Origin of the sequence: Streptomyces sp. NPDC016469 (assembly GCF_040632905.1) — a bacterium.
Lineage (GTDB): Bacteria > Actinomycetota > Actinomycetes > Streptomycetales > Streptomycetaceae > Streptomyces.
This window is the reverse complement of the sequence record NZ_JBEYCQ010000029.1, coordinates 1-91716: the sequence shown is the minus strand read 5'-3', so window position 1 is coordinate 91716 and position 91716 is coordinate 1. Positions and strand designations below refer to the sequence as shown.

Below are 91716 nucleotides of genomic sequence, written 5' to 3'. Positions count from 1 at the left end.
GGACACGTTCGTCACGTACGCGAGGGGCCTCGATCTTCCCACCCTGAGCGGGGTCTACACGGACCTGGGCCTCCCCGTATCCGTACGCCGTACGTCGGTCAGGACGTCTTCAGCGCCGCCGCCATCTCCGCCAGCCGCTCCGCCGGGGCCGAGCCGGTCACCACCGTCGTGGCGCCCTTCTCCTCGCGCACCAGCGCGTCGTACTTGGGGCCCTCCCAGCGCTGCCAGGTCTGCCCGGCCACGTCCTGGGTGCGCCCGGTGTCCCTGGCCTCCTGGCTCACCTGGGTGATGTACGACTTCGCCGGGGCCGTGGACTGCTCCACCGCGACGTACTTGCCGTCCGGGTCGAGGAAGCCCAGGTGCCAGCTGTTGCCCTTGTCCCGCTCGTACGTGACCGAGGTGGGCTTCCAGCCCGCGGGCAGGCCGCTGGGGGCCGCCACCGGGTACGGGGCGGCGCGCCGCGCGGTCAGGAGCTCGACGCGGTAGTCGACCGCCTTGACCGGATCGGACTTGTCGTCGTGCGGGATGAAGATGTAGACGACACCTGCCACGGCGGCGATCGCCAACAACGACAGGATCATGTCCCGGACGGTCTGCTTGCCTTGCTTGCTTGCCACGCCCCCATCGTCGCATCAGCCTCCATGCGTCCGAACCGGGGGCCGCCCCGCTCAAACGTGACCCGGTCTGCTCATTTTATCGGCCTGGCGATAGAGTCAGATCACCCTCATCCGGTCGTCGCCGTACAGAAAGGTGCGCTCCGATGTCCGAGCATCATCTGCCGTCCCAGCTGGAGGTCTCCCCGGAGGCCCCCGACCGCAACCTCGCCCTCGAGCTGGTCCGGGTCACCGAGGCCGCCGCCATGGCCGCCGGGCGCTGGGTCGGCCGCGGGGACAAGATCGGGGCCGACGGCGCCGCCGTGAACGCCATGCGGACCCTGGTCTCCACCGTGTCCATGAACGGCGTCGTCGTCATCGGTGAGGGCGAGAAGGACGAGGCGCCCATGCTGTTCAACGGCGAGCACGTCGGGGACGGCACCGGGCCCGAGGTGGACATCGCCGTCGACCCGATCGACGGCACGACCCTCAACGCCAAGGGCATGCCGAACGCGATCGCCGTCCTGGCCGCCGCGGACCGGGGCGCGATGTTCGACCCGTCCGCCGTCTTCTACATGGACAAGCTGGTCACCGGCCCGGAGGCGGCCGACTTCGTGGACATCAACGCCCCCGTCTCGGCGAACATCCGCCGCGTCGCCCGGGCGAAGAACTCCACGCCCGAGGACGTCACCGTCGTCGTCCTGGACCGCCCGCGCCACGACGGCATCGTCAAGGAGATCCGGGAGACCGGCGCCCGCATCAAGTTCATCTCCGACGGCGACGTGGCCGGTTCGATCATGGCCGCCCGCGAGGGCACCGGTGTGGACCTGCTGATGGGCATCGGCGGCACGCCCGAGGGGATCATCTCGGCCTGCGCCATAAAGTGCCTCGGCGGTGTCATCCAGGGCAAGCTCTGGCCGAAGGACGAGGCCGAGCGGCGGCGCGCCCTGGACGCCGGGCACGACCTGGACCGGGTGCTGTCCACGGACGACCTGGTCAGCGGGGACAACGTGTTCTTCGTGGCGACCGGGATCACGGACGGCGAGCTGATGCGCGGGGTGCGCTACCGCTCGGAGACGGCGACCACGGAGTCCATCGTCATGCGGTCCAAGTCCGGCACGATCCGGACGATCAGCTCCACCCACCGGCTGTCGAAGCTGCGGGCGTACAGCGCCATCGACTTCGACCGCGCGAAGTAGCACCGCGCGCCCGCCCGAAGAGGCGCCCCCGTGTGCGGTGGGGGCGCCTCTTCGTACGTACGGACGCGCGGTGCGTACGGATACGGGACCGGCGGTCCGGTCAGCCCGCCGCGGCCACCCGGCCGGAGGCGCCCGCGGCCTTCAGCTCCACGTCGCGCCGCCTGCGCCGGGCCAGCGCCACGCGGCGCTCGGCGGCCGTGAGACCGCCCCACACCCCGTAGGGCTCGGGCTGCATCAGGGCGTGCTCGCGGCACTCCACCATCACGGGACAGCGCGCGCAGACCCGCTTCGCGGACTCCTCGCGCGAGAGGCGGGCGGCAGTCGGCTCCTTCGACGGGGCGAAGAACAGCCCGGCCTCGTCCCGGCGGCACACCGCCTCCGAGTGCCAGGGGCCGGCCTGGTCCTCCCGAGCGGGGACACGCTGCGGGGGGACGGCGGCGACCTGCAGGGGCTGATGCGGCAGTTGCAGCACGGGTCCACTCCTGACGACGGCTTCGCGAGCGAGAGACGATGCAGCAGTCCCTACCCGCTGTGCGTGCGCCTATGCACTGAGTGGCACTCAGGTCCGTTCCACGCAATTGCGGTCGAGTCCCTTTTCGGCCGGATGAAAGCGACTCCGCGCGCCCGGGCGGAAGAGTGTCAGTGGCCGAGGTGCTTGCGCAGCCGGTCCTGGAGATCCGCGATGAACCTGCCGCGTTTCGGCTTCGCCTCGACGCCGCCGAACACCGCATACCCGTTGACCACGACCACGGGCGCCTCGGGGTCTGCGGATTCCAGGGTGCGGACTTCGAAACTGCCGAAAATGCCCGTACCGCTGCCGCGCAGCGAGATGTTCTCGGGGACCCTGATGTCCACGCTGCCGAAGACGGACGTCGCGTTGATGACGGTGAGACGCTGTCCGAAAAGCGCCTCCGTCAGGTCGATTTCCACACTGCCGAACAGCGAGAAGGCGTTCGTGCGGGCACCCACCCGCCAGCGGCCCTTGCGGGTCGAGCTGCTGAAGATCGCCACCAGGTTGTCGGCGGGACCGGACACCGGCTCGGGACTGTACGCGTAAGGCGTGCCTGCGGCGGCCCTGGGCGCTCCGCCCGGCGCGGGCAGGTCCCGTACGAGCGGTTCGAGCTCACCGACGGTCTTGGCGCGGTAGACGGAGTCGACCCGCTCCGCGTGCTCGTCGGCGGTCAGCCGGCCCTCGGCCAGCGCCTCCCGCAGGATGTCCGCGATCCGGTCGCGGTCCGCGTCGGAGGCACGAATGGCGTCGGTGTCCGCCGGTGCGGTGGGCTGCTGGGGCTGCTTCTCGAGGTCCACCGCCCCAGCGTACCGAAACGCGATAGATCGCGACAGGGGTGGTGAGCCCTACCTCACAGGCCCGCCGCTCCCGGCGCGTCCTACCCTGGTGGGTGCGCTGTCCAAGGGTGGCCAGCCGCTGTCTGCCGAGTGAGGAATGGCCGTAATGCCAGAGTTTGCGTACTCCGATCTGCTCCCTCTGGGAGAGGACACCACGCCGTACCGTCTGGTCACCGCCGAGGGTGTGTCCACCTTCGAGGCCGACGGGCGTACGTTCCTCAAGGTCGAGCCGGAGGCGCTGCGCACCCTGGCCGCCGAGGCCATGCACGACATCTCGCACTACCTGCGCCCCGCGCACCTGGCGCAGCTGCGGCGGATCGTGGACGATCCGGAAGCCTCGTCCAACGACAAGTTCGTCGCGCTCGACCTGCTGAAGAACGCGAACATCGCCGCCGCGGGCGTCCTGCCGATGTGCCAGGACACCGGCACCGCGATCGTCATGGGCAAGCGCGGGCAGAACGTGCTGACCGAGGGCGGTGACGAGGAGGCCCTGTCGCACGGCATCTTCGACGCGTACACCAAGCTCAACCTGCGCTACTCGCAGATGGCCCCGCTGAACATGTGGGAGGAGAAGAACACCGGCTCCAACCTTCCCGCGCAGATCGAGCTGTACGCCACCGACGGCGGCGCGTACAAGTTCCTCTTCATGGCCAAGGGCGGCGGCTCGGCCAACAAGTCGTTCCTCTTCCAGGAGACCAAGGCCGTCCTCAACGAGGCGTCCATGATGAAGTTCCTGGAGGAGAAGATCCGTTCGCTGGGCACCGCGGCCTGCCCGCCGTACCACCTGGCGATCGTCGTCGGCGGTACGTCCGCCGAGTTCGCGCTGAAGACCGCGAAGTACGCCTCCGCCCATTACCTGGACGAGCTGCCCGCCGAGGGCTCCCCCACCGGGCACGGCTTCCGCGACAAGGAGCTGGAGGAGAAGGTCTTCGAGCTGACGCAGAAGATCGGTATCGGGGCGCAGTTCGGCGGCAAGTACTTCTGCCACGACGTCCGCGTGGTGCGCCTGCCCCGGCACGGCGCCTCGCTGCCCGTCGCCATCGCCGTGTCCTGCTCGGCGGACCGCCAGGCGACCGCGAAGATCACCGCCGAGGGTGTCTTCCTGGAGCAGCTGGAGAAGGACCCGGCCCGTTTCCTGCCGGACACCACCGACGAGCACCTCGACACCGAGGGCGACGTCGTCCGGATCGACCTGAACCGGCCGATGGACGAGATCCTCGCGGAGCTGACCAAGTACCCGGTCAAGACCCGGCTCTCGCTGACCGGTCCGCTGGTCGTGGCGCGCGACATCGCGCACGCCAAGATCAAGGAACGGCTGGACGCGGGCGAGGAGATGCCGCAGTACCTGAAGGACCACCCGGTGTACTACGCCGGTCCGGCGAAGACCCCCGAGGGTTACGCCTCCGGTTCCTTCGGCCCGACGACGGCCGGCCGGATGGACAGCTACGTCGCGCAGTTCCAGGCGGCGGGCGGCTCCAAGGTGATGCTGGCGAAGGGCAACCGGTCCAGGCAGGTCACCGACGCGTGCGGCGAGCACGGCGGCTTCTACCTCGGCTCGATCGGCGGCCCGGCGGCCCGGCTCGCGCAGGACTGCATCAAGAAGGTCGAGGTCGTCGAGTACGAGGAGCTCGGCATGGAGGCGGTCTGGCGGATCGAGGTGGAGGACTTCCCCGCCTTCGTCGTCGTGGACGACAAGGGCAACGACTTCTTCACCGAGCCCGCTCCGGCGCCCACGTTCACCAGCATCCCGGTACGCGGCCCGGGCCTGGGCTGAGTCCCGGGCCGGATCACCGTCATGCGCGGGTGGGGAGGTGCGCGAGCGGCCGGCTCGCCGCGCGGTGAGCGTCCCTTCCGCTTTCTGGTGGCCGGGTGCGCGGTCTCTTCGTACGGCACCTTCCTCAACATGGTGGCGCTCAATCTCTTCGTCTACGAAACGACGGGGCGGGCGCTCGCGATGGGGCTGTTCATGGCCCTGCGGCTGGGTGCCGGATTTCTCGCCGGGCTGGTCGCCGGCGGGCTGCTCGCGCGCTTCACGGCGAAGAGCGTGATGCTCTGGACCAATATCGCGCAGGGCGCCGTGATGGTGCCGCTGATTCTGGCGCCGGACGGCTGGCGCACGCCGTCGCTGTTCGCCGTGTCCGTGGTCGTGGGGGCCTGCGGAACGCTGTTCATGGTGGCCCTGCGCAGCTCCGTGCCGGAGATGGTGGGCGAGGAGCGGCGGTCCTGGGCGAACTCGTTGTCGGTCACCGGGCGTTCGCTGGCCATGGTGGCGGGCTTCGCCTCGGCGGGTGTGGTCGTGTCGCTGGTGGGGTACACCGCCGCGTTCGTGGTGGACCTGTGCACCTTCGCCGTCTGCGCTCTGACCGTGGCGCTGCTGCCGGTCGCGGGCGGCGGGCGGGGCAGGGCGGTCACGGGAGAGCCTGAGGGGAAACGGCCCCGGCGGCGCAGGCCGGTCGCGTTCGCCGCGCTGGCCGCGGTGCCCGGTCTCGGGCTGATGGTGGGGCTGCGCGGGGTGGACGCGCTCGGCTCCTCGTCGCACAACGCGGCGCTGCCCGTGCACTCCGCCGCGCTGGACGACGCGCACCCCGCCCTGTTCGTCAGCGCGTTCTGGTGCCTGTGGGCGGTCGGCAACATCGTGGCGCAGCAGGTGATCCAGCGCTACGGACGCCGCACCGGCCGGTCCGTGGGCGCGGCCGGCTTCGGCTACGGCACCTGCGTGATGTCGGCGGCGTTCATCCTGGCGTTCGCCGGGTTCCCGGCGGCGGCCACGGCCGTGATCGCGCTGGTGGCGGGCGCGGCGGACGGCCTGACCGAGGTCTCGTACACCTCGCACCTCCAGACCCTCCCGGCCGGGCCCCGGGCGCACGCCTTCGGGCTGTCCGCGACGGTGGAGAACCTGGGCTTCGGGGCCGGGATGATCGCCGTGGCGGCGGCCCTGGAGCACGTCGGCCCGCTCACGGTCGTCGGCTGGTCGCACGGCGCGGCCCTCGCCGTCGCGGTGGTGTACCTGGTGCGCACGGCGGGAACGCGGCGGGCGGCGGCGCCGGCGCCGTAACGAAGCAGGGGGACGCGGGGCCGGGACATCCGGGCCCGGCGCCCCGGCTCGACGCCGGGCCCGCGCTCCCCCCGGCGCGACGCCGGGCCGCTACACGTACATCGGAAATCAGCCAATCTCGCGCGACCGCCGCGACGCCCGCGCGACGGCGCCCGCCGGACCCGCGCGGAGCCGGCACGGACCGGGGCGGGGCCCCGGGCGCCCGTCCGGCCGCCGCGGCGCCCCGCAGCGCACCGCCGCTTTCGCGCACCGGACCGTCCGCCGGACTTGCGGGGCACCACGCGAATGCGGTGGGTTGTCCGGCGTTGCCGGAGAACTCCGCACCGCCGGGCGGCCGGCCCGGTGCCACCGCCGGACGCGGGCCCGCCCCCAGGGGCCCGCCGCCGTCCTCGCCTCTGCCGACCCCCCCCCTGCCGCCCCTCGCCGCACGGCCGTCCGAACCCCGGGCGCCGCGCCACCCCCCACCGTCCCACTCCGGAAAGGCGGACACCGCATGACGCCGGTCCCCCACCGCAGCCATGCCGACGACCTGCTCACCTTCATCGCCGCCAGCCCCTCCCCGTACCACGCCGTGGCGAGCGCGGCCCAGCGGCTGGAGAAGGCGGGCTTCCGTGAACTGCGCGGAACCGACGACTGGACGGGCACCACGGGCGGCGCCTTCGTCGTCAACGGGGGCGCGCTGATCGCCTGGTACGTTCCCGAGTCACTGCCCGCCCACACCCCGTTCCGGATCGTCGGCACGCACACCGACTCGCCGAACCTGCGGGTCAAGCCGACACCCGACACGAGTTCGGCGGGCTGGCGGCAGGTCGCGGTGGAGATCTACGGCGGGGTGCCGCTCAACACCTGGCTCGACCGCGACCTGGGCATCTCCGGCCGGCTGGCGCTGCGCGCACCGGGCGGCGGGACCGAGTCCCGGCTCGTGCAGATCGACGAGCCGCTGCTGAGGGTGCCGCAGCTGGCGATCCACCTGGACCGCACCGTCAATGACGGGCTCGCCCTGGACCGCCAGCGCCACATCGCGCCCGTCTGGTCGCTCGGCGCGGCCGACGAGGGCGCGCTGCTGCGCCGGGTCGCGGCGGCGGCCGAGGCGGAGCCGGGCGACGTGCTGGGCTGGGACCTGATGCTGCACGACGTGCAGCCGCCCGGCTATCTGGGCGCGGAGCGGGAGTTCCTGGTGTCGTCGCGGCTGGACAACCTGGTGTCGGTGCACGCCGGGGTCACCGCGCTGACGGCCGCGGCGGCGGCCGCCGAGCCGCCGGCGTACGTCCCGGTGCTGGCGGCCTTCGACCACGAGGAGGTCGGCAGCGGCTCGGACACGGGGGCGCAGAGCCCGATGCTGGAGCGGGTGCTGAGCCGTTCCGTGTCGGCCCGGGGCGGCAGCGGGGAGGACTGGTCGCGGGCGCTGGCCGGCGCGTACTGCGTATCCGCCGACATGGCGCACGCGGTGCACCCCAACTACGCGGAGCGGCACGACCCGGGCCACCAGCCGCTGCCCAACGGCGGCCCGACGGTCAAGGTCAACGTCAACCAGCGGTACGCCACCGACTCGACCGGGATCGCCCTGTTCGCGTCGGCCTGCGAGCGGGCGGGCGCGCCGTGGCAGCCGTTCGTCTCCAACAACGCGATGCCGTGCGGCACGTCGATCGGCCCCCTCACGGCGGCCCGGCTGGGTGTGCCGACGGTCGACGTGGGGGTGCCGGGGCTCTCGATGCACTCGGCCCGTGAGCTGTGCGGGGCGCGGGACCCGGGTCATCTGGCGGCGATCCTGACGGCGTTCGTGACGCACGGATAGGAGGCACGGGAACGGGGAAGGGCCGCGGCCGGCGCTTCCCCGTTCCCGCGTCCGCGGCGGGTTACGCGAAGCGCTGCTTCGCGGTGCCGTCGCAGGGTTGCAGCCTCAGCGGGTCATGGGCGCCCGCCAGGGTCGCGCACAGGCCCGTGGACGCGGCCGGGCGCAGGGTGCTCGACTGGCGTACGAAGCGCTGGTTGGCGGCGCCGGAGCAGTTGTAGAGGATCAGCGCGGCGCCGGCCTCGTAGTCGGCGCCGGGGACGTCCAGGCAGCGGTCGTGGCTCAGTTCGGTGCGCAGGGTCTGCGTGCCGGAGTCGTACCACCAGCCCTGGTTGCGGCCGCCGTGGCACTCCCAGCCGGTGACCCCGGTGTCGTTGCGGGTGACGGAGGCGGGGGCGTCCAGGCAGGCGGCCGTCGCCTCGCCGCGCAGCGGCTTGAAGACGTCGTCCCAGGCGACCGGCCGGAGGACGGGCTTCCCGGTGCTCGCCGGGTCGGCGCAGCTCGCCTCGCGGAGGCCGGAGTCGTAGATCTGGGTGAGGCAGGAGGCGAAGGCGCCGTGCCCGGCCGCGTTCGGGTGGAAGGACTGGCGCACCGAGTTGGCGTCCGGCGGGAAGTGCGAGAGGTCGATGGAGAGGCCGCGCGCCCAGGTGGACTCGCTGCACACCTCGTGGCCGTGGAAGAGCCGCGAGTTGTCGAAGTAGACCGCGCCGGTGTCGGCCGCCGCCTCGCGCATACCACGCTCGAATGCGGGAACGGCGGTGTTGCGGCCCCAGGCGGCGTCGGAGTCGTACCCGGCGCAGCCGCCGGGAAGCTTGCCGGGGTACTTCGGGTTGTCGTAGAAGTCCGGGCCGATGGGGCTCGGGTAGCCCATGACGACGAGCTTGTAGTCGCTGTCCGCGTAACCGGCGCCGGTCATCACGGTGCGCAGGTCGCGCACGGTCTTCTCGACCTTGGGGACGAGCCCGTCCACGCGGGCCTGCCAGCCGCCCTCGTACTTCGACTGACACGGGCCCTGGATGAGGACCCAGCGCTCCACGCAGTCCGTCATGACCGGACCGAACTGGAGGTCGTCGTTGGCGCCCGCGACGAGCACGATCATCTTGATGCGGGTGTTGCGCGCCTTGATGGCCAGGCTGTCGCTCTGCACCAGCTCGTCGGCGTACTGCTTGGAGCCGCCGATGACGATGTTTCCGGTGTACGCGCCGGAGCACGAGACGTTGTACGTGACGTCGGCCGGGATGCCCGTGCGGTGGATGGCGGCGTCGGGCGAGCGGTGGCACCAGTTGTCGGGGCCGTTGGTGCCCGCCTCGTACGTGCCGACGCCCTCGCCCGAGATCTCGCTGTCGCCGAGCGAGATGAGGCCCGTCTTCCGCTCGGTGAGCGGGCGCTCGGCCGGGTCGCCGTACAGCCGGGTGGCCTCGGCGGCGCGGATGGCCTCCAGTTCGGGCGGCAGGGGCGTGGATGCGGTACTGGTGGTACGGGGCTGGGCGGCTGCCGGTCCGGCGGCCGCGGTCATGCCGCCGAACGCCGCCGCGATGGCCGCGGCGGCCGCGACCGTACAGCGGAGTCTGTGCCTGGTGCGCCTCATTGCGCCTCCCCGGGTTGTGGTTACCCCCGGTATTTACTGGTCGGTAGGCGGCTTGGGAATACATGGAACAAGACAACTGCTCATCTTTTTGGGCGGCTTCAAGGAGGTTGGACGATGACGGATCAGGGAACGGCCGAGGGCTACCGCGTCGAGCACGACTCGATGGGCGAGGTCAGGGTGCCCGCCGAAGCGAAGTGGCGGGCCCAGACGCAGCGGGCCGTGGAGAACTTCCCGGTCTCCGGCCAGCGCCTGGAGCGGGCCCACATCGAGGCCCTGGCCCGGATCAAGGCCGCCGCCGCCAAGGTCAACGCCGAGCTGGAGGTCCTCGATCCGGACATCGCCGAGGCCATCCAGGAGGCGGCCGGCGAGGTTGCGGAGGGGCGCTGGGACGCGCACTTCCCGGTCGACGTCTTCCAGACCGGCTCGGGCACCTCGTCGAACATGAACACCAACGAGGTTGTGGCCACCCTCGCCACCGAGCGCCTGGGCCGCGCGGTCCACCCCAACGACCACGTCAACGCCTCGCAGTCCTCCAACGACGTCTTCCCCTCCTCGATCCACATCGCCGCGACCGCCGCGGTGACCGCCGACCTGATCCCCGCCCTGGACCACCTGGCCGCCGCCCTGGAGCGCAAGGCCGAGGAGTTCGCGACGGTCGTGAAGTCCGGCCGCACGCACCTGATGGACGCCACGCCCGTCACCCTCGGCCAGGAGTTCGGGGGGTACGCCGCCCAGATCCGCTACGGCGTCGAGCGGCTGCGCGCCTCGCTCCCCCGGCTCGCCGAACTCCCCCTCGGCGGCACGGCCGTGGGCACCGGCATCAACACCCCGCCCGGCTTCTCCGCCGCCGTCATCGCCGAGGTGGCCCGCGTCACCGGGCTGCCGCTCACCGAGGCCCGCGACCACTTCGAGGCGCAGGGCGCGCGGGACGGCCTGGTGGAGACCTCGGGCCAGCTGCGCACCATCGGTGTCTCGCTCACCAAGATCTGCAACGACCTGCGCTGGATGGCGTCGGGACCGCGCACCGGTCTCGCCGAGATCTCCCTGCCCGACCTCCAGCCCGGCTCCTCGATCATGCCGGGCAAGGTCAACCCGGTCATCCCCGAGGCGGTCCTGATGGTCGCCGCGCAGGTGACGGGGAACGACGCCACGGTCGCCGCCGCGGGGGCCGCCGGGAACTTCGAGCTGAACGTCATGCTCCCGGTCATCGCGAAGAACCTGCTGGAATCCGTACGGCTGCTCACCAACGCCTCCCGGCTGCTCGCGGACCGTACGGTCGACGGGATCACCGCGCACGCCGAGCGGGCCAGGGAGTACGCCGAGTCCTCGCCGTCCGTCGTCACCCCGCTGAACAAGTACATCGGCTACGAGGAGGCGGCCAAGGTCGCCAAGAGGTCGCTCGCGGAACGCCGGACGATCCGTGAAGTCGTCCTCGAATCGGGCTACGTGGAGCGCGGAGACCTGACCGAGCAGCAGCTCGACGAGGCCCTGGACGTGCTGCGCATGACCCGTCCGTGACGGGCGCCGCCGTGCCGGGGCGGCGCGCTCCGTAGGATCTCTCCATGACGGGTACCGGAGAGACCGAGCGCTGGGCGCCGGGTGACCAGATCCTGTGGCGCTATCGGGGCAACGGCCCCAGGCGGCCGGATTCCGCCGCTCACGCGTTCCACATCTGCCGCCCGGTCACGGTCGTCCAGGACACCGAGGAGCTGCTCGCGGTGTGGGTGGCACCCGGCACGGAGTGCGTCAAGCCGGTCCTGGCGGACGGCACCGACGTGCACGCCGAGCCGCTCGCCACCCGGTACACCGCCCCGCGCACGACGGCCCGTTCGCTCTGGCTGGGCAACGGCGTGCTGAAGCTGGCCAGGCCCGGCGACCCCTGGTCCGTCTGGCTGTTCTGGGAACGCGGCTGGCAGTTCCGCAGCTGGTACGTGAACCTGGAGGAGCCGCGCACCAGGTGGGCCGGGGGCGTCGACTCCGAGGACCACTTCCTGGACATCTCCGTCTACCCGGACCGCAGCTGGCTCTGGCGCGACGAGGACGAGTTCGAGCAGGCGCAGCGGGTGGGCCTGATCACGCCGGACACGGCGCGCCGGGTGCGCGACGCGGGGCGGGCGGCGGTCGGGCTGATCCGCTCCTGGGGGGCGCCGTTCCGGGACGGCTGGGAGAACTGGCGGCCCGATCCGGCGTGGCCGGTGCCCGAACTCCCGGACGACTGGGACCGCAGGCCGGACGGCTCGGACCGTACGGCTTCCGCCATGCCGTCGTGAGACCCTTGATGCACCCCAGGGGGGCGAACGTAGGATCGTCCCGAGGAGCGCGGCCAGGGCCTGTCTTCGACCCCAACCGGCAGGCGGGGCGCAGGACCTGACCGCAAGTCAACGGCTCGTCGCGCGGACCGCGCCCGCAGGGGCCGCATCGGCGCCACGAGCCGTACGAGTTGCCCGCATCGCATGAGCCACTACGAGGGGGTGGAGACGTGTCCGCCGACCGCTGCCGCCCCCACGGAAACGTTGTCACCGGCATCCTGATCGGACATCGCGTTTCGGCCCCGTACGGCGGGGAAGGCGATGTCAGCCGTTGTTATTGCCGCTCCTGCCGGGGCACAGTAGCGCCCCACAAGGTGATTGCCTCTTACAACTGGCCCGGACGGACGGAATCCCACGCGTGACGGAGCACCCCACCTCACACGAAGGCCGGCAGCCTCTCGCCGCCCGGCCGCAGGAACGCACCCGGCCGCGGCAGCGGGACGCCGCCGTGGCGGCCGCCGCTGCCGCCACGGCGATCCCGGCACCCGCCAAGGGCCTCGCGGGCGCGGCCCCCGACCCACAGGCGGCGACGCGGCGCGAGGGCGACCGGCTGCGCTTCGTGGGGGCCGCGACCCGGCGGATCGCCCGGGGCATCGACCTGGACGAGATCGTGCTCGGGCTGTGCCGGGCCAGCGTGCCGACGTTCTCCGACGCCATACTCGTCTACCTCCGCGACCCGCTGCCCGTCGGCGACGAGCGGCCGGTCAACCCGTTCGTGCTGCGGCTGCGCCGCTCGGACCGGCTGCGGCTGACCGACGAGGAGACCGAGAGCCTGTCGGAGACGGAGCGGCTGCGGCTGCCCGCCGTCGACCTCCAGGCCGACCTGATGCCCGCCGCCGAGCTGTGCGAGGTGCAGGCCGGCAGCGCGCTCGCCGAGGTGCTGCGCGGGGTGCGGCCGGTCTTCGGCGACTCCGCGGCCGCCCGCGTCGCGCTGCCCGAGCTGCTGGGCGCCGACCGCGCGGTGCCGTCGGGCCACCGGGTGATCCTGGCCCCGCTGCGCGGCCGGCGGCGGGTGATCGGGGCGGCGGTCTTCCTGCGCGGCGCCGAGCGCCCGGCCTTCGAGGCCAACGACCTCCTGGTCGCCGCCCAGCTGGCCACGCACACCGCCCTCGGCATCGACAAGGCCGTGCTCTACGGGCGCGAGGCGTACATCGCGGACGAGCTCCAGCGCACGATGCTGCCCGACTCGCTCCCCCAGCCGACCGGCGTGAAACTCGCCTCGCGCTACCTCCCGGCCGCCGAGACCGCCCGGGTCGGCGGCGACTGGTACGACGCGATCCCGCTGCCCGGCAGCCGGGTCGCCCTGGTCGTCGGGGACGTCATGGGACACTCCATGACCTCCGCCGCGATCATGGGCCAGCTCCGGACCACCGCGCAGACCCTGGCCGGGCTCGACCTGCCCCCGCAGGAGGTCCTGCACCACCTGGACGAGCAGGCGCAGCGCCTCGGCAGCGACCGCATGGCCACCTGCCTGTACGCGGTGTACGACCCCGTCGCGCACCGCATCACCGTCGCCAACGCGGGCCACCCGCCGCCCGTCCTGCTCCACCTGGGCGGCCGCGCCGAGGTCCTGCGGGTGCCCCCGGGCGCCCCGATCGGCGTGGGCGGGGTGGACTTCGAGGCCGTCGAGCTGGACGCACCGGCCGGCGCGACGCTGCTGCTGTACACCGACGGGCTGGTCGAGTCGCGGCTGCGGGACGTGTGGACGGGGATCGAGCTGCTGCGGGAACGGCTCGCCGCGACCGCCCGGCTGACCGGCCCGGACCACTCGCCGCCGCTGGAGGCCCTGTGCGACGACGTGCTGGACATGCTGGGCCCCGGTGACCGCGACGACGACATCGCGCTGCTCGCCGCCCGCTTCGACGGGATCGCGCCGAGCGACGTCGCCTACTGGTTCCTGGACCCGGACGAGTCGGCCCCCGGCCGGGCCCGCAGGCTGGCGCGCAGGGCGCTCGGCCGGTGGGGCCTGGACGACCTGTCGGACTCGGTGGAGCTCCTGATCAGCGAGGTGGTGACCAACGCCGTGCGGTACGCGGAGCGCCCGGTCACCCTGCGGCTGCTGCGGACCGACACCCTGCGCTGCGAGGTCGGCGACGACTCCCCGCAGCTGCCCCGGCAGCGCCGGGCCAAGGACATGGACGAGAACGGGCGGGGTCTGTTCCTGGTCAACCGTCTGGCCCGCCGCTGGGGCGCGACGCGCCTGTCGACGGGCAAGGTGGTGTGGTTCGAGATGCCGGTGCGCGGGTAGCGCCCCGCCCCGGGAGACGCGAACGGGCGGTGTACGAGGCTCCTCCTCGTACACCGCCCGTTGCCGTGGTCAGGGGCGGTGGGTCAGCCGGTCACCTGTCGTCGTCGTTGTTGTTGTCCGGCCGCTTGTCGCCCGAGAGGTCCGGGAGCTCCACGGTGGACGAGGGGTCCGGGCCCGGCCGGTTCGAGGGGCTGGGCGGCGGTTCGCTGGTCGCGCCGTCCGTGGGCGAGGCGGGCGGGGAGCTCTGCGGGGACTCGGAGGACGGCGGCGGCTCGGAGGACGGCGACCTGGACGGCGAGTGGGAGGGCGAGGGGTCGTCGGAGGGCGAGGTGCTGGGGCTCGGCGAGTGGGTCACGGGCGGCGGGCTGACCCCGGCGCCCATGTCGGTGTCGAGGTCGAACTCGCGGGCCTTGCCGACGGAGTGGCCCATGTAGTCGGCCCAGATCTCGGCCGGGAAGCCGCCACCGTTGACGCGGCCTCCGCCGCCGGCCCCCTGGAGGGTCACCTGCGCGGTCTTCTTGATCTTCTTGCCGTCGTCGTCGGTGCGGTCGAAGGCCGCCTCGCCGAACAGCCCGACCGAGGTGACCAGGTTGGAGGTGTAGCCGGTGAACCAGGCCGACTTGTTGTCGTCGGAGGTGCCGGTCTTGCCGGCGATGTCCCTGTCGGAGAGCCCCTCCGCGTTGCGGACCGACCCGCGGGCCGTACCGTCGTCCACCACACCGGTCAGCACGGAGGTCACGGAGTCCGCCGCCTGGCGGGAGATCACCTGGTCACCGATGGCGTCGGGCAGGTCGACCGGGGCGTCGCCCTGGTGCACGGCCGACTTCACGATCTGCGGAGTGACCTGCTTGCCGTGGTTGTCGAGCGTGGCGTAGACCCCGGCCATCTCCAGCGGGCTCGCGCCCATGGAGCCGAGGGTCATCGCGGGAGCGGCTTCCAGCTCTTCCACGTCCATGCCGAGCTTGCCGGCGGTCTTCATGACCTTGTCCATGCCGACGTCCACGCCCATCTGCGCGAAGACGGAGTTGACGGACTGATTCATCGCGGTCTGGACGGTGATCTGCCCGTAGTTGTGGTCGTCCTCGTTCTCTGGGGCGAAGTACCGGTCGCTGCCGACGACCGGGCGCTTGCTGGTGCCGTCGTAGCGGGTGCCGGCAGTGATCTGCCGGCCGTCCTGCGTCTTCGACTTCTGGTCGAGGGCGGCGGCGAGGATGACCGGCTTGAAGGTGGACGCGGGCTGGTAGTCGGTGCGGGCGGCGTTGGATATCCAGTGCTCGTTCTGGCCGCGCCCGCCGTACAGCGCGAGCACCGCGCCGGTCTTCGGGTCGACCGAGGCCGCGCCCGCCTGGATGTCCTTGTCGAGCTTGCGCTTCTTGGTGTCCAGCTTGTCGAGCAGCTGGGTCTCGACCGACTTCTCCAGCTGCTGCTGCTTCTTCTTGTCGATGTTGACGGTGATCGTCCAGCCACCGCGGTTGAACTGGTTCTCGCTGATGCCCGTCTGCTTGATCACGGCCTGGCGGGCAGCCTCGACGATGTAGCCCTTCTGGCCGGCCGTCCCGTTGAGCGGCTTGGGGTCGTGCGGAACGGGGAACGTGAGCTTCTGGCGCTTGCCGGAGTCGAGCCAGCCCTCCTCGACCATGTTGTCCAGCGTGTACGCCCAGCGCGCCTTGACGAGCCGCTTGCCGTTCGGACCCGCGACCGCCCAGTCGTACTGGCTCGGCGCCTGGAGCAGCGCGGCGAGGTAGGCGCCCTGCGAGACGTTCAGGTCCTTGGCGTCCACGCCGTAGTACGCCTGCGCGGCGGCCTGGATGCCCCAGGCGCCGCGGCCGAAGTAGCTGGTGTTGATGTAACCGGCGAGGATTTCCTTCTTGGTCTTCTTCTGGTCCAGCTTCAGCGAGATGACCAGCTCTTTGAGCTTCCGGCTGACCGTCTGGTCCTGGTCCAGGTAGTAGTTCTTGACGTACTGCTGGGTGATGGTCGAGCCACCCTGCTTGCCCTTGCCGGAGAGGGTGTTGAGCAGGCCGCGCGCGGTGCCCTTGAAGTCGACGCCGTGGTCGTCGTAGAAGGACTTGTTCTCGGCGGCGACGAAGGTGTCCTGCACCTCCTTGGGCACCTCGGCGAGGCTCACGACCTCGCGGTTGACCTCGCCGGTCCTGGCCAGCAGGCTGCCGTCGGCGTACTTGTAGACGTTCGCCTGCAGCTCCATCTTGGGGTTGCCCTCGGGCACGTCCACGAGCATGTAGAGCACGGCGAAGCTGCCCATGCCCAGCAGGATCAGCCCGAAGGCCGTGCCCAGTAGTTTGCGCCAGGTGAAGAAGCGGCGTATGCCGCCCTTCTTCTCAGCCTGCCGCTGGGCTCGTCGCGCTTCCGCTCGACCCATCGCTTGGTCGCTCCCGTTTCTCTGCTGTGCTCTGCCGAATCAGCCCGGACCTGCCAGCTAACACTGTGGGCAAGGCCGAAAAGCCGACGATCCGAGGTTTTACGGACGTGAGAATCAGCACCCGCCCCCGATGGAACCGACTCCTGAGGGGTGCGCAAGGTTGCGAAAACCGTTAATGTGTAATCACATTGCTAGCGACCGGCTAGCTGACCATCACGGGGGCCACCATGACCGACCCGCACGACCCCAACACCACCGCCCAGCCGTCCGCCGACCTCGTCCCGGACGCGCCGGAGATGCCGGAACCGCAGGTCCGCGAGGTGAAGGCGCACAGCATCGCCGGCGGTCTCGGGCTGCTGCTGACCGTGCTCGGCGTGATCGCCGGCATCGCGCTCGCCATCGTCGGGGGCGTCATCGGCAGCGACGGGAACAACGCCGTGGGCATCCCGCTCTGCGTCCTGGGCGTCCTGCTCGCCATCGCCTCGTTCTTCTGCATGGGCGGTGTGAAGATGGTCGCACCGGGCGAGGCGCGGGTGATCCAGTTGTTCGGCCGGTACGTGGGCACCATCCGCACCGACGGGCTGCGCTGGGTGAACCCGCTGACCTCCAGCCGCAAGATCTCCACCCGGGTCCGCAACCACGAGACCGCCGTCCTCAAGGTCAACGACGCCTACGGCAACCCGATCGAGCTCGCCGCGATCGTCGTGTGGAAGGTCGAGGACACCGCCCAGGCGCTCTTCGAGGTGGATGACTTCCTGGAGTTCGTGGCCACGCAGACCGAGTCCGCCGTCCGGCACATCGCCCTCGAGTACCCGTACGACGCCCACGAGGAGGGCGGCCTGTCGCTGCGGGGCAACGCCGAGGAGATCACCGAGAAGCTGGCCGTCGAGCTGACCGCCCGGGTGCAGGCGGCGGGTGTGCGGATCATCGAATCGCGTTTCAGCCATCTCGCGTACGCCCCCGAGATCGCCTCCGCGATGCTCCAGCGCCAGCAGGCCGGTGCGGTCGTCGCGGCCCGGCAGCAGATCGTCGAGGGCGCGGTCGGCATGGTCGAGATGGCGCTGACCCGGATCGCCGAGCAGGACATCGTGGAGCTGGACTCGGAGCGGAAGGCGTCCATGGTGAGCAATCTGATGGTGGTCCTGTGCGGTGACCGCGCGGCCCAGCCGGTCCTCAATACGGGCACGCTCTACCAGTGACCGAGGAGAGCCCGGGGGAAGCGCGGGAAGCGCCCCGCGCCCGGCCGCGGCAGCGGCAGCGCAAGCAGATGCTGCTGCGGCTGGACCCCGCCGTGCACGACGCGCTGGCCCGCTGGGCGTCGGACGAACTGCGCAGCGCGAACGCGCAGATCGAGTTCCTGCTGCGCCGGGCGCTCGCCGAGGCGGGCCGGCTGCCGGGCGGGGCGGCGCCGATTCCGCGCCGGGGGCGTCCGCCCAGGGAAGCCCAGGAGCCACCGGGCGAGGAATGACACGTGAGGGGCCCGTCCCGTGAGGGGCGGGCCCCTCACGTGCGCCGTCCGGGTGTACCCCCCGCGTATACACGGCAGGTATACACACCGTGTAGAGTGCCGGTCATGTCTATCGGCCACACCCTGCTCGGGCTCCTGGAGTCCGGTCCACGCCACGGTTACGACCTCAAGCGGACGTTCGACGAGAAGTTCGGGCACGACCGCCCCCTGCACTACGGGCAGGTCTACTCGACCATGTCCCGGCTGCTGAAGAACGGCCTCGTCGAGGTCGACGGCGTGGAGAGCGGGGGTGGCCCCGAGCGCAAGCGGTACGCGATCACGGACGCCGGCATCACCGATGTCGCCACCTGGCTCGCGCAGCCCGAGAAGCCGGAGCCGTACCTCCAGTCGACCCTGTACACCAAGGTCGTCCTGGCCATGCTCACCGGCCGCGAGGCGGGCGACGTGCTGGACGCCCAGCGCTCCGAGCACCTGCGCCTGATGCGCATCCTCACCGACCGCAAGCGACGGGGCGACCTCGCCGACCAGCTGATCTGCGACCACGCCCTGTTCCATCTCGAAGCCGACCTGCGCTGGCTGGAACTGACCGCCGCCCGCCTCGGCCAGCTCCAGAAAGTGGTGGCCCCGTGACCCCCGCCGGCTCCCTGCTCTCCGCGCACAACCTGCACAAGACCTACGGGTCGACCCCCGCGCTCGACGGTGCCTCGTTCTCCGTCCACCCCGGCGAGGTCGTCGCCGTGATGGGCCCGTCCGGCTCCGGCAAGTCCACGCTGCTGCACTGCCTCGCCGGGATCATCACCCCGGACTCCGGCACCATCACCTACGACGGCCGCGAGCTGTCCGCGATGTCCGACGCGGAGCGCAGCGCCCTGCGCCGCAGCGACTTCGGGTTCGTCTTCCAGTTCGGCCAGCTCGTGCCCGAGCTCACCTGCGTCGAGAACGTCGCCCTGCCGCTCCGCCTCAACGGCACCCGCCGCAAGGACGCCGAGCGCACCGCCCGTTCCTGGATGGAGCGCCTGGAGGTCGAGGACATCGGCGCCAAGCGCCCCGGCGAGGTCTCCGGCGGCCAGGGCCAGCGCGTCGCCGTGGCCCGGGCGCTCGCCGCCTCCCCGAAGGTGATCTTCGCGGACGAGCCGACCGGCGCCCTGGACTCCCTCAACGGCGAGCGCGTCATGCAGCTGCTCACCGACGCCGCCCGCTCCGCCAACGTGGCGGTGGTCCTGGTGACCCACGAGGCCCGCGTCGCCGCCTACTCCGACCGCGACGTGACCGTGCGCGACGGCCGGGCCCGCGACCTGGAGCACGCCGTATGACGCTCCTGGACGAGAAGCGCACCCAGGCCCCCGCCCCGGCCCGCCCCTCCCGCACCGCGCCCTGGCTGCGCGACCTCGCGCTCGGCGTCCGGTTCGCCGCTGCCGGCGGGCGCGAGGGCTGGACCCGCACGATGCTCACCGCCGTCGGCGTCGGCCTCGGCGTCGCGCTGCTGTTCCTCGCCGCGTCCGTGCCGCACGCGCTCGACGCGCGCAACGACCGCGACACGGCCCGCAGCGAGACCAAGATCTCCGAGAACCCGGACGCGCAGGGGAAGAAGTCCGACACCTCGGTCCTGCGGGTCGGCGCCGACACCGAGTACCACGACCGCAGCATCACCGGCTATCTGATGCGCGCGGAGGGCAGCCACCCAGTGCTCCCGCCGGGCATCGACGCCCTGCCCGCGGGCGGCGAGATGGTCGTGTCCCCCGCCCTGAAGGACCTGCTGGACGACCCGGACAACGCCCTGCTCAAGGAGCGTCTCCCGTACAAGGTGACCGGCACCATCGCGGACGAGGGGCTGCGCTCGCCCAACGAGCTGTGGTTCTACGCCGGCAGCGACACCCTGACCCCGGCCGCGGGCGGCCACCGCGTCACCGGGTACGGCGACCCCGGCCCGACCCCGCCGCTCGCCCCGCTGCTCCTCGTGCTGGTGATCATGATCTGCGTGGTGCTGCTCGCGCCCGTCGCCATCTTCATCGCCACCGCCGTGCGCTTCGGCGGCGACCGCCGCGACCGCCGGCTGGCCGCACTGCGCCTGGTCGGTACGGACATCAGGTCGACCCGGCGGATCGCGGCGGGCGAAGCCCTGTTCGGCTCGGTCCTCGGGGTGCTCATCGGCCTCGTCCTCTTCCTGGTGGGCCGGCAGTTCGTCAGCCACATCGAGGTCTGGGACGTCAGCGCCTTCCCCGCGGACCTCGCCCCCGACCTGCGGCTGTGCCTGCTCATCGCGGTCGCCGTCCCGCTGACCGCCGTGCTGGTCACGCTCTCCGCGATGCGCGCGGTGGTCATCGAACCGCTCGGGGTCGTACGCGACAGCCGGGCCCGCAAGCGCCGTCTGTGGTGGCGGATGCTGCTCCCGCTCCTCGGGCTCGCCGTGCTCGTACTCACCCGTCCGTCCGGCGAGTACAAGGAGGTCAACCCCTACTCCATCACCACCGGCGCGGTCCTGGTCCTCGTCGGGCTGGCCCTGCTGCTGCCGTGGCTGGTCGAGGCGTGCGTGAACCGGCTGCGCGGCGGCCCGGTGCCCTGGCAGCTCGCCACCCGCAGGCTCCAGCTGAGCAGCGGGACCGCCTCCCGGGCCGTCAGCGGCGTCACGGTGGCGGTGGCCGGCGCGGTCGCCATCCAGATGCTGTTCGCCTCGATGAACGCCGACTTCAACAAGATCACCGGGCAGGACACCACCCGCGCCCAGTTCTACGCCGTGTCGCAGCAGGTCGGCGGCAACGCCGCCGTGGAGACCATCAAGCAGTTCCGCGCCACCAAGGGCGTCACCCAGGTCATCGGCATGGTCGAGGCGTACGTCACCAAGCCCGGGAAGTACTCCGAGGACGAGATCCAGCCCACCACGTCGTTGAACGTCGGTGACTGCGCCACCCTGCGCGAGGTCGCCCGCATCGATTCCTGCGAGGACGGCGACACCTTCGTCGTGCACCCGAGGAACGACAAGGAGATGGCCGACTGGGTGGACCAGACCGCCCGCAAGGGCAAGGAGGTCGAGTTCGAGTCGGAGAGCGGCAGGAAGCTGCGCTGGACGCTGCCCGCCGACGCGAAGACCGTGGTCAGCCGCAAGGACCCGGTCGGCGAGGACCGCTGGGGGATCATGGTCACCCCGGGGGCGATCGATGCCGCCCGTCTGCCGGGGGCGACGACCACCTCCCAGGTACGCATCGACGAGAGCGTCCCGGACGCCGCCGAGTACGTACGCAACACGGCGGCGCGCATCGACCCCGGCATGCGCCTGGTCACCATGACGAACGTCGCGCGCGACCGCCAGTACGCCAGCGTCCAGACCGGTCTCCAGGTCGGCGCCACCCTCACGCTGCTGCTGATCGCGGCCTCCATGCTGGTCTCCCAGCTGGAACAGCTGCGCGAGCGCAAGCGGCTGCTCTCGGTCCTGGTCGCCTTCGGCACCCGGCGGACCACCCTCGCCTGGTCGGTGCTCTGGCAGACCGCCCTCCCCGTGGTCATCGGGCTCGCGGTGGCGGTGGCCGGCGGCCTCTCGCTGGGCGCGGCGCTGTGCTGGATGGTCGACAAGGAGGTCGACGACTGGCTGGTGTTCCTGCCCCTGGCGGGAGCGGGCGGGGCGCTCATCCTGGTGGTCACGCTGCTGTCCCTGCCGCCGCTGTGGCGCATGATGCGCCCGGACGGGCTGCGCAGCGAGTGACACCGCGGAGGGCGGCCGGGCTTCAGGTCCGGTCGTCCTCCGCCACGCGTACGGGCAATACCCCCATCGCCTCGCGCAACGCCGCCGCCAGCTCCTCGAACTCCTCCTGCCGGGCCGCCCCGGTCCGCATCGCCAGCGCCACCCGCCGGGTGGGGGCCGGGTCCGTGAAGTACCCCGTGGTCAGCGCCTCGTTGCGGGCGGTCTCGACGGTGACCGCGGTGCGCGGCAGCAGCGTCACGCCCAGCCCCCCGGCCACCAGCTGGACGAGCGTGGAGAGCCCGGCCGCGGTCGTGGTGACCGGCGCGCCCTCCGTACGGCCGGCCTCCCGGCAGATGTCGAGCGCCTGGTCCCGCAGGCAGTGCCCCTCGTCCAGCAGCAGCAGCGGCAGCTTCCGCAGCGCGTCGCGGGGGATGTCGGTGCGCCCGCCGAGCGGGTGGCCGCGGTCCATGACCAGTACGAAGTCCTCGTCGAAGAGCGGGAGCTCGCTGACCCCGGGGACACCGAGGGGCACGGCGAGCAGCAGCAGGTCGAGCCGTCCGGCGCCCAGTCCCTCGATCAGCGAGGAGGTCTGCTCCTCGTGCACCTGGAGGTCGAGGGCCGGATAGCGCTCATGGACCAGCCGCAGCACGGCCGGCAGCAGATACGGGGCGACGGTCGGGATCACGCCCAGCCTGAGCACTCCGGTGAAGGGCGCGCGGACCGCCTCCGCCTCCTCCATCAGCTCGCCGACGGCGTCGAGCACCACGCGCGCCCGCACCGCGAGCCGTTCCCCGGCGGGCGAGAGCAGCACCTTGCGCGTCGTACGCTCGATGAGCTGGACACCCAGTGCCTCCTCCAGCGCGGACACGGCCCCGGAGAGCGCGGGCTGACTCATCCCGATTGCGGCCGCCGCGTCCCGGAAGTGCAGATATTCGGCGACGGCGGCGAAGGCGCGCAGCTGCGAGAGGCTGGGCTGTTTGGTCCGGTTGCCCGGATTGCTCTGCACCACTGATAGGTACCTCCGATCATCACGACCGAGTGTAGCTATTTCCGCGATCAATGCACTCTGTGCCATGGTGGAGATCGTCCAACCCCCAGGAACTCCCTCAAAAGGGGAGAACCTACGCTGCAAGGAGAGCGCGTGCTCACTGTCGGTGACAAGTTCCCCGAGTTCGACCTGACCGCCTGTGTGTCGCTGGAAAGCGGCAAGGAGTTCGAGCAGATCAACCACAAGACCTACGAGGGTCAGTGGAAGGTCGTCTTCGCGTGGCCGAAGGACTTCACCTTCGTGTGCCCCACCGAGATCGCCGCCTTCGGGAAGCTGAACGACGAGTTCGCCGACCGTGACGCCCAGATCCTCGGCTTCTCCGGCGACTCCGAGTTCGTGCACCACGCCTGGCGCAAGGACCACCCGGACCTGACCGACCTGCCCTTCCCGATGATGGCCGACTCGAAGCACGAGCTCATGCGTGACCTCGGCATCGAGGGCGAGGACGGCTTCGCGCAGCGCGCCGTCTTCATCGTGGACCAGAACAACGAGATCCAGTTCACGATGGTGACCGCCGGTTCCGTGGGCCGTAACCCCAAGGAGGTCCTGCGGGTCCTCGACGCCCTGCAGACCGACGAGCTGTGCCCCTGCAACTGGACCAAGGGCGAGAACACCCTGGACCCGGTCGCGCTCCTCTCGGGCGAGTGAGCTGATACCGATATGGCTCTCGACGAACTGAAGTCCGCCATACCGGACTTCGCCAAGGACCTGAAGCTGAACCTCGGTTCGGTCATCGGCAACAGCGAGCTCCCGCAGCAGCAGCTCTGGGGCACCGTCCTGGCCTGCGCGATCGCCTCGCGCTCGCCGAAGGTGCTGCGCGAGCTGGAGCCGGAGGCGAAGGCCAACCTCTCCGCGGAGGCGTACACCGCCGCGAAGTCGGCCGCCGCCATCATGGCGATGAACAACGTCTTCTACCGCACCCGCCACCTGCTCTCGGACCCCGAGTACGGGAACCTGCGTGCGGGTCTGCGGATGAACGTCATCGGCAAGCCGGGTGTGGAGAAGGTCGACTTCGAGCTGTGGTCGCTCGCCGTCTCCGCGATCAACGGCTGCGGCCAGTGCCTCGACTCGCACGAGCAGGTGCTCCGCAAGGCCGGCGTGGACCGCGAGACCATCCAGGAAGCCGTCAAGATCGCCTCGGTGATCCAGGCGGTGGGTGTGACCCTCGACGCCGAGGCCGTACTCGCCGAGTAGGCGCCGTACCCTGAATACGAGAAGGGCCCCGAGGACGACCGACCGTCCGAGGGGCCCTTCTTCCTGTGCGTACGCGCTACGAGGCGTCCGGCGACGGCTCCTCCCCGCCCTGCTCCGGCTTCTCCGGCGGGGCGCCGGAGGCGCCGGCGGGCGCCGCGTCCAGCGCGGTCGACCCGTGCGGGGGCGGCGAGTGGCGGCGCGACTCCTCCTGCCCGTAGCTGCGCAGATAGCCGACCACCGTGTTGGTCACCGCGACCAGCGGCACCGCCACCACCGCGCCGCCGATCCCGGCGATCATGCCGCCCGCCGCGACCGAGAGCACCACCGCCAGCGGGTGCACCCGCACCGCCCGGCCCAGGATGAACGGCTGGAGGACATGGCCCTCGATCTGCTGCACGGCGAGGACCACGGCCAGCACCATCAGCGCGGTGAAGACGCCCTCCGTGACCAGGGCGACCACCACCGCCAGCGCCCCGGAGACCACCGCGCCGACGAGCGGGATGAAGGCGAACAGGAAGATGAAGACGGCCAGCGGAACCGCCATCGGCACATTGAGGAAGTAGATCCCGAGCCCGATGAAGATCGCGTCGATCAGGGCCACGATGACCGTGCCGCGCACATAGGCGGTCAGCGTGCGCCAGGCGCGCGGACCGGCCCCGGCGACCCCGGGCCTCGCCTGCGCGGGCACCAGTTTGAGCACCCACTGCCAGATGCGCGCGCCGTCGTAGAGCAGGAAGAGCGTCGAGAACATCGCGAGCAGCGCGCCCGTCATGAACTCCACGACCACGGTGACGCCCTGGAGCCCGGCGGAGGTGATCGCCTCGGTGTTGGTGCCGACGGTGTCGCTCAGGTTCTTGGCGATGTCGTTGATCTGTTTGTCGGTCACATGGAACGGGCTGGCCAGGAGCCAGTTCTTGAGGTCGTCGATCCCCTTCGTCACCTTGTCGGACAGGGTGTCGATGTTGTCCATGACCTGCCACACCACGAACCAGCCGACCAGGCCCATGATGACGAAGCCGGAGATCGCGGTGACGGCCGTCGCCAGGCCCCTCGGCAGCCCGTGGCGCCGCAGCCGGGCCACGGTCGGCTGGAGCAGCGCGGTGACGAGCAGCGCGGCGACGAAGGCCAGCACGACCAGCTGCACGGCGCTGATGACCCGCATCAGCACCCACAGGGTCCCCGCCAGCACCAGCAGCCGCCAGCCCGCCTCGGCCGCGACCCGCATCCCCCACGGGATCGCCGCGACCGGATCGGGCCGCGCGGCCACGGTGGGCGCGTAGGTGGGCGGGGCGGGCACCTGGTCCACGTGAGCCGCTTCTTCCTTCCCGGCCTCCGCCGGGCCCGCGCCCCCGAGCAGGGGGTCGCCGTCCTCCGACTCGGCCCGCCGCTCATCGAGACGCTCGCTCAGCCTGCTCAGCTCAGCACCCAGTTGTCCGAGCCACCCCGGCAGTTTCGACATAGCTGTTCCTCTACCCCCGTCCGCTCTCCCCACCGCTCCCCCGGGAGCGTTCCGCACGACCGTACACGCGTGAAGCCCCCCACCGAAGGACGGCGAGGGGCTTCACGGGGTTGAGCTTGTGAACCCTGGTTCTAGTACCAGTGGTTGGCCTGCCAGAAGGACCAGGCGGCGCACGGGCTGCCGTAGCGCGAGCTGTTCATGTAGCTGAGGCCCCACTTGATCTGGGTGGCCGGGTTGGTCATCCAGTCGGCGCCGGCCGAAGCCATCTTGGAGCCGGGAAGGGCCTGTACGAGACCGTAGGCGCCGGAGGACGGATTGCTCGCCCGGTAGTTCCAGCTCGACTCGTGATTCACGATGTTGCTGAAGCACTGGAACTGGTCGGCGGGCATCATCTGGCGAGCCATCGCCTGGACTTGCGCCACGGTGTACGAGCCCTGCACGGCGAACGAGGTGGAGCGGACCTCGGAGCGGCTTGCGCGCTCCTGACGGTCCTTCTTCTCCTGGCGCTCGCGCTCCAGCCGGTCCTCGGCGGCCTGCTTCTTGGACTTCGCGTCCTTGGCGGCCTGGAGGCGGGCGGTCTCCTCCGCGGACTTCTTCGCGGCGGCGTCGGCGGCGGACGCCTGGGCGTCGGCCTGCTGCGTCAGCGAAGCGGTCTGCACCTGGGCCTGCTGGCCCGCGGGAATGTCTGCGAGCAGCGTGGTGTCGGCTGCGGTCGCCTCGAAGTTGTTGTCGTCGGCAGCAGGGGTGCTGCCCGATGCAACGCCTACGACGGCGCCTACGGTGGTGACCGCGGTGGCAGATGCCACGGCGAACCCCCGGACCGAAATCCGGCTCACACGGTGTCCTTCCAGCATCGCCCGCTTAGGTGACCTCGCGGGCGCAATCGTGCCCTTGACACTGGCCTCCCTACTGCTTGGGTCACGGGAGGCACGGGCCCGGTGGGCGACTCCCCGGAGGGAGCGCCGCGTGGTACTCGCGGGCGGCATACGGACGGCGGTTGTTGAGTTGTGTGGTGCGTGGCGCCTTTGGAGGTGCCGGTGTGCCGTATGCGGGGCCTGACGGAAGCAAGACTCTGCCGGAACGGGACCGGGGGAAGCAATTCTCCGTTGCGTGTGAAAGGTCACACCCCGTTTGGCGGCCCTGAATCACGGAAAAGGCGCCACAACACGCCGCCGCCCGGCTAGGCTGCTTGGCCCGCCGGGCGGCGTCAACGTCCCAACCTGTATCAGATCTGACCTTCCTCCAGCATTTCGGTCACCAGTGCGGCGATGCGGGAACGCTCCGAACGCGTGAGCGTCACATGGGCGAAGAGCGGGTGCCCCTTCAGCTTCTCGACCACGGCGACCACACCGTCGTAACGGCCGACCCTGAGGTTGTCCCGCTGGGCCACGTCATGCGTGAGGACGACCCGGGAATTCGTGCCGATCCTGGACAACACGGTCAGCAGGACGTTCCGTTCGAGCGACTGGGCCTCGTCGACGATCACGAAGGCGTCGTGCAGGGAGCGGCCCCGGATGTGGGTGAGCGGCAGGATCTCCAGCATCCCGCGCCCCAGCACCTCCTCGATCACCTCACGCCCGGAGACGGCCGAGAGGGTGTCGAAGACGGCCTGCGCCCAGGGGCTCATCTTCTCGGCCTCGCTGCCGGGGAGATAGCCGAGCTCCTGCCCGCCCACCGCGTACAGCGGGCGGAAGACCATCACCTTCTTGTGCTGCCCGCGCTCCAGCACCGCTTCGAGCCCCGCGCAGAGCGCCAGCGCCGACTTGCCGGTGCCGGCCCGGCCGCCCAGCGAGACGATGCCCACCTCCTGGTCGAGCAGCAGATCCAGGGCGATGCGCTGCTCGGCGCTGCGGCCGTGGATGCCGAACGCCTCCCGGTCGCCGCGGACGAGGCGCACCTGGCCCTCCGGCGTGACCCGGCCGAGCGCCTTGCCGCGCTCGGACTGGAGGACCAGGCCGGTGTGCACGGGCAGCTCGGCGGCCTCGGGGACGTACAGCGTCTCCTCGGTGAAGAGCAGGTCCACCTGGTCGGCGGCGAGGGACAGTTCGGACATGCCCGTCCAGCCGGAGTCGGTGATCGCCAGCTCCGCCCGGTACTCCTCGGCGAGGAGGCCGACCGATGACGCCTTGATGCGCAGCGGGAGGTCCTTGGAGACGACCGTGACGTCGTACCCCTCGGCCTGGAGGTTGCGCGCGACCGCGAGGATCCGTGAGTCGTTGTCCCCCAACCGGTAGCCGGCGGGCAGAACGCCGGGATCGGAGTGGTTGAGCTCGACGCGGAGCGTCCCGCCGAGGTCCCCGAGGGGGATCGGCGCATCCAGCCGGCCGTAGCGGACCCGGAAGTCGTCCAGCAGGCGCAGGGCCTGGCGGGCGAAGTAGCCGAGCTCCGGATGGTGCCGTTTGGCCTCCAGTTCCGTGACCACGACGACCGGGAGCACGACCTCGTGCTCGTCGAAACGGGCCATGGCGTTCGGATCGGCCAGCAGGACGCTGGTGTCGAGAACGTAGGTGCGCCTGTCGGGCAGGCGGCGCTTTGTGCTGGTCACCACGGAAGGACGTACCCCCTCGGAAGAGGTCGGGGTGCGACGGCGGGCGTCGCGTGGCATCCCACTTGTCATCGGCGCCCACCCGGCTGGTGACCGGGCGCCGGCCTGTCAGGGATATGCCCTCTTACCCGGCCGGCCATGCCGACCGGATCTCTTCCGGGGGACGGCGGGGCGAGCCCCGCCCGCCTCAGCCTCCGTAGCGCCGGTGGCGGGCGGCGTAGTCGCGCAGCGCCCGCAGGAAGTCGACCCGGCGGAAGGCCGGCCAGAAGACCTCGCAGAAGTAGTACTCGGAGTGCGCGCTCTGCCAGAGCATGAACCCCGAGAGGCGCTGTTCGCCGCTGGTGCGGATGACGAGGTCGGGGTCGGGCTGGCCGCGCGTGTAGAGGTGCTCGGAGATGAGGTCGGTGGAGACGATCTCGGCGAGGTCCTCGAAGGAGGTGCCCTTGGTGGAGTGCTCCAGGAGCAGGGAGCGCACGGCGTCGGCGATCTCCTGGCGGCCGCCGTAGCCCACGGCGACGTTGACGAGTATCCCGTCGACCCCGACCGTGGCCTGCTCGGCCTCCTTGAGGACGGTCTGGGTGTGGGCGGGCAGCAGATCGAGCGTGCCGACGTGGTGGACCCGCCAGCGGCCGTCCGCGGCCAGACCGCGCACCGTGTTCTCGATGATGCCGAGCAGGGGCGTCAGCTCGGACTCGGGCCGGTCGAAGTTGTCGGTGGACAGCAGCCAGAGCGTGACGACCTCGACGTCGGTCTCGCTGCACCAGCCCAGGAGCTCCTTGATCTTGTCGGCCCCGGCCTGGTGGCCCTCGGCCGCCGTGCCGCCGGACGCCTTGGCCCAGCGCCGGTTCCCGTCGAGGATGACGCCGATGTGCTTGGGCACCTGGGAGTGGTCGAGGCGGGCCTCCACCCGGCGCGCGTAGAGCCCGTACACCAGGTCGCGCAAGTTCACTGAGTCCACCTCTCGGTTCCGTGCGGGCCCGCCGGCCCCGCGTCAGGGGTCCGGGGTCGTCCCCTGGGGATCGGATCGCCGCACTGGAAGGGGGCGGATCGCCCCGCCGTGTCATGGCAGTCCCGTCAGGCCACATTACTGCGCGGGCCCCGCACCCACCCAACCCGGCCTGTCACAAGTCCGTGATAAGGAGAGAAACGTGACTGATTCCCCTTCCCCCTACCAGGCCGCCGCGACCCGCTACGACTCCATGGAGTACCGGCGCAGCGGACGCAGCGGTCTCAAGCTGCCGGCCGTCTCGCTCGGCCTCTGGCACAACTTCGGCGACGACCGGGCGCTCGGCTCTCAGCGGGCCATCCTGCGGCGCGCCTTCGACCTCGGTGTGACCCACTTCGACCTGGCCAACAACTACGGCCCGCCGGCCGGCTCGGCCGAGCTGAACTTCGGCAAGCTCTTCCGCCAGGACTTCGCCCCGTACCGGGACGAACTGCTGATCTCGACCAAGGCGGGGTACGAGATGCACCCCGGGCCGTACGGGGAGTGGGGGTCGCGCAAGTACCTGCTGTCGTCCCTGGACGCCTCGCTGCAGCGGATGGGCCTGGACTACGTCGACATCTTCTACTCGCACCGCTTCGACCCGGAGACTCCGCTGGAGGAGACGATGGGGGCGCTGGCCTCCGCCGTGCGTCAGGGCAAGGCGCTGTACGTGGGGGTGTCCTCGTACAACTCGGCGCAGACCGCCGAGGCGGCGCGGCTGCTGCGCGAGATGGGCGTGCCGGCCCTGATCCACCAGCCGTCCTACTCGATGATCAACCGCTGGACCGAGGAGGACGGGCTCCTGGACACGCTGGAGGCGGCCGGGATGGGCTGCATCTCCTTCGTACCGCTGGCCCAGGGGCTGCTGACCGGGAAGTACCTGAACGGCATCCCGGAGGGTTCGCGCGCCACGCAGGGCAAGTCGCTCGACCCGGACCTGCTGTCGCAGGAGGTGGTGCGCCGGCTGAACGGGCTGAACGACATCGCGCGCCGCCGGGGCCAGTCGCTCGCCCAGCTGGCCCTGAAGTGGGTGCTGCGCGACAGCCGGATGACGTCCGCCCTGATCGGCGCGTCGAGCGTGGGCCAACTGGAGGAGAACGTCGCGGCGCTGGCGGGTCCGGAGCTGTCGGCCGAGGAGCTGAAGGAGATCGACGTCTTCGCCGTCGACACCGAGGGCACCAACATCTGGGCCGCGCGGGGCTGAGTGCGTGCCGTGCCCGGCGCCGGGCACAAAAAACGGGCCGGTCCGTGGGGGGGGGTTACGGACCGGCCCGAGGGGGGGTTTCCACCATAACCCTTCGTAAGTGATGCTGGGTGCCGCGGCGCGAAATAATTACTCTCCGAGAGTGAGTGGCGTCGCTCCGGTCACCGGCCCGCCCTTCCCGTGCGTCTCTGACCTGCGAGAACACCGCCCGGCCCGGGAGGGGTACCGGAAACACGCCCGAGACGTCCACAGGATGTCCACATTCCGCGCGTCAGTGGCCTCCCCGCGGCTTCACACAGCCCGTTCCCTCCATGTAGCGGCCGTGCGCCTCGGCGTTGACGAGTCCGTTGACCACGCCGTCCAGCGACCCGTCCACGCACAGGGTCCCGAGGGACACGGTGAACGAGGTGCGGTGCGTTCCGAAGGTGCCCGTGGTGACCGATCCGTCCGGGTATCCGAGGGCGTGGAGTGCCTGGAAGACCGTGTCCTCGGTGGACTCGCGCCCCTCCGCGAGCGCGGCGAGCCCTTGCTTCACCCTCTCCACCTCCGCCTCGCCCCGGGCGCGGTCCGCCCCGGACAGGTCGGCGGTGGCCTGGAAGGCGTGGTTCTCGGCGTAGTGCGGGTTGGCGTCGCCGTCCTGCTCGTCGCGCGGACCCGACGCGGCGGCGGTCCGGGGCGCCGCCGCGTCACCGGGGGTGGCCAGGATGTGGCCGCAGCCGGTGAGGGCGGAGGCGGTCAGGAGGAGGGCTGCACCGGTGCGGAGCGGGGCCGCACGTCTCGCGGAGGTCATGGGTACGAGTATGGAACGGGAACCCGGCGTGCGGGGGCGGAAGTTGGCCCCCGACGCCATGACGTCACGTCGCGGCCGCCGCGCCCCGGTGGCCCCGGGTGAAGCGGACGCCCACGGTGTCCCCGCCGACGACCACGAAGCGGCCGCCCTCGCAACGGATCACGGCCTCGTGGACCTCGCCCCGCTCGTCCCGGCGCTCGTCCGTACTCAGCACCGTCCAGCCGCCCTCCGGGACCTCCGGCAGACCGGCCAGCACGGCGAACTCCCACTGCGCGGCGGGCACACACCAGTCGGGCAGCTGCGGCCAGGTGCCGGCGCCCACGTGCAGGGTGCCGTCGGAGGCGCAGGTCAGGCGGACCGACTGGCCGTCGTCCAGCACGAACGAGACGGCCTCCGGCTCGCCCATCCGGCCCTCGGGGCGGTAGAAGATCCCGAGGACGCCGACGATCCTGGCCCCCTTGAGCCACTCGGCGCCGCCCCGGCGCGGGCCGTGCGCGGCGTCCCCGTCGGTGCCGAGGTCCATGGCCAGCTCCTTCCGCGAGCGCTCGCGACCAGACTGCCATCCTTCGGGCCGTATGGGGGTGTTGGTCTCACGCGGGCTTGCGGGCCTCGATCAGGAAGCGGGTGGTGTGGGCGACGAACGGGCCCTCGGTCTCCAGCCGGTGGTGCAGCGCGGCGAGCTGGGGCCGGTACCGCTCGACGGTGAAGCCGGGCACCATCCAGATCACCTTGCGCAGGAAGTAGACGACGGCCCCGATGTCGAAGAACTCGGTGCGCAGCCGCTCCGACCGGAGGTCCACGACGTCGAGCCCGGCCGCCTCGGCGTCGGCCCGCGCCCGCTCCGGGTCACGCCCGCCGCGCACCTCCGGGGGCTGCGGCCCGAGGAAGTACTCGACCAGCTCGAAGACGCTGGCGGGGCCCACCTGTTGCGAGAAGTACGTGCCACCGGGCGCCAGCACCCGGGCGATCTCGTCCCACCACGTGGTCACCGGATGCCGGCTGACCACCAGGTCGAAGGCCCCGTCCCCGAACGGCAGCGGCGGCTCGTCCTCGTCCGCGACGACGGCCACCCCGCGCGGGTGCAGCAGCGCGGTCGCCCGCGCGATGTTCGGCGGCCAGGACTCGGTGGCGACGGCGAGCGGCGGCAGCTCCGGCACGGAGGCCAGCACCTCGCCCCCGCCCGTCTGGATGTCGAGCGCGGCCCGCGCCCGCCCCATCCGCTCCCCCATGGCCCGCGCGTACCCCCAGGAGGGCCGCTGCTCGGTGGCCCGCCCGTCGAGCCAGGAGAAGTCCCACCCCTCGACGGAGACGCTGTCCGCCTCCGCGACCAGGGCGTCGAACCGGGCGGCTTCACCGGGGGTGGGTACGGTGGCGTGAGGTGTTGCGGGCATGGGGCCATGATCCCAGCCGGACCCGGCCGGCCGCGACCGCATTACGGACGGGGCGGGCCCGGGTCAGGCCGCCAGCGCACCGAACAGCAGCCCCAGGAACGCCCCCGCGATCATGAACGGGCCGAACGGGATGCCCGTCTTGGGGCCCGCGCGGCGCAGCGCGACGAGCGCCGCCCCGTACACCGCGCCGAACAGGAAGCCCGCGAAGCCGCCCGCGAAGACGACGGCCCAGCCGTACCAGCCGAGGACCGTGCCCAGGGAGAGGGCCAGTTTGACGTCGCCGAAGCCCATGCCGCGCGGGTTGATGAGGAAGAGCAGGAAGTAGAACGCGCCCAGGACGAGCCCGCCCAGGACGGCGGAGAGCCAGGAGCCCGCGTGTTCCGGCAGCAGTGCGGCCAGACCCAGGAGTACGGCGGCGGCTCCGGCGGCCGGCAGGGTCAGCCCGTCCGGCAGCCGGTGCACGCGGTGGTCGATGCTCGCGAGGAGCACCGCGACCGGGGCGAGCAGCAGCCAGGCCGCCAGCTCGGGCCGCGTCCCGGTGGCCCAGGCGAGGGCGGCGCAGGCGAGCGCGGTGACGACGGGAGCGAGGCGGTGGGGGGCGTAACGGGGGGTGGGCGCGTCCTCGGCCGGTACGGCGCCGGGGGCCCCCGTACGCACCTCGGCGACCGCCCCCTCCGCGCACCCGCCGCAGCGTGCCGCGCCCAGCCAGGCGCGGGCGGGGCCGGTGAGGGGGTGGCCGGCCGGGCAGGCGTCCCGCCACGGTTCGCCGGGCGGAACGGAGAACCGGTAGGCGGCGCGCGGGACCAGGAGCCCGGTCGCGGCGCCCCAGAGTGCGGCGGCCCCTATCAGCATGGCGTACACCTGAGCGATCCTAATCGGCCTGCCACGGGCGGGGGTTGTGCCTGTGGATTCGGGCCCGGCGGCGGACCGGCGCCGCTACCGTCGGGCCATGGCTCGATGGCGCGATGGCACGGGGACGCTGACGATCACGGACCGGGACGGGGTGACCGAGACCCGGGTGCCGCTGCGGATCGCGGCGTCCTACCGGCACCGGGCGCGCGGGCTGCTCGGCCGGGACGGGGTCGACGGGGCGCTGATGATCACGCCGTGCGGGAGCGTGCACTCCTTCCGGATGCGGTTCACGATCGATGTGGCGTACCTGGACCGGAAGTTCAACGTGCTGGCCGTCCACACGATGAAGCCGGGCCGGCTGGGGCTGCCCCGGCCGCGCGGCCGGCATGTGATCGAGGCGGAGGCCGGGGCGATGGCGGCGTGGGGACTGCGGCCGGGAGTGCAGGTCCGGGTCGAGCAGTCCCCGTAGGGCGCCGCCCCGGGCGGTCTATCTCCGGGGCACGTCGCTGCCGTACACGACCCACGGCGACTGCTGGAAGGAGTTCACGCCCGACAGCTGCGGCTGGGCGGCGGCCACTTCGGGCAGCACCGCGAGCGTGTCCGGCCAGCAGTCGAAGTACACCGACCCCTTGACGATGAAGCCGGCCCAGTCGGTGGCCTCCGACGCGCCCTCGCGGTCGAGCACGAAGCCGACGCAGAGCAGCGAGGCCCGTCCGATCGCCTCGCGCACCGCGCGGACCACCCGTTCCTGCGCGTCGCGGTCCAGCGGGCCGAGGCCGAAGCGCAGCTCCACCGTGCCGTCGTCGCCCCGGCTGATCCTGGCCCGTATCTCCTCGCCGCCGGACAGCCACAGCAGGAAGTCGACCCGGTCCAGGCGTTGCAGCCCGGTCAGCAGCACGAGTTGGTCCCGGCTCACCCAGGACTGCGTACCGGACGGGTCGGCGCCGGGGCTGATCAGGGTGATGCGCCGGGTGACCGGGTGGTCCGCCCGCACGCCCGCCGCCTCCAGGTCGCCGAGCAGCGACTCGGCGTCGGGGCGGCTCCAGCACAGGTGGTACGAGCAGAAGAAACCGTCACTCATCGGCGCGTCACCTCGGTACTCGTGGTGGCTGCCCGCCCCGCCCGCGACACCGCACGGGGCGGCGGCGTGGGGGCCGGCGGGTGGTCGGTACCCGAGCGTACGGGCCACCCCTGGTCCGGGGCCCGGATCCGGCGGCCCGCCCCGCGGACCCGTCCGGTCGCACCCCGGGGGCCGGGCCCGGCTCGTAGACTCGCCGGACGGGCCGACCGGTCCGCGGGGTGGGGACGGCGGGGAGTCGCGGCATGGTCATGTGGGTCCAACCGAGCGGCGCCGACGCGCTGTCGGCGCGCCAGGACGGCATACGCCGGACTTACGCGGAGGCGTTCGCGGGCCCGCCGTGGCACGAGGACCCGGGCCTGGCCGACGGCTATGTCCACCGCCTGGCGGAGGACGCCGCCCGTCCCGGTTTCAGGGCCGCGCTCGCGCTGAGCGGCGACCCGGAGGACCCGGACGCCGCCACGGTGGTGGGGTTCGCGACGGCCTGGACCACCGCCTCCCCCTTCCCGTCCGCCCGGGGCTACGCGGCCGTCGCCTCGGTCCTGGGCCCCGAGCGGACGGCGGCCTGGCTCGTCGGCGCGCTGGAGGTGGACGAACTCGCGCTCAGCCCGCACGCCCGGGGGACCGGCCTGGCGGCCGCGCTCCTGGAGACCGTCACCGCGTCCGCGCCCGGGGGCCGCTGCTGGCTGCTGACCTCGGCGGACGCCGAGCCCGCGGTGCGCCTGTACCGGCGGCTCGGCTGGCGCCGGGTGCCCGGCCCTGCGGGCGGCCCGGACATCGCCGTGTTCCTCGGGCCCGCGCATCCGGCGCTGCGTGGCCGGTGATCTCCCCGGCGAGGACGGCCGGGAACCCGGGCCCGCGCGTCCGGCGCTGCCTGGGCCGGCGCCGCGCGTCGGCGCATAAGCGGTGGACAACCCCGTCCCGCCCCGGGAAGCTGTGCGGCGATGACACGCACCGATACGCCTCCCGCATGGGACGAGCGCACCCAGCTGACCACCTTCCTCGACTACACCCGCGCCACCGCGGTGGCCAAGTGCGAAGGGCTCTCGCAGGAGAACGCCGTTCGGGCCCCCCTGCCCGGCTCCCCGCTGATGACCATCGCGGGGGTGGTCAACCATCTGCGCTGGGTCGAGTACTACTGGTTCGAGGTCGTCTTCCTCGGCGGCGAGGACGAGGGCCCGTGGACGGACGAGGACCCGGACCGCGAGATGCGGATCGCCGTCGACATGCCGCTCGCCGATGTGCTGCGGGAGTACGAGGAGCAGAGCGCCCGCTACCGGGAGCTGGTCGCGGCCCACGACTTGGACGCGCGAGCCGAGCGGAAGCGCTCGAACGGGATCAGCCCCGATCTGCGCTGGATCCTGCTGCACCTCGTCGAGGAGACGGCCCGTCACAACGGCCACATCGACATCATCCGCGAGATCCTGGACGGGACCACGGGGGACTAGCCGCGCCGGGCCCGGGCCAGCTCCACGTTGAACTGGGCCCCGGACAGGAGCGCCAGGTTGGTGAACCAGACCCAGATCAGGAACACCACCAGCCCCGCCAGTGAGCCGTACAGCCGGCTGTAGGAGCCGATGTACGTGGCGTAGAGCGCGAACCCCGCCGACGCGGCCAGCCACAGCAGCGCCGCGAGCACCCCGCCGGGCACCGCCTGCCGGGCCCGGCGGGCCGGTTCCGGGCCGGTGCGGAAGAGGACCGTGATCAGCCCGGCGACCAGGCACAGCAGCACCGGCCACTTCAGCACCTCCCACACCGCGTCCCCCACGTGGGTCACGCCCAGCCGGTGCCCCGCCCAGCGCGCCAGCGGACCGGTGAGCACGAGGGCGAACGCGCTGGCCATCATCAGCAGGAGCAGCCCGACCGCCCACGCCACGATGATGTGCGCCTGGCGCAGCGCCGGCCGGGTGTCCCGCACCCCGTGCATGGCGTGCAGCGCCCGCCGGAACACGGCGAGGTAGCTGGACGCGGACCACAGCGCGCTGACGGACCCGGTCGCGACGAGCAGCCAGACGGCGGTGCGCTGCTGGGTGGCGGCTTCCAGCGGCTCGCGCAGCGCGGTGGCGGCCTCGGCGGGCGCGAAGGCGGTGATGTCGGCTATCAGCGCACCGGTGGCGCCGGGGCTGGCGAGTCCGATGACGGACACGGTCACCAGGAGCGCGGGCAGCAGGGCGAGGATCGCGTAGTAGGTGAGGGCGGCGGCCCAGTCGGATATGTCGTCGTTCCACATCGAGACGGGCGTGCGGCGCAGCGCGAGCGGCCAGCGCCGGGCCCTTCCGGGGACGGGGGCGGGGGCGGTCTGCGGGGTTCTGCGCGGGTGGGGCGGGGCCCCGGCGGCGGTGCCGCTGGACTGGCTGGACACGGTTGCGGCTCCGGGGACGTGAGCGGTGTGGGAGGGACGGCGCCGGGTACGGGCCGGGCCCGCCCCCGCCTCTCCTCTTCTGCTCGGGTTCCCGCCCGGTACACCCGCTTCCGCGCCAGGGGGAGCCTCCGGCCCCCTCGTTGTCGTACCCCGTCCGTACGCTCACCCCCATGAGCGTCTCCCTCTACTGCACCGCGCGCCGCGCGACCCCGCTGACCGGGCCCGAGTCGGCCGCCGTCACCCGTGTCCTCACCGCGCGCCAGGCCTCGTTCCCGTACGAGGACGAGGAGAGCCTGTACGTGTACGACCCCCGGGTGGCGGAGCCGGGGACCGTCCTCGACGGCTCCGCCAAGATGCCGTTCGACCCCGGCCGGCTGCTGCCGGTGGTCGCCCATGTGCTGGACACGGTCACGGAGTTGCGCCGGACGCTGCCGGATGCCGACTGGCATGTGCACCTGGACGACCTGGACATCGAGTGGGACGAGGCCAAGGGGTACGAGCTGCCCGGGATGCGCGACCCGGACCTCATGGCGGAGCTTGCGGCGGAAAGCGATCGTTGAGGGACCGAAAACGGCTTGCCGATGTCCTGGACCCTGCCTAGCTTGGTGCGCATGGGTTCTCTGTGATACTCCCCCTGCGTCTGCGTTGAGCTCGGCTCCGCAGCAGCGCATTCTCCTGCGCCTCCGCGTTCTCATACCTTCGTGGCTCCCTGACGCCTGCCTGCCCTTCCGGCACGCGGCAGCGGTGTGCCGCCGGCGTGCGCGGACGCGCCCCGACCACCGCGCGCCGATCGGCACGGGCCGAGAAACAGGGGCTTCTCTTGCACACCGGACAACTCACACTTCACCACGTCACCCGCCGCTACGACGACCGCGTCGTGCTGGACGACGTCACTTTCACCGTCAGGCCCGGCGAGCGGGCCGGCGTCATCGGCGACAACGGGGCCGGCAAGTCCACGCTGCTCCGGCTCATCGCCGGCCTCGACCGGCCCGACAACGGCGAGCTGACCGTCGTCGCGCCCGGCGGTACGGGCTACCTCGCCCAGTCGCTCGCCCTGCCCGCCGGGGCCACCGTCCAGGACGCGGTGGACGCGGCACTCGTCGGGCTGCGGCAGCTGGAGGCCCGGATGCGCCGGGCCGAGGCCGGGCTCGCGGGCCTGGCCGGGGCGGAGCTGACCGCCGCGCTGGAGGCGTACGCGCGGCTGGTCGCGCGGTACGAGGCGCGGGCCGGTTACGAGGCCGACGCGCGGGTGGACATCGCCCTGCACGGTCTCGGGCTGCCCGGACTGGACCGGGACCGGCCGCTGTCCACCCTCTCGGGCGGCGAGCGGTCGCGGCTGGCGCTGGCGGGGACGCTGGCTTCCCGGCCGGAGCTGCTGCTGCTCGACGAGCCGACCAACGACCTGGACGACCGGGCGGTGGACTGGCTGGAGGACCACCTGCGGGCGCACCGGGGCACCGTGCTCGCGGTGACGCACGACCGGGTGTTCCTGGAACGGGTCACCACGACGATCCTGGAGGTCGGCGAGGGCCGGGTGACCCGGTACGGGGACGGCTACGAGGGCTACCTCGCCGCGAAGGCCGCCGATCGCCGGCGCCGGCTGCGGGAGTACGAGGACTGGCGCGACGAGCTGGCCCGTAACCGGGAGCTGGCCGCGTCCAACGTGGCCCGGCTGGAGGCGATCCCGCGCAAGGTGCCGCTCAGCGTGTTCGGGCACGGCGGGTTCCGGGCGCGGGGGCGGGGGCACGGGGCGATGGTCCGCATCCGCAACGCGAAGGAGCGCGTCGAACGGCTCACGGAGCGCCCGGTCGCGCCGCCGCCGGATCCGCTGGTGTTCGCCGCCCGGGTGACCACGGCCGAGGCGTCCGCTCCCCCGGTCGCGGCGGAGCTGGCCGGGGTCCGCGTCGGCCGCCGTCTCGCGGTGCCCGCCCTGCGGATCGGGGGCACGGAACGGCTGCTGGTCACGGGGGCGAACGGGGCCGGCAAGTCGACGCTGATGCGGGTGCTCGCGGGTGAGCTGCGGCCGGACGCGGGGACCGTGCGGACGCGGGGCCGGGTCGGGCATCTGCGCCAGGAGGAGACGCCGTGGCCGGCCGGTCTGACGCTCCCGGAGGCGTACGCCCACGGGCGCGGCGGTGACCTCGACGCGCACACGGAACACCTGCTGTCGCTGGGCCTGTTCAGCCCGGCGGACCTCCGCCTGAGGGTGGGCGAGCTGTCCTACGGGCAGCGGCGCCGCATCGAACTGGCCCGCCTGGTCGGCGAACCCGTCGGCCTGCTGCTGCTGGACGAGCCGACGAACCACCTCGCCCCGGCGCTGGTGGAGGAGCTGGAGGGGGCGCTGGCCGGGTTCGGGGGTGCGGTGGTCGTCGTCACGCACGACCGGCGGCTGCGTGACCGCTTCCGCGGGAGGCGGCTGGAACTGGACGGTGGGCGGGTGGTGGAACGTACGGGGGTGGCGTGACTGGCTGGTGAACCACTGGCGCGATGGCTGATGCAAGCCCCCTCCACAGGGGTCTGATATCGATCATATGAACACCAGCCGACATTTGGCAGCTGACTCATAGACAACCCCTGGGGGGGATTTGCACCTGTCTCCACTGAATCCGGTCGCACCGGCCGCGCGCCCTCGAAGCGCGCGAGCCGGATCGCGGCCTGCGCCGCGCTCCGGCGACCTCTATCTCTACGTCTCCACAGGGCGCATCGAGGGCCGGCCCTTCGAACCCGGCGTCAAGGTGGCCCCGGGCTGGCAGGCATACGACCAGACCGTCGGCATGAAGGACGCCACCGACGACGGCATCGGCGACGTCGTCACCCGGACCCCGGCCGGTGATCTCTCTTTCCACGAGGGCACCGGGGACCCGCCGGAGCCCTTCAAGGCACCGTTCAAGATCGGTTACGGGTACGACACGTACAACCAGCTCGTGGGTCTGGACGATGTCAACGGCGATGGTCGCGGTGACCTCATGGGCCGCAAGACGACTCCGGCAAGCGCAACGTCATAGCCGCCTCTCCCGAGGGCACCGGGTATGTGTACGAATCCCTGAACAACGACGAGCTCTACGGGGCGGATGAGAGTCCGTCCCTCTCCCGCGACGGCCTCAGTCGGAACGCCTCCTCCCTCAACGGTGACGGGAAATCCGACGTCCTCCGGGTGGAGGGCGACGACCTGTACCTCGGGTACAAGAAGATCAGTGCTGGATGGGGCGTCTACGACGACATCGTCGGCCCGGGCGACCTGAGCGGTGACGGCGCGGGCGATCTCCTCGCCCGCGACTCCGAGGGCGACCTGTTCCTGTACCAGGGGAACGGCAAGGGCACCGCGTTCGCCGCGAAGGTCAAGGTGGGCTACGGCTACGGCACCTACCGCTTCATCGTCGGCGCCGGGGACCTCACCGGTGACGGCCGGGCGGACGTGGTGGCGATCGCCAAGGGCGGCACGCTGTACGTGGCTGTACGTGTACGAGGGCACGGGGAAGGCGTCCGCACCGCTGAAGGCGCGCGTCACGATCGGCTCCGGCTTCCACATCTACAACAAGTTCGCCGCCGTGGACAACCTCAACGGGGACGGCAGAACGGGCCTGGTCGGGGTCAACGGCTACGGCGACCTCTACCGCTACGCGTCGACCGGGACGGGTGAGCTGAGCAAGCGCGTACTGATCGACTACGACTTCAACGAGTACAAGGCCCTGTACTGATCCCCCGCGCGGCGGCGGCCCTGGTGCGGGCCGCCGCCGCGCGGTGCGGGTCAGCTCTGCGAGCCGGTCTCGGTCTCGCCGCGCTGGAAGGAGACCTCCACGCGGCGGTTCTTCCGGCGGCCCTCCTCGTCCTCGTTGCTCGCGATCGGGTAGTCCTCGCCGTAGCCCCGGATCTCGAACGTGATCCCGGTACCGCCGAGCGCCTCGTCCAGCACGTTGTGGACGGCCTCGGCGCGCTTCTTGGACAGCACGTCACCGTGCTCGGACGAGCCGAGGTCGTCGGTGAACCCGAACACCCGGACCTTCTTGGCATCCTGCCGCTTGATCTCCTCGGCGATGGCGTTGATCCGCCCCTTGGCCTCACCGCTGAGCTTGGCGCTGTCCTTACCGAAGAGCACTTCCGCCTGAAGGGCGAACTTGATGTCGGCGTTGGTGTCCTCGCGCCGCTCCTCGCCGCCGAGGTCCTCGATGACGGACTTGATGTCGAGAACTTTGGGCGGGGCGAGGGTGGCGCCCTCGGGGAGCTTGAGGTCGGTGTCGGTCGGGTCGACCTCGACGGGGGGTTCGGCGGATGCGGAGGGGTAGGGACTGTCCCCGGCAACCGCGTGCGGGGCGACCGCCCCGACGACCCCCAGGGCGACCACCCCGGCGAGGAGCGTTGTTGTGACGCGGCGGGGGGTCATCCGGAGATCTCGATCGTCGCCGAACTGAAGCCCGGAAACTGAACGCTCACCTCGGAGGTCGTCGGAGCGGGTGCCGGGAACTGTGCGAAGAAGGGCAGGCTCGCACCCGAGTCGATTCCGGAGTCGTAGTTCGTCGTGGTCAGCGGACGGTCATTGGTGTCGCGGAGTACGTAGTAGCGCTTCTTCGCCTGGGAATCGACCAGCGTCATCGCCGCCAGGGAGGGGCCCGTCGCGACAACCGCTTCCTCCTTGCCGCTCCACTCGACTGGCGTGACCACGCGGCTGCCGGAGGTGTTCTTCAGCTCGCCCGTCAGCGTGAGGAAGCCGCCCTGGTCACGTTCGGCGGTGTGGATCACCATGTCGACGCCCATAGCCCCCTTGACGGTCGCCAGGATCTTGCTGGTGTCCTGATCCGTCTCGCCCTGCCCGGCCGGCTGCTTCTCGCCGGTCTCGGACGCCGCGGACGAGCTCGAAGGAGCCTTGTTCCCTGCGTCGTCCTTTCCGTCGCCGCCGCAAGCGGCCACGGAAAGAGTCAACGTCCCGATCAGCAATGCTGCGGCACCGGTTCGGCGCATGCTTCTCACGTACCGAATACTCATTGCTCCAGTTCCTTTGCGTCCACTCGCGATCGGTCAGTTTTCGGCCAGATGGACGGAAAAGAGATCAGCCATGTCAGGCATGGATTCCGCCCCTTCGGGATCAATCCCCCATTCCAAGCCGCCGTCACAGCGAACCTTGCCGATCGGCGTATGCGGCGTGTCCGGTGTATCCGGCATGTCCGGGGCCGGGTCCGGATCTTCGTCCGGGCCACTGTCCGGAGCAGGAATGAACGTGCAGCGCGGTTCGACAACAGCCACGGCCACGGCCTCCGCCTTCTTTCCCGCAGTGCCCGGAATGACGTTCGTGCTCATGCCCTTGTCCGACGTCAGGCTGACCTCGTAGCCCCACCTGCCGTCGGTCAGTGGCCGGCATCTCACCCCGCTCGCCTTGTTCAGGGCGGCGAACTCGGACGCTTTCCCGCAAGGTGCACCGAGCACTCCGACGAAGGCGGCGTTGAACACGGAGTCGAGGTAGTCGGGGTCCGTGAGGTGGGCCTCCAGATCCGGCGCGAGCAGGCTGCGTGATTCCTTGGCCGCCGCCAACGCGGCGGCATCGGCCGAGCTCTGCGCACCATTGCGCTGGATATCGGCTTCACCGAACGCCAAGAAGATCAACGCGACGAAGAGCAGGCCCGTCACCGCTGCGATGTACAGCGGTGTGGCCTGCCCCGACTCGCGCTTCACCCCTTCGATCCTCCACCCGATCCCCCGTTGAGAACAGAATCGATCTTCGCCTTGAACTTCGTGGCGATCGTCGTACCGAGGTTCGTGCTCATCAGAGCGATCACGATCGCGACCACGAGGATGGTGATGCCGACATACTCGATCGCGCCCTGCCCCTTGTCGCTGCGGCGTTTGACCGCCTCCATGACGGTGTTCTTCCAGCCGTTGATGTACGTCCGCGTGGTGACAACAGCTTGCAGCATCGTGTCCGTCATGGTGCCCCCTCCGATTTCGACCGACCGGGAATCGGTCGTTGGCCGATGTTGATGAAACGGGCGGCGGTGATCCGCGAATGGGACATGCCCGACGCGACCAGGTCCATCGCCTTCACCTCCCACCCACTCAGCTCCGAATGTCCCACAAATGGCCGCGGGGCGCGGCATTTCGAGGCGACCCAGTCAGCGGGCCCGCCTCAGCTGCCGAAGATCTCATTGATGTTCACGTTCGCCGCGTAGTAGAACCCCACCGCGATCAGGATGATCGTGCCCGGGAGCATGAAGCTCGTGACGATCAGCGTGGCCTTGGGGACGGCCTTGGACGCCTTGCGGCGGGCGTTCTGGGCGTCCGTGCGGCGCATGTCGTTGGCGATCTGGATCAACGTGTCCACGATGGGCGCGCCCAGCTCATCGCCCTGCTGGAGGGCGGAGACGAACATCGAGACCTGTTCGGACTCGTTGCGGCGGCGGAGCTGGTCGAAGGCGTCGCGTCTGCTCACGCCCATGTCCATCTGGCGCAGGGTGATGCGGAGTTCGTCCGACCACGGCCCGGTGTACTTCTCCGAGACCCGTTCCAGCGCCTGCCGGAAGCCGAGTCCGGCGGAGACGACGACCGCGAGGACGTCGAGGAAGTCGGGCAGGGTGCGCTCGATGTCGTCCTTGCGTCGGGCGATGGCCGCCCGGATGATCACGTCCGTCCAGAACAGGCCGTAGACCAGGAGGACGATGGCCAGGACCACCTGCCCGTTCATCAGCATCGCCAGGGCGGCGAGGATGCCGAGGCCGCCGAAGACCGCGCGCCGGGCGGCGTAGCGGTCGACCGTCAGGCCGCGCGGGTTGCCCGCCATGTCGAGCTTCCGGCGGATCCGGTCGACCCGTTTCGGGCCCATCAGCGACAGGACCCGGGGGGCGTACCGCATGCCGATGCGGTCGATGGCCGAGCCGGCGGCGCTGGTGCGGCTGGCGCCGACCTCCAGGGCGACGGCCAGGTCGTTGGGGAGCTTGGCATCCGCGCGGTACATGCGGATGCCCTGGAAGACGCCGAGGACGGCGAGTCCCATGACGGCGGCGAGCAGGAGTTCCATCTGTGTGTCCTCGTCGCTGTGCGGCCGTCAGATGCGGACGCGGGTGAGGCGGTTGATCAGGAAGAAGCCGAGGCCGTAGAGGCCGGCCGCGACGACGATCGCGATGCGGCCGGGTGTCGCGGCGGCCATGTCGTCCAGTGCGCCGCCCCGCATGCTGTTGATGAGGAGCAGGAAGAGCAGCCCGAGGACCGGGACGGCGACAGCGGTGACCTTCACCTGCGAGAGGAGGGTGGTGACCTCGCGCCGGGTCTCCTTGCGTTCCTCCAGCGTGTTGGTGAGGTTGCGCAGCGAGGAGACGATGGTGCCGCCCGCCCGGTTGGACAGGATGAGCGTGGAGACGAGGACGGTCAGCTCACGGGAGGGCAGCCGTTCCACGAGTTCGTTCAGGGCGTCGTCCAGGGAGTGGCCAATGGCGAGGCGGTCGGCCACCCGGCGCAGTTCCTCGTGGGCGGGATCGTCCAGCTCCTCGACGGCCATGGAGATGGCGGTGCGCAGGGCGAGTCCGGCCTGGGTGGCGTTGGCGAGTACGCGGGTGAGTTCGGGGAGCTGGCCGATGAACGCCTCGGTGCGTTTGGCGCGCTGCCAGTTGAGGAAGGCGTTGCCGCCCCAGGCGCCGATGACGACGGCGAGGAGCCCGAAGAACGGGGCGAAGACGGCCGCGGTGACGAAGTAGAGCCCGAGCAGGGCTGCGGCGACGTACACGGCGTACTCGCCGGGCGTGAGGTCGAGGCCGGTGACCGCGAGCTTCCGTTCGATGCGCTTGCCGAGGCGGGTCCGGCGCAGCTTGCGGTCGACGGACCGGAAGCGCCGGGCGCGCCCCTCGATCGCGAGAGGCCCGGTCCGGGACAGGCGGTCGATGAGGGCCCGCTGCTGTTCCCTGCCGGAGGCGAAGACATGCAGGCCGACGACGGCGAGCACACAGGCGAGCAGGGTCACGCCGACCGTCAGGAGCGGCAGGTTGTCCATGTCGGGAAGCGCCTTCCGGATGGGGGGTGGGCGGGCTCAGGCCGTGGGCGTACGGGTGTGCAGCTGCTCGTCGGTGTGGGCGACGCCGAACGCCGGGGGGACGGTCTCGTTCGCCATGTAGAAGCGGTCCGCGACCCGGCGGGGCACGGGGAAGTACGCGAACTGCCCGTACACGCGCCCGTCGGCGGCCATCGGGAGGGCGTCGAAGCGGCAGACGGACACGATGCGGTAGTCCTCGCGGCCGTACGAGTCCACGACGGCGATCTCCGTGACGCGGCGGGAGCCGTCACCGTGCCGGGTCAGCTGGATGATGACGTCGACGGCGCTGTTGATCTGGTCGTGGATCGCGGCGAACGGGATCTCGACCTCGGACATGGAGCTGAGGGTCTGGAGGCGCATCAGCGCGTCCTCCGCGCTGTTGGCGTGGACGGTGGCGAGGGAGCCGTCGTGGCCGGTGGACATGGCCTGGAGCATGTCCAGGGTCTCGCCGCCGCGGACCTCGCCGACGATGATGCGGTCGGGCCGCATGCGCAGGGAGTTGCGGACGAGCTCGCGGATGGTGACCCGGCCCTTGCCCTCGACGTTGGGCGGGCGGCTCTCCAGCGTGATGACGTGGGACTGCTGGAGGCGGAGCTCGGCGGAGTCCTCGATGGTGACGATGCGCTCGCCGTCGGGGATCAGCCCGGAGAGCGCGTTGAGCAGGGTGGTCTTTCCGGTGCCGGTTGCGCCGGAGACGATCACGTTGAACTTGGCGCGGACGAAGCCGGCGAGCAGGAGCAGCATGTGCTCGTCCAGCGAGCCGAGCGCGATCATCTCCTGGAGGGTGAAGGCCCGGGGGAAGCGCCGGATGGTGAGGATCGGGCCGGACAGGGAGAGCGGTGGGATGACCACGTTGACGCGCTCGCCGGAGGGGAGCCGGGCGTCGACCATCGGGTTCGACTCGTCCACGCGGCGGTTGACCGTGGAGACGATGCGTTCGATGGTCTGCATCAGCTGGTCGTTGGAGGAGAAGCGCATGGGGAGGAGTTCGAGGCGGCCGCCGCGCTCCACGTAGACCTGGTCGGGGCCGTTGACCATGATCTCGCTGATGGAGGCGTCCTCCAGGAGCGGTTCGAGGATGCCGAGGCCGAGCGCCTCGTCCACCACCCGGCGGATGAGCTGCGAGCGCTCCGCGGGGGACAGCACGGGGCCCTCGCGGCTGATGATGTGGCCGAGGACGCGTTCGAGCCGGGCCCTGCGGTCGGCCGCCGCGAGGGCGGACATCTCGGCGAGGTCGATCTCCTCCAGCAGTTTGGCGCGGTAGGCGCCGACGAGCCGGCTCTCCTCGCTCATCCCGTTCACGGGTTCGGGGCTGGTGATGCGCGCCCGCAGGCTCATGTGCTCAACTCCTTCGATTCCGGTCGGCGCCGCTTCGGTCGGGGTCAGTCGCGGGGCATGGTGGCGCTCTTCTCGACGGAGCCGAAGGAGAGCATCGGCAGCAGGCCGGGGATGGAAACCCGCACCTGTACGGTCACGGCCTCGCCGCCGGTCTCCTCGGTGACCGAAGCCCCGTCCGCAAGCCAGCCGCTCATGGACTCCTTCGCCACGGCGGCCGCCCGGCCCTGCTGGCCCTCGGTCGACGCCACCCGGGCCGCCGCCCGCGCGGCCGTGCCCGCCTGCTGGGCGGCGTAGACGGCGATGCCGAGCTGCGCCACGGCGAGCGCGACGAGGAGGAGCAGGGTGAGCACGCCCACGTACTCGACGGCGGCCTGCCCGCGCTGCCGGAAGCCGGAACGGCGCCGGGTCACCATGCGTCCCGCCTCTCGTTCCTGGCCTTGGCCTCGCCCGTGGCGTGCATGGGGACGCTGAACGCCCCGGGGAACAGCAGGGGTACGTCGACGCGCACCGTTGCGCTGACCAGCTCGCCGGAGCCGCCGGTGCAGACCACCCGGGCGTTCCAGGCGCCGGGGACGTCCTCGCGCCCCGCACGCTCGCAGGCCGCCCCCGGGTCGCCCTCCGCGACGGCGGCGGCCCGGACGGCCTTGTCGGCGGCGTTCCCCGCCAGGATGTACGTGTAGCAGACGAGCCCCGCCTGCCAGAGCAGGGCGAGGGTGAGGAGGATGAGGGGCAGGACGCCGACGAACTCGATGGCGGTCTGGCCCCGGTCGGAGCGGGCGTCACGGCGCACGCCCGCACGTAAGAGGTTCATGGCGCTCCACTCCCCCTCGGTGGTCATTTCGCCCGCGCCCGCCGGCCGCCCGACCCGCCGCGCTCGCCCTTCAGCCTGCCCGCCCGGGCGGCCGCTTCCGCGTTCTTGACCAGACCGAGGTCTCCGGCCAGTCCCCACAGGGCCTGTTTCACGGTGGACTTGGCGTCCAGGTCCTGGAGGCGTCCGGCGTCCACGACCGCCTGGAGCTCCTTGAAGCCGGCGGGGACGGCGATCCGGGCGACCTTGGTCGCGGTGATCTTCTCGATCAGCGCGGGCTGGATCTCCGTGTTGCGGGTGTGGCGGTTGACGAGGGTGGTGGTCTCCTCGGCCTTGCGGACCTGGAGCCGGTCCCAGAGCCGGACCATGCGCTTGGCGGCCCGGACGGCGATGACGTCCGGGGTGGTGACGAGCACGGTGCGGTCCGCCATCTCGACCGCCGCGGCGTTGGCCGAGTTCATGTACGTACCGCAGTCGATGACGACGATCTCGTAGCGGTGGCGCAGGGCGCTGACGGTCTGGCGTACGACGCGGTCGGTGACGTCCTCGCCGCGCTCGCCGTCGGCCGGGGCGAGAAGCAGGGCGACGCCGCTCTCGTGGTTGTACAGGGCGTCCTGGAGGACCCGGGGCGAGATGTCCTGGATGGTGGCGAGGTCGACCACGGACCGGCGGAACTGCACGTCGAGGTAGGAGGCGACGTCCCCCGACTGGAGGTCCAGGTCGGCCAGCGCGACGGTGTGCCCGGAGGCGGCGGCGGCCAGGGCCAGCTGGACGGCGGTGACCGTGGTGCCGACGCCGCCCTTGGCTCCGCTGACGGTGACGACGGTGCCGCCGGGTCCGGTGTGCAGCTCGGCGCCGGCCCCGAGGTGGCGGCGCACCCCGACGGACCAGCCGGACGCGGCCTGGACGCGCTGCGCCAGCTCCTCGTACGAGAGGGGCAGGCCGACCAGGCCGCGGGCGCCGGAGTCCATGGCGGCGGAGTAGAGCCCGGGGCTGGTGTCGGCGGTGACGAGGACGACGCCGACGGCCGGGAAGCGCAGGGCCACTTCCCGGATCAGCTCCAGCGCCGGGACCGGGCCGATCCGTTCGTGCACGAGGACGACCTCGGGCAGCTCGTCCAGGGATTCGGCGGCGAGCCGGGCGAGGGTGTCGAGCAGTGAGGTCGAGTCGCCGAGCGGGGCGGCCGGCTCCGCGTCGGGGAGCTGGCCGAGGAGCCCGGAGACGGCGCGGGCGGCGTCGGCGTCACCGACGGCCGGGAGGATGCGTGTGCTCATCCGGTCCTCACTTGGTCTTGTCTTCGTCGAGGTCGTAGCTGCCCTCGCCCGGGCGCAGGGTGGTGGGGCTGTCGGCGGGGAGCAGGGCGAGGCGTACGTGTTCGGCGAAGGACTCCGCGTAGGCGACGCGCTGGGCGTCGTCGGTGTCCAGGGCGAAGGTGATCGGCACGGCCTCGGTGGGGCCGTCGCCGCGGTCCTCCGGCTTGGGTTCGAGGGAGGTGAGCCGGCCGACGTCGATGACCCGGGCGTTGGCCACGATGACGCGCGAGGTGGGCTTCTCCTTGTCGTTGCGGCCGGCGAAGGTGGCGTAGATGTTGACGAGGTTGCCGGGCCGGATCTTGCCGGCGACGCCGGTCGCGGCGTCGATCATGATGGCGATCTCCTGCTGCCCGCTCTTCAGCTTCGGGCGGTCGACCAGCATGTCTTCCTGGAGCAGGGAGCCCGGGTGCAGTTCGGTGACGGCGATCTTGCCTCGGAGGGCGGAGAGGTCGGTGACAGCGCTCTTGGACAGCCACCGCTCGGGCATCGAGACCTTCTCGAACTGGTCCGCCTCCAGGGGCTTGTAGGGCGCGATGGTGGTCTTGACCCGGTACGCGGTCACCTCGGGGCCCACCTTCGCGTTCACGTCACCGATCACCCAGATCACACCGGCGAAGGCGGCGAGGGCGCACAGGACCGACAGGAGGAGCAGGATGACGCCGCGGCGTTGCCGTGAGTTCATGGGCTGAGCGACCTCGTTGGGGTATGTGGGCCGACGGGCGGTACGGGGCGGGGCGGTGGGCGGACCTCAGGGGTTCAGGGCGGCGGGGCCGCGCGTGCGGTCCTCGGGCGGGTGCAGGGGGGCGTTGCACAGGCCGCAGCGGTCGCCGATGAGTTCGTTTCCGCACCACGTACAGACCTCTCTGCGCACCGAGGAGACCAGTTGGTAGATCAGCGAGATGTCGGGCAGGTAGGCCACGAACTCGATCATCTTCGGGGTGCCCCACCAGCCGGCGGACTCGTCGGGCAGCACGGCCTCGTGGACCGCCTGCACCTGCCACGCACGGGCCAGCGTGCCGGTCACCCACTCCGACGGGGACTGCCCCCGGGCGACGAGGAGATGCGTGGCGAAGCGGGGGCCGGCGAGCTCCCCCGTACCGACCCTGACGAGCTGGGGCTGCGGGTTGGCGAGCACGCCGAACTGGGAGCCGGGAACCCAGGACTTGGCGTGCGACTTGAGGCTGACGGGCACCCGGTCGAGCCGGGCCACGGAGTGGAGCAGCGCGCCGGCGTGCACGTAGTGGGACAGGAGCCTCGCGGCGGAGGCGAGGACACCGGCACTGAAGTCGCAGACGGACAACTGCCGTAACTGGCGGACCAGTACGGCCACGCCGAGCGGCGGCAGGTCCGACTTGAGCAGGGCGATCCGGTCGCTCTCCAGGACCGAGCGGACGGTGTGCAGCCGGCGCTCGTGCGCGGCGGGCAGGCCGGCCGGGTAGACGGCGATGACGTGTCCGTGCTGCTCCAGGAGGCGCTGCATGTCGTCCAGCGCCTGGTCCAGGGTCTGTTCGCCGGGGGCGCGCAGGACGACCGCCGGGGGCGTCTGGCGGTCCTGCGGAGGCAGCACGAGGCCGGGACCGGTCACTGCTATGGCTGTCGGCACGCCGCTCCCCGTTCCTCGGGCCGCCGCGCACGGCCGCACTCGCTCCCCCGGGTGCTTCCGCTCGGATGCTCCCGCCTGAGCACTTTATCCACGTACGGCAGGACAGAGAACACTTTCAAGAAGCCTGCGGAGCACGGGTGATGAGGTCGCGCGCGGCTCCGGGGGCACCGGAGACCGCCAGAGGTCTTGACAACTTGATTGGTCTGGACCAGTTTATCGGCCAGCGGTGGCCACCGTTCCTCGATTCCACACCCCCGGCACCCCCGTGTCGTCCCCCCCGCCATCCCCGACTCCTCCCGGAGGCAGCAAGTGGATCGTTCCCCCGCCCCGAGCCGCAGAAGACGCCGTACCCGCCCGTTCCTCGGCTCCGCCGTGGCCGTCGTCGCGGCCGGCGCCCTGACCCTCACCGGGCTCGTGACCAGCGCCGAGGCCGCCGACGTCAACGTCGTCAAGAACGCCGGCTTCGAATCGGGCCTCGCGAACTGGACGTGTACCGGGAATTCCGGCACCACCGTCTCGTCCCCCGTGCACGGCGGCACCTCCGCCCTCAAGGCCACCCCGGCCGGCCAGGACAACGCCAAGTGCTCGCAGACCGTGGCCGTCAAGCCCAACTCGACGTACCAGCTCAGCTCCTGGGTCCAGGGCGGTTACACGTACCTGGGCGCCAGCGGCACCGGAACCACCGACGTCTCGACGTGGACGCCCGGCTCCACCGGCTGGACGCAGCTGAAGACCAGCTTCACGACCGGCGCGAACACCACGTCCGTCACCGTGTACACGCACGGCTGGTACGGCCAGGCCGCCTACCTCGCCGACGACATCTCGGTGACCGGCCCCGACGGCGGCGGCGGCACCGACCCCGGCCCGTCGATCCCCGGCGCCCCGGCCGGACTCGCGGTCGGCTCGACCACCACGTCCTCCATCGCCCTCTCCTGGAACTCGGTGTCCGGCGCGACCGGCTACACCGTCTACAAGGACGGCGTGAAGGCCACCGCCTCCACCGGCACCTCGGCGACCGTCACCGGTCTCGCGGCCGACACCGCGTACCAGTTCGCGGTGACCGCCACCAACGCCGCCGGTGAGTCCGTGAAGTCCGCGACCGTCAGCGGCCGCACCGCCAAGTCCGGCGGTACCAACCCGAACCCGGGCACCTCCGTGCCGAAGCACGCGGTCACCGGCTACTGGCAGAACTTCAACAACGGCGCGACCGTCCAGAAGCTCAGCGACGTGCCCGCGAACTACGACATCATCGCGGTCTCCTTCGCCGACGCGACGACCACGCCCGGTGCCGTCACCTTCAACCTGGACTCGGCAGGCCTGAACGGCTACACCGTCGACCAGTTCAAGGCCGACATCAAGGCGAAGCAGGCGGCCGGCAAGAACGTCATCATCTCGGTCGGCGGCGAGAAGGGCTCGGTCTCGGTCAACAGCGACGCGTCCGCGACCAACTTCGCCAACTCCGTCTACGCGCTCATCCAGGAGTACGGCTTCAACGGCGTCGACATCGACCTGGAGAACGGCCTCAACTCCACGTACATGACGAAGGCGCTGCGCTCGCTGTCGCAGAAGGCGGGCTCCGGCCTCGTCATCACGATGGCCCCGCAGACCATCGACATGCAGTCCACCGCGGGCGAGTACTTCAAGACGGCGCTCAACATCAAGGACATCCTGACCGTCGTCAACATGCAGTACTACAACAGCGGTTCGATGCTCGGCTGCGACGGCAAGGTCTACTCGCAGGGCTCGGTGGACTTCCTCACCGCGCTCGCCTGCATCCAGCTCGAAGGCGGTCTCGACCCGTCGCAGGTCGGCCTCGGCGTCCCCGCCTCCACCCGGGGCGCGGGCAGCGGCTACGTCGCCCCGTCGGTCGTGAACGCGGCCCTGGACTGCCTGGCCAAGGGCACCAGCTGCGGCAGCTTCAAGCCGTCGAAGACGTACCCCGGGGTGCGCGGCGCGATGACCTGGTCGACCAACTGGGACGCCACGGCCGGCAACGCCTGGTCGAACGCGGTCGCCCCGCACGTCCACGGCCTCCCGTAAACCACATCCCCATGACCAGCAGCGCCGCCGCTCCCCCGGCGGCGCTGCTGCGTGTGGGGCTGGTCTTCGATACCGGTAAAGCAACAGTCCTGTACGGGAGTTGACCCGCCGCATGGCTGTGCGCGCCCGGACGTGGCACCGTTGTGGGGCGCGGTGCTGGGCGACGGGGGGAGCGACATGGCCGGGGCGCGGATCGAAGCGCTGGGCGGGGGCGATCCGGTGACGCTCGGGCCGTACCGGCTGCTCGGGCGGCTGGCGTCCGGCGGCATGGGCCGGATCTATCTGGCCCGGGCCGGCGGCCGGGACCTCGTCGCCGTGAAGACGCTCCTCGCGGAGGGCCGGGTCAGCGACACCGACCGGCGGCGATTCGCCCGTGAGGTGGCGGTCGCGCAGCGGGTGGACAGCGCCTTCACCGCGCGCGTACGGGACGCCGATCCGGACGCCGCGCGGCCCTGGATGGCCATCGACTACATCGCCGCTCCCCCGCTCTCCGAACTGGTCCGCTCCTGCGGGGTGCTGCCCGCATCGGCCGTACGGTGGATCGCGGCCGGCACCGCCCAGGCCCTGGTCACCCTGCACGGGGTGGGGATCGTCCACCGCGACGTGAAGCCGCAGAACGTGCTGCTGCCGCTGGACGGCCCCCGGGTCATCGACTTCGGCATCTCGCACGCCAGCGACCTCACCCTGACGGGCCTCACGCTGGGCACGATCGCCTTCACCTCGCCGGAGCAGGCGCGCGGCGAGGAGTCCACGGCCGCCTCCGACGTGTACTCGCTGGGCGCCACGCTCTTCCTGCTGGCCACCGGCCGGGCGCCCTACCGTGCGGACGGCGACACGCTGCGGCTGCTGGCCCGGGTGCAGCGCGGCGAGCTCGACCTGTCCGGGCTGCCCAAGGAGCTGGTCGCGACGATCCGGCCGTGCCTGGCGGTGCAGCCCCGGCACCGTCCGACCCCCGCCGAGCTGCTGGCCCGCTTCCGGGAACAGCAGGCCGGGCTGCCGATGACGACGAGCGGCACGCGCTGGCTGCCGCCGCGCTGGACGGCGCTGATCGACGCGTACGCGAACCAGGGCCTGGAATGGGCGGGCGGCCGGTCCCCGGGCGGCCCGTCGCACACCCCGACCGTGACGCAGCGGACGCGCGCCGTCCCGAAGCCGCCTCCGACGCTGGTGTACTCGCCGGAGCGGCAGGCCCGGGCCGGCCGCGACCGCACCCGCCGCGAGCTGGCGGCCCTCGCCCAGCTGGCCGAGCGGCAGCGCGCGGAGCGCGAGCAGTCGGAGCGCGAGGAGGCGGAGCGGGTTGCCCGCCGGCAGGCGGAACGGGCCGAACGCGAACGGGCCGAAGCGGCCAGGCAGGCCGAACGCGAGCGCGCCGAGGCCGCCCGCCGCGAGGCCGCCCGCCTGGAGGCCGAACGCGTGGCGCGGGTGCGGGCGGCGCAGGAGCGGGCCGACCGCGAGCGCGCCGCCCGTCAGCGCGCCGAGCGGGACCGGGCCGACCGTGAGGCGCGGGCCCGGGCCACCTCGCCCGCCCCGGCCCCCGTCCCGGCGGGCCCGCGCACCGGCTCGTCGTCCTCCGGCGCCACCGCCCTGGGCTGGCTGCTCGCGCTGGTCGCCGTGGCGGGGCTGCTGACGTGGCAGCCGTGGGAGAAGGCGGGCGGCGGTTCGGCCTCGGGCAGCAGCGCGTCCGGCTCCGTCACCTCGGGCAGCGACCTCGACACGCACACGGACGACAGCACGACCGCCGACACGGACACGGACACGTCGGGCAGCGGCGGCGGCTCGACGGACAGCGACTCCGACACCGACGACACCGTCACGGAGCGCCCGACGCCCACCCCGACACCGACCCCCACGCCCACCATGGACTCCACCGACCGGGCGTTCGCCGCCGTGCACGCGGGCGACTGCCTCAACGTGTACAACGACGGCTACGACAACATGAGCGCGAGCCGCCCGGTCCGGGTGAACTGCACCGCCTCGAACGCGTACATGCACGTCAACCGGGTGAGCACCCGCACCGGCGCGTCCAGCTCGTGCGACACGGGGGCGGGCTTCACCTGGTGGAGCCGGTCGGGCGACGACGGGATCACGCGGACGCTGTGCCTCGACCGGGTGTACCGGGCGGGCCAGTGTTTCCCGGCCGACGTCACCGGGGAGACCAACGCGGACCTGACCGTGGTGTGGCGCTGCAACGCGTCGAAGGTGCCGAAGGCGGGCCAGTCGATCCTGCGCATCACCGGCTTCTACCGGGCCCCGAAGGCGGGCCAGAACTGGACCTGTCCGGCGGGGCCCGGCGAGCGGTTCTGGTACTGGCAGGTCAACCAGGGCCGCAGCATCATCTGCGCCTCGGCCGCCTGACCCGTACCCGTACCTCGTACGCGTACGCGTACTCGTACTCGTACTCGTACTCGTACGCGTACGGCTAGATCACCAGGCTGAGCAGCGCCGCGACGACGAACCCGGCGACCGACAGGACGGTTTCCAGCACGGTCCAGGACTTCAGGGTGTCGCGTTCGGAGATGCCGAAGTACTTCGACACCATCCAGAAGCCGCCGTCGTTGACGTGCGAGGCGATGATCGAGCCGGCCGAGATCGCCATGATGATCAGCGCGAGGTGCGCCTGCGAGAAGCCCTGGTTCTCCACGAGCGGGACCACGATGCCGGCGGTGGTGACGATGGCGACGGTCGCCGAGCCCTGGGCGATGCGCAGCACGGCCGAGATCAGCCAGGCGAGCAGGATGACGGGCAGGCCGACGTCGTTGAAGGTGTCGGCGAGCGCGTCCGCGATGCCGCTGCCCTTGAGCACGGCACCGAAGATGCCGCCGGCGCCGACGACGAGCAGGATGTTTCCGACCGGCTTCAGCGAGGAAGTGGACACGGATTCCAGGGACTTGCGGGACCAGCCGCGCCGGATGCCGAGCAGGTAGTACGCGAGCAGCAGCGCGATCGTCAGGGCGACGAAGGGGTTCCCGAAGAACTCGATGACCGAGCGGCCCGTCGAGGGGTCCATCGCGATCGAGGAGAACGTGGCGGCGAGGATCAGGATCAGCGGGGTGCCGATGATGGCGAGCACGGTGGAGAGCGCGACCGGCGCCTCGTGCGGGGTGACCCCGGCGGCCCGCTGCTCGGCGACGACGGCGGCCTTCGCCTCCTCGGCGGCCTCCACCATGTCCTGGGGGACGTCCACGAAGATCCGCTTGCCGATCCAGGCGGCGTAACCCCAGGCGGCGAGCACGGACGGGATGCCGACGAGGGCGCCCATGAGGATGACCCAGCCGAGCGAGACGTGGAAGAGGCCTGCGGCGGCGACCGGGCCGGGGTGCGGCGGCAGGAACGCGTGGGTCATGGACAGGCCCGCGAGCAGCGGCATCGAGTAGAGCAGAATCGATTTGCCGGACCGCTTGGCGGCGGCGTAGACGATCGGCGCGAGGACGAAGATGCCGACGTCGAAGAAGACCGGGATGCCGAAGATCAGACCGGTCAGGCCCATCGCGAGCGGGGCGCGCTTCTCGCCGAAGAGCCGCAGCAGCCGGGCGCTCAGCACCTCGGCGCCGCCGGAGACCTCCAGGATCGCGCCGAGCATCGTGCCGAGCCCGATGATGATCGCGACATGGCCGAGGATGCCGCCCATGCCCGATTCGATGACGGAGACGGCGGCGGACTTCTGCACGGTGCCGAAGAGTTCGGTCACGGAGAGCCCCGCGCCCAGGCCGACGGCTATGGAGACCGCGAGCAGCGCGACGAACGGCTGGAGCCTGATCTTGATGATCAGGAAGAGGAGGAGCGCGATGCCGAGGGCGGCGACGGTCAGCAGACCGGGCGTGCCGTCGATGAGGAGGAGGAGTCCACCGGTGTGGGGTGGCGTCTCGGCGGGGGTGGGACCTGCGGCGAGCTGCATGGGTAACTCCGTTGTTCGTCCATGTTTCTGGGCAGGGGGGACCGCGGCACGGCGCCTCGGGGATGTGCGGCGCCGTGCCGGGCAGGGTGCGGATTACGGGGATGGCTCAGCCCAGGACGGCGAGGGCGTCGATCTCGATGAGGAGGCCCTTCGGGAGGCCGACGTAGACCGTGGTGCGCGCGGCCGGGGCCTCCTTGAGGTTCTGCTCGGCGAAGTACGCGTTGTAGATCTCGTTCATCTCGGCGAAGTGGTCCACGTCCGTGAGGTAGACGCGCATCATCATCACGTCGTCCCAGCTCGCGCCGCCCTCCTCCAGGATCGCCTTGACGTTCGCGAAGGTCTGGAGGGTCTGCTCGCGCAGGGTGGGGCCGGCCGGGGTGGGCGCCTGGCCCTCGACGGCGGGGAGGAAGCCGACCTGGCCGGCGACCTGGAGGATGTTGCCCTTGCGCACGCCGTGCGAGAACTTCGCGGGCGGCGTGGTGTGGGTGCTGGGGGTGAGCGCGGTCTTGTCGGTCATCGCTGATCAGACTTTCTTGGGTCGGTTGCTGCCGGAGTACTCCCGGCTGATGGTGTCGGCGGTCCGACGGACCAGGGGGAGCAGGGTGAGGAGTTCCTCGGCCGTGACGACCACGTTCGGCGCGGAGACCGACATCGCGGCGACGACGCGCCCGTCGGCGCCGCGAATGGGGGCGCCGACGCAGTTGATGGACTCCTCGTGGCCGCCGAGGTCGGTGGCCCAGCCCTGTTCGCGTACGGCGGCGAGCTCCTTGAGGAACGCGGCGGCGCCGGGCGTCGAACGGGACGTGTACATGGGGTAGTCGAGCTTGTCGGCGATGGCCCGCCGCTCCGTCTCGCTCAGGTCGGCGAGGAGCAGCTTGGCCACGGCGGCGACGGTGATCGCGACGGGCTTGCCGATCCGCGAGTACATCCGGACCGGGTAGCGGCTCTCGACCTTGTCGATGTAGAGGACCTCGTTCTCCTCGTACACGGCGAGGTGGACGGTGTGCCCGCAGAGCTCGTTCAGCTCGGCGAGGTGCGGGTGGGCGATCTCGCGTACGTCGAGGTTCTCCACGGCCTCCTGCGCGAGCGCGAAGAGCCGTGCGCCGAGGCGGTAGCGCTGGTCCTGCTGCCGGTAGACGAGCCCGTGCTCGTGGAGCGTGCGGAGCAGGCGCAGCGCGGTGGACTTGTGGACGCCGAGGCGGTCGGCGACCTGTCCGAGGTCGGCGGGCCCCTGGGCGAGGAGCGGCAGGATGCTCAGCGCGCGGTCGACGGTCTGGCTCATGGCGTACGTACCTCCGTGTCGTCCCCCGTCCACCCGGGGCCGAGACGCAGTCTCCCCCAGGCGTCGTCGTCCAGCGCAGCCAGCCGGTCGGCCCGCTCGCGCGGGGGCGGTGCGGTGAGGTCGCCGGGGACGGTGAGGACCGCGGCGGCCATGAGGTGCCCGTGCCGCGCCCGGTCCCGGACCGGGAGTTCACGGAGGGTGGCGGACAGGAACCCGGCGGCGAAGGCGTCGCCGGCGCCGACGGGGGCGACGACGTCGACACGGAGCGCGGGGACGTGGGTGACCTCATCGGCCCCTTCCGGGGCTCCGGGGCGGAGCCCCGGTTCATGGGAGAACACCGTCACACCGTCGGCGCCGTGCTTCACCACCACCACCCCCGGCTCCGGCAGCGCCTCCCGGATCGCGGCGGCCCCCGCGACCCCCCACGCCGACTCCGCCTCGTCCTCCCCCACGAACACCACGTCCGCCCGCCGCGCCAGATCCAGCAGCACCGCGGGGGACTCCTCCCGCCACAGCCCCGGCCGGTAGTTCACGTCGAACGAGATCAGCGGCCGCCCCTCGCGCGGGGCGGTCAGCTCGTGGAGCAGGGCCAGACAGTCAGCGGACAGCGCGGCGGTGATCCCGGACAGGTGCAGGATCCGCCCGGAGGGCAGCTCGTCGCACGGCACCGTCACGGGCGACATCGCGGAGGCCGCGGACCCGGCCCGGTAGTACGCCACCTCGTGGACGTCCGTGGCCCGGTCCGTGGCCGTGCGGAAGTAGATCCCGGTGGGCCGCGAAGGATCGCGCCGTACGAAGGACGTGTCCACGCCGTACGCGGCGACCGCCTCCACGAGGTGGTCGCCGAAGCCGTCCGCCCCGACCCGGCTCACCCAGGCCGCCCGGTGCCCGGCCGCGGCCAGCGCGCAGGCGACGTTGGACTCGGCGCCGCCGATGCCCCGGTCGAAGGACGGCACGTCGGCGAGGCGCCCGGGCCGCGAGGGCAGGAACGTCACCATGGACTCACCGAGGCACACGACGTCGGCGGGCGTGGTTCCGGACACGCGGGGCTCCTCAGCAGTCGGGCGGCGGCACCGGCACTCACCATTGACCGGGCGTCGGCTCGGATGTTAGACAGCCCTGAGCGATATACGCAATGGGTGTTGCATATGTTGCAATCGCACCCTGACCAGATCACACCCTGACCGGACCCGGACCGAGGAGACCCCATGGCCGCCGCGCCCCACGTGACCGCTCTCGCCGACGAACCGGTCGACCACCGGTTCAAGGGCCTCCCGCCCGACGCCGAGGGCCTGACCGTCGGCGCCCTGGCGGCCGAGCGCCGCAACCTCTTCGGCGGCGGCTTCACGACCCCCGTGCTCGCCCTGTCCGCCGAGTCGGTCGAGCACAACCTCGCGCTCCTGGAGACGTACGCGGAACGCCACGGCCTCGCCTTCGCCCCGCACGGCAAGACGTCGATGTCCCCGCAGCTCTTCGCCCGCCAGCTGGAGCACGGTGCGTGGGGCATCACGGCCGCCGTTCCCCACCAGGCGCGGGTCTACCGCGCGTTCGGGATCGGCCGGATCTTCCTCGCCAACGAGCTGGTCGACGCCGCCGCGCTGCGCTGGCTCGCGTCCGAGCTGGACGCCGACCCGGACTTCACCTTCGTCTGCTACGTGGACTCCGTGCGCGGCGTCGAGCTGATGGACGAGGCCCTGCGCGCCGCGGGGGCCTCCCGCCCGGTCGGCGTCGTCGTGGAGCTGGGCGCGGGCGAGGGCGCGCGCACCGGCGCGCGGACCGAGGCGGACTGCGCGGCCGTGGCGGACGCGGTGGCCGGGGCGCCGGCCCTGCGTCTGGTCGGCGTGGCCGGATACGAGGGCGAGGTGCCGGACGCGGACGGCGACCGGGTCCGGGCGTGGCTGCGCAGGCTCGTCGCGCTGGCCGCCGACTTCGACGCGGCGGGCCGCTTCGGCGCGCTGGGGGCCGGTGAGCGCATCGTGATCAGCGCGGGCGGCAGCGCGTGGTTCGACGCGGTCGCGGACGTGTTCGCCGAGATCCCGGAGCTCTCCGCCCCCGTACTCAAGCTGCTGCGCTCGGGGGCGTACGTCTCGCACGACGACGGGCACTACCGCCACCTCACGCCGTTCAACCGCGTCCCGGAGGAAGGCGCGCTGCGGCCCGCGTTCCGGCTGTGGGCGCAGGTGGTGTCGCGCCCGTCCGCCGGGCAGGCGTTCCTCAACGCGGGCAAGCGCGACGCGGCGTACGACCTGGACCTGCCCGAGGCGCAGGTGGTGCGCTCGGCCCGGGACGGCTCGGAGCGTCCGGCCGAGGGGATCACCGTGACCGGCCTGTCCGACCAGCACACCTGGGTCCGCACGGACGAGGGAGCGCGCCTCGATGTCGGGGACTGGGTGGGGATGGGCCTGTCCCACCCCTGCACCAGCTTCGACAAGTGGCAGCTGATCCCGCTCGTGGAGGCGGACGGCACGGTCACGGACTTCATCCGCACGTTCTTCTGAGCGGCATTCCCAGCGGCGTTCCAAGCCCCTCCGGCTTCTCATCACTTCAAGCCCCGCCGGCGATCGAGGAGCGGGGCCCGGGGGCGGAGCCCCCGCTCCCGGACCCCGAAAGGCACTCCATGGACCTCGTCATCCGCGATGCGACCGTCATAGACGGCACCGCCACTCCCTCCTACCGCGCCGACGTGGCCGTCACCGACGGCCGCATCGCGGAGATCCACCGCGAGGGCTCCCCGGGCCCCCGCCCCGCGGGGAGGCGCACCCTGGACGCCGCCGGCCTCGCCCTGTCCCCCGGTTTCATCGACATGCACGCCCACAGCGACCTGGCGCTGCTCCGCGACCCGGACCACAGCGCGAAGGCCGCGCAGGGCGTCACGCTGGAGGTCCTGGGCCAGGACGGCCTGTCGTACGCGCCCGTGGACGACCGCACGCTCGCCCAGGTCCGCCGTTCCATCTCCGGCTGGAACGGCGACGGCGAGGACATCGACTTCGACTGGCGGACCGTCGGCGGCTACCTGGACCGCCTCGACCGCCAGGGCATCGCGGTCAACGCCGCCTACCTCATCCCGCAGGGCACGGTCCGGATGTACGCGGTGGGCTGGGACGACCGCCCCGCCACCGAGGCCGAGCTGGACCGGATGCGCCGGCTCGTGGACCAGGGCATGCGCGAGGGCGCGGTCGGCATGTCCTCGGGCCTCACCTACACCCCCGGCATGTACGCGGACGACGCCGAACTCACCGAGCTGTGCCGGGTGGTGGCCGCGCACGGCGGCTACTACTGCCCGCACCACCGCTCGTACGGGGCAGGCGCCCTGGAGGCGTACGAGGAGATGGTGCGGCTCACCCGCAGCGCGGGCTGTTCCCTGCATCTGGCGCACGCGACCATGAACTTCGGGGTCAACGAGGGCCGCGCCCCCGACCTCCTCGCCCTCCTGGACGACGCGCTCGACGCGGGCGCCGACATCTCCCTCGACACCTACCCGTACACCCCCGGCTGCACGACCCTCGTCGCGATGCTGCCCAGCTGGGCGAGCGAGGGCGGCCCGGAGGCGGTCCTGGCCCGGCTGGCCGACGCGGAGACGGCCGCCCGCATCCGCCACGACCTGGAGATCGTGGGGTCGGACGGCTGCCACGGGGTGCCGATCGAGTGGGACACCATCGAGATCTCCGGCACCGGAGCGCCCGCACTCGCCGGATACGTCGGGCATACGGTGGCCGAGTCCGCGGCCCTGCGGGGCGAGGAGCCCTGGGTGACCGCCCGGCGGCTGCTGGTGGAGGACCGGCTCGGGACGACGATCCTCCAGCACGTCGGCCACGAGGAGAACGTCCGGCAGATCATGCGCCACCGCGTGCACACGGGCGGCAGCGACGGCATCCTCCAGGGCGACAAGCCGCACCCCCGCGCGTACGGCACCTTTCCCCACTACCTGGGCCGGTACGCACGCGAGCTGGGCATCCTCTCCCTGGAGGAGTGCGTCGCCCACCTCACCGCCCGCCCTGCGGCCCGGCTGCGCCTCCCCGACCGGGGCCTCGTACGCGAGGGCTACCGCGCCGACCTGGTGCTCTTCGACCCGGCGACGGTCGCGGCGGGCTCGACGTTCAAGGCCCCCCGTACCCTGCCGGTGGGCATCCCGCACGTGCTGATCGACGGCCGCTTCGTGATCGAGGACGGCAGGCGGACGCAGGTCCTGGCCGGGCGTTCGGTGCGCTCGACGGAGGGCGCAGTGTAGTTTCTGCGGACGCCGCCAGGGCAACCGGGTGTCATGAATATCTCTGCGACAGCCTCGAAGAGTCACGGAAAGGCCCGGCAGGCGGGGAACAGCACGGCCGTCGAGACGGCCGGCCGTGCGGGGTTCGTTGCGCGCGGGGCCATCTACTTCCTCGTCGGCTTTCTCGCCCTGCGCATCGCGTTCAGCGGCGGCGACAGCGACGGCAAGGGCGGCGGCGGAAAGCAGGCGGACCGGGGCGGGGCACTCGCGGAGATCGCGCAGAAGCCCTTCGGCCACGTCCTGCTGTGGGTCCTGGGCATCGCGCTCGCGGGCATGGCCCTGTGGCGGCTGTCCGAGGCGGCATTCGGCGCGGCGGGTCCGGACGGCCACAAGGCGACCAAGCGGCTGGCCTCCGGCGGACGGGCCGTCTTCTACGGCTTCGTCGCCTACTCGGTCCTGTCGTTCGCGGCCGGTGACAAGGGCAGCGGCAGCGGCAAGGGCGACGCCCGCTCGCAGGACGTCACGGCCCGGGCGCTGGACCTGCCGGGCGGGCGCTGGCTGGTGGGCGCGGCCGGTGTGGGCATCGCCTGCGCGGGCCTGTGGATCGCGGGCCGCGCCGCGCTGCGCAAGTTCCACAAGCACCTGCGGATGGGCGACATGTCGCCGGCCATGCGGCGGGCCGTGGACGTCACCGGGATCTTCGGCGGCGTCAGCCGGGGCCTCGTCTTCGCGGTCGCCGGAGGTTTCGCGGTGTCCGCGGCGGTGAAGGCGCGCTCCGGTGAGGCCAAGGGCATGGACGACACCCTGCGGTCCTTCAGCGCCACCCCGGCGGGCCCGTGGCTGCTGGGCCTCATAGCCGTCGGCCTGGTCGCCTTCGGTCTCTTCTCCCTCGCCAACGCGCGGTGGCGCAAGCTCTGAACCGCGTGACGCGCGACGAAGGGGCGGGGCCGCGGCGGCCCCGCCCCTTCTCACGTACGACGGGTCACGGCTTGGGCAGCGCACACCCCGCACGGTTCAGGTCGAAGACGTTGCCGGTGCCGATGCACGCGGCGATGCCGTAGGTCTCCTGGGCGTAGTTGATGCCCTGGCGGACCGTCACCTGCCCGTTCTCGTCGACCTCGCACGGGTTGTTGTCCGTGCAGCGCCCGCCGTCCTCGTTACCGGTGTTGTTGACGGCGACGACCTTGCCGGTGGCGTTGTCGATCACGGGCGAGCCGGAGGTGCCGCCGATGGTCTGGCAGGCGGAGGTGTAGCGGACCGAGTCCTTCCAGGTCCAGCTCCCCTCCTTGAGGCGGTAGACGAACCCGTCCACGTTGCAGCTGTACATGCGCTTCCAGTACCCGGACGCGACGGTGATCGCGGTGCCCGCGACGGGATGCGTGGTGCTGAGCTCCAGCGCCTTGATGCCGTAGCGGCTCTCGATCTGCGCGTACGTGGAGGTGAGCTGGTACACCGAGATGTCGGTGTCCGTCATCGTCCCGTACGCGATCTTGCTCGCCCGGACCGTGCCGACGCCGCTGCCCGAGGCGTTGAGCAGGGTGAAGCTGCGGCTGGACGAGCGGTTGAACACGACCGCGCCGGGGGCCGGGAAGCCGGTCTCCAGGCAGTGCCCGTTGGACAGCACGAGGGCCGGGTCGCCCGGCTGCGAGGACGGCGTGCGGACGACCGAGCCGGAGCAGTTGCTGAGCGCCACGGTCCCGGCGAAGTTCACCGCCTTGGCGCGTATCGGCTTGTCGGTCCCGACCGCGGTGTGGCCGGACGGGGCCGAGGCCCCGGCCGTGCCGGCCGGTGCCGCGCCGTGGCTCGTGGCCGCGGTCGCGGGTGCGATGCCCGCTCCCAGGAGCAGCACCGCGAAGAGTGCACCGACGAGAGGCTTTTTCATGTGGGGGTCCCCTCTTGTGAATGAACAGAGCGCGACTGGCCTCTGCGACCGAAGTTCCTTCGGTTTGACATGCGCATGTTGGCGTACGCAGAGGGGGCGCACAAGGGGCGGGTTCCGGCCGCGCGTTCAGGTCACCAGACCCTGCCGGTAGGCGTAGACGACCGCCTGGACGCGATCGCGGAGCCCGAGCTTGGCGAGGATGCGTGAGACGAACGTCTTCACGGTCTCCTGGCTGATCACGAGCGCGCCCGCGATCTCGCTGTTGGAGAACCCGTCCGCGATGAGGCGCAGGACCTCCAGTTCGCGCGGGGTCAGCGGGATGTCGGACGAGGTGTCCCCGGCGGGACGGATCCGGGCGGCGTAGCGGCCGACCAGCCGGCGCGTCACCTCCGGGTCTATCAGCGCCTGGCCCGTGTGCACGGTCCGGATGCCGTGCAGCAGCTGGGCGGGCGGGGCGTCCTTGAGCAGGAACCCGCTCGCCCCGGCGCGCAGCGCCTCGTACACGTACTCGTCCAGGTTGAAGGTGGTCACCACAAGCACCTTGACGGGCCGCTCCACGCCCGCCCCGGCCAGCAGCCGGGTCGCCTCGATGCCGTCGAGCTCGGGCATGCGGATGTCCATCACCACGACGTCCGGGCGCAGCCGCCCGGCCATCTCGACGGCGGTCCGCCCGTCGCCGCACTCGCCCGCCACCTCCAGGTCCGGCTGGGCGTCGATGATCGTGGCGAGGCCGGTGCGGACGAGCACCTGGTCGTCGCAGACGAGGACGCGGGCCGGTGCGGTCACGACGCGCTCCCCGAGGGTATGCGGGCCCGCACGAGGAAGCCGCCGTCCGGACCGGGCTCCGCGCGGAACTCGCCGCCGAGGACGCCGACCCGCTCGCGCAGCCCGGCCAGCCCCCGTCCGCTGCCCGGGGGCACCTCGGCGCGCGTCCCGGAGCCGTCCGTGCCGACCTCCACGGTGATCTCTCTTCCGCCGTGCCGCACGCGCACCGAAGTCCGGCCGCCCTGGGCGTACTTGAGCGCGTTCGTCAGCGCCTCCTGCACCACACGGTAGGCCACGAGCTCGGCGCTCCCGGTGGACTCGGCGGGGGCGCCCTCCTCGCTGAAGTCCACGCTCTGCCCGGCCCGCCGCGCCTGCTCGACCAGGACCGGAATGCGGCCGACGGACGGCTCCCTGTCCCCGGCGCCGTGGCCCGGGTCGAGCAGGTCGAGCAGGTGGCGCAGGTCGTTGACGGCCCGCCGTCCGGTGTCGGTGACGCTGTTCAGGGCGCGGTCGAGCCGGTCGGGCGCGGCGGTCAGATAGCGGGCCGCCTCCGCCTGGACGATCATCGCCGTCACATGATGGGTCACCACGTCGTGCAACTCCCTTGCGATCCGGACCCGTTCGGCGGTACGGCTCTCCTCGGCGACGCGGAGCCGGCGGTCGGCCTCGGCGGCCCGGGTGGCGCGCAGCCATGCTCCGACGCCCCAGACGAGGGCCAGCACCAGGTAGAACGTCAGGAACTCGTCCACCGGCTCGGTGCCGTACCGGTGCAGGGCGAGCGCCAGCGGCACGTACGCGGCGGTCAGGGCGAGGGCGGCGAGGCGCCGGTGGCGGTCCAGGTGGGCCCCCGCGCTCAGCACGGCGAAGGGCAGCGCGGTCCCGGCGACCATGTGGTAGCCGCCGAGCTGGTCGACGGCGAAGCCCAGCGCCACCAGGGCCAGGCAGACCACCGGCCACCGCCGCCGCAGGGCGAGCGACAGGCTCTCCAGTACGGCGGCCGACGCGGCCAGCGCGTCGAACGGACGCTCCGGTACGGCGCCCAGCTGCGTCCCGTGGCGGTGAAAGGCCGGGATGAGCGACAGGGCGAGGAGCAGCAGCCCGAACGGCAGGTCGCGGACGGTGGAGTCGAGCCGCTGCCACCGCGCCGGCCGGCGGACGGCGGTGCCCAACCGCCGCCACCGGGCCGGCACTTCGCGAAGACTGATCACCGGGGCACTGTAGTGGCGGCCGGGGCCGGGACGGCGCGCCGTCCGCCACGCGGCACCAGATTGCCGCGCCGGCGGGCCAGCCACAGGAACGCGAGCGTCACGAGAGCCCCGAAGACCACGGAGTACACACTCGCCTCCGGCCCGAAGTCACCGCCGGTGACGAGGTCGGAGCCGTTGGCCGTCGAGTCCAGGAGACCCTGGGAGGCGCCGTTGCCCGAGACCTCCGAGCTGAAGATTCCCGCCGCGGCGAAGTTCCAGGCGAAGTGCAGGCCGATGGGCAGCCACAGGCTGCGGGTGGCGGCGTACGCGGCGCCGAGCATGCCGCCCGCCTCGATCGCGATGGCGAGCGCGCCCCACAGGTTCGCGTCCGGGTTGGCCAGGTGCATCAGCCCGAACAGCAACCCGGTCGACGTCAGCGCGATCAAGGTCCCGGCGCGCTCCTCGACGAGCCGGAACAGCACGCCCCGGAACACCACTTCCTCCGTGACGGCGGCGGCGGCCATGAAGCCGACGAACCCGACCGCCCCCGTGACCGACCCCAGGCCGTTCACCTCGTAGTCCCCGAGGAGGGCGACGTTCGCGATGACCGCCACGAACAGCACCAGCCCCATGAGCGCACCGCGCCCCAGGGCCGACGGCGCACCCTCCCGGGCGAGCTCGGTGACCTGGCGGTGCTCGGTGCGCCCCACCACCCATCGGTAGGCCAGGACGGCGAGCACCGCCGTCACGAGGCCGATCGCGAGCGTGAGCCACGGGTTTCCGTCCACCGCGTTGACGCACTGACCGCCGATCGCCCAGACCGCCACGACGGCGAGAAGTTGCCAGACCACTCTCATGAGTCCCCCTCGGACGCGTCCGCGGCGACCTGCCGCGGCTACCCCTGAACGCTATGAACGTCCGGGGCCGAAAGCGTCACCGCTGGGTGGACACCTGCGCGTAGCTCGCACGGGGGACACCGCGGGGCGGACTAGGGTTTCGCCACCGTCAGCGACACCGCCGCCGCCTCCCGCGACAGTTGCACGGCCTGCCGCAGGCTCAGCCCCGGCTCGGCCTGTCGCAGCGCCTTGACCGCGGCCACGGAATCGAGCAGCGGCCCGTCGTACCCGCCCGCCCTGATCCGTGTCGTCGCCCAGCGCCCGCGCAGCTCCGCGTCCGGCGCCCCGGTCCGCGCCTCGGCCAGTACGAGGGCCCGCTCCAGGCCGGGGCGGTCCGTCTCGGCCGCCCGCCCCAGCTCCTCGCGCAGCGCGGCGACCACGGCGTCCGCGTCCCGCACCACGATCACGGCCATGTCCTTCTTCCCGTTTCCGATCATGTGCCGTCCCTCCCCCGAAGCACTCCGGCGCACACGGCTGTTGAGCTGCTTCAGAGGTACGGCAGGACCAGGACCGACGGACCAGGACCGCCCCTCCCCCGGGCGGAGGCGGCGGACCGGCACCCCCGCATACCGTCGGGGCATGACTCGCGACACCGCTCACGCACTCGACCTCGACGCCTACCTCGCCCGGATCGGGTACGGCGGGGAGCGCCGCCCCACCGTGGACGTGCTGCGTTCCGTGCACCGGGCCCACGCCACGGCCATCACGTTCGAGAACCTGGACCCGCTCCTCGGCACCGTCCCCTCGCTCGCGCTGCCCGACCTGGAGGCGAAGCTCGTACGGGGCGGGCGCGGCGGCTACTGCTACGAGCAGAACACCCTGTTCGCCGCCGCGCTCCGGGCCCTCGGCTTCGGCGTCACCCTGCTCACCGCCCGCGTGGTGCTGGGCGCGGCCCCCGGGGACGTCCGGCCGCGCACCCACATGCTGATGGAGGTCCGGGTGCCGGGCGGGCCCGGTCCGTTTCTCGCGGACGTCGGCTTCGGCGGGACCGATGCGCTGCTGGAGCCCCTCGCGCTCGCCCCGGACGCGGAGCTGCGCGACACCCCGCGCCACCACCGGCTCGTCCGGCTGCCGCACGACGGGCCCCTGGACCTGTGGGAGCTGCGGGCCCGGACGCGCGACGGGGAGTGGAAGGGGCAGTACGCGTTCACCCGGGAGCCCTTCGAGGCGCCGGACTACGAGGTCATCAACTGGCACATCGCGACCAACCCGCGCTCGCCGTTCTCCCGGCTGCTGTACGTGCGGCGCACCACCGGGGACGCCCACCTCGCCCTCTCCGGCCGCACCCTCGTGGTGACGCCGCACGACGGCGGCGCCCCGCGCGAGCGGGAGCTGGCGGACACCGCCGAGGTGGTCCGCGTACTGGCGGAGGACTTCGCGCTGCACCTCCCGGAGGGCGCGCGGCTTCCCGGGTGAGCCCGGCGCAAACGCCCCCCGGGGCGCGCCCGCATTCCCGCGCGAGCCCCGGCGCACACCACTCCGTGGCGTATGTCACCCGTTCCGGTCCGTCACACCGCCGCGCCACCCCATTCCAAGCCCCGGGCCGCCCGCGACCGGCGTTCCCACGGTTCGCGAACGGCGGGCGCATGGCGATGAAAGCCCGGGCGGAGGCGCGTCCCCGCCCGGGCGGGCCAACCGGCGGGCAAAGCCCGGGCGGCCCGTGAACCACAGTCGTAAGCTCGCTGGCATGCAGGTCATCCAGTCCACGAAGCTCGCCAACGTCTGCTACGAGATCCGCGGCCCCGTGCTCGAGGAGGCGATGCGGCTGGAGGCGGCCGGGCATCGCATCCTCAAGCTGAACACCGGCAACCCCGCCGCATTCGGCTTCGAGTGCCCGCCCGAGATCCTCGAGGACATCCTGCGCAACCTCTCCGGGGCGCACGGCTACGGCGACGCGAAGGGGCTGCTGTCCGCGCGCCGGGCGGTGATGCAGCACTACCAGACCAAGGGCATCGACCTGGACGTCGAGGACGTCTACCTCGGCAACGGTGTCTCCGAGCTGATCCAGATGTCGATGCAGGCGCTGCTCGACGACGGCGACGAGGTGCTGGTCCCGGCCCCGGACTACCCGCTGTGGACGGCCTCGGTCTCGCTGGCGGGCGGCACGGCCGTGCACTACCGCTGCGACGAGCAGGCGGACTGGATGCCCGACCTCGCCGACATCGAGCGGAAGATCACCGACCGCACCAAGGCGATGGTGATCATCAACCCGAACAACCCGACGGGCGCCGTCTACGACGACGAGATGCTGCGCGGGCTCACGGAGATCGCCCGCCGGCACAACCTGGTCGTCTGCTCCGACGAGATCTACGACCGCATCCTGTACGACGGCGCCACGCACACCCCCACCGCGACGATCGCCCCGGACCTGATGGTCCTCACCTTCAACGGGCTGTCCAAGAACTACCGCGTGGCCGGCTACCGCTCGGGCTGGATGGCCGTCTGCGGCCCCAAGGCGCACGCCACCTCGTACATCGAGGGGCTGACGATCCTGGCCAACATGCGGCTGTGCGCCAACATGCCCTCGCAGCACGCGGTCGCCACCGCGCTCGGCGGCCGGCAGTCGATCAACGACCTGGTGCTGCCCGGCGGCCGCATCCTGGAGCAGCGCGATGCGGCGTACGACCTGCTGACGCGGATCCCGGGCGTGACCTGCGTGAAGCCGAAGGGGGCGCTGTACCTCTTCCCGCGGCTCGACCCCAAGGTCTACAAGATCAAGGACGACCGGCAGATGGTCCTGGACCTGCTGCGGGCCGAGAAGATCATGGTGGTGCAGGGCACGGGCTTCAACTGGCCGGATCCCGACCACTTCCGCGTGGTGACCCTGCCGTCGGCCGAGGACCTGACGGACGCGATTGGCCGGATCGCCCACTTCCTGGACGGCTACAGCCAGGTCTAGCCGTGCCGCGGCCCCGACTTTCCTCGAAGATGGACAACTTTAGACTGAATCCAAGCTAGGATGGTTCCCACAGCACCACCAGGAGGCCATCCATGTACGAACCGATCCGCACCAAATCGGTCCACACACCGGCCGACCACGCCGGCGACTTCCCGCACCGCACCCGCGAGGAGGAGCTGGACATCCAGCTCGCCGGACACCTGGCCGCCCTGCTCGCGGTCACCGACGAGCTGGGTCTCGGCGCGGCGGGCGACCGCATCGCCGGGCAGGTGGCCAGGCTGCGGGGCGCCCCGCCCGTCCGCCACGCCGGACTGAGCGACGCCCCCGCGGCCGCCCTCCACCGCCGGGCCCACGCTCTCGCGGGCCGGGCCCTGGTGGTGGCGGCCTCCCGCGCCGACACGGCGGTCGCGATCCTCTCGGCCGAGCGCATGGACGCCCACACCGAGGCACTCGCGGCCGACGCCCGGACGCCGGTCGGCGCCCACTGACGGCCCCGGTCCACGCGCCGTCGAGGCGCGTGGACCGGGTGCCACCCATGTTCGGTTCTCGCGCGTGTACGTCAGGGCGCTGCCGAGACCAGGGCGGTCGACAGGAACGTCACGTCGACGACCTCGCACGCCGGCCGCCCCAGCACCGCGACCGGCCCGACGACCCGCTCCGACGCCGTGGCACCGACCGCCAGGTCCTTCACGACCACCGTGCGCTTCCCGGCGGCCGCGCCCTTCTCGCTCCCGGCCGCGCGGTCCCGGAAGCCGAGAGACACGGTGTAGCTCCCGGGCCGCGCCGCCCGGCTCGTGATCCGCACCCCGGCGACCGGGCGGCGCGTCTCCGCGTCCAGGCCGCAGGAGAAGACGGTGACGTCCTCGTCCGCGAAACGCAGGCTCTCGTGGATCTTCCCGTCCGCGTAGAAGAAACCCACTACGGCGACGATCGGCGACAACACCACCACCGAGGCCGTCACCGCGATCAGAGCCACCGCCCAGCGCGGCATCGACCGCGGAAGGAGCGGTGGGCCGGCCTGCGAGTTGTTCGGATACGGCGGATACTCCATGCCGGCCGGTCCTCTCCCCCGCGCGCCCTAACGGCGCGTCCGGGCCGACCGTACGGTCGCGGCTGCCACTTCCCGGAATCCGGAGAGTCACAACACGACTACGAACAGGGCGTGGTGAACGGACCGACGGCCCCCGAAGCACGCTCGGGGGCCGTCGCCGTACGCAAGGGCCGACTCAGCCCAGGCGCTCGACCAGCGCGCGGTACTCGTCCCAGAGCTCCTTCGGCGTGTGGTCGCCGAAGGTGTTGAGGTGTTCGGGGACCAGCGCCGCCTCCTCGCGCCAGACCTCCTTGTCGACCTTGAGCAGGAAGTCGAGGTCGGCCTCGGACAGGTCCAGGCCCTCGGTGTCGATCGAGCCCTTCGCGGGAAGGATGCCGATCGGCGACTCGACGCCCTCCGCCTTCCCCTCCAGGCGCTCGACGATCCACTTCAGGACGCGGCTGTTCTCGCCGAAGCCGGGCCAGACGAACTTGCCCGCGTCGTTCTTGCGGAACCAGTTCACGTAGTAGATCTTCGGCAGCTTCGACTGGTCCGGCTTGTCCGCGCCGACCTTGAGCCAGTGGCCCATGTAGTCGCCCATGTTGTAGCCGCAGAACGGCAGCATGGCGAACGGGTCGCGGCGCAGCTCACCGACCTTGCCCTCGGCGGCGGCGGTCTTCTCGGAGGCGACGTTGGCGCCGAGAAAGACACCGTGCTGCCAGTTGAAGGACTCCGTGACCAGCGGGACGGCGGAGGCGCGGCGGCCGCCGAAGAGGATGGCCGAGATCGGCACGCCCTTCGGGTCCTCCCACTCGGGCGCGATGATGGGGCACTGCCCGGCCGGGACGGTGAAGCGGGCGTTGGGGTGGGCGGCGGGCGTCCCGGACTCAGGAGTCCAGTCGTTGCCCTTCCAGTCCGTGAGGTGCGCGGGCGGCTCCTCGGTCATGCCCTCCCACCAGACGTCACCGTCGTCGGTGAGCGCGACGTTGGTGAAGACGGAGTTGCCCCACATCGTCTTCATGGCGTTGGCGTTGGTGTGCTCGCCGGTGCCGGGCGCGACGCCGAAGAAGCCCGCCTCCGGGTTGATCGCGTACAGCCGGCCGTCCTCGCCGAACCGCATCCACGCGATGTCGTCGCCGATGGTCTCCACGGTCCAGCCGGAGATCGTGGGCTCCAGCATCGCGAGGTTCGTCTTGCCGCAGGCGCTCGGGAACGCGGCGGCGACGTACTTCGACTCACCGCGCGGCGGGGTCAGCTTCAGGATCAGCATGTGCTCGGCGAGCCAGCCCTCGTCGCGCGCCATGACGGAGGCGATGCGCAGGGCGTAGCACTTCTTGCCGAGCAGCGCGTTGCCGCCGTAGCCGGAGCCGAACGACCAGATCTCGCGGTCCTCGGGGAAGTGCGAGATGTACTTGGTCTCGTTGCAGGGCCAGGGAACGTCCTCCTGGCCCTCCTCCAGGGGCGCACCGAGGGTGTGGACGGCCTTCACGAAGAAGCCGTCGGACCCCAGCTCGTCGAGCACCGGCTGCCCCATGCGCGTCATGGTGCGCATCGAGACGGCGACGTACGCGGAGTCGGTGATCTCGACGCCGATCGCGGACAGCGGCGACCCCAGCGGGCCCATGCAGAACGGGACGACGTACATCGTGCGGCCCCGCATGGAGCCGCGGAAGACGCCCTGCTCCCCCACGAAGATCTCCCGCATCTCGGCGGGGTCCTTCCAGTGGTTCGTCGGGCCGGCGTCCTCCTCCTTCTCGGAGCAGATGAACGTACGGGTCTCGACGCGGGCGACGTCACTGGGGTCGGAGGCCGCGTAGTAGGAGTTCGGGCGCTTGATCTCGTCCAGCTTGGTGAAGGTGCCCTTGGCGACGAGCTCCCCGCACAGGCGCTCGTACTCGGCCTCGGAACCGTCGCACCAGACCACCCGGTCCGGCTCGGTGAGTGCTGCGATCTCGTCCACCCAGGAGATCAGCTCCTGGTGGTTGGTGGGAACAGTGAGGGGAGCCGCGATGTCGCGCGCCACGATCGCTCCTTGGTGAGGGTGTATTCGGTTGGTGCCTCTGCTGCCCCGTGGGGGCTGCGACCCGGATGCGTGTACCCCTTCGAATTCCCCTTGGCGCTCATCCGGTGCCGACCGCACTCATTTGATCATCCGACCCTCGCGCCCATATGTCCAGAGGGCCGCCCATGTGAGCATCAGCACTCGGTCACGCCCGTATCCGGCCTCTACGGGGGCGTAGGTACGATGCGGGAATGACTGCTGCCGCCGCGCCCGACACCACCGGTCCCCGCCCGGCCACGCTCGCCGACGCTCCGCTGAAACCCCGGATGCGCGGCTGGCTGCACGCCGGGATGTTCCCCGCCGTGGTCATCGCGGGCATCGTGCTCATCACCCTCGCGGACAGCACCCGGGGCCGGATCGCCTGCACGGTCTACATCGCGTCGGCGTGCCTGCTCTTCGGCGTGAGCGCGGTCTACCACCGCGGTACGTGGGGGCCGCGCGGCGAAGCCGTACTGCGCCGGCTCGACCACGCGAACATCTTCCTGATCATCGCGGGCACGTACACGCCGCTCACCGTGCTCCTGCTGCCCGAGTCCACCGGCACCCCGCTCCTGTGGGCGGTCTGGGCGGCGGCGCTCGCCGGCATAGCGTTCCGGGTCTTCTGGGTCGGCGCCCCGCGCTGGCTGTACACGCCCTGCTACATCGCGATGGGCTGGGCGGCGGTCTTCTTCCTGCCGGACTTCATGCGGGCCGGCGGAGTCGCGGTGCTGGTGCTGGTGGTCGTCGGCGGCGTGCTCTACAGCGCGGGCGGCGTCATCTACGGCATCAAGCGGCCGAACCCGTCACCACGTTGGTTCGGCTTCCACGAGGTGTTCCACTCGCTCACCCTGGCCGCGTTCACCGTGCACTACATCGGCATCTCGCTGGTGGCGTACAACCACAGCTGACGTCCCTGCCAGGGCTTTCGCGGGGGCGCCCCGGGACGCCCCCGCACCCGCTCAGGCCCCGCCGAGCGCGCGGGCCAGCGCCTCCGCGTCCGTCGTCGGGGCGTCGCAGACGAAGTGCCGGCAGACGTACGCGGTCGGCGCGCCGTCCGCCATCGGCCGGTCGGCCAGCAGCGGGAACTCCGCCCCGCCCGGCTCCCCCGCAGCGACGACCGCGCCGGGCGCCCGCCCGAGCAGGGCCGTACGGTGCAGCTCCCCGCCGACCGGCCCGGCGACGGCCACCTCGCGCGGCCCGTCGAGCAGCGCCTCCGCCACCGCGAGCCCCCAGCCGATGAAGCGCGGGGCGCGCGGCCCCAGCGCCTTCACGACCCCCAGCGCCTCCTCGGCGGCGGTGCGGTGCGGCTCGGATCCGGTGTGCGCGGCGTACGAGAGGAGCGCGCCGGCGGCGGCCGTCCAGCCGGCCGGGGTCGCGCTGTCGGTGGGGTCCTGGGGGCGCCGGATCAGCCGCTCGGCGTCGTCCGCCGTGTCGTACAGCTGGCCGCCCTCGCCCCGGAAGTGCTGGAGCACGATGTCCAGCAGGAATCCGGCGAACTCCAGCCAGGCCCCCTCGCCGGTGACCCCGGCCAGCGCAAGGAAGCCCTCCGCGACGTCCCCGTAGTCCTCCAGCACCCCGGCGTGGTCACCGGCGCGCCCGTCCTTGGACGTCCGGACGAGCCGGGCGACGGGGCCCATGTGCACCCGCACCAGCAGGTCGGCCGCCTCGGTGGCCCGCTCGACCAGGTCGGGCCGGTCGAAGAAGGCGCCCGTCTCGGCGAGCGCGGCGATGGCGAGCCCGTTCCAGGCGGCGACGATCTTGTCGTCGCGCCCCGGGCGCGGGCGCTGCTCCCGGGCGGCCAGCAGCCGCTCCCGTACGCCGGCGGCGCGGAGGTCGTCGGGGTCGCCGGGCAGCTGGAGCACCGAGGAGCCCTCCTCGAAGGTGCCCTCGTCGGTCACCCCGAAGTGCTCGGCGGCGAACGCGGCGTCCTCCTCGCCCAGCACCTCGCGCAGCTGCTCCGGCGTCCACACGTAGTACGCGCCCTCGACGTGCTTGCCCTGCGCGTCCTCGCTGTCGGCGTCGAGCGCGGAGGCGAACCCGCCCTCGGGCGTCCGCAGCTCGCGCACCATGAAGTCGGCGGTCTCCAGGGCCACCCGCCGGGCGAGCCCGGACCCGGTCGACCGCCACAGGTGGGCGTACACGCGGCAGAGCAGCGCGTTGTCGTAGAGCATCTTCTCGAAGTGGGGGACGACCCATTCCCGGTCCACGGCGTACCGGGCGAACCCGCCGCCGAGCTGGTCGTAGATCCCGCCCCGGGCCATCGCCGCGCAGGTGTCGGCGGCCATCTGAAGGGCGCCGTCGGCCCCGGTGCGGGCGTGGTGGCGCAGCAGAAACTCCAGCGCCATGGACGGCGGGAACTTGGGCGCCCCGCCGAACCCGCCCCGCTTCTCGTCGTACTCCCGGGTCAGCCCGAGCAGCGCCTGCGCGAGCTCCGCCTCCCCGGGCGGCCCGTCCCCGCCATGGGCGAGGCTGCGCTCGGACAGGTCCCGCACGATGCGTCCGGCCACCTCCCCGACCTCGTCGCGCCGGTCGGTCCAGGCGGCGGTGACCCCTTCGAGCACCTGCCGGAAGGACGGCATCCCGTGCCGTGACTCGGGCGGGAAGTAGGTCCCGAAGTAGAACGGCTCGGCATCCGCGGTGAGGAACACGGTCATCGGCCACCCACCCTGCCCGGTAGCCGCCTGCACCGCCTCCATGTACACCGCGTCCACATCGGGCCGCTCCTCACGGTCCACCTTGACGGACACGAAGTGCTCGTTCATGCAGGCGGCTGTGGCCTCGTCCTCGAAGGACTCGTGCGCCATGACGTGGCACCAGTGGCAGGACGAGTACCCGACCGACAGCAGAACGGGCACGTCCCGCCGCCGCGCCTCCTCGAACGCCTCGGGCGACCAGGGCCACCAGTCGACGGGATTGTTGGCATGCTGAAGCAGATACGGCGAGGTCACACCAGCCAACCGGTTCATGCGGGCCAGCCTCTCACAGGGCCGGCTGCGACCACGGGACCCGGAAGAGCGAGACGGCCGGGGCAGGGGGGCTGAAGCCGCGCGTAAGGAACTCCTCGTGTTCGCAGCCACCGCCGGATCAGGCCTCGGACGCGCCCCTGCCGTCGGGCGGACGCGGGTACCGGCCCCAACCCGTCAACTTCCCAGGGGTGTTCGCCCCCGGTGGACCGCTCCCCCTCCCTCGCGCGGGCGCGCCGTACGAAGGACACTGGACCTCGCGACGGCCCACCGTACGAGGGCCGGGCGCCGTACACCGGAGCCGGAGGGGGACACAGATGCGGATGCGGGACGGCCACCGGGCCGATGCGGAGCGGCTGTTGGTACGGGCGGTGGAGGAAGAGGCACGGCGCAGCGGCGGACGGACGGATCCGTCCGTCCTGCTGACCCGTGCGCGGGCCGCCCTCGACACCATCGCGGAGGGCGCGGCGGAGGAGTACGCGGCGTATGTGCAGGCGCTCGACACCTCGGCGGGCGGGCAGCGCTTCAGCCGGGAGAGCATGGCGACGCCGTTGCTGGTCACCGGCGTCGCGGCCGCCGCGGCCTTCGGGGCCGACGTGGCGCTCGGCACGGCGTCCGGGCTGGCGCTCGGCGCGGGGGCGGTCGTCGCCGTGGCGGGGGCCACCGCCACGGTCGCCAAGGCCACCGCCTCGCACCGGCCCGCCGACCGGGCGGGCGCCCGTCCGGATCAGCTGCGGCTCCAGTGGCTGGCCGCCCTCGACGTACGGGGGATCCGCCCGTTCCTCGACCAGCAGCGGATGCTCGCCGCCACCACCCGTGCCCCGGCGAAGAAGGCAGCGGCCAAGGCACGCACCCCGCTGCGCGGCGGGGACCGCAGCGCGGCCGCGCGGATGCGGTCGCTCCTGGAGCAGTCGTTCGGCCATCTCCCGGCGGCCGACGGGCTGTTCGCGGGGCGGCGGGGTGAGCTGGCCCGCATCGGCCAGTGGGTGCACGCGGCCCGCGCGTCGACCGAGACGAAGCCGACCGTCGTCGTGCTGCACGGTCCCCCGGGCGCCGGGCGCACCACGCTCGCCGTGCGGGCGGCGCACGAGCTGAAGGACCAGTTCAAGGGCGCGTGCGTGGTGGACCTGCGCGGTGACGCGGAGGGCGAGGCGCCGCTGCCGACCCGGGACGCGCTGCTGCACCTGCTGAACCGGCTGGGCGCACCCCGCGAGCAGCTGCTGTTCCGGGACAGCGCGTCCGCCGAGCAGCAGGTGCGCCGGCTCGGTGAGCTGTACCACCAGCATCTGACGGGCACCGCGGTGACGATCGTCCTGGACGACGCCCGGGACGCCGAACAGGTCGCCACGCTGATCCCGGAGCGCTCCGACAGCCTGGTCCTGGTCACCGCCCGCGAGCCGTTGGAGCTGCCCGATTCCCTGCCGGCCTGGGTGCACCGGCTGGAGGTCGGGGCCCTCGATCCGGGCGGCGCGGAGGAGCTGCTGCGCGGGGTGTCGCAGGAGGCCGATCCGGGTCCGTACGACTATCCGTCGAGCGAGGCGATCACCGAGCTGTGCGGCGGGCTGCCGCTGGCCCTGCGCATCGCCGGTTCCGCACTCGGGGCGCGTACGGCGGACGTGCTGGCCGCCGACCTCGCCGCGTACGGCCCGGTGCCGCCCGTCGAGCGCGCCCTGTGGCTGCGGTACACCGACCAGTCCGAGCAGGGCAGGCGGTTGCTGCGACGGCTCGCGCTGGCCGGCCGGGCGAGTCTGGGCACCGCTGCCGCCGCGGCGCTGCTCTCCGCCGACGAGCAGGAGGCCGGCCGGCTGCTGACGGCCCTGTCCGAGGCCGGGCTGCTCGACCACGTACGCGGCTCCCGCTACCGGCTGCACGACCTGGTGCGCGGATTCGCCCTGGCCCGGCTGCTGGACGAGGAGGAGCCGGCCGAGCGCGCCGCCGCGCAGGAACGGCTGATCGCCAACTACGCGGAGCTGGCCGGTGCGGTGATCCGGATGGTGGACGGCAAGATGTCGACCCGGGCCGGCCAGTTCGGCTCGCACGGCTTCAGTTCGCTGGACGCGGCCCTGCGCTGGCTGGACGACGAGTCGAGCTTCATCACCTCGGCCCTGCGCCATGCGGAGGGCGTCGACCAGGCGGCGGTGCTCGCGCTGCTCGGCGCGCTGTGCGACTACTGCCTGCTGCGCGGCGACCTCTACCGGCTGGGCGAGATAAGCGAGCTGACCCAGGCGGTCGACCAGGGGCTGCTCGACCGGTCGGTGCGGTGGCGTACGGGCATCGCCGCCCGGCAGCTCGGCGAGCTGGACAAGGCCCGCACCACGCTGTCCTCCGTCGTCGGCCTGTACCGGGAGGCGCAGAACGACGCCGGTACGGCGCTGGCGCTGTGCTCCCTCGGTATCACGCTGCACCACCAGGGCAACCTGACCGAGGCGGCGGCCCGGCTCCGCGAGGCGATGGAGCTCCAGCTCGCCGCCGGGCAGGACGCGGACCGGGCCTGGTCGCTGCACGCGCTGGCGGCCGTCGAGCGCGACCGGGGCAACCTGGCCGACGCGGTCGCCCTCCTGGACACCGCGCTCACCCTGCACCGCGAGGGCGAGTCGCTGCACGGCGAGGCGTGGACCCGGTTCCAGCTCGGGCAGGTCCGGCTGCGCCTGGGCGACGCGGAGGGGGCGGAGGCCGCGCTGCGCGCCGCCCTCGATCTGTACGGGCGGACCCGGGACGAGCGCGGTGTGGCGTGGGCGACGACCCAGCTCGCCCGGGCCCGGCTGCTGGACGGCGAGCCGGGCGCGGCCGTCGAGCAGCTGACCGCGGCCCTGGCCCGCCACCGCGACAACGAGGACGCGCGCGGCGAGGCGTGGACCCTGTACCACCTGGGCCAGGCGCTGGAGGAGACCGGCGACACGGTGGAAGCCGTACGGCAGCTGGAGCGGGCCCGGACGATGTTCTCGCGGATGCGCGATGTCTACGGTCTGGCGTGCGCCCGGCACCACTCGGGGCGCGTCACCCGCGACCAGCGGGCCGCGCAGACGGGCAACCTGCGCAATTCCGGCTTCGCCCGCCAGCTGCTGGCGGACGCGCGGGCGGACTTCCGGCGCATCGGGGTCGCCCACGGCGAGGCGTGGGCCTGCCTGGACCTCGCGCTGATCGACGCGGGCAACCAGCGGACGCCCCAGGCCCTCGGGCTGTGCGACGAGGCGGTGGCCCTGTTCGAGTCGTACGGGGACGCGCGCGGCGCGGACTGGGCGCGCTTCCTGCGCTGCACGCTGCTGCCGTACGCCTCGCCGGGCGGCGTCGAGGTGGGCACGGTGGTCGCCCAGCAGGAGCTGGCCGAGCTCCGCGCGGCCGGCCACCCGGCCAGGGACCCCGGGCTGGACGACTGCGCGGACACCTACCGGGTGGTCCTGGACCGGGGCGCGGACCTGGAGACGGGCTGGCAGGCGTGGTCCCTGGACCTGGTCCCGTCCCGGCGGACCCGGGAGATCATGGGCGTAAGGGTCTGACCTCCGCACCATCAACGCCGGACCGGCCACAACCCAGCCCGCCCGGCGATTGAGGGCATCTCCGAGCCGGACGACAACGGCGGGCGGGGCGCACCGGAGCGCCCCGCCGTACTACTTCCGCTTCGCGGACACCGGCTCGGCCGGCTCCTCCGACGCCGGCTCCGCCGGCCGCTCCTCGAAGTTCACCCGCCCCATGTGCCGGTTCATCGACTTCATGAGCGCCCACACGCCCACGGCGAGCGCCGCGAAGACGATGAAGCCGAGGACCCCGGGGGTCACCTTGTTCTTGTCGAGTTCCTCGGCGAGCGGGACGAGGTTCGTCAGTGCCTGAGTCGCGTACATATCAGGCATTGTCGCGGATGCCCGCGAAGAGGTCGCTCTCGGGGAGGGAGGTATCGACCAGAGACTTCGCCAGCTCGTACTCCTCGGTCGGCCAGACCTCCCGCTGGATGTCCATCGGAACGCGGAACCAGCCGCCGTCCGGGTCGATCTGCGTGGCGTGCGCGATCAGCGCCTTGTCGCGGATCTCGAAGAAGTCCGCGCACGGGATGTGCGTGGTCAGCGTGCGCTCGGGGCGCCCGAACTCCTTCCAGCGCTCCAGCCACTCCCCGTACGGCGACTCCATGCCGCGGGCGAGCAGCGCCTCGTGCAGGGCGACCGTGCGCTGCCGGTTGAAGCCCTGGTTGTAGTAGAGCTTCTGCGGCGTCCAGGCGGGGCCGAACTCCGCCTCGGGGAACTTCTCGGTGTCCGCCGCGCCCTCGAAGGCGATCATCGAGATGGTGTGGGTCATGATGTGGTCGGGGTGCGGGTAGCCCCCGTTCTCGTCGTACGTGGTGATGACCTGCGGCCGGAACGCGCGGATCTTGGCGACGAGGCGGCCGGCCGCGACGGTTTCGTCCTCCAGGGCGAAGCAGCCCTCGGGGAGCGGGGGCAGCGGGTCGCCCTCGGGCAGGCCCGAGTCCACGAAGCCGAGCCATTCCTGCTTGACGCCCAGGATCTCCCGGGCCTCGTCCATCTCCTTGCGGCGCACCTCGTGGATGTTCTCCTCGATGTAGGCGTCGCCCTGGAGTTTCGGGTTGAGGATGGAGCCGCGCTCGCCTCCCGTGCAGGTCACGACCAGCACGTCCACCCCCTCGGACACATACTTGGCCATGGTGGCCGCGCCCTTGCTCGACTCGTCGTCGGGGTGAGCGTGTACGGCCATCAGTCGAAGCTGCTCAGTCAAGACTCGATCCTCAGTCATTGGTCGCCATCAAGGGTGCCGTCCCGCAGGGACGCCGATCTCGGGGCGGCGGTCGGGTGACGGGTGGGCAACTTCTATAGTGACCGAACCGGGGGGTGGAAAATTCCTCGATCCCCGGCACGGGAGGAACGATCATGACGGCGGTGCGCGAGGCGCTTCCCGAGAACCGCTACGGCCGCTCCGCGGACCAGCGCGCGGACCGCAAGCTGAAGATCATCGGCGCGGTGCTCGGCGCCGTCCTGCTGGGTGTGGTCGGCTGGATCGGTTACGACTACGTGGGCGGGAAGGGCCTCAGCGCCGAGATGATCAAGTTCAAGGTCGTCTCGGACGACCGCGTCGAGGTACACCTCGAGGTCCGCAAGGGCCGGGACGACAAGGGCTACTGCACGCTCCGCTCGCTGAGCGAGAACGGCACGGAGGTCGCCCGCAAGGATTTCCGTTTCGACGGTGACACCGGCCGGATCGACCGGATTCTGACCCTGCGGACGACGTCCCGGGCGACCGCCGTCGAGCTGCTGGGCTGCACGGAGGACGGCGGGGCGTCGAGTTGACCGCAGCACGCCCGTCGTAACCCCATTTAACCGACTCTGACCTGCGGTTTCCACGGTCGGGTCTTTTACCTTCTCCCCCTTTTCCCGGTGAATTGTTAGGCTCGTGGTTTCGCCCACCCGTAGCAGCGCATGCTTGCGGGTAGGGCGTTGCTTTGTATTCCCAGTACCGACGAGGAGCACCCTGTGACCCAGACCAGCGAAAACGTCACCTGGCTCACGCAGGAGGCGTACAACCAGCTCAAGGCCGAGCTGGAGTACCTGTCTGGTCCCGCGCGCACGGAGATCGCCGTCAAGATCGCGGCGGCCCGTGAGGAGGGGGACCTGCGCGAGAACGGCGGGTACCACGCGGCCAAGGAGGAGCAGGGCAAGATGGAGCTCCGGGTGCGCCAGCTGACCCAGCTCCTGGAGCACGCGAAGGTCGGCGAGGCGCCGGCCGACGACGGCGTGGTCGAGCCCGGCATGGTCGTGACGATCGCCTTCGACGGCGACGCGGACGACACCATGACCTTCCTTCTGGCCTCCCGTGAGTACGCGAGCGCGGACATCGAGACGTACTCGCCGCAGTCGCCCCTCGGCGTGGGCGTGAACGGCAAGAAGACCGGCGACAACGCCGACTACGAGCTGCCGAACGGCAAGACCGCCACGGTGAAGATCCTGTCGGCGAAGCCGTACACGGGCTGACCCGTCGAGCACGGCGAAGGGCCCCGGCCGCGGGATGCGGCCGGGGCCCTTCCGTGTCCGGGGTGCTCAGTGGGAGACCGAGCGGTACTTGCGTACGGCCAGGGTCCGGAAGACCACGATGATCAGCACGGACCAGATCAGCGAGGCCCAGACGGGGTGCTCCATCGGCCAGGCGCCGGTCACCGACTTCGGGACGCCTTCGATCGTGTTGCCGAACAGTTCACGGGCCGCCGCCACCGTCGCGCTGAACGGGTTCCACTCGGCGACGTACTGGAGGAACGTCGGCATGCCGTTGACCGGCACGAAGGCGTTCGAGATGAACGTCAGCGGGAAGAGCCAGATCAGGCCGCCGGAGGTGGCCGCCTCCGGGGTGCGGACGGTGAGGCCGATCAGCGCGCCGATCCAGGTGAAGGCGTAGCCGAGCAGCAGGAGCAGGCCGAAGCCGCCGAGGACCTTGCCGATGTTCTCGTGGGTGCGCCAGCCGACGAGCAGGGCGACGCCCGCGAGGACGACGAGCGTGACGGCGGTCTGCACCAGGTCGGCCAGTGTCCGCCCGGTCAGCACCGCGCCCCGGGCCATCGGCAGCGACCGGAACCGGTCGATGAGGCCCTTGTGCATGTCCTCCGCGATGCCCGCACCGGCGCCCGCCGTGGCGAAGGTCACGGTCTGCGCGAAGATGCCGGCCATCAGGAATTCCTTGTAGGCCCCGGCGCTGACGCCCGCACCCGGGATGGCGATCGAGCCGCCGAAGACGTAGGTGAAGAGCACCACGAACATGACCGGCTGGATGATCCCGAACAGGATCATCTCGGGGATCCGGGTCATGCGGATGAGGTTGCGCCTGCCGATGACCAGCGAGTCGCGGACCGACTGGCCGATGCCGCCGCCCGGGCGCGGGGCGGTCGTACGGGCTTCGCTGAGGGCGCTCATTTCTCCGTCTCCGATCCGGGGGACCCGGCTTCGTTCTTCTCCTGTTCGGCCGCGTGGCCGGTGAGGGAGATGAACACGTCGTCCAGGGTGGGGCGGCGCAGCCCGATGTCGTCGATCTCCACGCCCTGGGCGTCCAGGTCGCGGATGACCTCGGCGAGGAGCTTGGCGCCGCCGTCGACCGGGACGGTCAGCTTGCGCATGTTGGGCAGGACGGCGGTCTCGCCCTTGCCGAGGCGGGTGAGGACGGTGCGGGCCCACTCGATGTGCTCGGGGTCGTGTACGACGACCTCGACGCGTTCGCCGCCGATGCGGGCCTTGAGCTGGTCGGAGGTGCCGCGTGCGATGACGCGTCCGTGGTCGATCACGCAGATGTCGTGGGCGAGGTGGTCCGCCTCCTCCAGGTACTGCGTGGTCAGCAGCAGGGTCGTGCCGCCGGCGACCAGTTCCTCGATGACCTCCCAGAGCTGCTGGCGGTTGCGCGGGTCGAGGCCGGTCGTCGGCTCGTCCATGAACATGACCGGCGGGGACACGACGAGCGCCGCCGCCAGGTCGAGGCGGCGGCGCATGCCCCCGGAGTAGGTCTTGGCGGGGCGGTCCGCCGCGTCGGCCAGGTTGAAGCGGTCGAGCAGTTCGCCCGCCCTGGCCTTCGCCGCGCGTCCGCTCATCTGGTAGAGCTGGCCGACCATGCGGAGGTTCTCGCGCCCGGTCAGGTATTCGTCGACGGCGGCGAACTGGCCGGAGAGCCCGATCGAGCGCCGCACCTCGTTGGGATGCTTCAGGACGTCGATCCCCGCCACGAAGGCGCTGCCGCTGTCCGGCCGGAGCAGCGTCGTCAGGACCCGGACGGCGGTCGTCTTGCCGGCTCCGTTGGGGCCGAGGAGTCCGAGCACGGTGCCTTCCGGCACGTCGAGGTCGACGCCGCCGAGTGCTCGTACATCACCGAAGGTCTTGACGAGTCCTTCGGCGTAGATGGCGCCTGGCATATGGGATTCCCCCAGTGCGTTCGGGTGGCTACCTCTCAGGTCCAGATCCTAGGGACGCCGGGAGTGCCACGCCCGGTGAACACACGAGCGGCGGGCAGATCGTCAGCCCATCACCAAATAACCCGCGTCCCGCAGCGCCGCCTTCACGTCGTCGCAGTGCTCGGGCCCCTTCGTCTCCAGGTGCAGCTCCACCTCCGCCTCGGTGAGGCCGAGCCGGGGGTCCGTACGGGCATGGCTGACGTCCAGGACGTTGGCGTCGGCGACCGAGAGCACGCCGAGCATGGCGGCCAGCGCGCCCGGCCGGTCGGTGAGCCGCAGCCGCAGGCTGAGGTAGCGGCCGGCCGCCGCCATGCCGTGGGTGAGGATGCGCTGCATCAGCAGCGGGTCCACGTTGCCGCCGGAGAGCAGCGCCACCACCGGGCCGCGGAACGCCTTCGGGTCGCTGAGGAGCGCGGCGACCGGGCTCGCCCCGGCGGGTTCGACCACCATCTTGGCCCGCTCCAGGCAGAGCAGCAGGGCGCTGGACAGCTCGTCCTCGGAGACCGTACGCACCTCGTCCACCAGGTCCCTGACCAGGGCGAAGGGCACGTCGCCCGGGCGCCCGACCTTGATGCCGTCCGCCATGGTCTGGAGCGTGCCGAGGGAGACGGGGCGGTCGGCCGCCAGGGACGGCGGGTAGCACGCGGCGCCGGCCGCCTGCACGCCGACGATGCGCACGTCGGGCCGGACGGCCTTGACCGCGACCGCGATACCGGCCGCCAGCCCGCCGCCGCCCATACCGACGACGATCGTCCGCACCTCGGGGCACTGCTCCAGGATCTCCAGGCCGACCGTGCCCTGCCCGGCGATGATGTCGGCGTGGTCGAAGGGGTGGATGAACACCGCGCCGGTCTCGCGCGCGTACTCCTGGGCGGCGGCCAGGGTCTCGTCCACGACGGTGCCGTGCAGCCGCACCCGGGCCCCGTACTCGCGGGTGGCGGCGACCTTCGGCAGCGGTGCCCCGACGGGCATGAAGACCGTGGAACGTACGCCGAGAAGCGCAGACGCGAGGGCGACACCCTGCGCATGGTTCCCGGCGCTCGCGGCCACGACCCCCGCGGCGCGTTCGACCGGGGTGAGTCCTGAGATGCGTACGTAGGCGCCCCGCAGCTTGAACGAGCCGGTCCGCTGGAGGTTCTCGCACTTGAAGAGGACGGGCGCGCCCACGAGGCCCGAGAGATGGCGGCTTCCTTCGAGCGGGGTGACCTTGGCGACCCCGGAGAGCATCTTCGCCGCCCCCCGCACGTCGTCGAGGATCACCGAGGGAAAGCTGCCGGGCGACGGGAAGTTCATACCGCAAGTCTTGCAGCTCGCAGGGGTTCCGGCCGCCGCTTGCGGGGCCGTCCTGCGCCGATGTCCGCAGGTTTGTGCAGCGCTGGTACGCGTTGCCCCGGGGCCGCGTACTCTGTCCCCCACCCATCCGACACCGCACGAAGAGAGCCCCCGGCCATGCCCCCTCAGGACATGACGACTGCCTCGTCTCCTTCCGGGGGCGCTGCCCCGGAAAACCCGGGTCCCGACCACGTTCTCGACACCCTCCAGCATCAGGTGGCCGTATTCGCCCGCCGGGCCGAGCAGACCCGTCTCGGCGGGGTGGGCCAGGTGCGCAACTCCATGGACCGGGCGGCCTATCTGCTGCTGAACCGGCTGGACCGGGAAGGGCCGATGGGCGTCAAGGCGCTGGCCGCCGGGATGGGGATCGACTCGTCCACGGTGACCCGGCAGGTCGCCCCGCTGGTGGACACCGGCCTGGTGAAGCGGACCTCGCACCCGGAGGACGGCCGGGCGGTCGTGCTCCAGCTGTCGCCGCGCGGCCAGGCCCGGCTGGACGAGGTGCGGGACTCGCGGCGGGAGTTGATGTCGCAGGTGACGGACGGGTGGAGCGAGGAGGAGCGGGACACGTTCTGCGCGCTGCTCACCCGGTTCAACGCGGCGCTGGCGGCCCGGCAGGCGGCGCACCAGACGGCTTCCGCGAACTGAACACCCGCCGGGTTCCGGGGGGTTGACCTGCGAGCCGCGGCGCGTTCGGATTGACGTGTGCGAGAGCGTCATGCGGGCCCGCGGCGGGGCCGCGCCCAGGACTTCGAGTCCTTCGTCGCGGGCGCGGCGGGCCGGCTGCTGCACACGGCCACGCTGCTCACCGCCGAACCGGCGGACGGACCCGGCGCCAACCCGCACGCGCGGCGACTGCTCACGGCCTCGCTGGCCCGGACGTTCGCCGACTGGGAGCGGCTGCGGGGCGAGGACCCGTACGACCGCACCCGGCAGGAGCTGGCGGCCCGGTTCGCCCGCGAGGCGTGGCGCCACCACCGGCCGCGCGGCGGCCTGCTGGACCGGCTGACCCCGCAGGAACGTCTCGTCCTGGTGCTGCGGCTGTACGAAGGGGTCCCGGAGGAGCAGACGGCGGCCCTGCTCGGGCTGCCCGAGGACCGGGTGCGCGCGGTCTGCAACCGGTCGGTGGCCACGATGCGCGGCACCAGGAACCCGACCGCGCGCCGGGGCCCGGCCCGGCTGCTCGGGGCCGCCCCGTGAGCGGCACCGGGCGCCGCGAGGACGAGGTGCGCCGGATGCTGGAGGCCCCGCATCCGCAGGTGCCCGCTGATCTGGCGGCGTCGGCGGCGGAGCGGGGTGCCCGGCTGCTGCGGCGCCGGCGGGCGCTGCGCCGGCTCTGGGTGCTGATGCTGGTCGCGGCGGTGGCGGGGTTCACGGTGTGGGCGCTGGCGGCCCGGCCGTGGGAGACGCCTCCGGCGGAAACGACGCCGGTGGAGGTCTGGTAGACGCGGCGGGCCGGGCGTTCCGGACTACCCTGGAAAGGAGTGGTCAGGAGGCTGTCATGACCCGGAAAATCGCTGACTGCCGCAAGTATCCGAGTGAGACGAACTGCTCGCTGACGATCGCCGGTGAGGAGGAGGAAGTCGTGCGGGCCGCGAGCGAGCACGCCGTCTCCGTCCACCAGCACACGGACGGCCCCGAGCTGCGGGAGCAGGTCAGGGCGACGCTGGAGGACGAACCGGCCTGAAGCCCGGGCGAGGCCGGCGTCCCGGCCCCGCCCCTTCGAGCCTTAACCCAGCGCCTGCGTCAGGTCCGCGAGCAGGTCGTCCGCGTTCTCGATGCCGACGGAGAGGCGGACCAGGTCGGCCGGGACCTCCAGCGGGGAGCCGGCCGCCGACGCGTGCGTCATGCGGCCGGGGTGTTCGAGCAGCGATTCGACGCCGCCCAGGGACTCGCCCAGGGTGAACAGCTTCGCCCGGTTGCAGACCTCGACCGCCGCCTCCTCGCCGCCCTCGACGCGGAAGGACACCATGCCGCCGAAGGCCCGCATCTGCTTGGCGGCTACCTCGTGGCCCCGGTGCTCGGGCAGGCCCGGGTAGAGGACCTGGGTGACCTTGGGGTGCCGGGTCAGCAGCTCGGCGACCTTGGTGGCGTTCTCGCTGTGGCGGTCCATGCGGACGGCGAGCGTCTTGATGCCGCGCAGCACCAGCCAGGCGTCGAACGGGCCGGCCACCCCGCCCATCGCGTTCTGGTGGAAGACCAACTCGTCGGCCAGGTCCGGGTCGTTGACGATCAGCGCGCCGCCGACGACGTCCGAGTGGCCGCCCATGTACTTGGTGGTGGAGTGCACCACGACGTCCGCGCCGAGCGCCAGCGGCTGCTGGAGGTAGGGGCTCGCGAAGGTGTTGTCCACGACGAGGCGGGCCCCCGCGGTGCGGGCGACCTGGGCGACGGCGGCGATGTCGGTGATGCCGAGCAGCGGGTTGGACGGGGTCTCCACCCAGACCGCCTTGGTGCGCGGGGTGATCGCCGCGCGGACCGCCGCCACGTCCGAGGTGTCGGCGACGGAGAACTCCACGCCCCAGCGCGAGGCGACCTTCGCGAACAGCCGGAACGTGCCGCCGTAGGCGTCGTTCGGGATGACCACGTGGTCGCCGGGGCTCAGCAGCGTACGGAGCAGGCAGTCCTCGGCGGCGAGGCCGGAGGCGAAGGCGAGCCCGCGCCGGCCGCCCTCCAGGGCCGCGAGGTTCTCCTCCAGGGCGGTGCGGGTCGGGTTGGCGCTGCGGCTGTACTCGTAACCGCCGCGCAGTCCGCCCACGCCGTCCTGCTTGTACGTGGACACCTGGTAGATGGGCGGAACCACGGCGCCGGTGAGGGGGTCGGCGGTGTTCCCCGCGTGGATCGCGCGGGTTTCGAAGCTGTGCTGGTCGCTCATGGGGCCGAGCGTAGTTCGTCGCGAGGGGGCTCACGGCCTGCCTGGCCGTCCGGTGACAATGGGGGCATGGAGATTCTGTGGTTCCTGCTCGCGCTGTGTCTGCTGACCGCCGCGATCGGCCCGTACGTGCTGCGCCGGCGCGGCGGCGGCATCCGGCTGGCCGCGCCCGGCTCCCCCGACGCCGCCGATCCGCAGGACTACGGCTTCGTACGCCAGGAGGAGCTGGACGTCCGGACGCCGGGGCCGGACCAGGACCTGCTGGACGTGCTGGAGGTCGTGCAGCACACGCAGGAGTGGCGGGCGGCGTCCCAGCTGCTGGCCGGGACGCCGAAGGAGGGCGAGCTGCGCCGGCAGCGGGTACAGGCGTTCGCCGGGGCAGCCTCCCTCGAACTGCTGCGGAAGCCGGGCGTCGGCGGGGCGTGGCTGCGCAAGTGGCGCGCGGAGGCGCCGAAGGACGCGGGCGCGGCGGCGGTGCACGCGGAGTTCCTGGTGCAGCAGGCGTGGCGCTCGTCCACGGCGGGTACGGACGACTTCCGGATCATCCTGGAGGAGGCCCGTACGGTGATCGGCGAGGCCGCCCTCCTGGCCCCGGGCGACCCGGTCCCGTACATCGTGGAGCTGGCGGTGGCGCGCGGACTGGGTTACTCCGGCGAGGAGTTCGACCGGCTGTGGGCGAAGATCATCGACCGGGCCCCGGCGCACATGGGCGCGCACATCGCGGCGCTGCACTTCTGGAGCGAGCGGTGGCACGGCTCGCGCGAGGAGGCCGACCGCTTCGCGACGGCCGCCGCGGCCCGTGCCCCGCAGGGCTCCCTGCTGGCCGCGCTCCCGCTGTTCGCTGTGTACGAGCACCTGCCCGAGGTCAATCTGGTCCGCGGCTTCTACGAGAGCCAGGTGGTGACCCGGGCCGTGGAGGGCGCGATGTTCGCGGTGCACGCGGCGCGCGCCGACGACCCGATGCTGCCGCACGTGCGCCATCTGCTGGTGCTGTTCCTGGTGCGGATGGAGCGCTGGTCGGAGGCGGTGCACCAGCTGGTGCGCATCGACGGGTACGTGGGCGCGCTGCCGTGGACGGCGAGCGAGGACCCGGCCGCCGAGTACGCGGTCTACCGGGCGCTGGCGGTCGCGGGCTACGAGGCGAACGGCGGCAGCCCGGCGTCGCTGCCGCGCTAGGAATCCGCGGGGCGCTCCGCGCGTTGTACCGACAGCACGCCGACCCAGGAGGAGCCCCCGCATGTTCCTGCACCGCCGCACCCCTCAGCTCCCCACCCCGGAGGAGGCCCTGCGCGGCCGTTCCGTCCCCGAGTTCACCGTCCCGGCCCGGCACACGGTGCTGGGCAACCCGCTGCTGGGCCCGTACCCGGAGGGCCTGGAGACCGCCGACTTCGCGCTGGGCTGTTTCTGGGGCGCCGAGCGCAAGTTCTGGCAGACGGACGGCGTCTGGACGACGCTCGCCGGCTACCAGGGCGGCTACACGGAGAACCCCGCGTACGAGGAGGTCTGCTCGGGCCTCACCGGCCACACGGAGGCGGTCCGCGTCGTGTACGACCCGAGGACCGTCACGTACGGCGAGCTGCTGAAGCTGTTCTGGGAGTCCCACGACCCGACCCAGGGCTTCCGCCAGGGCAACGACGTGGGCACGCAGTACCGCTCCGCGGTCTTCACCCACTCCCCCGAGCAGGCGGAGGCCGCCGAGGCGTCCCGCAAGGCGTATCAGAAGGTCCTGACGGCCTCGGGCCACGGCTCGATCACCACGGAGATCCTGCCGGCCGAGGGCCGCCCCTTCTACCCCGCCGAACCGGCGCACCAGCAGTACCTGGACAAGAACCCGGGCGGCTACTGCGGCATCGGCGGCACAGGCGTCTCCTGCCCGGTGGGCGTGGCACCGGCGGAGAGCTGACACCTGCGGAAACGGCCGGGAGACGCGTCTCCCGGCCGTTTCCGTGCGTCGTGGGCCCCGGGTCAGATCAGCCCCTGCGCCAGCATCGCGTCGGCGACCAGTTCGAAGCCGGCGATGTTGGCGCCGACGACGTAGTTGCCGGGGCTGCCGTACTTCTCGGCGGTGGTGAAGCAGGAGTCGTGGATGTGGCGCATGATCTCCGCGAGGCGCTGCTCGGTGTGGGCGAAGGTCCAGGAGTCGCGCGAGGCGTTCTGCTGCATCTCCAGGGCGCTGGTGGCCACGCCGCCCGCGTTGGCCGCCTTGCCGGGGGCGAAGGCCACTCCGGCGTCCTGGAAGACGCGGACGGCCTCGGGGGTGGTGGGCATGTTGGCGCCCTCGGCGACCGCCTTGACGCCGTTGCGGACGAGGGTGAGCGCGTCGGCCTCGTGCAGCTCGTTCTGGGTGGCGCAGGGCAGGGCCACGTCGACGGGCACGTTCCAGACGCCGGTGCCCTCGACGTACTTCACGTGCGCGCCGCGCCGCTCGGCGTACTCGGAGATGCGGCCGCGGCCGCGCTCCTTGATCTCCTTGAGCAGATCGAGGTCGACGCCCTTGTCGTCCACGACGTAGCCGCCGGAGTCGGAGGCGGTGACGACGGTCGCGCCGAGCTGCTGGGCCTTCTCGATGGCGTAGATCGCGACGTTGCCGGAGCCGGAGACGGAGATGCGCTGCCCGTCCAGGGTCTCGCCCCGGCTGCGGAGCATCTCGGCGGTGAACATGACGCAGCCGTAGCCGGTCGCCTCGGTGCGGACCAGGGCGCCGCCCCAGCCGAGGCCCTTGCCGGTGAGGACGCCGGACTCGTGGCGGTTGGTGATCCGCTTGTACTGGCCGAAGAGGTAGCCGATCTCGCGGCCGCCGACGCCGATGTCACCGGCGGGCACGTCGGTGTACTCGCCCACGTGGCGGTGGAGCTCGGTCATGAAGGACTGGCAGAAGCGCATGATCTCGGCGTCGGAGCGGCCCTTCGGGTCGAAGTCCGCGCCGCCCTTGCCGCCGCCGATGGGCATGCCGGTGAGGGCGTTCTTGAAGATCTGCTCGAAGCCGAGGAACTTCACGATGCCGAGGTTGACCGACGGGTGGAAGCGCAGACCGCCCTTGTACGGGCCGAGCAGGCTGGAGAACTCGACGCGGAAGCCGCGGTTGACGTGGATGTCGCCCGAGTCGTCCGACCACGGCACCCGGAAGATGAGCTGCCGCTCCGGCTCGCATATGCGTTCGATGACCCGGGCGTCCACGAACTCCGGCCGCTTCGCCAGCACCGGGCCGAGGGTCTCCAGGACCTCCCGGACCGCCTGGTGGAATTCCTTCTCGCCCTGGTTGCGACGCAGGACCGCGGCGTACAACGGCTCGATGATGCGGTTCTCGGCGGCGTGCGAGGTGGCGGAGTCAGGGGTGACCGGCATCTGATCAAGACCTTCCATGGGTCGGCTCATACGCGGGGGCGCCCCGATTCTCCCAGCGGACCCGCCCGACAGCCCGTGGTATCCACATGGTGATCGGCCGCCCGGAGGCCCCGGACCTGGCCAACGGCCTTGTGCGAGGCCGGTGACGGGCATGAATGGCCGGGTCCCGGCCGCGTCCGGGCGACCGCCGAAGTGGTGAATCTCACAGCCGGGTGGGCTCGACGGTGAGGTTCCGGAAATCCAGGCGTTACGCCACCGGAGTGGCGTCCGCCTCCGCCCGCAGCGCCGCGGCGGTCGCCCTCGGGTCGTAGTCCGGTGCGACGCCCTCCACGATCACCACGTCCCCCGCCATGTTCCGGGCCCGCAGCGGCACCAGCTCCTGGTAGGCCGGGGAGGCGTACCAGGCGCGCGCCTCCCCGAGGGAGGGGAAGCCGACGACGACCACCGCGCCGGGCCACGCCCCCTCGACCACCTCGACCGGCGCGTTGTGGACCAGGAAGCGGCCGCCGTACGGGTCCAGGGTCGACTGGATGCGCTCGATGTAGCCGATGACCTCCGCGTTGGGGCGGCCCTCGGGGTACAGGTGCGCGATGGCGTAGGCGGTCATGGTGGACCCTCCGGTTCGTGCGGTCGTCCGTCGGCTGATGGCTCCATGCTGCCGGGGGCGCCGGAGGGCGTCGATTACCCGCGGGGTAATGCGCGTCGCCCCGGGACGCGGTGACGGTCCATCAGACATGATTCGGCCATGACATCCATACGGGGGAACCGGAGAGGTCTCCGTCCGCACCGGCCCGCCGGGCCCGTGCTGCCCGCCCGGTCCGGGCACAGCGGGTCGTCACTCCCCGGCCCGCGCCTCCCGCCGCGCGCCGGCGAGACCCGCCGCTGCCTCGCGGTGGGCCTGGACTGCTACCTCTGCGTACTCGCGGCCGGGCTGCTGGCCAGGCCGTACGTGGACACCGCGCCCCTGCCCGAGGCGGCGGCGCTGGTGGCCGTTCCGGTGCTCGTGCTGTCCTTCGTCAACCAGGTCGTGCTCACCGCCTTCCTCGGCGCGGGGGCCGGCAAGCTGATCATGGGCATCCGGGTGGTGACCCTGCCGGACGTCCGCCGCCCGGGCCCCGTCCTGCTGGTGCGGCGCTGGCTCTACGGGCTGGCCTGGCTGCCCCTGCGCCCCTGGTACGGGCTGCGCGCCGGCCCCCGGACCGGGCGGCGCGACGAGGCCGGGCCCGTGCCGGTCCGGACCTGCGAGCAGGGCGTCTCGTACGCGGACCCGCTCGGCCTGCGCCAGGTCCGCCGGGGCGCCCTCGTGGCGTACCGCAGGGCTGTGCGGCCCAGGGCCTGACACCGCCGGGGGCGCGGGGCCCGCTGGCTGGGGCGCGGGACGGGTGCGCGCCGCGGCGCTCTCCGTGACGTACGCCGAAGGCGGCGGCACCGGACTCCGGTGCCGCCAGATCGGAAGAGCGGCGGGTAGGGAAAGAGTGTGAAGTTATAGGTGTATATTAGGGGTAGCGGCGGGTAAGTAAAAA

Annotated in this window: 89 protein-coding genes and 1 pseudogene; 42 read left to right on the top strand and 48 right to left on the bottom strand. The window is 72.0% G+C overall.

Going from position 1 to position 91716, the window contains the following annotated elements:
* Positions 1 to 98: 98 nt before the first annotated feature.
* The gene (locus tag ABZ565_RS28105) at positions 99 to 617 is read right to left on the bottom strand and encodes a DUF4245 domain-containing protein (protein ID WP_361032624.1); all 519 of its coding nucleotides are present in this window, start codon (positions 615 to 617) and stop codon (positions 99 to 101) included.
* A 143-nt stretch (positions 618 to 760) separates the two neighbouring features.
* Between ABZ565_RS28105 and glpX the strand changes: the two genes are divergently transcribed.
* Positions 761 to 1792: a class II fructose-bisphosphatase gene (glpX, locus tag ABZ565_RS28100; RefSeq protein ID WP_161209672.1), complete on the top strand. Its 1032-nt coding sequence runs from the start codon at positions 761 to 763 to the stop codon at positions 1790 to 1792.
* Between the two features lie 100 nt (positions 1793 to 1892).
* Here the strand turns inward: glpX and ABZ565_RS28095 are convergent, their stop codons facing one another.
* Together ABZ565_RS28095 and ABZ565_RS28090 are read right to left on the bottom strand one after the other, a co-directional pair.
* Positions 1893 to 2264 carry a WhiB family transcriptional regulator gene (locus ABZ565_RS28095; protein ID WP_361032621.1) on the bottom strand — a complete coding sequence of 124 codons (372 nt, stop codon included), beginning with the start codon at positions 2262 to 2264 and terminating at the stop codon, positions 1893 to 1895.
* A gap of 167 nt (positions 2265 to 2431) precedes the next feature.
* Complete coding sequence (locus ABZ565_RS28090) at positions 2432 to 3100, bottom strand: DUF1707 domain-containing protein (protein ID WP_361032618.1); 669 nt, start codon at positions 3098 to 3100, stop codon at positions 2432 to 2434.
* A 145-nt stretch (positions 3101 to 3245) separates the two neighbouring features.
* Between ABZ565_RS28090 and ABZ565_RS28085 the strand changes: the two genes are divergently transcribed.
* The 3 genes from ABZ565_RS28085 to ABZ565_RS28075 all read left to right on the top strand — a co-directional run bounded on the left by ABZ565_RS28085 (position 3246) and on the right by ABZ565_RS28075 (position 7989).
* On the top strand, positions 3246 to 4913 hold the full coding sequence (locus ABZ565_RS28085) for a fumarate hydratase (RefSeq protein ID WP_361032615.1): 1668 nt from the start codon (positions 3246 to 3248) through the stop codon (positions 4911 to 4913).
* An 87-nt stretch (positions 4914 to 5000) separates the two neighbouring features.
* The gene (locus ABZ565_RS28080) at positions 5001 to 6194 is read left to right on the top strand and encodes an MFS transporter (RefSeq protein ID WP_361032639.1); all 1194 of its coding nucleotides are present in this window, start codon (positions 5001 to 5003) and stop codon (positions 6192 to 6194) included.
* A 493-nt stretch (positions 6195 to 6687) separates the two neighbouring features.
* A complete protein-coding gene (locus ABZ565_RS28075) occupies positions 6688 to 7989 on the top strand; it encodes a M18 family aminopeptidase (protein ID WP_361032612.1) in 1302 nt (433 codons plus the stop codon).
* Positions 7990 to 8050: 61 nt separating this feature from the next.
* Here ABZ565_RS28075 and ABZ565_RS28070 read toward each other — a convergent pair whose 3' ends face one another.
* Positions 8051 to 9574, bottom strand: a complete 1524-nt coding sequence (locus ABZ565_RS28070) for a ricin-type beta-trefoil lectin domain protein (protein WP_361032609.1) — start codon at positions 9572 to 9574, stop codon at positions 8051 to 8053.
* A 114-nt stretch (positions 9575 to 9688) separates the two neighbouring features.
* On the opposite strand from ABZ565_RS28070, the gene ABZ565_RS28065 reads away from it, so the two are divergent.
* From ABZ565_RS28065 to ABZ565_RS28055, 3 genes are all read left to right on the top strand, one after another.
* A complete protein-coding gene (locus tag ABZ565_RS28065; RefSeq protein ID WP_361032606.1) occupies positions 9689 to 11092 on the top strand; it encodes a class II fumarate hydratase in 1404 nt (467 codons plus the stop codon).
* A gap of 44 nt (positions 11093 to 11136) precedes the next feature.
* Entirely contained in the window at positions 11137 to 11844 is a 708-nt protein-coding gene (locus tag ABZ565_RS28060; protein WP_361032603.1) for a DUF402 domain-containing protein, read from the top strand.
* 397 nt (positions 11845 to 12241) lie between these two features.
* The gene (locus tag ABZ565_RS28055; protein WP_361032600.1) at positions 12242 to 14131 is read left to right on the top strand and encodes an ATP-binding SpoIIE family protein phosphatase; all 1890 of its coding nucleotides are present in this window, start codon (positions 12242 to 12244) and stop codon (positions 14129 to 14131) included.
* A gap of 91 nt (positions 14132 to 14222) precedes the next feature.
* Here ABZ565_RS28055 and ABZ565_RS28050 read toward each other — a convergent pair whose 3' ends face one another.
* Entirely contained in the window at positions 14223 to 16511 is a 2289-nt protein-coding gene (locus ABZ565_RS28050) for a transglycosylase domain-containing protein (protein WP_361032597.1), read from the bottom strand.
* 227 nt (positions 16512 to 16738) lie between these two features.
* Between ABZ565_RS28050 and ABZ565_RS28045 the strand changes: the two genes are divergently transcribed.
* The 5 genes from ABZ565_RS28045 to ABZ565_RS28025 all read left to right on the top strand — a co-directional run bounded on the left by ABZ565_RS28045 (position 16739) and on the right by ABZ565_RS28025 (position 21676).
* On the top strand, positions 16739 to 17710 hold the full coding sequence (locus ABZ565_RS28045; protein ID WP_361032594.1) for an SPFH domain-containing protein: 972 nt from the start codon (positions 16739 to 16741) through the stop codon (positions 17708 to 17710).
* A complete protein-coding gene (locus ABZ565_RS28040) occupies positions 17707 to 17979 on the top strand; it encodes a hypothetical protein (RefSeq protein ID WP_361032591.1) in 273 nt (90 codons plus the stop codon). Before ABZ565_RS28045 ends, ABZ565_RS28040 begins: the two co-directional genes overlap by 4 nt.
* A gap of 105 nt (positions 17980 to 18084) precedes the next feature.
* The gene (locus ABZ565_RS28035; protein WP_361032588.1) at positions 18085 to 18609 is read left to right on the top strand and encodes a PadR family transcriptional regulator; all 525 of its coding nucleotides are present in this window, start codon (positions 18085 to 18087) and stop codon (positions 18607 to 18609) included.
* Positions 18606 to 19292, top strand: a complete 687-nt coding sequence (locus ABZ565_RS28030) for an ABC transporter ATP-binding protein (RefSeq protein WP_361032585.1) — start codon at positions 18606 to 18608, stop codon at positions 19290 to 19292. The genes ABZ565_RS28035 and ABZ565_RS28030 overlap by 4 nt, the downstream gene beginning before the upstream one ends.
* Positions 19289 to 21676 carry an FtsX-like permease family protein gene (locus ABZ565_RS28025; RefSeq protein WP_361032582.1) on the top strand — a complete coding sequence of 796 codons (2388 nt, stop codon included), beginning with the start codon at positions 19289 to 19291 and terminating at the stop codon, positions 21674 to 21676. Before ABZ565_RS28030 ends, ABZ565_RS28025 begins: the two co-directional genes overlap by 4 nt.
* Before the next feature lie 22 nt (positions 21677 to 21698).
* Here the strand turns inward: ABZ565_RS28025 and ABZ565_RS28020 are convergent, their stop codons facing one another.
* The gene (locus ABZ565_RS28020; protein WP_361032579.1) at positions 21699 to 22664 is read right to left on the bottom strand and encodes a hydrogen peroxide-inducible genes activator; all 966 of its coding nucleotides are present in this window, start codon (positions 22662 to 22664) and stop codon (positions 21699 to 21701) included.
* Positions 22665 to 22796: 132 nt separating this feature from the next.
* On the opposite strand from ABZ565_RS28020, the gene ABZ565_RS28015 reads away from it, so the two are divergent.
* Both ABZ565_RS28015 and ABZ565_RS28010 read left to right on the top strand, forming a co-directional pair.
* Positions 22797 to 23351, top strand: coding sequence for a peroxiredoxin (locus tag ABZ565_RS28015; protein ID WP_299532842.1), 555 nt, complete (start codon positions 22797 to 22799; stop codon positions 23349 to 23351).
* Positions 23352 to 23363: 12 nt separating this feature from the next.
* Entirely contained in the window at positions 23364 to 23897 is a 534-nt protein-coding gene (locus ABZ565_RS28010; RefSeq protein WP_093706689.1) for an alkyl hydroperoxide reductase, read from the top strand.
* Between the two features lie 76 nt (positions 23898 to 23973).
* Here ABZ565_RS28010 and ABZ565_RS28005 read toward each other — a convergent pair whose 3' ends face one another.
* From ABZ565_RS28005 to ABZ565_RS27990, 4 genes are all read right to left on the bottom strand, one after another.
* Positions 23974 to 25356, bottom strand: a complete 1383-nt coding sequence (locus tag ABZ565_RS28005) for an AI-2E family transporter (protein WP_361032576.1) — start codon at positions 25354 to 25356, stop codon at positions 23974 to 23976.
* Between the two features lie 131 nt (positions 25357 to 25487).
* Complete coding sequence (locus ABZ565_RS28000) at positions 25488 to 26192, bottom strand: transglycosylase SLT domain-containing protein (protein WP_361032573.1); 705 nt, start codon at positions 26190 to 26192, stop codon at positions 25488 to 25490.
* A gap of 389 nt (positions 26193 to 26581) precedes the next feature.
* Positions 26582 to 27904: a PhoH family protein gene (locus tag ABZ565_RS27995; protein ID WP_361032570.1), complete on the bottom strand. Its 1323-nt coding sequence runs from the start codon at positions 27902 to 27904 to the stop codon at positions 26582 to 26584.
* A gap of 184 nt (positions 27905 to 28088) precedes the next feature.
* Entirely contained in the window at positions 28089 to 28850 is a 762-nt protein-coding gene (locus ABZ565_RS27990; protein ID WP_361032567.1) for an isoprenyl transferase, read from the bottom strand.
* Between the two features lie 199 nt (positions 28851 to 29049).
* Between ABZ565_RS27990 and mgrA the strand changes: the two genes are divergently transcribed.
* Positions 29050 to 30090: an L-glyceraldehyde 3-phosphate reductase gene (mgrA, locus tag ABZ565_RS27985; RefSeq protein WP_361032565.1), complete on the top strand. Its 1041-nt coding sequence runs from the start codon at positions 29050 to 29052 to the stop codon at positions 30088 to 30090.
* A 271-nt stretch (positions 30091 to 30361) separates the two neighbouring features.
* Here the strand turns inward: mgrA and ABZ565_RS27980 are convergent, their stop codons facing one another.
* From ABZ565_RS27980 to ABZ565_RS27965, 4 genes are all read right to left on the bottom strand, one after another.
* A complete protein-coding gene (locus ABZ565_RS27980; protein WP_361032562.1) occupies positions 30362 to 30880 on the bottom strand; it encodes a hypothetical protein in 519 nt (172 codons plus the stop codon).
* A 64-nt stretch (positions 30881 to 30944) separates the two neighbouring features.
* Positions 30945 to 31403, bottom strand: coding sequence for a hypothetical protein (locus ABZ565_RS27975; RefSeq protein WP_361032559.1), 459 nt, complete (start codon positions 31401 to 31403; stop codon positions 30945 to 30947).
* 67 nt (positions 31404 to 31470) lie between these two features.
* On the bottom strand, positions 31471 to 32271 hold the full coding sequence (locus ABZ565_RS27970; protein ID WP_361032556.1) for a class I SAM-dependent methyltransferase: 801 nt from the start codon (positions 32269 to 32271) through the stop codon (positions 31471 to 31473).
* Positions 32272 to 32334: 63 nt separating this feature from the next.
* Complete coding sequence (locus tag ABZ565_RS27965; protein WP_361032553.1) at positions 32335 to 33132, bottom strand: A24 family peptidase; 798 nt, start codon at positions 33130 to 33132, stop codon at positions 32335 to 32337.
* Between the two features lie 88 nt (positions 33133 to 33220).
* On the opposite strand from ABZ565_RS27965, the gene ABZ565_RS27960 reads away from it, so the two are divergent.
* Positions 33221 to 33592, top strand: a complete 372-nt coding sequence (locus tag ABZ565_RS27960) for a DUF192 domain-containing protein (protein ID WP_361032550.1) — start codon at positions 33221 to 33223, stop codon at positions 33590 to 33592.
* An 18-nt stretch (positions 33593 to 33610) separates the two neighbouring features.
* On the opposite strand, the gene ABZ565_RS27955 is transcribed toward ABZ565_RS27960, so the two are convergent.
* Positions 33611 to 34204: a hypothetical protein gene (locus tag ABZ565_RS27955; RefSeq protein ID WP_361032548.1), complete on the bottom strand. Its 594-nt coding sequence runs from the start codon at positions 34202 to 34204 to the stop codon at positions 33611 to 33613.
* 242 nt (positions 34205 to 34446) lie between these two features.
* Here ABZ565_RS27955 and ABZ565_RS27950 point away from each other — a divergent pair, with 242 nt between their 5' ends.
* Positions 34447 to 35025 carry a GNAT family N-acetyltransferase gene (locus tag ABZ565_RS27950; RefSeq protein ID WP_361032545.1) on the top strand — a complete coding sequence of 193 codons (579 nt, stop codon included), beginning with the start codon at positions 34447 to 34449 and terminating at the stop codon, positions 35023 to 35025.
* Positions 35026 to 35145: 120 nt separating this feature from the next.
* Positions 35146 to 35649, top strand: a complete 504-nt coding sequence (locus ABZ565_RS27945) for a DinB family protein (RefSeq protein ID WP_361032542.1) — start codon at positions 35146 to 35148, stop codon at positions 35647 to 35649.
* Here the strand turns inward: ABZ565_RS27945 and ABZ565_RS27940 are convergent.
* Positions 35646 to 36563: a YihY/virulence factor BrkB family protein gene (locus ABZ565_RS27940; RefSeq protein WP_361032539.1), complete on the bottom strand. Its 918-nt coding sequence runs from the start codon at positions 36561 to 36563 to the stop codon at positions 35646 to 35648. The two genes, ABZ565_RS27945 and ABZ565_RS27940, sit on opposite strands and share 4 nt — an antisense overlap.
* Positions 36564 to 36733: 170 nt before the next feature.
* Between ABZ565_RS27940 and ABZ565_RS27935 the strand changes: the two genes are divergently transcribed.
* From ABZ565_RS27935 to ABZ565_RS27915, 5 genes and pseudogenes are all read left to right on the top strand, one after another.
* Entirely contained in the window at positions 36734 to 37123 is a 390-nt protein-coding gene (locus tag ABZ565_RS27935) for a hypothetical protein (protein WP_361032536.1), read from the top strand.
* 260 nt (positions 37124 to 37383) lie between these two features.
* Positions 37384 to 39027, top strand: coding sequence for a TlrC/CarA/OleB/SrmB family ABC-F type ribosomal protection protein (locus ABZ565_RS27930; protein WP_361032533.1), 1644 nt, complete (start codon positions 37384 to 37386; stop codon positions 39025 to 39027).
* 310 nt (positions 39028 to 39337) lie between these two features.
* Positions 39338 to 39568 (top strand): hypothetical protein, encoded by a 231-nt coding sequence (locus ABZ565_RS27925; RefSeq protein WP_361032530.1) that lies wholly within the window; start codon positions 39338 to 39340, stop codon positions 39566 to 39568.
* A gap of 26 nt (positions 39569 to 39594) precedes the next feature.
* A pseudogene (locus ABZ565_RS27920) lies at positions 39595 to 39924 on the top strand (hypothetical protein); the annotation flags it as partial.
* A gap of 97 nt (positions 39925 to 40021) precedes the next feature.
* Entirely contained in the window at positions 40022 to 40261 is a 240-nt protein-coding gene (locus ABZ565_RS27915; RefSeq protein ID WP_361032642.1) for a hypothetical protein, read from the top strand.
* A gap of 50 nt (positions 40262 to 40311) precedes the next feature.
* On the opposite strand, the gene ABZ565_RS27910 is transcribed toward ABZ565_RS27915, so the two are convergent.
* The 12 genes from ABZ565_RS27910 to ABZ565_RS27855 all read right to left on the bottom strand — a co-directional run bounded on the left by ABZ565_RS27910 (position 40312) and on the right by ABZ565_RS27855 (position 49615).
* Positions 40312 to 40944 (bottom strand): OmpA family protein, encoded by a 633-nt coding sequence (locus ABZ565_RS27910; RefSeq protein ID WP_361032527.1) that lies wholly within the window; start codon positions 40942 to 40944, stop codon positions 40312 to 40314.
* A complete protein-coding gene (locus ABZ565_RS27905) occupies positions 40941 to 41543 on the bottom strand; it encodes a hypothetical protein (protein ID WP_361032524.1) in 603 nt (200 codons plus the stop codon). Before ABZ565_RS27905 ends, ABZ565_RS27910 begins: the two co-directional genes overlap by 4 nt.
* Before the next feature lie 33 nt (positions 41544 to 41576).
* Positions 41577 to 42227 carry a pilus assembly protein TadG-related protein gene (locus tag ABZ565_RS27900; RefSeq protein WP_361032521.1) on the bottom strand — a complete coding sequence of 217 codons (651 nt, stop codon included), beginning with the start codon at positions 42225 to 42227 and terminating at the stop codon, positions 41577 to 41579.
* Positions 42224 to 42481 (bottom strand): hypothetical protein, encoded by a 258-nt coding sequence (locus tag ABZ565_RS27895; protein ID WP_361032518.1) that lies wholly within the window; start codon positions 42479 to 42481, stop codon positions 42224 to 42226. The genes ABZ565_RS27900 and ABZ565_RS27895 overlap by 4 nt, the downstream gene beginning before the upstream one ends.
* A gap of 197 nt (positions 42482 to 42678) precedes the next feature.
* Positions 42679 to 43566 carry a DUF5936 domain-containing protein gene (locus ABZ565_RS27890; protein ID WP_361032515.1) on the bottom strand — a complete coding sequence of 296 codons (888 nt, stop codon included), beginning with the start codon at positions 43564 to 43566 and terminating at the stop codon, positions 42679 to 42681.
* A gap of 27 nt (positions 43567 to 43593) precedes the next feature.
* Positions 43594 to 44532, bottom strand: a complete 939-nt coding sequence (locus tag ABZ565_RS27885; protein ID WP_361032512.1) for a type II secretion system F family protein — start codon at positions 44530 to 44532, stop codon at positions 43594 to 43596.
* Positions 44533 to 44568: 36 nt separating this feature from the next.
* Positions 44569 to 45909: a CpaF family protein gene (locus ABZ565_RS27880; protein WP_361032509.1), complete on the bottom strand. Its 1341-nt coding sequence runs from the start codon at positions 45907 to 45909 to the stop codon at positions 44569 to 44571.
* A gap of 44 nt (positions 45910 to 45953) precedes the next feature.
* Entirely contained in the window at positions 45954 to 46322 is a 369-nt protein-coding gene (locus ABZ565_RS27875) for a TadE/TadG family type IV pilus assembly protein (RefSeq protein WP_361032506.1), read from the bottom strand.
* On the bottom strand, positions 46316 to 46720 hold the full coding sequence (locus ABZ565_RS27870) for a TadE/TadG family type IV pilus assembly protein (RefSeq protein ID WP_361032503.1): 405 nt from the start codon (positions 46718 to 46720) through the stop codon (positions 46316 to 46318). The genes ABZ565_RS27875 and ABZ565_RS27870 overlap by 7 nt, the downstream gene beginning before the upstream one ends.
* Positions 46721 to 46743: 23 nt before the next feature.
* Complete coding sequence (locus ABZ565_RS27865; RefSeq protein ID WP_361032500.1) at positions 46744 to 47991, bottom strand: AAA family ATPase; 1248 nt, start codon at positions 47989 to 47991, stop codon at positions 46744 to 46746.
* Positions 47992 to 47998: 7 nt separating this feature from the next.
* Positions 47999 to 48712 (bottom strand): Flp pilus assembly protein CpaB, encoded by a 714-nt coding sequence (gene cpaB / locus ABZ565_RS27860; protein WP_361032497.1) that lies wholly within the window; start codon positions 48710 to 48712, stop codon positions 47999 to 48001.
* A 66-nt stretch (positions 48713 to 48778) separates the two neighbouring features.
* Positions 48779 to 49615 (bottom strand): hypothetical protein, encoded by an 837-nt coding sequence (locus ABZ565_RS27855; RefSeq protein WP_361032636.1) that lies wholly within the window; start codon positions 49613 to 49615, stop codon positions 48779 to 48781.
* Positions 49616 to 49942: 327 nt separating this feature from the next.
* Between ABZ565_RS27855 and ABZ565_RS27850 the strand changes: the two genes are divergently transcribed.
* Positions 49943 to 51673, top strand: a complete 1731-nt coding sequence (locus ABZ565_RS27850) for a glycoside hydrolase family 18 protein (RefSeq protein ID WP_361032495.1) — start codon at positions 49943 to 49945, stop codon at positions 51671 to 51673.
* A gap of 132 nt (positions 51674 to 51805) precedes the next feature.
* Positions 51806 to 54028 (top strand): serine/threonine-protein kinase, encoded by a 2223-nt coding sequence (locus ABZ565_RS27845; RefSeq protein ID WP_361032492.1) that lies wholly within the window; start codon positions 51806 to 51808, stop codon positions 54026 to 54028.
* 64 nt (positions 54029 to 54092) lie between these two features.
* Here the strand turns inward: ABZ565_RS27845 and ABZ565_RS27840 are convergent, their stop codons facing one another.
* The 4 genes from ABZ565_RS27840 to ABZ565_RS27825 all read right to left on the bottom strand — a co-directional run bounded on the left by ABZ565_RS27840 (position 54093) and on the right by ABZ565_RS27825 (position 57893).
* Positions 54093 to 55568, bottom strand: a complete 1476-nt coding sequence (locus tag ABZ565_RS27840) for a gluconate:H+ symporter (protein ID WP_361032489.1) — start codon at positions 55566 to 55568, stop codon at positions 54093 to 54095.
* 106 nt (positions 55569 to 55674) lie between these two features.
* Positions 55675 to 56085, bottom strand: a complete 411-nt coding sequence (locus ABZ565_RS27835; RefSeq protein WP_018100981.1) for a RidA family protein — start codon at positions 56083 to 56085, stop codon at positions 55675 to 55677.
* Positions 56086 to 56091: 6 nt separating this feature from the next.
* Positions 56092 to 56850, bottom strand: a complete 759-nt coding sequence (locus ABZ565_RS27830; protein WP_361032485.1) for an IclR family transcriptional regulator — start codon at positions 56848 to 56850, stop codon at positions 56092 to 56094.
* Positions 56847 to 57893 carry a sugar kinase gene (locus tag ABZ565_RS27825; protein WP_361032482.1) on the bottom strand — a complete coding sequence of 349 codons (1047 nt, stop codon included), beginning with the start codon at positions 57891 to 57893 and terminating at the stop codon, positions 56847 to 56849. The genes ABZ565_RS27830 and ABZ565_RS27825 overlap by 4 nt, the downstream gene beginning before the upstream one ends.
* A gap of 165 nt (positions 57894 to 58058) precedes the next feature.
* Here ABZ565_RS27825 and ABZ565_RS27820 point away from each other — a divergent pair, with 165 nt between their 5' ends.
* The 3 genes from ABZ565_RS27820 (at position 58059) to ABZ565_RS27810 (ending at position 61975) form a co-directional block, all read left to right on the top strand.
* The gene (locus ABZ565_RS27820; RefSeq protein ID WP_361032479.1) at positions 58059 to 59348 is read left to right on the top strand and encodes an amino acid deaminase; all 1290 of its coding nucleotides are present in this window, start codon (positions 58059 to 58061) and stop codon (positions 59346 to 59348) included.
* 119 nt (positions 59349 to 59467) lie between these two features.
* Positions 59468 to 61078 (top strand): D-aminoacylase, encoded by a 1611-nt coding sequence (locus ABZ565_RS27815; protein WP_361032476.1) that lies wholly within the window; start codon positions 59468 to 59470, stop codon positions 61076 to 61078.
* Between the two features lie 33 nt (positions 61079 to 61111).
* Entirely contained in the window at positions 61112 to 61975 is an 864-nt protein-coding gene (locus ABZ565_RS27810; RefSeq protein WP_361032473.1) for a DUF1206 domain-containing protein, read from the top strand.
* A gap of 64 nt (positions 61976 to 62039) precedes the next feature.
* Here the strand turns inward: ABZ565_RS27810 and ABZ565_RS27805 are convergent, their stop codons facing one another.
* The 5 genes from ABZ565_RS27805 to ABZ565_RS27785 form a co-directional block, all read right to left on the bottom strand.
* Positions 62040 to 62939: a serine protease gene (locus ABZ565_RS27805; protein WP_361032470.1), complete on the bottom strand. Its 900-nt coding sequence runs from the start codon at positions 62937 to 62939 to the stop codon at positions 62040 to 62042.
* Positions 62940 to 63065: 126 nt separating this feature from the next.
* Positions 63066 to 63725, bottom strand: coding sequence for a response regulator transcription factor (locus tag ABZ565_RS27800; protein ID WP_361032467.1), 660 nt, complete (start codon positions 63723 to 63725; stop codon positions 63066 to 63068).
* On the bottom strand, positions 63722 to 64873 hold the full coding sequence (locus ABZ565_RS27795; protein WP_361032633.1) for a histidine kinase: 1152 nt from the start codon (positions 64871 to 64873) through the stop codon (positions 63722 to 63724). Before ABZ565_RS27795 ends, ABZ565_RS27800 begins: the two co-directional genes overlap by 4 nt.
* A 35-nt stretch (positions 64874 to 64908) precedes the next feature.
* The gene (locus tag ABZ565_RS27790) at positions 64909 to 65748 is read right to left on the bottom strand and encodes a CPBP family intramembrane glutamic endopeptidase (protein WP_361032464.1); all 840 of its coding nucleotides are present in this window, start codon (positions 65746 to 65748) and stop codon (positions 64909 to 64911) included.
* 131 nt (positions 65749 to 65879) lie between these two features.
* On the bottom strand, positions 65880 to 66224 hold the full coding sequence (locus ABZ565_RS27785; protein ID WP_361032461.1) for a hypothetical protein: 345 nt from the start codon (positions 66222 to 66224) through the stop codon (positions 65880 to 65882).
* A 142-nt stretch (positions 66225 to 66366) separates the two neighbouring features.
* On the opposite strand from ABZ565_RS27785, the gene ABZ565_RS27780 reads away from it, so the two are divergent.
* The 3 genes from ABZ565_RS27780 to ABZ565_RS27770 all read left to right on the top strand — a co-directional run bounded on the left by ABZ565_RS27780 (position 66367) and on the right by ABZ565_RS27770 (position 69174).
* Positions 66367 to 67203: an arylamine N-acetyltransferase gene (locus ABZ565_RS27780; protein ID WP_361032458.1), complete on the top strand. Its 837-nt coding sequence runs from the start codon at positions 66367 to 66369 to the stop codon at positions 67201 to 67203.
* A 271-nt stretch (positions 67204 to 67474) separates the two neighbouring features.
* Complete coding sequence (locus ABZ565_RS27775; RefSeq protein ID WP_361032455.1) at positions 67475 to 68686, top strand: pyridoxal phosphate-dependent aminotransferase; 1212 nt, start codon at positions 67475 to 67477, stop codon at positions 68684 to 68686.
* Between the two features lie 92 nt (positions 68687 to 68778).
* Positions 68779 to 69174: a hypothetical protein gene (locus tag ABZ565_RS27770; RefSeq protein ID WP_164398544.1), complete on the top strand. Its 396-nt coding sequence runs from the start codon at positions 68779 to 68781 to the stop codon at positions 69172 to 69174.
* A 71-nt stretch (positions 69175 to 69245) separates the two neighbouring features.
* Here the strand turns inward: ABZ565_RS27770 and ABZ565_RS27765 are convergent, their stop codons facing one another.
* Complete coding sequence (locus ABZ565_RS27765; RefSeq protein WP_361032452.1) at positions 69246 to 69737, bottom strand: hypothetical protein; 492 nt, start codon at positions 69735 to 69737, stop codon at positions 69246 to 69248.
* Positions 69738 to 69912: 175 nt separating this feature from the next.
* Positions 69913 to 71739, bottom strand: coding sequence for a phosphoenolpyruvate carboxykinase (GTP) (locus ABZ565_RS27760; protein ID WP_361032449.1), 1827 nt, complete (start codon positions 71737 to 71739; stop codon positions 69913 to 69915).
* A gap of 230 nt (positions 71740 to 71969) precedes the next feature.
* Here ABZ565_RS27760 and ABZ565_RS27755 point away from each other — a divergent pair, with 230 nt between their 5' ends.
* On the top strand, positions 71970 to 72665 hold the full coding sequence (locus ABZ565_RS27755; protein WP_361032446.1) for a hemolysin III family protein: 696 nt from the start codon (positions 71970 to 71972) through the stop codon (positions 72663 to 72665).
* A gap of 51 nt (positions 72666 to 72716) precedes the next feature.
* On the opposite strand, the gene ABZ565_RS27750 is transcribed toward ABZ565_RS27755, so the two are convergent.
* Positions 72717 to 74723, bottom strand: a complete 2007-nt coding sequence (locus ABZ565_RS27750) for a thioredoxin domain-containing protein (protein WP_361032443.1) — start codon at positions 74721 to 74723, stop codon at positions 72717 to 72719.
* A 314-nt stretch (positions 74724 to 75037) separates the two neighbouring features.
* Here ABZ565_RS27750 and ABZ565_RS27745 point away from each other — a divergent pair, with 314 nt between their 5' ends.
* Entirely contained in the window at positions 75038 to 78217 is a 3180-nt protein-coding gene (locus ABZ565_RS27745; RefSeq protein WP_361032440.1) for a tetratricopeptide repeat protein, read from the top strand.
* Positions 78218 to 78328: 111 nt separating this feature from the next.
* Here the strand turns inward: ABZ565_RS27745 and ABZ565_RS27740 are convergent, their stop codons facing one another.
* On the bottom strand, positions 78329 to 78559 hold the full coding sequence (locus ABZ565_RS27740) for a hypothetical protein (RefSeq protein WP_361032437.1): 231 nt from the start codon (positions 78557 to 78559) through the stop codon (positions 78329 to 78331).
* A gap of 1 nt (position 78560) precedes the next feature.
* The gene (gene mca, locus ABZ565_RS27735) at positions 78561 to 79442 is read right to left on the bottom strand and encodes a mycothiol conjugate amidase Mca (protein WP_164402211.1); all 882 of its coding nucleotides are present in this window, start codon (positions 79440 to 79442) and stop codon (positions 78561 to 78563) included.
* Positions 79443 to 79594: 152 nt separating this feature from the next.
* On the opposite strand from mca, the gene ABZ565_RS27730 reads away from it, so the two are divergent.
* On the top strand, positions 79595 to 80011 hold the full coding sequence (locus ABZ565_RS27730; protein WP_361032434.1) for a DUF4307 domain-containing protein: 417 nt from the start codon (positions 79595 to 79597) through the stop codon (positions 80009 to 80011).
* A 183-nt stretch (positions 80012 to 80194) separates the two neighbouring features.
* A complete protein-coding gene (gene greA / locus ABZ565_RS27725; RefSeq protein ID WP_361032431.1) occupies positions 80195 to 80692 on the top strand; it encodes a transcription elongation factor GreA in 498 nt (165 codons plus the stop codon).
* A 66-nt stretch (positions 80693 to 80758) separates the two neighbouring features.
* Here greA and ABZ565_RS27720 read toward each other — a convergent pair whose 3' ends face one another.
* From ABZ565_RS27720 to ilvA, 3 genes are all read right to left on the bottom strand, one after another.
* Positions 80759 to 81622 carry an ABC transporter permease gene (locus ABZ565_RS27720; RefSeq protein WP_361032428.1) on the bottom strand — a complete coding sequence of 288 codons (864 nt, stop codon included), beginning with the start codon at positions 81620 to 81622 and terminating at the stop codon, positions 80759 to 80761.
* Positions 81619 to 82605 (bottom strand): ATP-binding cassette domain-containing protein, encoded by a 987-nt coding sequence (locus ABZ565_RS27715; RefSeq protein WP_361032425.1) that lies wholly within the window; start codon positions 82603 to 82605, stop codon positions 81619 to 81621. The genes ABZ565_RS27720 and ABZ565_RS27715 overlap by 4 nt, the downstream gene beginning before the upstream one ends.
* A 102-nt stretch (positions 82606 to 82707) precedes the next feature.
* On the bottom strand, positions 82708 to 83937 hold the full coding sequence (ilvA, locus tag ABZ565_RS27710; protein WP_361032422.1) for a threonine ammonia-lyase: 1230 nt from the start codon (positions 83935 to 83937) through the stop codon (positions 82708 to 82710).
* A 156-nt stretch (positions 83938 to 84093) separates the two neighbouring features.
* Here ilvA and ABZ565_RS27705 point away from each other — a divergent pair, with 156 nt between their 5' ends.
* From ABZ565_RS27705 to ABZ565_RS27690, 4 genes are read left to right on the top strand one after another with little or no spacing between them, the layout of a single operon-like run.
* A complete protein-coding gene (locus tag ABZ565_RS27705) occupies positions 84094 to 84624 on the top strand; it encodes a MarR family transcriptional regulator (RefSeq protein ID WP_361032419.1) in 531 nt (176 codons plus the stop codon).
* A 57-nt stretch (positions 84625 to 84681) separates the two neighbouring features.
* Positions 84682 to 85176, top strand: a complete 495-nt coding sequence (locus ABZ565_RS27700; RefSeq protein WP_361032416.1) for a sigma factor-like helix-turn-helix DNA-binding protein — start codon at positions 84682 to 84684, stop codon at positions 85174 to 85176.
* Positions 85173 to 85421, top strand: a complete 249-nt coding sequence (locus ABZ565_RS27695; RefSeq protein ID WP_361032413.1) for a hypothetical protein — start codon at positions 85173 to 85175, stop codon at positions 85419 to 85421. The genes ABZ565_RS27700 and ABZ565_RS27695 overlap by 4 nt, the downstream gene beginning before the upstream one ends.
* A 56-nt stretch (positions 85422 to 85477) precedes the next feature.
* Complete coding sequence (locus ABZ565_RS27690; RefSeq protein ID WP_073862753.1) at positions 85478 to 85663, top strand: DUF1059 domain-containing protein; 186 nt, start codon at positions 85478 to 85480, stop codon at positions 85661 to 85663.
* Between the two features lie 42 nt (positions 85664 to 85705).
* On the opposite strand, the gene ABZ565_RS27685 is transcribed toward ABZ565_RS27690, so the two are convergent.
* Positions 85706 to 86851 (bottom strand): cystathionine gamma-synthase, encoded by a 1146-nt coding sequence (locus ABZ565_RS27685; RefSeq protein ID WP_361032406.1) that lies wholly within the window; start codon positions 86849 to 86851, stop codon positions 85706 to 85708.
* 66 nt (positions 86852 to 86917) lie between these two features.
* Between ABZ565_RS27685 and ABZ565_RS27680 the strand changes: the two genes are divergently transcribed.
* Both ABZ565_RS27680 and msrA read left to right on the top strand, forming a co-directional pair.
* Positions 86918 to 88024: a hypothetical protein gene (locus tag ABZ565_RS27680; protein ID WP_361032403.1), complete on the top strand. Its 1107-nt coding sequence runs from the start codon at positions 86918 to 86920 to the stop codon at positions 88022 to 88024.
* 61 nt (positions 88025 to 88085) lie between these two features.
* Complete coding sequence (gene msrA, locus ABZ565_RS27675; protein WP_361032400.1) at positions 88086 to 88751, top strand: peptide-methionine (S)-S-oxide reductase MsrA; 666 nt, start codon at positions 88086 to 88088, stop codon at positions 88749 to 88751.
* A 62-nt stretch (positions 88752 to 88813) separates the two neighbouring features.
* Here the strand turns inward: msrA and gdhA are convergent, their stop codons facing one another.
* A complete protein-coding gene (gdhA, locus tag ABZ565_RS27670) occupies positions 88814 to 90193 on the bottom strand; it encodes an NADP-specific glutamate dehydrogenase (RefSeq protein ID WP_361032630.1) in 1380 nt (459 codons plus the stop codon).
* A 247-nt stretch (positions 90194 to 90440) separates the two neighbouring features.
* Positions 90441 to 90800 (bottom strand): DUF1330 domain-containing protein, encoded by a 360-nt coding sequence (locus ABZ565_RS27665; protein ID WP_361032397.1) that lies wholly within the window; start codon positions 90798 to 90800, stop codon positions 90441 to 90443.
* Positions 90801 to 90995: 195 nt separating this feature from the next.
* Here ABZ565_RS27665 and ABZ565_RS27660 point away from each other — a divergent pair, with 195 nt between their 5' ends.
* A complete protein-coding gene (locus tag ABZ565_RS27660) occupies positions 90996 to 91532 on the top strand; it encodes an RDD family protein (RefSeq protein ID WP_361032627.1) in 537 nt (178 codons plus the stop codon).
* The last annotated feature ends 184 nt before the right edge of the window (positions 91533 to 91716 follow it).

Excerpts from the sequence above, each read along its gene's own strand:
- glpX (WP_161209672.1), top strand. The coding sequence starts at position 761 with ATGTCCGAGCATCATCTGCCGTCCCAGCTGGAGGTCTCCCCGGAGGCC.
- ABZ565_RS28085 (WP_361032615.1), top strand. The coding sequence starts at position 3,246 with ATGCCAGAGTTTGCGTACTCCGATCTGCTCCCTCTGGGAGAGGACACC.
- ABZ565_RS28075 (WP_361032612.1), top strand. The coding sequence starts at position 6,688 with ATGACGCCGGTCCCCCACCGCAGCCATGCCGACGACCTGCTCACCTTC.
- ABZ565_RS28070 (WP_361032609.1), bottom strand. The coding sequence starts at position 9,574 with ATGAGGCGCACCAGGCACAGACTCCGCTGTACGGTCGCGGCCGCCGCG.
- ABZ565_RS28065 (WP_361032606.1), top strand. The coding sequence starts at position 9,689 with ATGACGGATCAGGGAACGGCCGAGGGCTACCGCGTCGAGCACGACTCG.
- ABZ565_RS28060 (WP_361032603.1), top strand. The coding sequence starts at position 11,137 with ATGACGGGTACCGGAGAGACCGAGCGCTGGGCGCCGGGTGACCAGATC.
- ABZ565_RS28050 (WP_361032597.1), bottom strand. The coding sequence starts at position 16,511 with ATGGGTCGAGCGGAAGCGCGACGAGCCCAGCGGCAGGCTGAGAAGAAG.
- ABZ565_RS28045 (WP_361032594.1), top strand. The coding sequence starts at position 16,739 with ATGACCGACCCGCACGACCCCAACACCACCGCCCAGCCGTCCGCCGAC.
- ABZ565_RS28035 (WP_361032588.1), top strand. The coding sequence starts at position 18,085 with ATGTCTATCGGCCACACCCTGCTCGGGCTCCTGGAGTCCGGTCCACGC.
- ABZ565_RS28025 (WP_361032582.1), top strand. The coding sequence starts at position 19,289 with ATGACGCTCCTGGACGAGAAGCGCACCCAGGCCCCCGCCCCGGCCCGC.
- ABZ565_RS28010 (WP_093706689.1), top strand. The coding sequence starts at position 23,364 with ATGGCTCTCGACGAACTGAAGTCCGCCATACCGGACTTCGCCAAGGAC.
- ABZ565_RS28005 (WP_361032576.1), bottom strand. The coding sequence starts at position 25,356 with ATGTCGAAACTGCCGGGGTGGCTCGGACAACTGGGTGCTGAGCTGAGC.
- ABZ565_RS27980 (WP_361032562.1), bottom strand. The coding sequence starts at position 30,880 with ATGACCTCCGCGAGACGTGCGGCCCCGCTCCGCACCGGTGCAGCCCTC.
- ABZ565_RS27975 (WP_361032559.1), bottom strand. The coding sequence starts at position 31,403 with ATGGACCTCGGCACCGACGGGGACGCCGCGCACGGCCCGCGCCGGGGC.
- ABZ565_RS27970 (WP_361032556.1), bottom strand. The coding sequence starts at position 32,271 with ATGCCCGCAACACCTCACGCCACCGTACCCACCCCCGGTGAAGCCGCC.
- ABZ565_RS27960 (WP_361032550.1), top strand. The coding sequence starts at position 33,221 with ATGGCTCGATGGCGCGATGGCACGGGGACGCTGACGATCACGGACCGG.
- ABZ565_RS27955 (WP_361032548.1), bottom strand. The coding sequence starts at position 34,204 with ATGAGTGACGGTTTCTTCTGCTCGTACCACCTGTGCTGGAGCCGCCCC.
- ABZ565_RS27950 (WP_361032545.1), top strand. The coding sequence starts at position 34,447 with ATGGTCATGTGGGTCCAACCGAGCGGCGCCGACGCGCTGTCGGCGCGC.
- ABZ565_RS27945 (WP_361032542.1), top strand. The coding sequence starts at position 35,146 with ATGACACGCACCGATACGCCTCCCGCATGGGACGAGCGCACCCAGCTG.
- ABZ565_RS27935 (WP_361032536.1), top strand. The coding sequence starts at position 36,734 with ATGAGCGTCTCCCTCTACTGCACCGCGCGCCGCGCGACCCCGCTGACC.
- ABZ565_RS27925 (WP_361032530.1), top strand. The coding sequence starts at position 39,338 with ATGAAGGACGCCACCGACGACGGCATCGGCGACGTCGTCACCCGGACC.
- ABZ565_RS27910 (WP_361032527.1), bottom strand. The coding sequence starts at position 40,944 with ATGACCCCCCGCCGCGTCACAACAACGCTCCTCGCCGGGGTGGTCGCC.
- ABZ565_RS27905 (WP_361032524.1), bottom strand. The coding sequence starts at position 41,543 with ATGAGTATTCGGTACGTGAGAAGCATGCGCCGAACCGGTGCCGCAGCA.
- ABZ565_RS27895 (WP_361032518.1), bottom strand. The coding sequence starts at position 42,481 with ATGACGGACACGATGCTGCAAGCTGTTGTCACCACGCGGACGTACATC.
- ABZ565_RS27890 (WP_361032515.1), bottom strand. The coding sequence starts at position 43,566 with ATGGAACTCCTGCTCGCCGCCGTCATGGGACTCGCCGTCCTCGGCGTC.
- ABZ565_RS27885 (WP_361032512.1), bottom strand. The coding sequence starts at position 44,532 with ATGGACAACCTGCCGCTCCTGACGGTCGGCGTGACCCTGCTCGCCTGT.
- ABZ565_RS27880 (WP_361032509.1), bottom strand. The coding sequence starts at position 45,909 with ATGAGCCTGCGGGCGCGCATCACCAGCCCCGAACCCGTGAACGGGATG.
- ABZ565_RS27875 (WP_361032506.1), bottom strand. The coding sequence starts at position 46,322 with ATGGTGACCCGGCGCCGTTCCGGCTTCCGGCAGCGCGGGCAGGCCGCC.
- ABZ565_RS27870 (WP_361032503.1), bottom strand. The coding sequence starts at position 46,720 with ATGAACCTCTTACGTGCGGGCGTGCGCCGTGACGCCCGCTCCGACCGG.
- ABZ565_RS27865 (WP_361032500.1), bottom strand. The coding sequence starts at position 47,991 with ATGAGCACACGCATCCTCCCGGCCGTCGGTGACGCCGACGCCGCCCGC.
- cpaB (WP_361032497.1), bottom strand. The coding sequence starts at position 48,712 with ATGAACTCACGGCAACGCCGCGGCGTCATCCTGCTCCTCCTGTCGGTC.
- ABZ565_RS27840 (WP_361032489.1), bottom strand. The coding sequence starts at position 55,568 with ATGCAGCTCGCCGCAGGTCCCACCCCCGCCGAGACGCCACCCCACACC.
- ABZ565_RS27835 (WP_018100981.1), bottom strand. The coding sequence starts at position 56,085 with ATGACCGACAAGACCGCGCTCACCCCCAGCACCCACACCACGCCGCCC.
- ABZ565_RS27830 (WP_361032485.1), bottom strand. The coding sequence starts at position 56,850 with ATGAGCCAGACCGTCGACCGCGCGCTGAGCATCCTGCCGCTCCTCGCC.
- ABZ565_RS27820 (WP_361032479.1), top strand. The coding sequence starts at position 58,059 with ATGGCCGCCGCGCCCCACGTGACCGCTCTCGCCGACGAACCGGTCGAC.
- ABZ565_RS27815 (WP_361032476.1), top strand. The coding sequence starts at position 59,468 with ATGGACCTCGTCATCCGCGATGCGACCGTCATAGACGGCACCGCCACT.
- ABZ565_RS27810 (WP_361032473.1), top strand. The coding sequence starts at position 61,112 with ATGAATATCTCTGCGACAGCCTCGAAGAGTCACGGAAAGGCCCGGCAG.
- ABZ565_RS27805 (WP_361032470.1), bottom strand. The coding sequence starts at position 62,939 with ATGAAAAAGCCTCTCGTCGGTGCACTCTTCGCGGTGCTGCTCCTGGGA.
- ABZ565_RS27790 (WP_361032464.1), bottom strand. The coding sequence starts at position 65,748 with ATGAGAGTGGTCTGGCAACTTCTCGCCGTCGTGGCGGTCTGGGCGATC.
- ABZ565_RS27785 (WP_361032461.1), bottom strand. The coding sequence starts at position 66,224 with ATGATCGGAAACGGGAAGAAGGACATGGCCGTGATCGTGGTGCGGGAC.
- ABZ565_RS27780 (WP_361032458.1), top strand. The coding sequence starts at position 66,367 with ATGACTCGCGACACCGCTCACGCACTCGACCTCGACGCCTACCTCGCC.
- ABZ565_RS27775 (WP_361032455.1), top strand. The coding sequence starts at position 67,475 with ATGCAGGTCATCCAGTCCACGAAGCTCGCCAACGTCTGCTACGAGATC.
- ABZ565_RS27770 (WP_164398544.1), top strand. The coding sequence starts at position 68,779 with ATGTACGAACCGATCCGCACCAAATCGGTCCACACACCGGCCGACCAC.
- ABZ565_RS27765 (WP_361032452.1), bottom strand. The coding sequence starts at position 69,737 with ATGGAGTATCCGCCGTATCCGAACAACTCGCAGGCCGGCCCACCGCTC.
- ABZ565_RS27755 (WP_361032446.1), top strand. The coding sequence starts at position 71,970 with ATGACTGCTGCCGCCGCGCCCGACACCACCGGTCCCCGCCCGGCCACG.
- ABZ565_RS27750 (WP_361032443.1), bottom strand. The coding sequence starts at position 74,723 with ATGAACCGGTTGGCTGGTGTGACCTCGCCGTATCTGCTTCAGCATGCC.
- ABZ565_RS27745 (WP_361032440.1), top strand. The coding sequence starts at position 75,038 with ATGCGGATGCGGGACGGCCACCGGGCCGATGCGGAGCGGCTGTTGGTA.
- ABZ565_RS27740 (WP_361032437.1), bottom strand. The coding sequence starts at position 78,559 with ATGTACGCGACTCAGGCACTGACGAACCTCGTCCCGCTCGCCGAGGAA.
- ABZ565_RS27730 (WP_361032434.1), top strand. The coding sequence starts at position 79,595 with ATGACGGCGGTGCGCGAGGCGCTTCCCGAGAACCGCTACGGCCGCTCC.
- ABZ565_RS27720 (WP_361032428.1), bottom strand. The coding sequence starts at position 81,622 with ATGAGCGCCCTCAGCGAAGCCCGTACGACCGCCCCGCGCCCGGGCGGC.
- ABZ565_RS27715 (WP_361032425.1), bottom strand. The coding sequence starts at position 82,605 with ATGCCAGGCGCCATCTACGCCGAAGGACTCGTCAAGACCTTCGGTGAT.
- ilvA (WP_361032422.1), bottom strand. The coding sequence starts at position 83,937 with ATGAACTTCCCGTCGCCCGGCAGCTTTCCCTCGGTGATCCTCGACGAC.
- ABZ565_RS27705 (WP_361032419.1), top strand. The coding sequence starts at position 84,094 with ATGCCCCCTCAGGACATGACGACTGCCTCGTCTCCTTCCGGGGGCGCT.
- ABZ565_RS27690 (WP_073862753.1), top strand. The coding sequence starts at position 85,478 with ATGACCCGGAAAATCGCTGACTGCCGCAAGTATCCGAGTGAGACGAAC.
- ABZ565_RS27685 (WP_361032406.1), bottom strand. The coding sequence starts at position 86,851 with ATGAGCGACCAGCACAGCTTCGAAACCCGCGCGATCCACGCGGGGAAC.
- ABZ565_RS27680 (WP_361032403.1), top strand. The coding sequence starts at position 86,918 with ATGGAGATTCTGTGGTTCCTGCTCGCGCTGTGTCTGCTGACCGCCGCG.
- msrA (WP_361032400.1), top strand. The coding sequence starts at position 88,086 with ATGTTCCTGCACCGCCGCACCCCTCAGCTCCCCACCCCGGAGGAGGCC.
- gdhA (WP_361032630.1), bottom strand. The coding sequence starts at position 90,193 with ATGCCGGTCACCCCTGACTCCGCCACCTCGCACGCCGCCGAGAACCGC.
- ABZ565_RS27665 (WP_361032397.1), bottom strand. The coding sequence starts at position 90,800 with ATGACCGCCTACGCCATCGCGCACCTGTACCCCGAGGGCCGCCCCAAC.